At 44.5% G+C, this 115,343-nt stretch carries 89 protein-coding genes and 1 pseudogene (2 of these 90 cut by a window edge); 41 read left to right on the top strand and 49 right to left on the bottom strand.

All coding sequences use genetic code 11. From position 1 onward, the window contains the following. Window positions 1–859, top strand: the 3' portion of a protein-coding gene (gene melA / locus AC3CID_RS23045) for an alpha-glucosidase/alpha-galactosidase (protein WP_114634478.1). Its footprint begins 494 nt before the window's first position; 859 of the gene's 1,353 nt are visible here — the last part of the coding sequence; the start codon falls outside the window, past its left edge; it ends in the stop codon at window positions 857–859. Between the two features lie 72 nt (window positions 860–931). Beyond that, window positions 932–2,350 (top strand): melibiose:sodium transporter MelB, encoded by a 1,419-nt coding sequence (melB, locus tag AC3CID_RS23050; RefSeq protein ID WP_488527564.1) that lies wholly within the window; start codon window positions 932–934, stop codon window positions 2,348–2,350. A 130-nt stretch (window positions 2,351–2,480) separates the two neighbouring features. On the opposite strand, the gene AC3CID_RS23055 is transcribed toward melB, so the two are convergent. Further along, window positions 2,481–2,741, bottom strand: a complete 261-nt coding sequence (locus AC3CID_RS23055; protein ID WP_004732406.1) for a DUF5062 family protein — start codon at window positions 2,739–2,741, stop codon at window positions 2,481–2,483. 448 nt (window positions 2,742–3,189) lie between these two features. Here AC3CID_RS23055 and AC3CID_RS23060 point away from each other — a divergent pair, with 448 nt between their 5' ends. Further along, window positions 3,190–3,405, top strand: a complete 216-nt coding sequence (locus tag AC3CID_RS23060) for a hypothetical protein (RefSeq protein ID WP_237297626.1) — start codon at window positions 3,190–3,192, stop codon at window positions 3,403–3,405. A gap of 131 nt (window positions 3,406–3,536) precedes the next feature. Here AC3CID_RS23060 and AC3CID_RS23065 read toward each other — a convergent pair whose 3' ends face one another. After that, complete coding sequence (locus tag AC3CID_RS23065; protein WP_372161615.1) at window positions 3,537–4,193, bottom strand: Qnr family pentapeptide repeat protein; 657 nt, start codon at window positions 4,191–4,193, stop codon at window positions 3,537–3,539. 320 nt (window positions 4,194–4,513) lie between these two features. Here AC3CID_RS23065 and AC3CID_RS23070 point away from each other — a divergent pair, with 320 nt between their 5' ends. Continuing rightward, a complete protein-coding gene (locus AC3CID_RS23070) occupies window positions 4,514–5,104 on the top strand; it encodes a TetR/AcrR family transcriptional regulator (protein ID WP_488527565.1) in 591 nt (196 codons plus the stop codon). A gap of 93 nt (window positions 5,105–5,197) precedes the next feature. Here AC3CID_RS23070 and AC3CID_RS23075 read toward each other — a convergent pair whose 3' ends face one another. From AC3CID_RS23075 to AC3CID_RS23150, 16 genes and pseudogenes are all read right to left on the bottom strand, one after another. Next, window positions 5,198–6,445: an anaerobic sulfatase maturase gene (locus AC3CID_RS23075; protein ID WP_488527566.1), complete on the bottom strand. Its 1,248-nt coding sequence runs from the start codon at window positions 6,443–6,445 to the stop codon at window positions 5,198–5,200. Between the two features lie 119 nt (window positions 6,446–6,564). Continuing rightward, a complete protein-coding gene (locus AC3CID_RS23080; RefSeq protein ID WP_488527567.1) occupies window positions 6,565–8,310 on the bottom strand; it encodes an arylsulfatase in 1,746 nt (581 codons plus the stop codon). 45 nt (window positions 8,311–8,355) lie between these two features. Next, window positions 8,356–8,787, bottom strand: coding sequence for a tetratricopeptide repeat protein (locus AC3CID_RS23085; RefSeq protein ID WP_488527568.1), 432 nt, complete (start codon window positions 8,785–8,787; stop codon window positions 8,356–8,358). A 195-nt stretch (window positions 8,788–8,982) separates the two neighbouring features. Further along, on the bottom strand, window positions 8,983–10,188 hold the full coding sequence (locus tag AC3CID_RS23090) for an iron-containing alcohol dehydrogenase (RefSeq protein WP_016798644.1): 1,206 nt from the start codon (window positions 10,186–10,188) through the stop codon (window positions 8,983–8,985). A gap of 237 nt (window positions 10,189–10,425) precedes the next feature. Continuing rightward, complete coding sequence (locus AC3CID_RS23095) at window positions 10,426–10,869, bottom strand: hypothetical protein (RefSeq protein ID WP_004732424.1); 444 nt, start codon at window positions 10,867–10,869, stop codon at window positions 10,426–10,428. A gap of 85 nt (window positions 10,870–10,954) precedes the next feature. Beyond that, window positions 10,955–12,382, bottom strand: coding sequence for a coniferyl aldehyde dehydrogenase (locus AC3CID_RS23100; protein ID WP_488527569.1), 1,428 nt, complete (start codon window positions 12,380–12,382; stop codon window positions 10,955–10,957). A gap of 276 nt (window positions 12,383–12,658) precedes the next feature. Then, the gene (locus tag AC3CID_RS23105; protein WP_004732429.1) at window positions 12,659–13,141 is read right to left on the bottom strand and encodes a MarR family winged helix-turn-helix transcriptional regulator; all 483 of its coding nucleotides are present in this window, start codon (window positions 13,139–13,141) and stop codon (window positions 12,659–12,661) included. 362 nt (window positions 13,142–13,503) lie between these two features. Further along, a complete protein-coding gene (gene choV, locus AC3CID_RS23110; RefSeq protein ID WP_473578988.1) occupies window positions 13,504–14,715 on the bottom strand; it encodes a choline ABC transporter ATP-binding protein in 1,212 nt (403 codons plus the stop codon). 2 nt (window positions 14,716–14,717) lie between these two features. Further along, the gene (gene choW / locus AC3CID_RS23115; protein ID WP_009845976.1) at window positions 14,718–15,560 is read right to left on the bottom strand and encodes a choline ABC transporter permease subunit; all 843 of its coding nucleotides are present in this window, start codon (window positions 15,558–15,560) and stop codon (window positions 14,718–14,720) included. A 95-nt stretch (window positions 15,561–15,655) separates the two neighbouring features. Continuing rightward, on the bottom strand, window positions 15,656–16,627 hold the full coding sequence (locus AC3CID_RS23120; protein ID WP_488527570.1) for a choline ABC transporter substrate-binding protein: 972 nt from the start codon (window positions 16,625–16,627) through the stop codon (window positions 15,656–15,658). 144 nt (window positions 16,628–16,771) lie between these two features. Next, complete coding sequence (betA, locus tag AC3CID_RS23125) at window positions 16,772–18,484, bottom strand: choline dehydrogenase (RefSeq protein ID WP_473578985.1); 1,713 nt, start codon at window positions 18,482–18,484, stop codon at window positions 16,772–16,774. Window positions 18,485–18,556: 72 nt separating this feature from the next. Then, the gene (gene betB, locus AC3CID_RS23130) at window positions 18,557–20,017 is read right to left on the bottom strand and encodes a betaine-aldehyde dehydrogenase (protein ID WP_488527571.1); all 1,461 of its coding nucleotides are present in this window, start codon (window positions 20,015–20,017) and stop codon (window positions 18,557–18,559) included. Window positions 20,018–20,113: 96 nt separating this feature from the next. Next, window positions 20,114–20,716 carry a transcriptional regulator BetI gene (gene betI, locus AC3CID_RS23135; RefSeq protein ID WP_017075682.1) on the bottom strand — a complete coding sequence of 201 codons (603 nt, stop codon included), beginning with the start codon at window positions 20,714–20,716 and terminating at the stop codon, window positions 20,114–20,116. 428 nt (window positions 20,717–21,144) lie between these two features. Then, complete coding sequence (locus AC3CID_RS23140; RefSeq protein ID WP_488527572.1) at window positions 21,145–21,645, bottom strand: hypothetical protein; 501 nt, start codon at window positions 21,643–21,645, stop codon at window positions 21,145–21,147. Between the two features lie 9 nt (window positions 21,646–21,654). After that, window positions 21,655–22,755, bottom strand: a pseudogene (locus AC3CID_RS23145) (LruC domain-containing protein); the annotation flags it as partial. A 231-nt stretch (window positions 22,756–22,986) separates the two neighbouring features. Beyond that, window positions 22,987–24,099 carry an alpha/beta hydrolase gene (locus AC3CID_RS23150; RefSeq protein WP_488527573.1) on the bottom strand — a complete coding sequence of 371 codons (1,113 nt, stop codon included), beginning with the start codon at window positions 24,097–24,099 and terminating at the stop codon, window positions 22,987–22,989. Between the two features lie 278 nt (window positions 24,100–24,377). On the opposite strand from AC3CID_RS23150, the gene AC3CID_RS23155 reads away from it, so the two are divergent. From AC3CID_RS23155 to AC3CID_RS23175, 5 genes are all read left to right on the top strand, one after another. Further along, window positions 24,378–25,082, top strand: coding sequence for a response regulator (locus AC3CID_RS23155; protein ID WP_017075673.1), 705 nt, complete (start codon window positions 24,378–24,380; stop codon window positions 25,080–25,082). 36 nt (window positions 25,083–25,118) lie between these two features. After that, on the top strand, window positions 25,119–26,438 hold the full coding sequence (locus AC3CID_RS23160) for a sensor histidine kinase (protein ID WP_488527574.1): 1,320 nt from the start codon (window positions 25,119–25,121) through the stop codon (window positions 26,436–26,438). Window positions 26,439–26,657: 219 nt separating this feature from the next. After that, window positions 26,658–26,933, top strand: a complete 276-nt coding sequence (locus AC3CID_RS23165; RefSeq protein WP_017065177.1) for a hypothetical protein — start codon at window positions 26,658–26,660, stop codon at window positions 26,931–26,933. 565 nt (window positions 26,934–27,498) lie between these two features. Then, complete coding sequence (locus tag AC3CID_RS23170) at window positions 27,499–29,883, top strand: M4 family metallopeptidase (protein ID WP_488527575.1); 2,385 nt, start codon at window positions 27,499–27,501, stop codon at window positions 29,881–29,883. A 142-nt stretch (window positions 29,884–30,025) separates the two neighbouring features. Next, complete coding sequence (locus AC3CID_RS23175; protein ID WP_488527576.1) at window positions 30,026–31,576, top strand: M28 family metallopeptidase; 1,551 nt, start codon at window positions 30,026–30,028, stop codon at window positions 31,574–31,576. A gap of 145 nt (window positions 31,577–31,721) precedes the next feature. Here AC3CID_RS23175 and lhgO read toward each other — a convergent pair whose 3' ends face one another. From lhgO to AC3CID_RS23195, 4 genes are all read right to left on the bottom strand, one after another. Then, the gene (gene lhgO, locus AC3CID_RS23180; RefSeq protein ID WP_488527577.1) at window positions 31,722–32,936 is read right to left on the bottom strand and encodes an L-2-hydroxyglutarate oxidase; all 1,215 of its coding nucleotides are present in this window, start codon (window positions 32,934–32,936) and stop codon (window positions 31,722–31,724) included. A gap of 25 nt (window positions 32,937–32,961) precedes the next feature. Then, window positions 32,962–35,139: a TRAP transporter permease gene (locus AC3CID_RS23185; RefSeq protein WP_488527578.1), complete on the bottom strand. Its 2,178-nt coding sequence runs from the start codon at window positions 35,137–35,139 to the stop codon at window positions 32,962–32,964. A gap of 213 nt (window positions 35,140–35,352) precedes the next feature. Further along, entirely contained in the window at window positions 35,353–36,366 is a 1,014-nt protein-coding gene (locus tag AC3CID_RS23190; protein WP_488527579.1) for a TAXI family TRAP transporter solute-binding subunit, read from the bottom strand. A gap of 318 nt (window positions 36,367–36,684) precedes the next feature. Further along, window positions 36,685–38,028, bottom strand: a complete 1,344-nt coding sequence (locus AC3CID_RS23195) for a sigma-54-dependent transcriptional regulator (RefSeq protein WP_488527580.1) — start codon at window positions 38,026–38,028, stop codon at window positions 36,685–36,687. Window positions 38,029–38,236: 208 nt separating this feature from the next. Between AC3CID_RS23195 and AC3CID_RS23200 the strand changes: the two genes are divergently transcribed. Then, a complete protein-coding gene (locus AC3CID_RS23200) occupies window positions 38,237–40,312 on the top strand; it encodes a sensor histidine kinase (protein WP_488527581.1) in 2,076 nt (691 codons plus the stop codon). Window positions 40,313–40,432: 120 nt separating this feature from the next. Here the strand turns inward: AC3CID_RS23200 and AC3CID_RS23205 are convergent, their stop codons facing one another. The 6 genes from AC3CID_RS23205 to AC3CID_RS23230 all read right to left on the bottom strand — a co-directional run bounded on the left by AC3CID_RS23205 (window position 40,433) and on the right by AC3CID_RS23230 (window position 48,445). Next, entirely contained in the window at window positions 40,433–42,883 is a 2,451-nt protein-coding gene (locus tag AC3CID_RS23205) for a family 20 glycosylhydrolase (RefSeq protein ID WP_488527582.1), read from the bottom strand. Window positions 42,884–43,023: 140 nt separating this feature from the next. Next, window positions 43,024–43,659 (bottom strand): bifunctional 4-hydroxy-2-oxoglutarate aldolase/2-dehydro-3-deoxy-phosphogluconate aldolase, encoded by a 636-nt coding sequence (locus tag AC3CID_RS23210; RefSeq protein WP_017084927.1) that lies wholly within the window; start codon window positions 43,657–43,659, stop codon window positions 43,024–43,026. 19 nt (window positions 43,660–43,678) lie between these two features. Then, on the bottom strand, window positions 43,679–44,647 hold the full coding sequence (locus tag AC3CID_RS23215; protein ID WP_488527583.1) for a sugar kinase: 969 nt from the start codon (window positions 44,645–44,647) through the stop codon (window positions 43,679–43,681). Between the two features lie 130 nt (window positions 44,648–44,777). Next, on the bottom strand, window positions 44,778–46,292 hold the full coding sequence (locus AC3CID_RS23220; protein WP_114634457.1) for a sodium:solute symporter family protein: 1,515 nt from the start codon (window positions 46,290–46,292) through the stop codon (window positions 44,778–44,780). 205 nt (window positions 46,293–46,497) lie between these two features. After that, a complete protein-coding gene (locus tag AC3CID_RS23225) occupies window positions 46,498–46,890 on the bottom strand; it encodes a RidA family protein (protein ID WP_004732497.1) in 393 nt (130 codons plus the stop codon). A gap of 121 nt (window positions 46,891–47,011) precedes the next feature. Further along, window positions 47,012–48,445: an N-acyl-D-amino-acid deacylase family protein gene (locus AC3CID_RS23230; protein ID WP_488527584.1), complete on the bottom strand. Its 1,434-nt coding sequence runs from the start codon at window positions 48,443–48,445 to the stop codon at window positions 47,012–47,014. 176 nt (window positions 48,446–48,621) lie between these two features. Between AC3CID_RS23230 and AC3CID_RS23235 the strand changes: the two genes are divergently transcribed. Both AC3CID_RS23235 and AC3CID_RS23240 read left to right on the top strand, forming a co-directional pair. Further along, window positions 48,622–49,896 carry an amino acid deaminase gene (locus tag AC3CID_RS23235; protein ID WP_488527585.1) on the top strand — a complete coding sequence of 425 codons (1,275 nt, stop codon included), beginning with the start codon at window positions 48,622–48,624 and terminating at the stop codon, window positions 49,894–49,896. Between the two features lie 176 nt (window positions 49,897–50,072). Next, window positions 50,073–50,936 (top strand): MurR/RpiR family transcriptional regulator, encoded by an 864-nt coding sequence (locus AC3CID_RS23240; RefSeq protein WP_017075657.1) that lies wholly within the window; start codon window positions 50,073–50,075, stop codon window positions 50,934–50,936. Here the strand turns inward: AC3CID_RS23240 and AC3CID_RS23245 are convergent. Continuing rightward, window positions 50,933–51,472, bottom strand: coding sequence for a hydrolase (locus AC3CID_RS23245; protein WP_473578949.1), 540 nt, complete (start codon window positions 51,470–51,472; stop codon window positions 50,933–50,935). The two genes, AC3CID_RS23240 and AC3CID_RS23245, sit on opposite strands and share 4 nt — an antisense overlap. A 351-nt stretch (window positions 51,473–51,823) precedes the next feature. Between AC3CID_RS23245 and AC3CID_RS23250 the strand changes: the two genes are divergently transcribed. The 8 genes from AC3CID_RS23250 to AC3CID_RS23285 all read left to right on the top strand — a co-directional run bounded on the left by AC3CID_RS23250 (window position 51,824) and on the right by AC3CID_RS23285 (window position 59,866). Continuing rightward, a complete protein-coding gene (locus AC3CID_RS23250; protein ID WP_146455198.1) occupies window positions 51,824–52,387 on the top strand; it encodes a porin family protein in 564 nt (187 codons plus the stop codon). 249 nt (window positions 52,388–52,636) lie between these two features. Beyond that, window positions 52,637–53,206 carry a porin family protein gene (locus AC3CID_RS23255; RefSeq protein ID WP_237289946.1) on the top strand — a complete coding sequence of 190 codons (570 nt, stop codon included), beginning with the start codon at window positions 52,637–52,639 and terminating at the stop codon, window positions 53,204–53,206. Between the two features lie 305 nt (window positions 53,207–53,511). After that, a complete protein-coding gene (locus AC3CID_RS23260; RefSeq protein WP_488527586.1) occupies window positions 53,512–55,134 on the top strand; it encodes a phosphoethanolamine transferase in 1,623 nt (540 codons plus the stop codon). Window positions 55,135–55,463: 329 nt separating this feature from the next. Beyond that, window positions 55,464–56,399 (top strand): CorA family divalent cation transporter, encoded by a 936-nt coding sequence (locus AC3CID_RS23265; RefSeq protein ID WP_488527587.1) that lies wholly within the window; start codon window positions 55,464–55,466, stop codon window positions 56,397–56,399. Then, window positions 56,399–56,974 (top strand): mechanosensitive ion channel family protein, encoded by a 576-nt coding sequence (locus AC3CID_RS23270; protein WP_237289958.1) that lies wholly within the window; start codon window positions 56,399–56,401, stop codon window positions 56,972–56,974. The genes AC3CID_RS23265 and AC3CID_RS23270 overlap by 1 nt, the downstream gene beginning before the upstream one ends. 264 nt (window positions 56,975–57,238) lie before the next feature. Continuing rightward, a complete protein-coding gene (locus tag AC3CID_RS23275; protein ID WP_488527588.1) occupies window positions 57,239–58,066 on the top strand; it encodes a GNAT family N-acetyltransferase in 828 nt (275 codons plus the stop codon). A gap of 139 nt (window positions 58,067–58,205) precedes the next feature. Continuing rightward, a complete protein-coding gene (locus AC3CID_RS23280; RefSeq protein WP_488527589.1) occupies window positions 58,206–59,045 on the top strand; it encodes a helix-turn-helix domain-containing protein in 840 nt (279 codons plus the stop codon). A 188-nt stretch (window positions 59,046–59,233) separates the two neighbouring features. After that, entirely contained in the window at window positions 59,234–59,866 is a 633-nt protein-coding gene (locus AC3CID_RS23285; RefSeq protein ID WP_054546024.1) for an esterase/lipase family protein, read from the top strand. Window positions 59,867–60,056: 190 nt separating this feature from the next. Here AC3CID_RS23285 and AC3CID_RS23290 read toward each other — a convergent pair whose 3' ends face one another. Further along, a complete protein-coding gene (locus tag AC3CID_RS23290; protein ID WP_004732521.1) occupies window positions 60,057–61,031 on the bottom strand; it encodes an arginine deiminase-related protein in 975 nt (324 codons plus the stop codon). 646 nt (window positions 61,032–61,677) lie between these two features. Here AC3CID_RS23290 and AC3CID_RS23295 point away from each other — a divergent pair. Together AC3CID_RS23295 and AC3CID_RS23300 are read left to right on the top strand one after the other, a co-directional pair. Then, window positions 61,678–63,528, top strand: a complete 1,851-nt coding sequence (locus AC3CID_RS23295; RefSeq protein WP_488527590.1) for an ABC transporter ATP-binding protein — start codon at window positions 61,678–61,680, stop codon at window positions 63,526–63,528. Window positions 63,529–63,814: 286 nt separating this feature from the next. Next, the gene (locus AC3CID_RS23300) at window positions 63,815–64,519 is read left to right on the top strand and encodes a DUF445 domain-containing protein (protein WP_017078426.1); all 705 of its coding nucleotides are present in this window, start codon (window positions 63,815–63,817) and stop codon (window positions 64,517–64,519) included. Between the two features lie 132 nt (window positions 64,520–64,651). On the opposite strand, the gene AC3CID_RS23305 is transcribed toward AC3CID_RS23300, so the two are convergent. Beyond that, the gene (locus AC3CID_RS23305) at window positions 64,652–65,140 is read right to left on the bottom strand and encodes an Lrp/AsnC family transcriptional regulator (RefSeq protein ID WP_004732526.1); all 489 of its coding nucleotides are present in this window, start codon (window positions 65,138–65,140) and stop codon (window positions 64,652–64,654) included. Between the two features lie 279 nt (window positions 65,141–65,419). Here AC3CID_RS23305 and AC3CID_RS23310 point away from each other — a divergent pair, with 279 nt between their 5' ends. Beyond that, window positions 65,420–65,590, top strand: a complete 171-nt coding sequence (locus tag AC3CID_RS23310; RefSeq protein ID WP_017078425.1) for a hypothetical protein — start codon at window positions 65,420–65,422, stop codon at window positions 65,588–65,590. A 616-nt stretch (window positions 65,591–66,206) separates the two neighbouring features. Here AC3CID_RS23310 and AC3CID_RS23315 read toward each other — a convergent pair. The 6 genes from AC3CID_RS23315 to AC3CID_RS23340 form a co-directional block, all read right to left on the bottom strand. Continuing rightward, entirely contained in the window at window positions 66,207–67,061 is an 855-nt protein-coding gene (locus AC3CID_RS23315; RefSeq protein ID WP_488527591.1) for a nuclear transport factor 2 family protein, read from the bottom strand. Between the two features lie 122 nt (window positions 67,062–67,183). Next, complete coding sequence (locus AC3CID_RS23320) at window positions 67,184–68,074, bottom strand: helix-turn-helix domain-containing protein (protein ID WP_488527592.1); 891 nt, start codon at window positions 68,072–68,074, stop codon at window positions 67,184–67,186. A gap of 263 nt (window positions 68,075–68,337) precedes the next feature. Continuing rightward, the gene (putP, locus tag AC3CID_RS23325; protein WP_029203037.1) at window positions 68,338–69,828 is read right to left on the bottom strand and encodes a sodium/proline symporter PutP; all 1,491 of its coding nucleotides are present in this window, start codon (window positions 69,826–69,828) and stop codon (window positions 68,338–68,340) included. A gap of 186 nt (window positions 69,829–70,014) precedes the next feature. Beyond that, complete coding sequence (locus tag AC3CID_RS23330) at window positions 70,015–70,719, bottom strand: 1-pyrroline-5-carboxylate dehydrogenase (protein WP_488527593.1); 705 nt, start codon at window positions 70,717–70,719, stop codon at window positions 70,015–70,017. A gap of 11 nt (window positions 70,720–70,730) precedes the next feature. After that, on the bottom strand, window positions 70,731–73,868 hold the full coding sequence (putA, locus tag AC3CID_RS23335) for a bifunctional proline dehydrogenase/L-glutamate gamma-semialdehyde dehydrogenase PutA (RefSeq protein WP_488527594.1): 3,138 nt from the start codon (window positions 73,866–73,868) through the stop codon (window positions 70,731–70,733). Between the two features lie 181 nt (window positions 73,869–74,049). Continuing rightward, window positions 74,050–74,874: an AraC family transcriptional regulator gene (locus AC3CID_RS23340; protein WP_017075637.1), complete on the bottom strand. Its 825-nt coding sequence runs from the start codon at window positions 74,872–74,874 to the stop codon at window positions 74,050–74,052. A 484-nt stretch (window positions 74,875–75,358) separates the two neighbouring features. Here AC3CID_RS23340 and AC3CID_RS23345 point away from each other — a divergent pair, with 484 nt between their 5' ends. The 3 genes from AC3CID_RS23345 (at window position 75,359) to AC3CID_RS23355 (ending at window position 79,706) form a co-directional block, all read left to right on the top strand. Further along, window positions 75,359–76,462, top strand: a complete 1,104-nt coding sequence (locus tag AC3CID_RS23345; RefSeq protein ID WP_029225131.1) for a PEGA domain-containing protein — start codon at window positions 75,359–75,361, stop codon at window positions 76,460–76,462. A gap of 252 nt (window positions 76,463–76,714) precedes the next feature. Next, window positions 76,715–78,544 carry an SUMF1/EgtB/PvdO family nonheme iron enzyme gene (locus AC3CID_RS23350; protein WP_488527595.1) on the top strand — a complete coding sequence of 610 codons (1,830 nt, stop codon included), beginning with the start codon at window positions 76,715–76,717 and terminating at the stop codon, window positions 78,542–78,544. Between the two features lie 376 nt (window positions 78,545–78,920). Continuing rightward, window positions 78,921–79,706, top strand: coding sequence for a PAS domain-containing protein (locus tag AC3CID_RS23355; protein WP_488527596.1), 786 nt, complete (start codon window positions 78,921–78,923; stop codon window positions 79,704–79,706). A 133-nt stretch (window positions 79,707–79,839) separates the two neighbouring features. On the opposite strand, the gene pdxH is transcribed toward AC3CID_RS23355, so the two are convergent. Then, window positions 79,840–80,475, bottom strand: a complete 636-nt coding sequence (gene pdxH / locus AC3CID_RS23360) for a pyridoxamine 5'-phosphate oxidase (protein ID WP_004732548.1) — start codon at window positions 80,473–80,475, stop codon at window positions 79,840–79,842. Between the two features lie 166 nt (window positions 80,476–80,641). Between pdxH and AC3CID_RS23365 the strand changes: the two genes are divergently transcribed. From AC3CID_RS23365 to AC3CID_RS23390, 6 genes are all read left to right on the top strand, one after another. Beyond that, window positions 80,642–82,564 (top strand): sensor histidine kinase, encoded by a 1,923-nt coding sequence (locus AC3CID_RS23365; RefSeq protein WP_488528009.1) that lies wholly within the window; start codon window positions 80,642–80,644, stop codon window positions 82,562–82,564. A 114-nt stretch (window positions 82,565–82,678) separates the two neighbouring features. Further along, window positions 82,679–83,974, top strand: coding sequence for a sigma-54-dependent transcriptional regulator (locus AC3CID_RS23370; RefSeq protein ID WP_488528010.1), 1,296 nt, complete (start codon window positions 82,679–82,681; stop codon window positions 83,972–83,974). Between the two features lie 112 nt (window positions 83,975–84,086). Continuing rightward, on the top strand, window positions 84,087–85,478 hold the full coding sequence (locus AC3CID_RS23375; protein ID WP_017082895.1) for an HlyD family type I secretion periplasmic adaptor subunit: 1,392 nt from the start codon (window positions 84,087–84,089) through the stop codon (window positions 85,476–85,478). Window positions 85,479–85,537: 59 nt separating this feature from the next. After that, window positions 85,538–86,206 (top strand): transglutaminase-like cysteine peptidase, encoded by a 669-nt coding sequence (locus AC3CID_RS23380; RefSeq protein WP_017078414.1) that lies wholly within the window; start codon window positions 85,538–85,540, stop codon window positions 86,204–86,206. A gap of 5 nt (window positions 86,207–86,211) precedes the next feature. Next, a complete protein-coding gene (locus AC3CID_RS23385; RefSeq protein WP_146455219.1) occupies window positions 86,212–88,122 on the top strand; it encodes a bifunctional diguanylate cyclase/phosphodiesterase in 1,911 nt (636 codons plus the stop codon). Window positions 88,123–88,140: 18 nt separating this feature from the next. Then, window positions 88,141–90,255 (top strand): type I secretion system permease/ATPase, encoded by a 2,115-nt coding sequence (locus AC3CID_RS23390; protein ID WP_017078412.1) that lies wholly within the window; start codon window positions 88,141–88,143, stop codon window positions 90,253–90,255. Between the two features lie 148 nt (window positions 90,256–90,403). Here the strand turns inward: AC3CID_RS23390 and AC3CID_RS23395 are convergent, their stop codons facing one another. From AC3CID_RS23395 to AC3CID_RS23410, 4 genes are all read right to left on the bottom strand, one after another. Next, window positions 90,404–92,074, bottom strand: a complete 1,671-nt coding sequence (locus tag AC3CID_RS23395; protein ID WP_065206533.1) for a flagellar assembly protein A — start codon at window positions 92,072–92,074, stop codon at window positions 90,404–90,406. A 418-nt stretch (window positions 92,075–92,492) separates the two neighbouring features. Beyond that, window positions 92,493–94,592, bottom strand: a complete 2,100-nt coding sequence (locus tag AC3CID_RS23400; RefSeq protein ID WP_488527597.1) for a tRNA(Met) cytidine acetyltransferase TmcA domain-containing protein — start codon at window positions 94,590–94,592, stop codon at window positions 92,493–92,495. Between the two features lie 93 nt (window positions 94,593–94,685). Then, window positions 94,686–95,660 (bottom strand): ParB/RepB/Spo0J family partition protein, encoded by a 975-nt coding sequence (locus AC3CID_RS23405; protein ID WP_065206531.1) that lies wholly within the window; start codon window positions 95,658–95,660, stop codon window positions 94,686–94,688. A 5-nt stretch (window positions 95,661–95,665) separates the two neighbouring features. After that, window positions 95,666–96,883: a ParA family protein gene (locus AC3CID_RS23410; RefSeq protein WP_004732566.1), complete on the bottom strand. Its 1,218-nt coding sequence runs from the start codon at window positions 96,881–96,883 to the stop codon at window positions 95,666–95,668. Between the two features lie 1,260 nt (window positions 96,884–98,143). On the opposite strand from AC3CID_RS23410, the gene AC3CID_RS23415 reads away from it, so the two are divergent. Then, complete coding sequence (locus tag AC3CID_RS23415; protein WP_004732568.1) at window positions 98,144–100,123, top strand: replication initiator protein RctB domain-containing protein; 1,980 nt, start codon at window positions 98,144–98,146, stop codon at window positions 100,121–100,123. A gap of 445 nt (window positions 100,124–100,568) precedes the next feature. On the opposite strand, the gene AC3CID_RS23420 is transcribed toward AC3CID_RS23415, so the two are convergent. The 3 genes from AC3CID_RS23420 to AC3CID_RS23430 are packed head-to-tail and all read right to left on the bottom strand — an operon-like array spanning window position 100,569 to window position 102,877. Next, window positions 100,569–101,114 (bottom strand): transcriptional regulator, encoded by a 546-nt coding sequence (locus tag AC3CID_RS23420; protein WP_488527598.1) that lies wholly within the window; start codon window positions 101,112–101,114, stop codon window positions 100,569–100,571. Further along, window positions 101,111–102,043, bottom strand: a complete 933-nt coding sequence (locus AC3CID_RS23425; RefSeq protein WP_488527599.1) for an ATP-binding cassette domain-containing protein — start codon at window positions 102,041–102,043, stop codon at window positions 101,111–101,113. The genes AC3CID_RS23420 and AC3CID_RS23425 overlap by 4 nt, the downstream gene beginning before the upstream one ends. 9 nt (window positions 102,044–102,052) lie before the next feature. Next, the gene (locus tag AC3CID_RS23430; protein ID WP_061021078.1) at window positions 102,053–102,877 is read right to left on the bottom strand and encodes an ABC transporter ATP-binding protein; all 825 of its coding nucleotides are present in this window, start codon (window positions 102,875–102,877) and stop codon (window positions 102,053–102,055) included. A gap of 362 nt (window positions 102,878–103,239) precedes the next feature. Here AC3CID_RS23430 and AC3CID_RS23435 point away from each other — a divergent pair, with 362 nt between their 5' ends. Beyond that, window positions 103,240–103,434, top strand: a complete 195-nt coding sequence (locus tag AC3CID_RS23435) for a PA3496 family putative envelope integrity protein (protein ID WP_004732575.1) — start codon at window positions 103,240–103,242, stop codon at window positions 103,432–103,434. Between the two features lie 190 nt (window positions 103,435–103,624). After that, window positions 103,625–104,185 carry a riboflavin biosynthesis intermediates N-glycosidase gene (gene ybiA / locus AC3CID_RS23440; RefSeq protein WP_488527600.1) on the top strand — a complete coding sequence of 187 codons (561 nt, stop codon included), beginning with the start codon at window positions 103,625–103,627 and terminating at the stop codon, window positions 104,183–104,185. 180 nt (window positions 104,186–104,365) lie between these two features. On the opposite strand, the gene AC3CID_RS23445 is transcribed toward ybiA, so the two are convergent. After that, complete coding sequence (locus AC3CID_RS23445) at window positions 104,366–105,124, bottom strand: substrate-binding periplasmic protein (RefSeq protein WP_488527601.1); 759 nt, start codon at window positions 105,122–105,124, stop codon at window positions 104,366–104,368. An 88-nt stretch (window positions 105,125–105,212) separates the two neighbouring features. On the opposite strand from AC3CID_RS23445, the gene AC3CID_RS23450 reads away from it, so the two are divergent. Both AC3CID_RS23450 and AC3CID_RS23455 read left to right on the top strand, forming a co-directional pair. After that, window positions 105,213–107,621, top strand: a complete 2,409-nt coding sequence (locus AC3CID_RS23450) for a response regulator (RefSeq protein ID WP_488527602.1) — start codon at window positions 105,213–105,215, stop codon at window positions 107,619–107,621. Window positions 107,622–107,984: 363 nt separating this feature from the next. After that, window positions 107,985–108,644 carry an HAD family hydrolase gene (locus AC3CID_RS23455; protein WP_488527603.1) on the top strand — a complete coding sequence of 220 codons (660 nt, stop codon included), beginning with the start codon at window positions 107,985–107,987 and terminating at the stop codon, window positions 108,642–108,644. Window positions 108,645–108,674: 30 nt separating this feature from the next. On the opposite strand, the gene AC3CID_RS23460 is transcribed toward AC3CID_RS23455, so the two are convergent. Beyond that, entirely contained in the window at window positions 108,675–108,920 is a 246-nt protein-coding gene (locus AC3CID_RS23460; protein WP_171307306.1) for a hypothetical protein, read from the bottom strand. A gap of 156 nt (window positions 108,921–109,076) precedes the next feature. Between AC3CID_RS23460 and hppD the strand changes: the two genes are divergently transcribed. From hppD to maiA, 4 genes are read left to right on the top strand one after another with little or no spacing between them, the layout of a single operon-like run. Continuing rightward, the gene (gene hppD / locus AC3CID_RS23465) at window positions 109,077–110,150 is read left to right on the top strand and encodes a 4-hydroxyphenylpyruvate dioxygenase (protein ID WP_017090454.1); all 1,074 of its coding nucleotides are present in this window, start codon (window positions 109,077–109,079) and stop codon (window positions 110,148–110,150) included. After that, window positions 110,143–111,273 carry a homogentisate 1,2-dioxygenase gene (locus AC3CID_RS23470; protein ID WP_048610184.1) on the top strand — a complete coding sequence of 377 codons (1,131 nt, stop codon included), beginning with the start codon at window positions 110,143–110,145 and terminating at the stop codon, window positions 111,271–111,273. Before hppD ends, AC3CID_RS23470 begins: the two co-directional genes overlap by 8 nt. Before the next feature lie 12 nt (window positions 111,274–111,285). Then, window positions 111,286–112,323 carry a fumarylacetoacetate hydrolase family protein gene (locus AC3CID_RS23475; RefSeq protein WP_171307451.1) on the top strand — a complete coding sequence of 346 codons (1,038 nt, stop codon included), beginning with the start codon at window positions 111,286–111,288 and terminating at the stop codon, window positions 112,321–112,323. A 21-nt stretch (window positions 112,324–112,344) separates the two neighbouring features. Further along, window positions 112,345–113,049, top strand: a complete 705-nt coding sequence (gene maiA, locus AC3CID_RS23480; protein ID WP_171307450.1) for a maleylacetoacetate isomerase — start codon at window positions 112,345–112,347, stop codon at window positions 113,047–113,049. Between the two features lie 235 nt (window positions 113,050–113,284). Here the strand turns inward: maiA and AC3CID_RS23485 are convergent, their stop codons facing one another. Further along, the gene (locus AC3CID_RS23485) at window positions 113,285–114,214 is read right to left on the bottom strand and encodes a carbamate kinase (RefSeq protein WP_004732606.1); all 930 of its coding nucleotides are present in this window, start codon (window positions 114,212–114,214) and stop codon (window positions 113,285–113,287) included. A gap of 609 nt (window positions 114,215–114,823) precedes the next feature. Continuing rightward, on the bottom strand, window positions 114,824–115,343 hold the final stretch of the coding sequence (locus AC3CID_RS23490) for an acetoacetate--CoA ligase (RefSeq protein WP_488527604.1). The gene runs 1,532 nt beyond the window's last position; only the last 520 of its 2,052 coding nucleotides appear in the window; its start codon lies off the right edge, out of view — the gene reads right to left on this strand; it ends in the stop codon at window positions 114,824–114,826.

Below are 115,343 nucleotides of genomic sequence, written 5' to 3' on the forward strand. Positions count from 1 at the left end.
CATCAAACAAGTCGGTTTATGCCACTCAGTACAAGGCACAGCAGAAGAATTAGCGCGCGACCTGGACTTAGATTATTCAGATCTTCGCTATACCTGCGCTGGCATCAACCACATGGCTTACTACCTCACTCTTGAGAAGAAAACAGAAAGTGGTCAATACATCGATATTTATCCAGATCTACTTGAAGCTTTTGAGAGTGGGCAAGCGCCTAAACCGGGTATTTATCACAATGGTCGCTGTACCAACTTAGTTCGCTATGAGATGTTTAAGAAGCTTGGCTACTTTGTGACTGAGTCTTCTGAACATTTTTCGGAATACACCCCCTACTTTATCAAGCCGAATCGCCCAGATTTAATTGAACGTTATAAAGTGCCACTTGATGAGTACCCGAAGCGCTGTGTCGAGCAAATAGCCGATTGGAAACGCGACCTTCAAGAACTCAAAACAGCTGACAAAATTACCGTTGATGAGTCTCATGAGTACGCCAGCACCATCATGAATTCTATCTGGACAGGTACTCCGAGCGTCATCTATGGCAACGTTAAAAACGAAGCTTTAATAGACAACTTACCGCAAGGTTGCTGTGTTGAAGTCGCCTGTTTAGTTGATGCTAATGGTGTTCAACCAATCAAAGCTGGACGTCTACCAAACCACTTAGCCGCATTGATGCAAACCAATATCAACGTCCAAACTCTATTAACCGAAGCCATTCTCACTGAAAACCGTGACCGTATTTATCATGCTGCGATGCTCGACCCTCATACAGCTGCAGTACTTGGAATAGAAGAGATATACGCGCTGGTTGATGACTTGATTGAGGCACATGAAGGTTGGTTACCAGAGTGGGTTAACAAGTAATTTCATACTAATAAAAACATACAATAACGTGAATATTAGCGCCTTCTCACAGAGGAGGCGTAAGGAGTGGCAATGAGTATCTCTATGAATACCAAGCTCAGTTATGGCTTTGGCGCATTTGGTAAAGACTTCGCAATCACCATCGTCTATATGTACCTAATGTTTTACTACACGGATGTAGTCGGTATTTCTGCCGCTACCGTCGGTACCATCTTTCTCGTCGCCCGTATTTGGGATGCGGTCAACGACCCAATCATGGGCTGGTTGGTCAACAATACGCGCACCCGTTGGGGCAAATTCAAACCTTGGATTTTAATTGGCACGCTCGCCAACTCTGTCGTGCTACTCATGGTGTTTAGTGCACACTACATCGAAGGTCCTTGGCTCATCGCCTACGCCGCTGTCACTTATATTTTGTGGGGCATGACTTACACACTAATGGATATCCCTTTTTGGTCGTTAGTCCCAACACTGACCTTGGATAAACGCGAACGCGAAGAGTTAGTCCCATACCCTCGCTTCTTTGCGAGCCTCGCGTGGATAGTAACCGCTGCCATTGCAATGCCCTTCGTCAACTATGTAGGTGGTGACGACAAGGGGTTTGGTTTTCAAATATTTACGCTACTGTTGATTGCCTGTTTCTTAGTCTCGACGTTTATCACACTGCGTAATGTCAAAGAACGCTATTCAACCGCAAACCTCGACACCACACAGCCGGAAGAAAAAGTATCACTGAAAAAGCTACTGTCACTTATCTACAAAAACGACCAATTGACCAGCGTTCTATGCATGGCACTGTCTTACAACTTGGCGACCAACATAATCACAGCCTTCGCGGTTTACTACTTCACCTATGTTGTAGGCAACGAAGAATTGTTCCCTTACTACATGGCTTATGCAGGCATCGCAAACCTCATCACACTGGTGTTGTTTCCTAAACTCGCAAAAATGTTCTCACGCCGCACTCTATGGGCTTGTGCTTCCACTTTCCCTATTTTAGGCAGTGCTGTTCTGATCTATGTTGGCATGTACGACAAACAAAGCATTCTGTTGATTTCAACGGCGGGTGTATTCCTACAAATCGGTACCGCTTTATTCTGGGTTCTCAACGTCATTATGGTTGCCGACACGGTCGACTACGGTGAATTTAAACTGGGAGCTCGCTGTGAAAGCATCGCCTACTCTGTGCAAACTTTGGTGGTAAAGGCAGGTTCGGCATTTGCCGCTTTCTTCATCGGTATCTCGCTCACTGCCGTCGACTATGTACCTAATGTAGTGCAAAGCCCTGAAACCGTATTTGGCATGCAATGCATCATGGTCGGCCTACCTGCTTTCTTCTTTGCCATTGCATTAATCATCTACTTCCGCTTCTACAAGCTGAACGGCGCGTATCACCAAAAAATTCAAGATCACCTCACTGAAAAGTATGACCACATCACCAACGATGGCTCAGAAAATCACAAACCAACAGAACCAGTACAGGCTGTGTAAACGAGAACATAAACATTTGTGGTTGAAAAACAGGCCCTAAAAACAACAAAGCCTAGCGAGGGATCGCTAGGCTTTTTCAATTAGAAACACATATGAATTCTCATTGAAGACGATAAAGGCGAAGGCGCCCTTACTTCAATGGGTCATTATCAGGCAATGCTTTGTGAATCCATAGCGCCAAACGTTTTTTAATGTTGGCACCATCAAGCTTATCGTCAGGTAACGGTGTGATCTGATTAACCTCTACAAGGAACAAATACACCGCTTTAACCTTTATCGGTTGGGATGAATGTGGCAAATCAAAACCTTGTAGTTTTGCCATCTTAAAACCGACCTCAACTGCTTTTTTTACCAGCTTATCTTCATTAATGATCTTCGCGGTTTTCGACATATCATCTCCATCATCTTCATCGAATAAGCGTTGAGTATATCAAACAGAAAAATTCGAAAGATTACTTCGTTCTCAGTTTGAGGGGTCGCTTTGATAAATAACAAAAAGGGATAATAGGCTAGAAACCTGCTTGTAGCTTGCGTGACATTTATAAGAGGAATAGGAGTAAGCAACCAGCCTCTTAACAGAAGGCTCAATAAATGAGACATTCAGTCAAGAAAGTGAAAATCGAATAATATTTGACTTACTATTCTAAAGAATACGGAATACCATGGTCGTCATTTAGATGAAAAACATCCTTTAAAATAAAAATAAACCTCTGTTATTTAATCAGTTTTATACTAGAACGACCCAGATCATATTTACAGTCACCTGCAATCAAAAATTATTTACAAAACACTCATTAAGCAAATAGAATAAAACCACTAATTTTATACTGGTGTTAAAAATGCGTTACCTATGGGCTTCATTTTGTCATAAGAATCCAATCGTCGGACGAATCGTTCATATCCTTGTTATGTTAGTAGCGTTAGCCTCTATCGTTATCCCATTGATGTCAAAAGATGCAACAACAATCTTAGTTTCACTGGGTGTTGCTCTAGTATGTTTTGTGTTGTTTGTCTTCTTTGCGCTTGCCGATAAAATGCGCTCAGGTATGCACTAATCAGCTCAATATTCGCCAAGCATTCTCTTTTCTAAACTTCATTATAAAATGCTGGTTGCCAAATACGGAAAAGCCCAAAGTTATTAGCTTTGGGCTTTTCTTCTATAGCCTGCAGTTGGAAATTACAGCGATCAATCGGGCATGACCACAATACCCATGCTTTCAAGCAGTTGCTCTTGCTGCCAAGCGACAATTTTAATCCCCGATGTGTCTACCTTGCGAGGATCTAACCCTTCTAATTCAGCATGACACAAGTTAGCCCCCTGCATACTGAATTGCCCCCATACATCTTCCGAGAACACACCCCGGCTGAGATCAGACTCTTTCAGTGATGCGCCACCAAGGTAAGTGCCTATCCAACGATTCTCAAACAGCTCGCACTTCTCTAAACAAGCTTGTTCAAAATTGGCGTATGACAGGTTACAGCCCGTAATATATGCTGAGCAAAAGTACATTCTATTGCTTACCTGATTGGCAAAGTTAGCACGAGTAAAGTTCGCCCCTTTCAAATCGCATTCACGTAGCTCAATACCATAGCAATTCGCGTTACTAAAATTCGCCATCGCCAACTGGCAATTCTGGAAGCTTGCATCTCGTAAGTCGGCAATATCAAAGTGGCATCCCTCAATATCGCCTTGCTCAATAAATTTACAGTTAATGAACGTTGCATCACGTAAGTTCGAACGTCTGAAATCACAACGGATAAACGTGCAGGCTGTAAATGTAAGCTCTGATAAATCTTGCTGAGCAAAACTGTGCTGATGATAAGTGCTGTTATTGGTGTCCATTTAGCCCCCTAAAGAAATTAAGCTAAGACTACCATTGCGATCTCAAGAAAACACCAAATTAAAAACCAACAAAAACAGTAACTTAAAACACCCTGATTTAGCCATTTTAAGGCACCAAACAAGCCCTTTAAGGTTGTTATTTTCGATTTATAGGATGTGCTTATCTTGAAAAAAGTTTTGTCGCTTAGAAGTGCCAATAAGAGAAAATGTTACTTTGACGAAACGAGTCAATTATTGACCGCGTCCTAACGCGCTAGACTGGACGGTTGGTATGTTGCTCGTTACACTATTCCTCATTCTCAGCATAAAGAGTAAGAACAATGAAAGACATGCGACAAGCTATGCTCGATGCAGGGTTTAGCCTTATTAATGAACACGGGTTTGCAGGCGTTGGTCTAATGAAGATCATCAACCAAGCAGAAGGAACGAAAGGTTCTTTCTACCATTACTTCAAATCTAAAGAACACTTTGGTGAGATTCTTCTAGCCGACTACTTTGATGAGCACCTAGTTAAGCTTGATGACTTTCTGAGTGATGAAACTCTGTCTCGTCGTGACCGCGTAAGAGCATATTTTGATTTTTGGTGCGCTTCTAAGCTAACCGAAGACTTCAGCATTCAATGCCTTGTCGTAAAACTGGCGGGCGAAGTATCTGGGTCTGCTAACCAGTTACAGTCCACAATGGCAATAGGTGCAGAAAAGATCATCCTGCGTATGGCGAAGCTATTTGAAGAAGGCAATGAGACCGGTGATTTCACGATCGCAGAGCCCGAATCGCTGTCTCGAATGCTTTATGGTCTATGGCTAGGCTCAACGCTCATGGCCGCCATGCAGCGTAACCGTTCGATTCTAAACAATGCCATGGAAGAGACTCTTCTCGCCATGAACCCAGCCCAAGAATCGGCTGACTAGATACCCGTTACCAAATACCAAAAGGCTCGCATAATTTATGCGAGCCTTCTATCTTACTGTAAACATTGATTAAATCGATTCACGCTTACTCCCTCACCCCAGACGAGACGGAATATTATTAGCTTTGAGTAAGCCCTTAATAACAGGGTCGATATGCTTGAAGAAGCTCAGCCATCCTTCACAGAGATAATTTAACCCAGCCTCACCATCTCGACTTTTGATGATGCGGTTTTTAGGGCACTCGCCATGGCATGCAAATTTAAACTCACAGGCTTGGCATTGTTTCGGCAGAGACTTTTGTTTGGCGAACCCAAAACGCTGCTGCTTTGGCGAGAAGGCTAAAGTTGAAAGTGCTTGTTCCTGAATATTACCCAGCTGAAATTCAGGAAAAACATAATGATCACATGAATACACATTGCCATTGGGCTCAACCGCTAACCCTTTGCCGCAGATCTCACTCAAGGTACACATGGTGCTTTCTCTGCCCATCCATACTCCGACAAAATTTTCAAAGTACGGCACTAATATTTGTCCAAAATCGCGTTCGAACCACTCGTCAAAAATGGTAGTGAGGAATTCTCCCCATTGCACTGAATCGACACTCCAAGGTTCAACCTCGCCTGATACGGGTATGATCGCTTGTTGGTTGCTTAACCATTTATTGTTGATATGAGCCTCACGCTTATCCACGACAGGAATAAACTGCAATTGCTTCGAACCCACTTCATCACGCAGAAAGCGATAGACCTCTAATGGATATTTTCCTGTCACATCATTCACGCAGCTTAGGGTCGCGAACTCGACGTCATGCTGCTTCAAGTAGCGAATGCCACGCATTGTTTGAGAAAAAGTGCCTTTGCCTGCACGGTTGGTTCGGTAGTGATTGTGTAAGTGCTCTGGGCCGTCAATGCTCACACCAATGATAAAGTCATTCTTTTTGAAGAACTCACACCACGCATCATTCAGTAACGTGCCGTTGGTTTGAAGGTCATTGCTAATCTTGCTGTAGCTAGGACAATATTTTTTCTGCAGCTCGACGACTTTTTGAAAGTACTCAATCCCCAACAAGGTAGGCTCTCCACCGTGCCAAGAAAAGATGATTTCAGGCGTATTCTGCCCTTCTATGTACTGCTTGATATAACGCTCTAGCAGAACTTCATCCATCGTATATTGAGAGCCTTTTGGGTATTCAAGCAGCTGCTGTTTTTCTAAGTAATAACAGTAGGTGCAACTGATGTTACACACCGCTCCAATCGGCTTTGCTAACGCTTGAAGCTTGCTGTGCGCCTTGCCATTGAACTGCGGAACTGAACTCAGATTTGATAGCGATAATGTCGTCATGAAGAGTGCCTCGATGAAAAAGTTATTGTATTAGCCAAAACAATTCGTAATTCCTTTACACGGTGTTCATCGGCCAACCAAGCTTGATGGCATTAGGTTGGCCGAGTAGTTTTTTTCCTCTATTTCACGTTTTCAAACGGGTTCCACGCTTCGTCAACTGGGACGATATTTTGCGCTTTTTCGTATTCTTGATATTCAGCGACCATTTCAAGGAACAGATCTGGCATTTCACTTCTCAAGTCATGTTGCTCAGCTGGATCTTTCTTGGTGTTGTATAAGTGCCACTCACTGTCACCGCCCATTCCCGTAGAAATTCGGATGATCTTGTAATCACCTTTAAGCAGAATCCCGCTACCAAACAATTCAAATGGAATCGCATTGTTGGCACTGTGCACATCTGCCGTTTCCCCTTTGAAGTAAGGCAACAAGCTCACACCACTCATCGGCGCCACTTCTCGACCTTGATATTCCGTTCCTGGATGATCGACCTCTGCAATCTCAAGAATCGTGGCTGCAATGTCCTTCACTTGGGATAAGTCGTCTGTCTGAGTTCCCGGTTGCAACGCATCTTCAGCGGCTAAAAGCGCTTTGGCTGGCTTAACGATAAATGGCACACGGATACCGCCCTCTGCTGTGTAAGCTTTGTACCAAGATAGGCCACCGGTTGAAGCGCTTGCCCACTCAGGACCAAGTGACACACTGGAGTTCGCCTTACCTAAGTTTTCAGTCGAATTATCGAAATGATGAGCAGTCCACGTTCGGATCAAATCACTGATATTTTCACCGGTAATATCCGCCGCTTCTGGGCCATTATCCGCTAGGTACATGATGTAAGTATTATCGTATTCCCCGATTTCTTTCAGGTAATCGACTATCTGACCGACTTGTTGGTCCTGCATTTCCATCATGCCCATCGCGACAGCCATTTTCTTGCCGTACCACTTTTGTTCTTTCTCAGAAAGCGAGTCCCAAGGGCGGCTTAATGCGTTACGATCTGAAATATCTGCGTCTTTTGGAATCACGCCCATCTCTTTCATGCGTTGGAAACGATCTTCTCGAACCGAGTCCCAACCATGCTCGACGTAGTAATCAACTTTATCTTGATAGGCAGACTCAGGCGCTTGCAATGGCAGGTGAATACCGGTGAATGGGACGTAAGCGAAGAAAGGCTTACCGTCGTCTTTTTTGCTGTCGATCATCTTGATGATCTCGTTGGTGTAAACTTGGTCTGAGTACTCGCCTTTGTACTTGTCCTCAACCACTTCACCGTTACGGTAAGTTGGCTCAACTTCGACGCCGGGAATATCCCCTTTTTGCAGCGCATCCGCTGTCGCGGCATTTTTGGCCGGGAACATCATATCTCGATTAAAGTGATTCGAGCCGCCCGCTAAGATACCGTAACTCTCTTCAAAACCTCGATCGTCAGGTAAGAAACCATCGTCGTGCCCCAAGTGCCATTTCCCAGAGAGGTAAGTGTTATAACCACTCTCTTTAAGCAGCGTTGCGACCGTAACCCCTTTCTTGGTGAGGTAACCTTCATAACCCGGCTTGCCAATCGCACCCGGATAGACAGCATAGTCGAAGGTGCCTAGCCCAACCTCGTGGCTATTTGCTCCGGTTAACATCATAGAGCGCGTTACCGATGAGGTTGGTGACGCGTGAAAGTTAGTAAACTTAACCCCCTCTTCAGCCAGCGCCATTAGGTTTGGTGTATTGGCTTCTGAGCCATAAGGCTGAGTATCGGCAAAGCCCACATCATCGCCAACAATGACAACAATATTCGGTTTTTCTGATTCTGCGGCCAGAGCAGCACTGCTTGCCGCGGCCATTGCAGTGAAGACTAAAGATTTCTTGAATGTCTGCATAAGACGTTCTCCAATTTCTGTGATTAACCTGAGTTAGGATTTGAATTAGTGCGCGGCTTGCGACATCCAATGTAATAAGTCGAGCGCGGGGTCATACTCTTGAGCTGCTGCCATGCCAATCCAGGTGACAGCCTCCGCTTGGCTGGCTTGAACGCCACTTCCAGAGATATACATCAACCCAAGCTGTGTTTGAGCTTCAGGGCTACCGTTATTGGCTGCGGTGCCGAACCACTCCGCGGCTTTTTCATCATTCTGTTCTACGCCATCTCCGCTCAGATATAAGTAAGCGACAGAGAGCTGGGCATCCAATTGCCCTTGGTAAGCTTCATCCAGCAGTTGCACGACATCTTGATGCTGCTGTACTTGATCATTTATGGCTTCATTCTCAAAGCTCTCGCTTCCAAAGCTTGCCTTGGCAAAAAACAGAACAACCAAAACACCCGCCAAAATCACGGTAGTTAAACGTTTATTGAGCATTTATTTCCTCCTCGGGAATAAAGTTCACGACGTCCCTGTTGAATGAATTAGGTGAAAAGTAGGAATGGCGCGATGATGCATAAGCTTGATAGCAATACGTTTTCAATTTTCATAATTGGCTCTCGAGTAATGATTGTTGAGTGAATCATCGACTGAATTAAATGGTCATAACATTCAGTCGATTAAGGCAGAGACTTAAATCGCTTTCTCTATGATGGTTTCAATCGTCTGTTTCGAGATTGGGTAGAACTGAAAACAGATGTCTTTTTCAATCGCTTCTGCAATGTTGCTCTTCTCTTGCTCATCAAAGTCCCAGCTGCTGAAACGCTTCATCGCACCCACACTGGTTTGGAAGTTATTTAAGAAATCCAACACTCTCTGGTAAACCATCTCATCGGTTCCCGTAGTGTCGACAGAGAATGCTTGAGCTAACTTAGCCGCATTCGGCATGTAGAACTCTGGCAGTGCTTCAATCACAACCGGCATTAATACCGTGTTGGCATCGCCATGTGGAATGTGGCTAATCGCACCAAAGGCATGAGCACAGTTGTGAATCGGAATACCGCCCAAAGACGAATAGAAAGCAGAAATCGCCATGGTGCTTGCTTGAAGAAGGTTGCCGCGTGCCGTTAGGTTTTCTGGCTCTTTCAATGCCAAGGGTAAGTTTTCAACAATCAATTTTGCAGCCTGAATACCGTAAGCGTCGGTGAATGCATTACTCATTGGCGAGACAATCGCTTCAACAGCGTGTGTTAGTGCATCCATGGCGGTAGAACGAGTCAGATGATCAGGCAGCTTAGTGGTCACCGTTGGATCAAGGATCGCGATATCAGCTTCCAATCCAGACGCGACTAGACTTGCCTTAATGTTTTCATGTTCATTGTAAAAAACAGCAATCGGAGAGGCTTCTGCGCCCGTGCCAGCCGTTGTCGGAACCGCAATGTGTGGCACTCGAATATCTTCATTGTTTGGCCACACATCCATATGACCGCCGCCCGCAATCACCGTACGGATATCATCTATCTGTTTATGAAATGCGTATTTCACACCTTTAGAAGCATCAATCACACTGCCACCACCAACAGACAAGATCGCATCAGCATTGACGCTGTTTGCAAATTCAATTGCAGCGTTGATGTTGTCGCAAGTCGCGTCTGGCGCGATATCGGTGTACACACCAACAAGTTGAACTGCTTGTTCATTACCTGGCTGGTTCACCTTTTCGTTTACAAACAACGCCGAGAACTGCTCAACAAAACCAAGAGACTCCAAGCCTTTATCAGAAAAGAGCACGACTCTTTGCGCACCTAAGCGACCAAAAAGAGAAGGGATATTTTCAATGCCATTCTCTTGAGCATGAACAATGGTTTTAAGTTGAAAGTTAAAATTATTGGTTGTCATGGTATTTACCTCATTTCTAGTTGATGACTAAACAATAACCAATACAAACCGGTCGGTCTAGAGTGTTAATGTCAAAGATATGTCAATTAAGATCTTTATGGATCATTGCCCCAAAACGAAAAAAGCCCGCAAATGCGGGCTGTAGTAATAAGTTAGTGAGTGATCATTAAATAAGTGTCATTGACTCACCATGAGCAACTTATTAACTATTAACTATTAACTATTAACTATTAACTATTAACGAAGATGAGCTGGCACCTTGCTTTTGTCTCTAGTGAGGTAGTAATACAGGTAAACTAAAGAGTAGACGGTCACAAATCCATCGAGCGCAAACACACCGCTCCAACCGTAAAACCACTCATAATCGTTGATACATACGTTGTATAAAAATATGCCCACAAACATCGACTTCTCAAATGCACTGTAAATCATGGTCGAAGTACGCAGCGATTTGTACTTCGCCGAGAACATCAACAACACACCAATACAGCCAACCATGACTCCCCAGTGTTGATAGGTGCCCATAAGATACTCTTTGTTCACCATCATCGTATCGTTGTACGAGAACAGCGTTTGCATACTCCAATCAGGCGCAAGGAAAGTAGAGAAAGCGGTTGCGGTTAAGAATCCTGTAACCATCAAATACGCTTTCATCGTTCGTTCAAAAAATCGTTCTAACATAAAAATAACCTCTTAAAATAACGTCGTAAAAATAATTTCTTATAAATAACTTCGTGTAGATAAACTGAGTAATAACAGAAATGATTTACTTACCAAGCATGCTCATCACTGCGGTCTTTAATTCGTTGTCTTCTTTTGAAAACAGATACTTAACTCGATGGTCTAAGCCTGTTTCCAAGACTGTTTTGGCATGGGAGAAGGTAAGGAAACCTTCTTTACCGTGATAATTGCCCTGCCCTGATTCACCAATGCCACCAAACGGCGCGTCATCAACCGCTAGATGGAAAACACAGTCATTGATACACATTCCGCCGGAATGAACTTGGTGCTTAACCTGAGCCTGTAAACTCAAATCAAAGCTCATCAGGTAGAGTGCTAACGGCCTTGGTTTGCTATTGATGACTTGGAGCGCCTCTTCGATATTGCGATACGTAATCAAGGGTAATAGTGGGCCGAAAATCTCTTCGTTCATCACCTTGGATGACAGGCTTGGTTCAACAATCAGGTGCGTCACCAAGCGGTGGTTATCTAAGTCCATCGCGTCGTCATGGCAGGCCACAGTTCGAGTTCCAGCTTGTTGTTCTTCATTCAACAAACCCACTATCCGGTCGCATTGACGAGGATTGATTAGGGACGTCAAATTCTCGGAATAGACCCCTTCATCGAACAGTAATTGGTATTGTTTTTTATACTCTAGAATGAAAGATTCAACTTTCCCTTCAGGTAAAAGCACGTAATCAGGAGCAACACACACCTGCCCGTTGTTTAGGCTCTTACCATAAATAATTCGCTCAACCGCGATATCTATCGGCATGTCTTCCGCTACGATAACCGGAGACTTTCCACCAAGTTCTAGAGTGACGGGGGTAAGCGTATCAGCGGCTGACTTCATCACTTGGCGACCCACTTGGCGACCCACTTGGGTTGACCCCGTAAACAGAAGATGATCAAACGGCAATGCCGAAAATGCGGCTGCGATTTCTACCTCACCTTCAACCAAGCACACTTCATCGGCATGGAAAACTTCCGCCAATAGCGCTCTTAATACTTGGTTCGTCGCAGAGGTAAATTCACTCATCTTGATCATGGCGCGATTGCCCGCTGCCAACGCCGAAATAAGCGGGCCGACGGATAACATGATCGGGAAGTTCCACGGAGCAATGATCCCGACAACGCCTTTGGGTTGATAAACCACTTCAACACGAGAGGTTGAAAGCAAAGGGCCGGAATGACGAATCAAAGATGTCGACCAATGAGGTAAACACTCAATGCTGTGATCAATATTTCCGATACAAGGTAATATGTCGGCCATCAAAGTGTCTTGTCGACTGCGGTGACCATAGTCCTCACTCACGGCTGAACACAAACGATCTGTGTAGTCGATAAGCGCAGATTTAAGTGCAAGCAACTGCTCAATTCTCACCGATACCGCTGGCATCGGGTTCTGTGCAAAAGCTCCCTGCATGTTGTTCAACGTCATGGTCATTTGTGTTGGCGTCAATTCGTATTTCATACATCACCTCGTGGTTAAGATGAGCACACAATAATACAAATCAGACCGGTCGGTCTACATCTTTATTGTCAGAGAATCGTCAATGCATTTTTGAATACAAATAAATAGGGTGATTACAACGTAGGGTTAAAACCCAGGGAGATTTAAAATAGAAGGGCGTAGCGAATAGGCGGTATAACGAGAAATTTTACATAGTTAGATCAAAAATGGCCGCTTAATGCGACCATTTAATAACTCTTTAAGTTTTTGTTTTAAATAGATAATTTAAAACTAACGTTAGCTTTTGGCTACGTTTGCAATACCTTCAAGCTGAAGCACTGGAGCAGCGTCGATGTCTTCTGCGTTCATCATTGCTGATACACGCTGCATCGAAGAAAGCAGTAAGCTTTGCTCCCACGTCTCTAGGTTTTGGAATTTTTTCACGAAGTTATCTTGCAGCGGCGGTGGCGCATTGTTTAGCAACTCTTGACCTTTTTCAGTCAGGTTCGCGTGCACTTTGCGGCGGTCCGATGAACTGCGTACTCGTTGTACATAGCCATTTAACTCTAGACGGTCGATGATCGTCGTCGTCGTTGCTTGGCTTACATTGGTCTGATTAGACAATTCTTTGATCGTCACATTACCCATTTCTTGGATTGCTCTCATTAAGATTAATTGAGGGCCAGTCAAACCATACTCTTTACTCAGCTTCTTCGAGTGTAAATCGATAGCGCGAATAATTTGGCGAATAGCGACCAGGATTTCGTCATGTTTGTCCAAGATGCAGACCTTTGTACTAATATACTGTGAATGGTTTTACAGTGTCGAAGCGATGAAATGTCTCGAGTGATTACGTCACGCGCGCTCGAATTACACTGTAAATTGATAAATTACTTCATTGATTTTTCCGCATTGTACTGATGTTCATACTATTCTCAATCTTTTCTATACCACTAAACTTGCGTGGTACGGCACTTTTACTTAATGAAGGAGGAATGAAAGCTTCAATGAAGGCAAAAATAATGAACCCGAGAATACAAGTTCAAAGAATAATATATTTTAATAATCATAGAGGTAGAGAGACTTAACCCTCTCCACCCAATAAAAAATCAGCCCTAATCTCCAAGCTGGAAAACGAAATTTTACGCGGCAGTATTCATCTGAAAGTTACCCGTTAGCGCGTTGTAAAACTCGCTGTTATCCAAAATCCCTACCAATTGATTGTTTTCAACCAACAGAATTGGGTGGTTACTGATCTGCTTAAGCTTAATCGCATCACGCATACCAATCTCCGGGCTTGTCACTACCACACTAGACGCGTTAATCGCGGTTAAGTCGTCAGACTCGCTCCACTCGACAAGCGCCAAGGTAGATTCACCTTTCACCGATAAAGCACCTTCACTCTGTTCAATCCAGAGATCTTTAGAATCGCAGATCTTCCAGCTTTCATTTTCTTGCGTCAGTGAATCAAGAGGCTGCATTAAAGAACGACCTTTAAGCACATTCAATGGATTGGTGTGAGCAACGAAGTCTTTTACGTATTCGGTTTTTGGCGTCAGTACGATCTCTTCAGGCTTACCGTGTTGAATCAGTTTGCCTGACTCCATGATCGCAATGTTATTGCCAATCTTCAGTGCTTCATCTAGGTCGTGACTCACGAACAGAATCGTTTTGTTGAGTTTGTTTTGCAGCGTGATCAATTCATCTTGCAGCTGAGCACGAATCAGTGGATCAAGCGCCGAAAACGGTTCATCCATCAATAGAATGTCGGTGTCCATTGCAAACGCACGCGCCAAACCAACACGTTGCTGCATGCCGCCAGAAAGCTCATGAGGGAATTTGGTTTCCCATTCCGCTAGGCCGACCATTTCTAATTGTTCACGCGCTTTTGCACGACGAACATCTTTCGCTACACCCTGCATTTCAAGACCAAACGCCACGTTGTCTAATACATTAAGCCATGGCATCAAAGCAAACTTTTGGAAAACCATTGATACGCGGTGAGTACGAAGATGACGCAGAGTAGCTTCATCACATTGCGCTAAATCGACTTGTTGGTCACCGTCTTTGATTGTCAGTGAGCCACGGCTGATCTCATTCAAGCCGTTAACTGCACGCAGCAAAGATGATTTACCAGAACCAGACAAACCCATCAACACACAGATCTCGCCTTCTTCCACCGTCAGCGACACATTGTCTACGCCGACAACTTGACCAGTTTCATCAATGATCTCTTGGCGAGTTTTACCTTGGTCGAGTAGCTCAAGCGCTTGTTTCGATTTATTACCAAACACAACATCGAGGTTCTTAATGGTAATCGCGTCCATTGTCTTTTTTTCGTGAGAGTTAGACATGATTAAGCTTCCTTCTGGTTTGGTGTTTTGCACAAGCGGTCAAGGATGATTGCGACTAATACAATCGCTAATCCAGCTTCAAAACCTTGTGAGATGTTCACTGTGTTCAATGCACGAACAACAGGTTTACCAAGTCCGTCAGCACCAACAAGAGCGGCGATAACCACCATCGAAAGCGACAACATAATACATTGAGTTACACCCGCCATAATGCTTGGTAAAGCCGCCGGTAATTCGACCTTCATCAGCAATTTCATGCGGCTCGCACCAAAGGCTTTACCCGCTTCAATCAACTCTTCAGGGACTTTAGTTACCCCTAAGTAGGTCAAACGAATCGGCGCGGCAATGGCGAAGATGATAGTCGAGATTAAGCCAGGAACGATGCCCAAGCCGAATAAAACCAAAGTCGGAATCAGATACACAAACGTTGGAACCGTCTGCATCAAATCAAGGATTGGGCGCAAAACTGTATATAACCAAGGACGGTGAGCAGCCATGATGCCAACCGGTACGCCAATTAATACGGAAATCGTTGTCGCCGCAAAGACGAGAACAAAGGTTTCCAGCATTTCTTGCCAGTAGCCGAGGTTAAGAATAGTCAGCAGTGCTGCGACCACAAAGATCACTAGCGAAGGTTTACGGTGTAAGTACCATGCAATCGCAGCAGTCATCACGATTGGCAGTGCAGGCGGCATCCACTTAAATACATCGACTAAAAACATAATGACGGTTTCTAGAAAAATCGAAATAGCGTCAAAGAATCCTGCTGCATTGATTGTTAGCCAATCAACACCCGCTTCCATCCATTGTCCGACAGGGATTTTGTTTTCCGTAATAAAATTCACAATATTGCCTTTTATTATGGGTGGGCTACTTCAAACCAATCGATAAATTGGCAAGCCCACCTTTATTATTTATGTAGCTGTTGAGATAGGTAGAACTAAGCTTTAACTTGCTTTAGGTATTCAGTAACGGCTTGAGTCGCTGATTCACCTTTATGCGTTTTTACGTTGTCTAACCAAGCTTCAACTTGTTGAGGATTCTTGTTCAACCATTGTTGAGCCGCTCTTTCTGGCTTCACTTTTTGGTTAAGAATCTCTTCCATCAACTGGTTTTCCATCTCTAGAGTGAATTCTAGGTTTTGTAGAAGTTGACCGACGTTTGCACACTCAGACAGGTAGTTTGAACGAACGTTGGTGTAAACATTCGCGCCGCCGTAGTTAGGGCCGAAGAAGTCGTCACCACCTGAAAGGTATTCCATTTCAACATTGCTGTTCATTGGGTGCGGAGCCCAACCAAGGTAAACGATCCACTGGCTACGACGAGCAGCGCGAGATACTTGCGATACCATGCCCGCTTCACTTGATTCCACTAGGCTGAAATCTTTCAAGCCAAACGCGTCAGAATCAATCATTGATTGGATTAAGCGGTTACCATCGTTGCCCGGTTCGATGCCGTAGATGCGGTCTTTAAATTTGTCGGCATGTTTTGCTAGGTCTGCGAAGCTTTTTACGCCAGAGTCGTACACATATTTTGGTACAGCTAGTGTGTATTTTGCGCCTTCAAGGTTGGCACGAACGGTTTCAACCGTGCCCGCTTCACGGTACTTAGCAATATCGCCTTCCATGGTTGGCATCCAGTTACCTAGGAATACATCAATATCGCCGTTCGCCATTGAAGAGTAAGTCACCGGTACTGAAAGTAGGTCGGTTTTGGTTTTGTAACCAAGGCCTTTTAATAGTTCAGAAGTAACGGCGGTTGTTGCGGTAATGTCAGTCCAGCCTACATCAGCGAAGCGAACGTTTTCACATTGCTGTGGTTCAATAGAAGCGTTAGCACCAAATGCAAATGAACTGATGGCTAGTGCTGTTAACGTTTTCGTGGTCATGTTCTGAATATTTAGAGTCGTCATAATGGTTCCTTTTTATCTTTCCTTTTTCTGCTCGATATCAACACCGATAGAGAGCAGTTCTTCTGACTTTTGACTAATTTTGTTGTTACTTTTTGCTTTTTCTATTTTTGAAATATTTTCTATTTTTTAACTAATAACAGAGACTTACGCTTCTCTTACTGGTTTGTTTATTCTTTGTTTCTCTTCCCACTCAGGTGCAATCCACACTGGAGCGTCTTGTTCTTTAAGCATTGGCTTACCAAGAATCAAGTCCGAAGCTCGCTCAGCAACCATGATGGTCGGGGCATTCAAGTTGCCGTTTGGAATAGTTGGGAAAACCGATGAGTCAACAACACGTAAGCTGTCGATACCGCGAACGCGACACTCTTCATCAAGCACCGCCATTGGGTCGTTATCTGAACCCATTTTGCAGCCACAAGAAGGGTGATAAGCACTTTCAACGTTCTGCTTAACCCATTCATCAATCGCTTCATCAGAAGTAATATTTAAACCCGGCTGAATCTCTTTACCTCGGTAAATATCCATCGCCGGTTGAGACAAAATCTCACGCGTCAGACGAATACAATCACGCCAGTCTTGGCGGTCTTGCTCGGTCGAGATGTAGTTGAAAATGATCTCTGGCTTAGCATGCGGATCAGCAGAAGTGATCGCAACCGTACCGCGGCTTTCTGGCTTGTTCGGGCCAACGTGTACTTGGAAACCATGGCCATCAAAAGCTGCCTGGCCGTCGTAACGCATCGCTGCTGGCAGGAAGTGATATTGAATGTTTGGCCACTTCAATCCTTTGCGAGAACGAATGAACGCGCACGATTCAAAGTGGTTAGTGGCACCAAGGCCTTTACGAGTCAGAATCCATTCCGCGCCAATCATGCCCTTGCTGACCAAGCCAAGCTTGCTGTTGAGCGTGATGGGTTCGTTACAGTGATATTGGAAGTACACTTCTAAGTGATCTTGAAGGTTTTCACCGACACCGTTCAGCTCGTGTTTAAGCTCAACGCCTGCCTTTTCAAGCACGGCTTTCGGGCCGATACCAGAAAGCTGCAGCAGTTGAACAGAACCGATAGAACCCGCAGAAGAGATCACTTCTTTGTTCGCCACAGCCACTTGAGTATTGCCTGACTTTTCAAACTCGACACCGACAGCTTTCAGACCTGATTGGCCAGTTGAGTCTTGTGCTTCAAGTAAGAAACGGCGCGCCACGATGCCCTTCTTCAAGGTCAGGTTTGAACGCTTCAATGCTCGACGTAGATAAGCGTTAGAAGTTGAGGCTCTAACACCCTTGTCTACCGTCATGTGCATGGTGCCGAAACCTTCTTGCTGGTAGCCGTTGTAATCTTGCGTTTCTGGGTAACCGGCATCTTTACCTGCATCAATGAACGCTTGGTAAAGTGGGTTGAGCTCCATATCGTTACCGTTACAAGTGCCGACTGGGCCATTGTCGCCACGGTATTGATCGCCACCTTTATTCCATGATTCAGCACGGCGGAAATAAGGCAAACACGCTTGGTAATTCCAACCGGCAGCACCCTCTTCTTCCCACTGGTCAAAATCACACGCGTGACCACGCACGTAAACCATGCCATTGATTGATGAGCTACCACCTAACACTTTGCCGCGTGGGCAGTGCAGTTCGCGTCCATCAAGGCCTGGCTCTTGTTGAGTCTCAAACTGCCATGCGTACTTTTCGGTATTCATCGGGTAAGAAAGCGCCGTTGGCATTTGGATAAAAATACTCTTATCCGTACCACCAGCTTCCAGTAATAAAACGCTATGTTCACCGCTTTCCGTTAGCCTATCCGCTAACACACAGCCGGCCGAACCCGCGCCGACGATAATATAATCGTAGCGTTGTTCCATATTTTAAGTTCCCTGAGATGAGTCAGTGAGGCTAACTCTTTTAAGCTAGCCAGTTGAATTAAGTGTTACGCGTTAGGCATAAGGGCTGGCGTAGTCGCCTAGCTCAATAAGAATGCTCTTAGTTTGCGTATAGTGGAGTAGAGTTTCTGGGCCATTTTCACGACCAACACCCGAAAGCTTGTAGCCACCAACAGGCATTTCTGCAGGTGAGTCACCCCACGTATTAACCCAACAAATACCCGCCTGCATTTGATGGATCACGCGGTGAGCACGAGAAAGGTTTTGCGTGAACACGCCAGCTGCAAGGCCATATTTAGTGTCGTTAGCGCGGCGAATCACATCGTCTTCGTCCGTAAACTTCAACACGGACATTACAGGGCCAAAAATCTCTTGTTGGACGTGAGGCATGTTGTCTTCGCAATCCACAAATACGGTTGGGATAACAAAGTTGCCGTTCGCTAAGCCGTTGTCTGTCACTCGATAGCCGCCAGTCAGCAGAGTTGCCCCTGACTGTTTTGCTAGCTCAATCGCTTCGAGCACTTTTGAAAGGTGTTCTTTGGAAATCAACGCGCCGATCTGAGTATCCATGTCCATTGGATCACCAATGATCAGCTTCTCAGTGCGTGTTTTAAGTTGGTCGATGAATGCGTTGTAGATGTTTTCATGTACATAGACACGAGTACCATTGGTGCACACTTCGCCTTGGGTGTAGAAGTTAGCAACCATGGAAGCCGACACCGCATCGTCCAATTTCGCGTCATCAAAGATGATCATTGGTGATTTACCACCGAGCTCCATCGTTACAGACTTGAGTGTTTTTGCACTGTCTGACATTACCGCTTTGCCCGTACCGGTTTCACCCGTGAACGACACTTTAGCGATGTCAGGGTGAGCCGTTAGCATTTGACCCACTCGGTAGTCACCCTGAACCACGTTAAACACGCCATCAGGAAGGCCAGCTTCTGTGAAGATTTCTGCAAGTTTCAGTGCTGTTAGCGGCGTTTCTTCGGAAGGTTTGAAAATCATCGCGTTACCCGCAGCCAATGCCGGAGCTGATTTCCACATCGCGATTTGAATCGGGTAGTTCCACGCGCCAATGCCTGCACAGATACCAAGCGGTTCACGACGAGTGTAGAAGAATTGAGATTCACTAAGGGGTTGTTGATCGCCTTGCAGCGTAGGCGCAAGGCCTGCGAAGTATTCAATCACATCGGCGCCAGATGCCACATCCACTTCAATCGCTTCTTGCAGTGGCTTACCCGTATCAACAACCTCAAGGTTTGCAAGGTCATCATTTCGATCTCTAAGTATTGCTACCGCTTTCAAAAGAATACGACTGCGTTCCACGGCTGTCATTGCTGACCATACCGCAAATCCACGTTTCGCTGATTCAATAGCGCTATCCACGTCCGCTGAAGAGGCTTGGCCTAGCGTTGCGATAGGTTCGCCGTTTGCCGGGTTGATACTATCAAAGGTTTCACCAGACGTAGCTTTAACCGCTGCGCCATCGATGTATAACGAGTTCATTTCCATTTGAGATTCTGACTTAATTATTGTTATTAGACTCTGCTGGTCTATATGTGAGTGTTTGCCGTTCAGGTACTATGATTGCAATGCTACGACCGCGTTCTATGCGGTGTTACACGAGTAAAACGTCAGTTGTTTATCAAGATAATCATTGATGATGGCACGAGCCTTTTGAGCATCGATACCTTCAGGGTTTAACGTGCCTCTCAGCCATAACCCATCAATCAGAGAAGCAATCCCGTGAGCAACGAGATCCGCCTGTTCATGATTCAAAATACCTTTCAACTCAAGACGTAAATGCGAAATCAAACGTTTTTCATTCACACGCTGCAGTCTTTTCAGTTGTTGGTCATGCATTGAATAGGACCAAAATGCCAACCATGCCTTCGCGACTTTATTTTCGGCTTGGTAACCTTCGAAGTTACCGTCGATGATCGCGTTAATTCTCTGTTGGTGAGCATCAACAGGAAGCGCTTTTAGTGAAGTCGTGATGGTGTTGGATAATTGGCGAAGGATTTCACGCATCGTCTCTTCGAGCAGACCGTGCTTCCCACCAAAATAGTGATTAATGATACCTGTAGACACGCCCGCTTCTTTGCTGATTAACGCAATACTCGCGGCATGTAAACCCACTCGATCAATCACCGTCATGGTGGCTTGAACAAGCTGTGGTTTACGTATGTCAGGCATCCCAACCTTCGGCATTTCTTAGTCCTTTTATTTTATATTGAACGTTTAGTTAAGTATAAAATGACAGAAATTTAATTAGGGTTCAAATGATTATTTAAAACAAACTCGTAACAATACAGCATTCAAAACAACAAAAATCATTATAAAACAATAAATTAAATATCATTTAGAGCACTAACGAAAACAATTAAAGATTTGAGGTGTGATAGTTATTGGTCAAATGTTTTTGCTTATTCTGAACAAACTTCAACCGCTTACCTTCTGTGCCGAAACAGGGCGAGACACAACGAATAGGCATCGTTATTTGTATATTAGGAGGGAAAGTCGATGATGTGATTGATGGAGAGTAAAAATGAAAATCAGATACAACGAGAGCACCATAAACAGTTCGGTGCTCTCATTTTTATCTCCAATATTGAGGTAATAAAGCGTGGTTAGTTCAACTAAAAAGCCAAGTGGTAGCTATTGCTCGATTGATCCAGTGAGATCACCCAACTTTGCTCTTGTTCACTGCTGCTCATCGGCACCCAACGAGCGTAGATTTGATCCCAGTTCCCATTAACTTCTAACTCCACAACATTGATTTGAGTTGGGTATACCGTTGTGATTCTAGACAATGGGTCAGCGATAATATCACCGTTACTCATCACAAATGCCGACTCGGAATACAAGTGCAGCGCTCCCGGAGTGGTTCCCGTGTAATCCATCGACAAACTGATCTTCTCACCGACATCAAACGAAAACCCAGCTTGTGCAACAATCTCCGAAGTGTCGGTTATCGCTGCAACGGCTGGCTGAGCAGGAGAAGCGGGCGTCTGAACCGGTATTGGCGTGGCCGATGGTGTCTGAGCTGGCGCAGCACTTGAGCTTCCCCCTCCGCCGCCACAGGCTGCGACTAACAAAGGCAGAGAACTGATGGTGAATAGTTTGATTGTATAATTCATAGCGCTCTCCTACTCGTCCGTCGCTGAAATAACTTTATTGGTGGTCGATGCCTTGTACCACTCGCCATCCGTCTCACCACTATTGGTTACCCATGTAGGGAACGACGTATAAGCTTCACTGATGTCAACGTACTCAACAGGGTGGTCCCATTCGTCACGGATGTTAATCACCCAAGGCATATTGTTGCTGGTCTTAAACGATTCAGAACCCGAAGAACGGTCATCGTGACTATTGAATAAGGCATTATTCATGTCACTGGTACCAGAAAACGCTTTGAGGTGAGTTTGCCATGTCATACCTGGAGGAGTGCCAACAAAATCACCGTGATACATATCTTCAGCCGCAAAAATGAATGAGTCATAAGGTGGATAGCCGATATCATCACGCGATACTGGAGACGTAAACTCGACATACAATTGATAGTTGAGAGCATCGGCATTTTGCTGTTCAGAGCATGCGCTTTGTGTTCGGTAGAAGACACAGCTTTCGGTGAGTTCACCTAGGTTTTCTAGCTCCACTCTCAGATCTTCAGACACCATCAGAATCGTTTCGCTGCTCCCCTCTTTGAGAATGGTATGGCCAACGGCAACACCATTTCGAGTCAATGTTGTTGATGCCACGTTAGCAGGCAGAACGTTCGGCAGTTTCAAGGCATAGCCATTGGAGTAGCCAGCCCCCATCGCCTGAAGTGTGTAATCTATGGTTAAGTTTTTAAGTTCTCGTTGTCCATTGAGTTGCTCTGTCACTCGGTAACGCCACACCACATCATTGAAATCATAATCTCCTTTCAAGGGCCAATTATCTTCAAATGCGATCGTTGCGTAGCTGCTCGAGCTTGGATAGACCGATGTCACTGTCACATCCTCATTATTCTCTTGCACAAGCACTTCGTATTTTGAATCTGTCGTGCCATCTTCATTGACTCCATCAACAGCCGCAAATGGCGTCACTTCAACAGTGAAGATCAAATCATTAAAGTCGTTGTCTCCGGTAGGGCGATAAATATCCTCAAAGCCAAGTACTAGGAATTCATTTTCTGTATCGAGGAAAGCAACATTGTGTCTTCTGTTTGCTGCGGTCGCTTCAGGGTTGATTGAAGGGTAGCTGTAAACGTGTAAAGAGGAACGAAGCAAGTATAGTGCCGAAAAATAAAACTATACTTAACATAAGGTTATAATTATCGAGTGGGGAATTCTCATTTTGAGAATGAAGTTGACGTGAAGCAAGGACATCCGAATCGACCACAACAAACTTCAGCAAATCAGGCACAAAAAAGGTTGGTGACAACAACGTCATCACCAACCTTTTCAAGTCGTTTCTAATTTTAATCCGAGCTTAAGCTACTCAATGCGTGTGATGAAGCCGTATTTATCTGAATCGGTCTTAGTCACCCAGTGTTCACCATCAGATGGCGCAGAGTCTAAAGTGAAGATGTAAAAATCAATCCCTGTATCTCCCATCACCTTCTTAAAATACGTCGCTTGCTTACGGTGGCTCTCCTCAGTATACGGGAAATCTTTTGCGGTCTTATCGCCCGTCCCCCAACTGTGCACGCCGATTTGTTTGTTTAATTCAATGGCCTGCTTGGTGTTAGAGCGCTGTAAGATACGTGGATGACCAGCAGCAAATAGATCCGTACCACCCGAGAAAACCGAACCCGTTGGGGTCACGATTGTCGTCATATTGTTGTTCTTAATCATGCGCCCGGTGTACATATTGATATCGTCGTCGGCACTACCACCGATGTGGTTAGTGAACTTCAATGTCATCTTACTGCCTTGGTATAACTTTACGATATCAAAAAGCTGAGAATAGGTTGATGCACCCAGAGTCGAATTAATGCGATCAACAGCGCCAGTCTCTTTAAGCACATCTCGATAAAAAGTGTTGAAGGCAAACGATGTGGTTATCGTTACCTTGTTCCCACTTTTAGTGTTGCTCAAAATCGTCGAACCCAGGCTCGTCATGTATTGCGACAACTCATTGTGGTATTCAAGCTTAACGGCAAGCTTTCTATCGCTCGTTGTCGTTTGGATTAACGTCGTATCATTGCCAATTGAACGTTGAGCCGTATCACAATCAAACGAATCATAGTAATTGCCTTCACTGTAAATACCGCATTTATCAAACCCCGCATCAGGAAAATAAAAATCAACGCTTTGACCTAAACTATCCGCAAGCCTAATTACTTTTTGTTCGTCACTAATATCTTCAGCAAACTGCACTGTTTCATACTGCACACCATCATAAGTCAGTTTCATTGACTCTTGGATCTCTTGTCGCTCTTGATACAATTTACCGAGTTTAGCCGATGAAAATACGTAATCCGCTTTAGGTTTAACTTGCGCTTTAGTCGCCGCGTTACCAGAACTTGAGCCCGAGTTAGAGCTTGAGTTACACCCAACTAAAATAATCAAAGGTAATGCCAGTAACGTTTTTCTATAGCTATTCATGTGGTAATTCCCAAAATGTTTGATGGGAAAATTCTATTATTTAAAAGCGCAAACATCTGTCGTGCGAATGTATGAGAATGTATACCTTTTTGAACATTGTTTTTTATTTTCGCATAAATTCAAAATCATCATTGAACTGGCGTAGAAAGTGTTTAATCATTCACGTCAGGTATTTTACGTAAAGCATGCAAATTGGAGATGCCACAATAGCTAACCACTAGATAAGGCACCCTCACGTAATCTCAATACGAGAAACGCACGACAAGGCTGATAATGGAATGACAAAACCTAAAATGATCATCGTGGAAGACGATTTGAAACTTCAGAAAATGTTGCAAGACTACTTTGTCGCGCAAGATTTTGACGTCACTGTGCTAGGTGACGGCGGTAATGCCGCGCAGACCATCCTCGCGGAACAACCTGATATCGTACTGCTGGATTTGATGCTTCCTGTAACTGATGGGCTTACAATCTGCCGACAGACGCGTACACACTATAAAGGTAAAATCTTGATGCTCACCGCTAGCGATGACGACTTTGATCACGTCGCTGGTTTAGAGACAGGGGCTGATGACTATGTCACCAAGCCAATCAAACCAAGAGTTCTGCTGGCCAGAGTTCGTTCTCTATTACGCCGCCAAGACGCCAATACCGCTTCAGTCGATGACTCAGACAACCTTCAGTTTGATCAACTCGTTCTGAAAAACACTTATAAGAAGTGTGAACTTTCAGGTGCGGTTTTATCACTTACTGACAGTGAGTTTGACCTACTTTGGTTATTAGCGAGCAACCCTGATACTCCGCTATCACGTGACTATTTGACGCAAACACTGCGCGGCATTGAGTACGATGGGATCGACCGAACGATTGATAACAAGGTCGTGCGTCTAAGAAAGATACTCGGTGACGACCACGCGCCAGCAGAGAAAATTCAGACCATCCGCGGCAAAGGCTACCTATTTGTTTCAACCGCCTGGCATTAACTTCGCTCACTACGAGCGTAATGAAAGAGATCGATTATGCGACGTATCTATTTGGAATCCCTATTAGGGTTGTTAGTTTGCTTTATGGCCGGCCTTGTCGCCTACGAGATTTGCGTCTATCAGCTCAATACCGACTACGAATATGTACTGGAAGATTACGAAGCGACTGCCCACCAGCAACTCATAGAAAACATCGCAAAGAATCAGGGACTTGAAGCGGCTCATCAAGCGATAAGTCAGTTTGTAGAGACCACTCGAAATACACTCGTCACTTTCAGTCCAAATGATGAAATACCGGAACCAGTTTCGAGATTTTTCAGTACTCACCCGAATAGCTTTATCTTTCACGATGATGAACGTGACCTATGGTTTCGCTTAGCAAGCAGTGACAATACCTATCATTACCTACCCAACAGTGAAGCGTTCGTTAGGCAAAAGATAGAGTTGGAGGATGACCTCATTTGGTTGTTCTTCCTAGCAAGCTTTATCTTGTACGGCTTATGCCATCTGATGATTATATTCCGTCGAGTTAAAAAGCTTGAATCTGCCACTCTACGCTTTGCAGAAGGCGATCTCTCCGCGCGAGCCGAAACGTCAAGCGGCATTGCCATCGGCTCACTCAATAAATCCTTCAACCTAATGGCTGACCGCATTCATCGCTTAATTGAGAGTAACCGCTCGCTCACCAATGCGGTCGCTCATGAACTGCGCACGCCAATATTCCGTATCCAATGGCAAGCTGAAATGCTCAAGGACACGCCACTCAACGAGGCACAACAAAGCACCGTAGAAAGTATTGTCGAAGATACCGAAGAGATGGAAAAGATGGTCGACGAACTATTGTGTTACGCCAAGCTCGATAGCATTGACCTTGAAAACCTACAACAGCCACTAGAGATAAGAGACTTTCTTAATCACGCATTGGCACGCTGGAGCAAAGACACTGAGCTCAACATTGACCTATCACTGCCAGAGCAGCCTAGCTCAATACTGGCGGATGAAATACTGCTGAACCGCGCCCTAGATAACCTTGTACGCAACGCCATGAAATTTGCACGCTCTCAAGTGTTGATTGAAGCCAACGTGCATCAAGAACAACTACAGATTGCGGTACATGATGACGGTGATGGTGTGGCTCAAGAACATCAGGCTCGCCTGTTTGAACCGTTTTACGTTGGCGACAAAGCGCGTAACAAAGCCAAGAGCGGCCATGGTTTAGGGCTGTCTATCGTCGAGAAGATCTGTGCTCAACACAACGCAACCGTGGAAGTTAGTCAGAGCCAATCCTTAAAGGGTGCGGTATTCACCATAACCATTCAGCTATGTAATGCTTCAGCTGACAAACCCATACAGTAACTACAAAACACCTCTGGAATAATGTTCAACATCGGTCGGGAGATGCTGTCTCCCAATGAACTTATGAGTCTAGATAATCATGGCACTGTCGTTTATGGCTTGTCATCACAGCACTGCTGAGTAGTAGCAAAGCAACCCGTTACTCGTTAACTCGCGCTTTGCTAGCAGTTCAAGCCATAGGCTTACTATCTAAATTCCAATCATTCTTAAGGTATTTTTATGAAAAAGTTATTAGTTGTTTTAGGCATTGTCTCTCTAGCAGGTTGTTCAGGTATCAGCCACAACGAAGAAGTTTACACAGCGCACGCTGAGAGCTTCAACATTGTTGGTTTCCAAGTTCCTGGTAACACACAAGATCGTGCAATGGAATTAGTACCTGAAGGTGCAACGGTTGATACTATTCGTTCAACAAACTCTGATACAAGCTCTGTGCTAGGTATCATCAACCGTATTATCGGTATCGACTACGTTCAGGTTGGCGGTAAAAAGCAGTAATTCGCTTTAGTCGCAAACCATAGCTAAGTGTATTAGTTACGTACCTTTAATCAGTAGCCTGCACAAACTAAGTTAATCTAAGCCAGTGACCTCGTCGCTGGCTTTTTTCATCCAGCAGCTTTTGTGCTCTGTGCCAAATAAAGCCCCATTTGACTAACTCTCTTGTAACTAACAATTCAGAAAATAAGCCCCAAAATCGTCAATTTCTTATCAAAATTGCCTTTAAACTCGCTTAATAGTCTTTCGCTCAAAATGACACTTCCAAATCGTTGATCCTTCTATCAACCCAGAGCCCGCTAATTGAGGCACAGATCAATTTACCTAGAAATCTTAATTTCCAATAAAAAACAACACCTAATAAAATTGTCATGATTTTATAAATAAAACCTATGAGTGCGTTCAAAAATAAACAGAAACGATAACTATCTGTAAATACGAGAAATATAAGTTTCATGAATAAAATAGATCATTGCCATGCTACTAATTAATCAGATCGAATGATGTAAATTCGTTGTGATAATTTTGTTACGTTTTCATGAATTTTACATGGAAAGAGAAAATAACAATGAAAATGAAAAAGCGTTTAGTTGCCGTTGCTATAGCGAGTGCTATGTCTTTATCAGTACATGCAAGTGAATCCGTTAACATCGATCAACCGATCAACTTTACTAGCTTTTCTGGGTTGAATACTCAGTTAGGCGTCAGTAACGCCTCTAGCTTTAAGATGGTGAAGGAAGTTAACCTCAAAAAGCGTGGTATCTACAAAGTTAAGATCCAACAGAACATCTGGGGAACACCAGTATGGGGACATTACCTAAATGCCACCCAAAGTGTACAAGGTGGCGCACTTAAGTCTGTTCAAGGCAACTACCTTAAAACGACGACCCTAGAGCGATCTTTTGTTAAGCCATCGATCAACAGCTCTCAAGCGGTTGAGCTTGCGAGTAAAGATCTCAAGGTTCAGGGCTTAACCAGCAAATCTTTAGACAACGTACAACATGAGCTGTTTATTTATCAGGGCGCATCTAAGCAAGGAGCTGATAAACAAGGCATTGGCTCACAAGGTGCAGATAAAACACGCCTAGTGTACGTTATCTCTTATCTTGTCGAAGGCAGCGAACAGCCGACTCGACCATTCACCATGCTAGACGCGCACACCGGCGAAGTTATCGACCGCTGGGAAGGTATTGCTCACGCACAGATCGGTACAGGCCCCGGTGGCAACGAAAAAACAGGCATGTACGAATACGGCACCGACTACCACTACCTTGATGTGGTAGAAAATGGCACAGAGTGTGTGATGGAGTCTGAAAATGTCGTTACCGTTGACCTAAATGGTGCGACAGACGGCGACACCACTTACAGCTACGAATGTCCTCGTAACGAGTACAAAGAAGTCAACGGCGCATTCTCACCACTCAACGATGCGCACTATTTCGGTAACATCGTATTCGACATGTATAAGAACTGGTTCGACACTGCGCCACTCTCTTTCAAACTCATGATGCGTGTTCACTACGGTAACAACTACGAGAACGCATTCTGGGATGGCAAGGCAATGACCTTTGGCGATGGTGAAAGCTTCTTCTACCCACTTGTAAGCCTAGATGTGTCAGCGCACGAAGTGAGCCACGGTTTCACTGAACAAAACTCAGGTTTGGTTTACGCAAACCAATCCGGCGGTATGAACGAAGCTTTCTCTGATATGGCAGGTGAAGCGGCAGAATACTACATGAAAGGCACCAACGACTGGATGGTCGGCCGTAATATATTTAAAGGCGACGGCGCTCTACGTTACATGGACGATCCATCACGAGATGGTTCTTCAATCAACAACGCATCTGAGTATTACGATGGCTTAAACGTGCACTACAGCTCTGGTGTATTCAACAAGGCCTTCTACCACCTTGCAACCACACAAGGCTGGGATACTAAAAAAGCGTTCGAGCTTTTCGTGCTATCTAACCAAATCTACTGGTCGGAAAACAGTGACTTCTGGCAGGGTGCTTGTGGCGTGAAAAACTCAGCAAACGACCTTGGCTACAATGCCGATGACGTTGTTTCTGCGTTCGCTCTCGTGGGTGTTACCCCATGTGCAGAACCACCACTGCCGCCAGAACCGGAATATCAACGCCTTGAAAACGGTGTTGAATCCGCAGTTGCTGGTGAAACAGGCTCAAAAACTTACTTCGATATCGAAGTACCAGAAGGCCAAGATAAGCTAACGATTGATCTTGCTGTCTCTACTGGTGATCCGGATATGTATGTCGGTCTAGATTATGCGCCAAGCTCTCAAGAGAATATCTGTAAGAGTGAAAGCGTAACCGATGAAGTATGTGTGATTGAAAACCCAACAGCTGGTCGCTACACGGTGAACATTCTGGGTTACTCAGATTACGCAGGTGCAAATCTGAAAGCATCATACGAATCAGGCAATGCTAACGTACCGCCAGTCTCTTCTTTCGAACACATCATTGTCGGCAAAGAAGTCGAACTGCGCAGCACAAGTTCGGACAGCGATGGTCAGATCGTCTCTTACCAATGGAACCTTGGCGATGGCAACACACAAACCGGTGAAGTGACTCGTTATACCTACGCTGAAGCTGGCGACTACGTAGTGACTCTAACCGTGACTGACGATGCAGGTGTTGCAACATCAACAAGCAAGTCGATTACGATTGAAGGTGACTCAGCGGAAGGCTTCCCACTAAAACTGAAGTTTGGTAACAAAAACCCGAACGGTAAGGCTCGCGTTAAGCTGGCATGGGATTACGACACAAACGACTACTTTGTGATTAAGCGTAATGGCAAGAATGTCGGTGCTACAGACTTCAACTCATACGTCGATAAGTTCCGTCACAACGGCACAGTAGATGTTGAGTACCAAGTGTGTACCTCAAGCGATATCTGTTCAGAAACCAAGCACTACCGTTTCATTAAAACACAATAATCGATAGTAAATTCAGGGCTCCGAAAGGGGCCCTTTTCGCGGTTATCTGTTTAGAAAATGAAACATCTACACAAAGCATCCACGTAATACACAAAAATCACCCCCATCAACATAACAATACTCACCATAAAAAGGACGACAAATGGCTATTCAAAAAAGCATGCTAGCTTTGGCTGTACTCGGAGGTTCTTTAGCCTTAATCAACAGTACTTCGGCTTACGCATCCCTAGGCATCACACCACCAGCGAACGAAGAAGTTTGGATCACCACCGATGCTGACGCACAGCATATAATGACTCAACATGGCGCAACAGTTTATCCAAGCATGACCGGAAACAAGCATTCCATCGTCGCGAAAATCAACCAGAAAGAGCTGGCGAAACTATCCAGCCACATGCATGAAGAAACCCACCGTTGTGGTGGCTACATGGTGCACGAAGATAAAGCAAGTGCACTCAAAGCCGCAGCGATGCCACTGACAATGAACACCTTCGAAAAGCCGGTGATCAGCCATCAAGACACAGTGAACGATCTACTCGCTCAGGTCGAGCCGAACAACATGGTCACGACCATTGAAAATCTAACCAACTTCACCAACCGTTTTTATACTACTTCTACTGGTGTCGCTGCTTCAGATTGGCTTTTAGAGCGTTGGGAAACCGAGATTAAAGATGTACCGTACGCATCTGCACGCCAGATCACGCATGCCGAATATCCACAAAAATCCGTTGAAGTGACGCTACTCGGCGCTAAATATCCTGAAGAAATCGTCGTTGTTGGCGGACACCTTGATTCGACTGTTGGTTCTTGGACAAGCGAAGGCACCATCTCACCGGGGGCCGATGATGATGCCTCTGGTATTGCGACCGTAACTGAGTCGCTTCGCCTGATGATCGCCAGTGGCATTCAACCAGACAAAACCATCAAGTTCTATGGCTATGCTGCAGAAGAAGTGGGGCTGCGCGGTTCACAAGATGTCGCCAACGCATTACGAGACGAGCAAGCAAACGTCGTGTCGGTACTGCAATTAGACATGACCAACTACAACGGTTCAGCACACGATATCACCTTCATCACAGACTATACCGACAGTAACTTAACCGCCTACTTGAGCGAGCTGATCGACACTTACGCTAGCGACATCAGTTACGGTTTCGATGATTGCGGCTATGCCTGTTCTGACCACGCCTCTTGGCACAATGTTGGCTACCCAGCTGCCATGCCATTCGAGAGCATGTTCAATGATTACAACCCAAGTATTCATACCCAGCACGACACGCTTGAGAACTCCGATCCTACGGCGACACACGCGACCAAGTTCGCTAAACTGGCGATTGCTTACCTTGTAGAAACCAGTCTTGATTCGCCTGTTGCAGGCCCTAAAGAGCTGCAAAACGACGTCCCTATTGAAGGACTTACTGCAGGATATGGTGAAAAGCAATTCTTCACATTTACGACTCAAAGTGCAGGTCAGTTAACGGTAGCATTAACCGGCCCTCGTAGTGGCGATGCCGACCTATACGTGAAACACGATGGCACTGTATCGAAAGCGAGCTACGATTGTCGTCCATACCAAAATAGCAGCAACGAACAGTGTGTATTGAACAAACCAGCCGGTGAATTCAACATCATGGTGCGCGGCTACCGTAACTTTAACGGTGTCACCATCGTCGCAACCTTCGTTCCTGATTAACTTTAAGGTTAGTTGCTTACTAACAACGAACCCGAGCAAACATGGCTAAAACTAAAAATCCGCCAGTTTAATCCTAAATAGAATGGAGCTGGCGGATTTTTTATCATCTTCGGAGAAAAGTTCGATCAATGATCTTCAGTTACCATCAAGCCGTCTTTTTCATCACCTTGCCACAAATATACTCACCAATCGGCATTGCCGAAGTCGCTGCCGGCGATGGCGCGTTACATACATGCAAGCTTCTTGGGCTTTCGGCAAACAGAAAATCATGAACCAAGGTGCCATCTTTGAGTACCGCTTGGGCACGAATGCCTGCTGGGTAAGGTTTGAAATCTGACACCGTAATACTCGGGCAATATTTATTCACTAGCTTTAGATAGCCCGGTTTCCACCACGAGTTCTTAAACTCGACCAAACCGGTTTTCAGATTATTCGCAGTCACCTTCCAAAAGCCCGCAAAGCTCAGCATCTGCCAAGTATCCTTGAAACTAAAGTTAAGCTTGCCATAACCTTCTCGCTTCCAGCCTTGAACTGCATTTGGCCCTACCGTCACCGAACCATCGATCATACGTGTTAAATGCACGCCCAAGAAAGGCAGTTCTGGGTCAGGGATCGGGTAGATAAGATGATTCACCACTTGGTTGTGTTTAGCATCCAACTGATAATATTCACCGCGATAAGGGACGATTTGGAAGTCAGTTTCAATGCCAAGCATGCTGGTCATTCTGTCGGCCATCAAACCAGAGCACGTGATCAAGAATCGGCTGTTCAGTTGTAGAGTTTGACCATCTACTTTGCACGTTAACTGCACTTCATCTTCTTGCTCATCGGCTAGAATCACTTCAGTGCCTAGACTGAGCTTGCCACCCGCTTCAACAAACTCTTGAGCCATCACTTCGGTGACTTTTTTGTAGTCGACGATACTGGTGGTTTTGACATAAATCGCGCCCAAGCCCGTGATGTTAGGCTCGGCAAGTTTCAGTTGCGCTTGGTCCAACAAATCGACATCAATGTCGTTATCATGACAACGCTGATAGAGCGCGTTCATGCGCTCCACTTCCTGCTCATTGGTCGCGACCAACAACTTACCGCAGTTTTCGACAGGAATATCGTGTTGGCTGCAAAAGGCGATGGTGCGCTCTACGCCACGCTTACAAAAATCGGCCTTTAAACTGCCCGGAGCGTAGTAAACGCCAGCATGAATCACACCACTGTTATGGCCAGTTTGGTGCTGCGCAAAGCCATGTTCCTTCTCGACTAAAAGGATACTTTTATCAGGGTGAGCTTGTTGTAATTGCCATGCAGTAGACACGCCAACAATGCCACCACCAACAATAATATAGTCGTATGTTGAGTTCATAATATTCCTACATTCAATCCTTTAATTATAGGGAAGACGCGACAGTGTTAGACCCGGTTTGAGGTGACTTTTTTTCCTCACTTTCTGATTCCTTTTTCACTTGATTAGCATCGTATTTACGACCGCTGTAGATAAAGATGCCAACAAAAATGGCAACACATACCAAACGGATCACGACTGAAACATCAGGCCATACTAGAGCTATACCTATCGCAACCAACACTACTCGAGTCATAATATTAACTTCGCTCTCTAGATAACCTTCAATCGCCGCGATAAACGCGTAAGTACCAATAACAGCAAAGCCACCCGTGACTAAAACGGAGGTCACATCCCAACTTACCAAGTTAGTGTAGGCAATCAACAATGGTACTAAATACAAGCCTTTGGCGATCTTCCATGCCATTAAGCCTGTTCTCATCGGGGGTGTTTTAGCAATGGTTGCAGCCGCAAATGCAGTTAAACAAACAGGCGGAGTCACGTTGCTGTCTTGCGATAACCAGAAAATAATTAAGTGAGCCGAAAGCAGTGCGAGACTGATTGCTTCTAAGCCAAGGCTCTGTTCAAGCAGAGTTTCCACAAAATCAGCAGGAACCAACGCAATCATCTCTTTCGCCGTTTCCAACGCCATCGGTGCGTTCAATAGATCAAGCTTATCTGGCGCAGCCAACATAAAGATGGCTTTAGCTTGCTCAGGAAGCTGCCCTGACACCAACAAGTCGAGCAACTGACTTTCAGCAATCAATTTATACAAGGCAGGAGCAGACAATGTTCCCAACACAATATAAGCCGCCGTTACTGGTAACCCCATACCCAGAATCAAAGACGCCAGTGCGATCAACGCAATCATCACCAGTAACTCGCCATTCGCCCAGCTGTTGATCATCAAAGAGAAGGTGTTACCAATTCCCGTAGTGCTAATGACATTAACAACTAGACCAATACCAACTAATAACACAGCCGTTGTCGCCATGTTTTTTGCGCCTTGAGACAAAGCTTCAATGATCGCTTTCGGTCCCATTTTGTGATTTTTAGAGAACCATGATGCCACCACCACAGAAAGAATCGAAATACCCGCAGCGTAAGTCGGCGTAAAGCCTTGAACGAGCAAAGTCACTAACACGGCCAATGGGATCAGGTTGTGCCAACCCGACAGCAATACCTTTAACAAAGGTTCACAGCCAGAGGTCACCTTTTGTACACCACTACGCTTCGCTTCAATACGTACGAAAAAGGCCACAGACAAAAAGTAGATAAGCGCAGGAACAAAGGAAACCGCAATAATATCGACATAAGGGATCTGCGTGTAAGAGGCCATGATGAACGCGCCCGCACCCATCACAGGTGGCATCAGCTGCCCGCCAGTAGATGCAGCCGCTTCAACACCTGCCGCGAAACGCGAAGGGAAACCTGCCTTTTGCATCAAGGGAATACTGATCACGCCCGTCGATACTGTGTTTGCTACGCTCGACCCAGAGACAGAGCCCATCAAGCCGGAGCCAATAACGGCAATGAAACCAGGGCCACCAATCACTTTGCCCGCCGCGGCACGGGATACATCAATAATGTAGTCGCCGACACCAGATCGAACTAAAAATGCGCCAAATAGGATGAACATGAACACGAAGGTCCAACTGATTCTTGAGATCGAACCAAACATCCCTTCTGATGAATAAAAGCTTCGATAAAGTAACGTCTCAAGGCTTAAACCCGGAAAATGAAAAATACCGCTGGTCCATTGTCCCCAAAGCACTACATAGCTTAAACACACTAAGATAAGCACTGGAATGAACCAGCCCATAGTGCGTCTAATCAGCTCAATGACGATGGCAATCGCCAAGATAGAGAAAAACCAATCACTGGCGATAAATTTTACGCCTCGGTCATACAACGCATCTTCGGCAAAGGGAATATAGATAAGGCAAGCTAAAGCAGCCAAGGCAATCCCAATATCGATAGCTAATGCTATTTTGCTTTTTTTAAGCGATACATGGGCGGGATACCAAAGTGCGCAAATGATTGCGAAACCAGCGAAATGCGTCGCCGAAACCCAAAGCTCTGGCAAGGTAGATAAGGTATTAAACCAAATATGTAGGAGGGAGAGTATCACTCCCATTGTCGTTATTGCTTTGCCTACCCAAGGGAAATCTGTTCGGGTAGGCAATTCGAATTTTTTCAGTTCCTGCTGCAGCGAATCGCTCATAGAAAACTCCAGCTCTCCACAGCCAAACGCGCAGAGAAAATCCATAAAGTAAGGTGGTGCGTTTTCACTTCAAATAATCGAACAAGACGGAGACGGTCAAATCAGACAAAGTATCCGAAACAGATGAAAACGCACCAAGCAATTAATTAACGCGAATATTCAGTTCACGCCAAATAGCGAGTTAAAGATAAATGGCTAATCGAAGACAAAGGGTTAGTCGACGATCAACTCAGAAGGGATTTCTATGCCCACTTCTTTATAGTAACGAGCAGCACCTGGGTGAAGCGGAACAGGAAGGCCTGCGATCCCTTTCTCAAGTGCCATTGCTTTGGTTGCTTTGTGGATACCTTGTAGGAAAGGTAGGTTTTCATAGATAGCTTTGGTCAGTTGATACACATCTTCTTCAGAAATGTCTTCACGAACCGCTAGGAAGTTAGGTTGGGCAATCGTAGTAATTGGTTTATCGACACCTGGATAAGTGTTTGCTGGGATCTCATACTTGGTCCAAATATTGTAATCACCATTCGCTTGTTTGATTTGTGCATCGGTAAACGACAAGATTTGAATATCTTCACCCAGTGCTGCAAAGGCTTGCGTCACCGCACCAACAGGAACACCAGCAGGCGTGTTCATACCATCAATTGTGCCATTTTGTAATGCGCTCGCACTGCCACCGTAACCCATAAAGGCGAGTTTAAATTGTTCTGGGTCCACGGATAAGCCTTGCATGATTTGACGACCTGAGTTTTCAGTCCCAGAGTTCTTCTTACCGATAGAGAATTTCTTACCGTTTAGGTTCTCTAGATCGCTTACCGTACCTGTTTTTGCTAGATCTGAACGCACAATAAAGTGTTCTACGTTTTGCCATAACATGGAAACTGAACGCAGTTGAGTTTGTCTGCCAGATTTCTCATATGGCCCTAAACCCTGCCAAGCCCAAGCACCATACAAACCTTGTAGAATAGCGAACTGAGCTTCGTTCTCGTTCAACAACTTTACGTTCTCACCCGAGCCCGCAGAGCTGATAGCCGCTAAAGAAAAGTGCTGCTTAGGCGCAAGCTTAACTTTACTCAATGTCGCTAAGGCCACACCTACCGGATAGTAAGTACCACCCGTTGAGGCCGTCGCTAAAATATAGCTGCGATCTTCTTCAGCTGACGCATTACTGATAAAGCCAAGAGAAGCCATTGCTATCGCTAAAGTTTTAACTAGCTTGTTGTATTTCATTGTTACTCTCCATGTAGGGTTATTCACGTTATATTTTTATTAACAATAATCACTAGATAGCAAGCACAATGCCAATTTTTAAACTACTGTTTTTATTATAATTTATTTTAAAAGCCACCTAAAGTAAGCCATTTTCTGCTTATTTCACTACTAATGAGTAAGCTATTTTTTGCTTATCCAAAGCCGCAGTTAACATCCCCTTAAAGGTGGTCAGGTCACATCATGTTATATTTGTGTGATCAATGTTTATAAAGTGATAAATATACGATGAGCCATTTATTGCTCATCAATATCCAATAAACACGACTGTCAAACCGATCATTGAGAATCGACGTAGTCACTTCGATTCAACCCATAACGCACCATCTTTTGGTTCAATGTTCGACGAGGTAAATCCAAGTCTTGCATCACGTCATTGATGCGTCCCTGATACCGCACTAGCGCATCATGAATCACTTTCCGTTCAAAGCTCTGCACTTGAACCGCCAACGGGATGCCTGCCGTTGTGGACTCTGTGACAGAATTAGGACGACACGCCAAAATATCCCCAACAGTCAGGCTTTCATCCAGCGCAAAACGAATCGCAACATTACGCAGTTCACGCACATTGCCCGGCCATGCATACGACAACAAGGCATAGCGATCGGCTTCACTGGCCGCTCGGGTTTCGCTGTTCGCTTCTTGAGTGAAGTTTTCAAAAAGGATAAGAGCATCGTCTTCTCGTTCACTAAGGGGAGGTAAATGCAGTTGAGCAACGTTCAAACGATAGAAAAGATCTTGGCGAAAGTCCGGATGATTTAAAAGGTCGCATTTCGAAGCTGAAACTATTCTTAAATCAACATGTTGCTGTTGATTACCACCGACACGCTCAACAACATTGTCTTGTAAAGTACGTAGCACTTTGACTTGCATCGACAACGGCATACTTTCTATTTCGTCAAGAAAGACCGTACCTTTGTCGGCAAATTCAAGCTTACCAATGCGTCGTTTAGCAGCACCAGTAAATGCCCCGGCTTCATGACCAAACAGCTCGCTTTCAAATAGATTCTCTGGAATCGCACCACAGTTTAGTGGCACAAAAGGATGAGGTTTACGCTGACTAAATTTATGTAAACAAGAGGCAACGAGCTCTTTCCCACAGCCAGTTTCACCATAAATGATCACGTTGGTATCAATTGAAGCGACTTTTTGTATTTGTTCTCGTAATGCACACATCACTCTGCTGCGGCCAATCAGAACTTGTTCAATGCCCTTCAGGTTATCCAAATAGCTTTGACGATTTATCCTATCTTGACCACTTTGATGTTTATCTACCGCTTCCGATACCGTTTGAGACAAACGCTCTGGATCGAACGGCTTTTCTATAAAATCATACGCGCCTTGCTGTAATGCCTTAACGGCCATATCGACATCACCATGTCCGGTGATCAAGATAACAGGTACTTCTGGCACCAAATCTTTAAAGCGACTTAACAGTTCAACACCATCAATATCAGGTAAGCGCACATCGCTAATGATGGTCTGAAAATCACCTTCCACGACCGCATCTAACGCGTCTTGTCCAATCTCAAATGCGGTGACATCGAAGCCTGCCAACTGCAACCATTGGCTGGTTGCTTGACGCACAATTGCGTCATCTTCAATCAAAGCAATACGTTGCATGATCTCTTCCCATCGCTTACACCTAAATAATATCGACTACGGTATGTAAAAAAGCCGCAGACTAAAAGGAGCTAGCTCCCACTTTGAATAACACTCCTTTAACAGTTTTATAATGTTTGCTAGCTTCAATTTATTCCAGATTCAACCTTCCATGTGGTAATAAAACGCAGCTTTTCAACTCAATAATTTAAAAAGGATTTAATCAAGAATGGTTAACAAAAATCGATATTGGTTGTTCCTGTTTGCCTGTTTATTGATTGGTTTAGTTCAGGTAACCACCAAAAGTGGCATAAGCCAATGGAAGCTAGAACAAGCTCAGCGTTACGCAGAACAGCGCTTCCTTGGATACATTGCCGAAGCAAGACGCACGCTCAAACGTTTTTACTATTTGCCTTATCTCGTGACGAACGATGAAACCAGCGTGCGTTTTATTGATGGTGACATTCGCCTCCAAAAACACATTAAAAAACAGCTGATTCAGTTAGACAAAGCGGCTAACACCAAAGGATGGTATCTACTTTCCGCAAACGGTGATTTGCTTGTTTCTAGCGTAGAAAGGAACAAACTCAGTAAAAAAAGCGCCAGCACTATTGTGTCCAAGATCCACCAGCAAGGCGGTGCGATCTCCCTAGTAACCAAAAATAAAGGCGTCACACCCGATTATTTTATTGCTGCACCCGTTTATCGAGCATCCGATGTGGTAGGCATTGTTGCAGTACAAATTGATTTATCATTACTGATCGACCAATGGTTTGCCGATGGTGAAGCCATCTTGTTTCAAAACCCTCGCGATCAGTTTTTTCTATCGAGTGATCACCGATTAAATGCAGATTGGTTCAATGAAAATTTTACTTCACAACCGCTCGCTACAAAGCGTGAGCTATATGACCAAACCCACATTCGAGTATGGCGACTGAAAGATAAAGATTACCTTATTCAATCCATAAAGTTAGACGACCTGAATTGGCGCTTAACCTACCTAACGCCGTTAACCAGCCTCAACCAAACCACAAGTTGGATAAGTTGGAGCGTCGCAGTAGGTTGTCTTTTCATTCTGCTGTTGCTGGTTATTCTTTATCAAAGGCATCAGAAAAAACTCAGTAATCTGCGAATCCAAAAGCTCATCGAAGAGTCGGAAAAACGACTGTCTGGAATGATCAATAAAACCCATGTTGGGTTAATACTGATCGATGAACACGGTCGCATCCACGACATCAACCTGATGGCGAAGAACTACTTTTCTCTATCTGATTCAATGATCAGCAATATCAAGGCGTGGCAATTATTTGAGGCAGGTAATCCGAATTCGACCACATTGCAGCTACTCAAGAACTTGGAACAACACCAAGAACTGGCCGAGATCACCAGTGTCGAAACCATGGCAAGGCGCAGTGATGGCAGCTACTTCCCAGTGCTATTTTCTATTAGCTCATTCCCTTGGCATTCAACGCCTTATTACCTATGTACAGTGATTGATATCAGTAAGCGTAAGAAAGCAGAAATTGCGGTACAAAACGCCAATAAAACACTGCAACTTCGAGTAGAAGAGCGAACACAAGACCTCAAAGATGCGCAGCAAGAATTGGTGGAATCAAGCAAACTTGCCGCATTAGGGCGGATGTCGAGTGCGATCACTCATGAGCTGAATCAACCGCTTACTGGTCTAAAAACCCTGCTTTCAAGTAATCAATTGCTGATGGAAAGAGGCGAAACCAAGATGTTAAAAGCGAACATGGACTTAGTCATGAGCCTCATTGACAGAATGGCAAACATGACCAGTCAATTGAAGTCGTTCGCCTTTAAAAGACTTGAGAAGCCCTATCCAGTTTCACTCACCGAAGCACTACAAGAAACCCTACGAATTCACCAAGCCGAATTAGATAACGTCAATATTCGCGTGCGTGTCGCCTCTAATATTTCGATGGTGATGGGAGAAGAGGCACGACTTCGTCAAGTGCTTGGCAACCTAATCAGAAACGCGGTAGATGCAACTCAAAATCAAACACCCGCGACCATTGTTGTCAGCGCACATACCGATCAGCAACGTGTGGTCATCAAGGTGCAAGATAATGGCTGCGGTGTGTCAGAAGATCAACTCGAAACCATTTTCGAACCCTTTCATACCAACAAAAAGATGGGCGAAGGTTTAGGTCTCGGCTTAGCTATCACAGCAAACAATGTGCGGGATATGCAAGGCACCTTGATAGCGAAGAACAACCCAGATCAAGGCATGACATTCACGTTAACGCTACAGAATAGTGATAGTGATGGTGATTGTAAGTAGCCGCTTACATAGAGTTTAGAGTTCACACACTATTGAAAAACTAAAACTAAAAAACCGCCCCAAAAGAGCGGTTTTGATTCACTTGTTGGCGTGTGACTTATTCGCTAATCCGTTAACGGCTTACTCAGCTAACTGCTTCAACAGTAGCTCTGTCGGGCGAACAATCGCGATGATCGATTCATCATAGATCTTCGCTGAATCAGACAATATCACTTGGTAGGCGTTCGCATCTGATGCTCGAATTTTTTCACCCGCTTGTGCTTTAGCAATCAAGGTTAACGCCAAGTCTGCGACTTCCGCCGTTTTCTCTGCGACAACCACAGTCTCTACCGAAGACACATTACCTGCGAAGACAGTCTCAGCGGCGAGTGCAGCCGCTTTTGCTTGTTGATAATGCTCAGCAAGTTTCTCAAGCGCTTGTTGATTACCCGTCGCAACGTCGTTGACCAAATCTTGCATCTCATACACGGCGTAGCTTTCCACTGGTAGCGCATCAACAAAGCGATTTAGACGCTCGTACTGGCTGTATAAAGTACCCTTAGGTTCAGTTGAGTTCCACTTCTCCCAGTTGCGCGCATAGTATTGTGCTGGCTCGGCGTACTTCGCAAGCACGCGCAGGTCGTGGATATCCTGCCCTTTTGCAATGCGTTTTAACAGCATGTCAGCGTCCGCATGATGACGAAGTCCAACAGACACTTCAGACCATGTATCCATCGCTTTCATACGCTTGTACATGCTGCGTTCGTCCGTCAATTCCGCATCAGACCAGAAACGTTCTGCAATTGCATAGCTGCGTGGCCATAGGTAGTTTTCAACGGTGTAGCTGTCTTTGTTTTCTAACCACATGGTGATCTCGCCGCCCAAGATAAGCTCTTTTTCTTTATCCGTTAATTCTGCTGGGTAACCACCATTCGGTTCAGGAATCACGCTGCCTTCAACATCACTGCTCGCAATCACTTCACCAGTGGTTGGCCAGCGCACATTACCGACCAACTGGTAACTGCCTTCTGCAAAACCCTTTGGATTTAGGTTTAGGTTGAACTCGGTGTACGACATGAAGTTATCGAAGTGACCAACAAAGGTTTTGCCCGGCACATAATCAAGGATAAAGATCTCTTCGCGAGACTTACCGTTATAATCACTGAAGGCACGGAAAGTACCGTCTTTCGCTTCAATGATAGTCAGTGTTCCCTTTCGTGGGCCGCCTTTTGAACGAGGCTTCTGCCATTCGTACGTCACGAATTTTTCGCCGCTGTACAGCTTATCGTCAACAGTGATGCCACTTGGCATTGGGTCATTGCGATAGTGGTAGCTAGTCGGCTGAGGTTGATCTAGGTAATAACCCGTAGAAAGAATACCTGGGTAGCCCTCTTTCGCCGCACGACCAATGCTGTCGTGCCCTTGCCAGCTTTGAATCACGATTGAAGTCGGCAGATCTTTATGCCAAATTTCATCCCAACCGGTCATCTTCTTACCGCGCTCTTCGAGCATCTTCTCGACTTTTACATTGAGGTAAGACTGCAGACCACGCTCGCCATCGATATTGTTCTCTTCAATAAACTGTTGATGCTTTTCGCTGTTTTTCCACTGCGCATAATTCGGCTCATCGCCGCCAATGTGGAAGTACTCATCAGGGAACAGCTCGGTCACTTCGTCAAACACATCACCTAGCATCTCATAGACTTCTGGGTTCAGTGGATCCATGAGCGGTTCAAACACGCCCCAGCCTCTTTCTTGCTCATAGTTTTGCCCTTCACCGCCAGACATCAAACGCGGGTATGCATGAGCAACCGCAGAAGAGTGACCCGGAAGAGACACCTCTGGAATCACACGAATACCGAGGTTACGGGCGTATTCCACTAAGTAACGAACTTGGTCTTTGGTGTAGTAATTACCATCAGCGGTTTCAGACCACAGACGCGGCCATGATTCGGTTTGAATGCGAATGCCTTGATCGTCCCAGAAGTGCCAATGGAACACGTTCATCTTCGCAGAAGCCATCGCGTCTAACTGACGAATCAGCACATCGAATTCAATAAAGTGACGTGACGTGTCGTAAGAAACACCACGCCAGCGGAAACGAGGCTCATCGACAATCGTAACAGCAGGAATATGGTAGCCAGTTGCTGTAGTTTCGACGAGTTGTAAAAGGGTTTCGATGCCGTGAATAGTGCCGTATGGGCTTGGAGAGCTCAGCGTGATTTGGTCACCCTGAGTGGTAATTTTGTAGGACTCTACGGAGTCGATGTTTTGTACTTCAGACTTTGGCGCTGCGTCGATATCTATGATCAGGTTCGCTTCGTCTGCACTATCCACCTGCCAATTTAGAATCGGAACACCCGTCTGACGCTCAAGGCGATCAATAAAGCGTTTCGCCGTGTATTCAACACGATCAGAATTAAAGCCTTTGATGTAAACCTTGAAGTTACCGTCGACCTTAACTTGTCCAGCTTGCAGCTCGACCGTTTGTGGATACGGCATTAAATTTAGATCGGTATTTGGAGCCATTGCTAACGCCATTGGGGACACTACTGAACCTGAAATCAAAAGGGATAATATAGTTTTTTTCATTATTAGTTTTCCTATATAAATACGGTTCTATTTTGTTTATCGGAGGCGATTCACAAAACAGAACCATCAGCCACTGCTGTTGCTCGTTATCTCTGATTCGAAAGCTTGTCGCCTGTTAAAAAACGAATGAGCGCACAAGCTTATTGCTCGTTAACAAGAGCGACCGCTTCACGAACCAATACTGCAATCTCATCCCATTGCTCGTTCTCGATCATCTTTGGCGACACCATCCAAGTACCACCACAGCACACCACGCGATCGACGGCTAGGTAGTCATTGACGTTGTGTTTACCGATACCGCCCGTTGGCATCAAAGACACATCAACGTATGGCGCTAACAGAGATTTCACCATGTTGATGCCGCCAGACGCTTCTGCAGGGAAGAACTTCAAGAAGTTAAGGCCAAGTTCCAGCGCTTGCTCTACTTGGCTTGGGTTGTTTACGCCCGGAACGATTGGCATGCCGATTTCTTGGCAACGTTTTACGGTATTTGGGTTCAGGCCCGGAGCTACGATGAATTCGCTGCCCGACTCTTTCGCAAGGTCGATCTGGGCTGGCGTTAATACTGTGCCGGCACCGATACACATCTCTGGGTACGCATCGCGCATCGCACGAATCGCATCTGCTGCCGCTTCAGTACGGAATGTTACTTCAGCAACTGGTAGGCCGTTTTCTACCAACACTTTTGCCAATGGAATCGCGTGTTCAACCTTGTTGATTTGGATAACAGGGATAACTTTAAATTGCTTAAGTTTGTTGATCATTTCTTGAGACATAATAATTCCGCTTTTTATTTTATTTTTTAATCAGTTGGCTCATAACGCTCACGGGGATGATTGCGCCAGAGTATTGAATAACGATGGAAGCCAGTTGATGGCCAAGTTCGGCTGCGTCGGTGGCGCTCTCGCCAGTAAGACGCGCAGCTAAATAACCCGCAGCGAATGAGTCGCCCGCAGCACAGGTATCAACCACGTTAGAAACACGAGTTGCTGAGACATAATTCTCAATAATGTTGCCCTGTTCAACTTGAACAATCTTGCATGGCTCGCAGCCACGTTTGATGACGATCTCTTGGCAACCCAAACGAAGGCAGCGTTGTTGAACGCTCTCTGAGTTCCCCCAGACAAGCAGATCGTCGTCTTCGGTAATCAAGGCGATGTCTACCAATGGCAGTAACTTGGCGTACCAATGTTGAGCTTGTTCAGTGCTCCAAAGTTGCGGGCGATAGTTATTATCAAAAATCACCTTGCCGCCTTGGTTTGAGAACACGCTAATGGCTTTGAATAGGCGTTTACGAGAGGCATCATCCAAGATCGCGATGCTGATACCGCTGATGTAGATCGCGTCGACTTGCTTCTCTGTCAGAGCGATTTCAAGCTTATTCAAGTCATCGGCTTGCTTGTTTAAGTTATCGATTTGAAAGTAGAACTTTACTGCCGCATCGTTGCGCCAGTAGTGAAAGTGTCGCTCGCCTGTCTCGTCGGTTTCGACCATGTAGAGTCCAGGAAGCTTGTTCGCAATGCGTTCAACGAAATTGGTTTGAATACCCTCTAGCTGCCAGCTATCAATCATATTTTGAGACAGTTCATCGCAACCAAGACCTGTCGCGTAGTGCACAGAAAGGTTTTGATGTTGGGTTAAGCGAGAAAGGTAAAGCGCGGTATTGAGCGTGTCACCGCCGAATTTTTTGGTTAATGGAGAGCCGCTGATTTCGACCATGCACTCGCCAAAAAAAGCAATATTGAAGTTAGAAGATGCAGGCATAGCAGATCCTAAAATAGAGAGATAAATGGGGAAGAAGGCCCTACCGAGAAGTAGAGCCTGAGCTAGCTAAACCACTCCACAACTTGTTGTACTGAATCTGTTGTACTAACTAGCTGTGGAGCGTTTTAGATTAGCTTGTTTGATTTGCAGGACGTTGAGAAGACGCTTCTTCTTCAAGCACACCTGAGTCTGACAATTCCATTTCCATCAGAGCACGCTCGTCATCAAGAATTGCTTTCGCCATTTCTGGTGTTACTTGATTAGCCGGAGTACATAGACTTACCAGCACACCAGCCGTTAGAGCCACTAGACAAGAAGGAATCACAGGGTTGCCCCAGAAAGCCGTGTAGTCTGCATTTAGCATTACAACAAATGAAGCCACAGATGCACCCGCTAGCGTAGCAAGCGCACCCTGCCAGTTGTAACGCTTCCAGAATCGACCCAACATACCGCACACAAACATGCCCGACATTACGGTTGAAATCATTTTCGTGATGTAGCCAATGATGTCGTTTGACGTCAGTGCGAACAACAGTGCAAAACCAATCACCACAATCAGTGCCAAGCGAGAGTAGTTCACCATTGACTCTTTGTTTGGTACGCGACCAGTAAACATCACGTAAACATCACGAAGTAGGATAGACACACCAGCTATCGCATCTGAACTTGCGCTCGACATGGTTGCAGAAAGACCCGCGATAAGAACAATCATGCCAACACCAACCGGAAGAACCGTTGCTGCAACATAAGGGAACGAGTAGTTCGGATTATCCAATGATGGGTCAATGGCATGTGCTGCCATACCAATGATTGCAGGGATGATTGAGAAGAAAAGGTACAACACACCCGATGCAACAAATGAGCGGCGAACGGTTGATACGTCTTTACCCGAGTAGATACGTTGACGGAATGAAGGCGTCGCTAGTACACCAACACCAATAACCACAGCCAGAGACACAGCAGGCAGAAGACCCAGTTTATCGATTGCTAAAAAGCTCGTAGCAGCAGGCTCCATGGCAGCGTAAAGGTTATCCATGCCGCCGATGTAATCGACTGACATGACAGCCATCAAGATGAAGCCTGCAAAAAGGATGATAGCTTGAATGGTATCGGTCCACACAACCGCAGTGTAACCACCGATCACCACATAAATAGTGAATGCCGCGGCAATAATGATTTTCGCTAGGTTAAGATCGATGTCCGCAATCCACGCTAAGTACATGCCGCCACCTAGAATGTGCGCGCCTAACCAACCAATTGAAGCGACAAAGATCAGTACACCTACAACGTTTTTCACGATGCGGTTAGCGCCAACATAGTAAGCCAGCTCTTCACTCATGGTCATGAAGTTCAATTTACGAACCGGAGCAAACCAAAGTGCAAGTAATAGGATGCCTATCGCACCACCAATACCGTACAGAGCACCTGCCCAGCCATTTGCGTAGCCGAAGCCAACCGCACCCATACTAGAACCCGTACCAACCATCGTCGCTACTGTTGTACCAAGTACTAAGAACATAGGTAGGCCACGGCCACCTAATAAGAAATCTTCGCCAGATTTTTGGTTACGCGAGACAAACCAGCCTAACCAAATTAAAAATAATACGTACACGCCGAAGCCTGTAAGAAAAAGTGTGCTGTTCATTTGACACCTCTCAGTGAAATATTGAGTTCATTCTTGAACTTTATTTATGATTCATTCATTTTATATTTCATATAATTACTTTATTGATTTTATCTTTTTTAATTAAAGTAATTTTTATAAATGTAGGGTGAGAGTATTAAAGGATAATAACAGGGATGACTAACCCCTAATACTCTCTAAGTAGGTAATTGTGATTAGGTTATTACTATCCGCGATCGGCGCGGTAGCAAGTCACATCTACTTCAACCTTCACGTCTACAACTAAGTCGCAAACCATACAGATACGAGCCGGTGGGTTAGCACCGAAGAACTCTTTGAATACCTTATTAAAAGATTGGAAGTAACGAGAATCCGTTAGCACAACCTTTACGTGCATTACGTCTTCTAGGCCGTAGCCCGCTTCAGTCATGATATCGACACAGTTTTGGATCGCTAGGCGAGACTGGTCAACAATACCACCCTCAACCACTTCACCATCTGTCATCGGTGTCTGGCCAGAAACGTATAGGAAACCACCTGCTTCAGTTGCACGTGCAAATGGTAAATGTTGTCCGCCTGTACCTGTACCGCCTTCAACACCGTAACGTTTAATAGTCATTTTTTAACTCCACTTATTTATAGATAATATTGGCTTTCCAGATAAAACAATTTCTATTCCAATATATTTAAATTAATTCGCCGTTTTTATAGCCACCTGAATTTAATAAATAATTTAAATTCTAGTTTCGGTAAATAAAAACGCCTGAACGATTATTTCTTACTTTTCCTTGCTGGTAAGTTAACTCACCATTTACAAATACACTTTCTATTCCTTGTGCAACTGAAATAGGATTTTCAAATGTTGCTGTGTCTTTAATATTCTTTGGATCAAATAAAACTAAATCGGCAAAAGCACCACAGCGAACTTCGCCTCGGCCGGCTAAGTTGTAACGCTGAGCCGACATTCCGGTCATCTTGTGAATCGCTTCTGGCAACGAGAACAGTTTTTCATCTCGGCAATAGTGACCTAGTACTTTCGGGAAAGAGCCCCACAATCTTGGGTGTGGATGCGGGTCATTAGGTAAACCGTCTGAACCCACCATGGTCAGTTTGTACTTCAATACGCGCTTTACGTCGTTCTCATCCATGCAGTGATAAACCGCGCCCGCTGGTTGAAGCGCTTTAGCTGCGTCCATCAGGGGTAGATTCATTTCATCAGCAATCTGCTTCAGCGTTTTGCCTGCGTGTTCTGGTTTTGCTTCAGACCAAGTGATGAAGATGTCGAAATCGTCGGTCACTTGTTTCAAATCTAATGTCGAAGAGCTCGCTGAGTATGGGTAGCAGTCGCAAGACACATCTTGGTGCTCAGAAACCTTGTCCATCAAATCAAGAACTTCAACAGTTCTGCCCCAGTTGCCCGCACCTGCACATTTAAGGTGTGAAATAACAACAGGCACTTTCGCGTATTGTCCTGTCTCAAACGCCTCTTCCATCGCGCTTAAGATCTCTTCAAATTCGGTACGCATATGCGTGGTATAGATGCCGCCGTGACTAGAAAGCACTTTCGCTAACTGCATTACTTCGTTGGCATTCGCTTGTTTCGCGCTTGCGTAAGCCAAACCCGAGCTCAAACCTAATGCGCCTTGCTCCATCGCCAAATCAAGGTTGGTTTGCATCGCTGCGATTTCATCTTCGCTTGCAGTGCGTTGCAGGTCGTCCATCACTTGGTTACGTAGTGTGGTGTGGCCAACTAAGGCTGCTACATTCACCGCTGGTTGCGCTTGCTCCACCGCTTGTGCATACGCGGTAAAGGTTGGGTATTTGAAATCAGCCTGCGCGCCCAAAAGATTCATTGGGTCAGGTGGATCGCCCGCCAAAACCGTTGGCGATGCGCTGATGCCGCAGTTGCCAACAATCACGGTTGTGACACCTTGGCTGATCTTAGGCAGGCAGTCTGGGTAACGAATTACATTGGTATCGTCATGTGTGTGTACATCGATAAAACCAGGAGCCAATGCTAAGCCTGCTCCCTCAACCAACTGGCCACAATCTTCGTGATCGATTTGACCAATTTCGGCTATTTTTCCATCTCGGATTGCTACATCGGCACAAAACGATTGTTCGCCGGTGCCGTCAAACACCTCTACATTTTTGATTATCGTATCGAACAACATTTTTCACTCTCTCAATCCACTGTGTTGATGGAGCTATATTAGAAATTCAGCCGATTATTTTCAGTGACAAAACACACATAATATTTTAATTTGTGTGATAGTTTCTACCACAAAACAGATTGTGGATATATTTAAACATTAAATAACAACAACTTAAATCATGTTAGGAATCAGCAATGAAACATAACTCGGCACAAAAAGATGTTATAAAGTATCAAAACGATAGTTTTGTCTTGACTGAAAAAGGCCAAAAAGGGAGAGCAATATCACAATCTGAGAACGGTATTTATCGACTGGTTGATGAAGATGTTTCACTTCCGGTTGCAGTTATCAAACAATCGGCATTGACCAATAACCTAAATTGGATGCAATCTTTCGCTGATCATCACCAGGTTAAATTGTCGCCACACGGCAAAACCTCCATGACTCCTGCTTTTTTCCGCCAACAGCTAGAAAATGGCGCTTGGGGCATAACAGTAGCAACGCCTGCACAGGCAGAAGTTGCCGCAATGGCGGGTGCGAAACGAATCATCATGGCCAACCAATTGGTAGGTAAAACCAACATGGCGATCATCGAACAACTTATTCGCGAGTTTGATGTCGATTTCTATTGTTGTGTGGATTCATCAGTAAACGTGCAGCAACTTAACCAATATTTCGCCAATACAAAGCAGACGCTAAAAGTACTGATCGAGTTTGGTGTACCGGGTGGTCGTTGTGGTTGTCGGTCACCGCAAGAAGTTCTAGAACTGGCTCAAACCATCCAAGACACACCAGCCCTTTCGCTGGCAGGTATTGAGGTGTATGAAGGTGTGATTCACGGTGACAATGCAGAACAAGATATTCGTACCTTCTTAAATCAGGCGCTCACTTCGGTCGAAAGCCTTGCATCAGATGGCCTAATTGCAGGACAACCTATCATCACTGGCGCAGGTTCTGCTTGGTATGATGTGGTGGCAGAATGCTTGGCGAACCTAACTGATTACTTGGCGATCATCCGCCCGGGCTGTTATGCCATTCACGACACAGGTATTTACCTAGACGCACAAAGCAAGGTGTTGCAACGCGCCCAAGTAAACCAAGGCTACGCGTGCGAATTGGGTGGTGATTTAGAATCGGCACTTGAGGTATGGGCGTATGTAATCTCTCGTCCAGAGCCGACCAAATTAGTGGTTGGGCTAGGCAAGCGTGATGTGGCCTTTGATGCAGGCTTACCAATTGCTGAGCGTGGCTATCGCAATGGCGAAGCTATCTCAGTGAAAGGCTTAACCTCTACTGCCGTGATGGATCAACATACCTTTGTTGAAACCGATGGTTCTTCTGAAATTGAAGTGGGCGACATGATTGCTTTCTCGACCTCACACCCGTGTTTAACCTTCGACAAATGGCGCTACATTGCTATCAGCGATGACGAACATCAGGTGACCAAATGGGTGGAAACCTGTTTCTAGGTCGATTTTTCAATAAGCTAGAATCAACGAAGCAATAAGATATACTAACGGGGCTAAGGCTTAGTTTTAAATAGATTAGTGCTAAATGGCTGAGTTTTAAATGGAATAGTTCTTATGAGCTAGGTTCTTAAAAACTAAGCAATACGATTAGCCCCATCAACAAAGGATCAGGATTCTTGAGTTTAGAAGTAGATATCATTTCACAGATAACAGAGCGTTTTCCTGTTCTTCGTGATGCAGAAAAGAAAGTCGCCAAGCTGATCATGGATGACATTAATTTTGCTGCCAATGCCAGTATCACAGAACTTGCTGAAGGTGCTCAAGTCAGTGAAGCCACCATCACACGCTTTGCTAAGGCGATCGGCTGCAATAACGTACGTGATATGAAGATTAAGTTGGCTCAGACACTAACCGTTGGCCAGCGCTTTATCCTCGAACCTGTTGACCAAACGGGTTATCAAGGTATCTACGAATCGATCAAGCAAAGCCTAGACATCAACCGCACTTTGTTCAAAGAGCAAGACGTTGAAACCGCAGTCAGCTGGCTGCATAACGCCAGGCAGATCATTGCTATCGGCATGGGTGGCGGCTCGACTATCGCCTCACAAGAACTGCAACACCGACTGTTCCGATTGGGCTACCCAGTGGTATCGTACAACGACGGCTTAATGTCACGCATGGTTGCCGCCACAGCCGATGCCAATGACGTGATGGTGATGATTTCCGCGACCGGTTTTACACCAGTGATCACTGAAACCGCAGAGCTAGCTAAGCAGTATGGACTTAAGATCATAGCGATTACCCCACAAGACACACCGTTGGCAAAGATTGCGGATATCTTGTTACCTATCAAACATATGGAAACCGACTTCATCTACAAACCATCGGCTTCTCGCTACGCAATGTTGGCGTTAGTGGATGTGCTTTCGATGGGAATCGCGGTCAATCATAAGAACCGATCGCGCGACAAACTGCGTCGCTTGAAGGTCGCGCTAGATTCCTACCGCGGCGGTGGCGACAGACAACCTCTCGGTGACTAACGAATCAAGGACAGAATGGGCTTAAATTCTGGTGCTCGACAATCTTTCACTAGCTCGTATAAGCTCATTTCCAATCCTGTGATTTGGATACCAGCATCCGTTAATCGGCGGATTGCCAGATTCTTGTTGAGTGCCGTTCGCGAGCTAACACAGTCGCCAACTACCTGAACCTTGTACCCAAGTTCCAACAACCCCATTGCGGTTTGATAGACACAAATATGAGCCTCAATGCCACACACCAGCCAAGTTTTCACATCCTTGGCTTGCACAGCTTCAACAAATTTAGGTTCGTCACACGCATTGAAAGTAAATTTAGGTATCGGCTTAGCATCACTCAATAGGTCATTAAGTTCATCGACCGTAGCACCTAGCTTCTCAGGGTTTTGTTCCAAGCTAACAATAGGAAGACCTAAAATTTGCGCACCCTCAATCAACTTTCCACAGTTAGAGATCAGTATATCGCTCTCATCAACAAGGCGTGCGAGCTTGCCTTGTACGTCCACAACCACCAAACCTGTGTTTGCTCTGTTTAACATCCAACTCTCCTTGTTATCACTATAATCAACTCTCTGACCCTAACCAATAAATACTACAATACGATGTTAATCTCATTGGTTGTGCCTTATTTTTCAATAGGTTAGATAAATGCAATTCTACCCAGACCATAAAAAACATCGTTTTATTTAGCAAATTTAACTATTTGTCAATATATGAATTTTATTTATAAACGATATAACCAACAAAAACTCCGTTAATGCTTGAAAACTCTAGGAGTACATACAATCGCACTATCAATGAAAAGATAGGTTTCATTTGTGAGGGTTTTATAAATCAAAAATCAGCGATACCGTGATTTGCATCACAGGATGAATTAACAAGGTATCATCATGAAAAAATCAGCATTAGCACTCGGATTAATCGGTTTAGTTTCACTACCAACCTTTGCAGCAGGTATCGATGGTGGCGCATATGTAGGTGGCGGACTTAGTGTTTATCAAGGCTCAGACACTGATAGTGCTCCAAGCCTAGATTCTAGCGGCATGGGCTACAACTTATACGGCGGCTACCAATTCAATAGAATTGTCGGCGTAGAGTTAGGTTACAACGATTATGCAAACTACAAAAATAACTACGAAGATCTTTCGCCAACGTCTATCTCTGTATCGGCAAATCTCGGTTATACATTCGACAACACCATTCGCCCATTCGTATTAGCAGGTTTGAGTTCCGTAGACTTAAATGCAAGTAGTGGTTCAGGGTTTGATGATGACAGTGGTACTGGCTTCCACTTTGGTGTCGGTGTTGAATACTCTCCGATCGAACACTTAACACTTCGTGCTATTTCCCAAGCAGATGCGGTAAGTGTAGATAATACGATTGGTGGCAAGACTTACAGTAACGACACACTAGCGTTCAATAGTGTTAGCTTCGGTGGTTCATACGACTTCTAATGTGATTGAACCACATGGAATAAGCTAAACATACTCATTCACTTTGCTGTACCACCTTGCCTTAAAGGTAACTCAGTAAAGTGAATTTTTTTATCTATGTAACGATTCAACTTACAAAGCCATACAGTAATGAGCAAAAGACTCAGGGATAATTGTCAACAACGGTCGAGAGGCCAAAAACCAACAACGATTAAAAATCGACAGTGACCGACAATCACATTTGAAGACATGACAGAGTGAGTAACAAAGATGAACAAGATAACGAAATCAGCATTAGCACTGGGTTTAATCAGCGCAGTTTCTCTTCCAGCTTTAGCAGCAGGTACTGACGGCGGTGCTTACATTGGTGGCGGTCTTGGCATATACCAAGATTCTGATACCGATGGTCAAGGCAGTTTAGATTCAGACGGTATGGGCTACAACCTATATGGCGGCTACCAATTCAACCGCATCGTAGGTGTTGAACTGGGCTACAACGATTACGCAGACTACAAAAAAGGGACTACAAAACTGTCTCCGACATCTATTTCTTTATCGGCAAATCTTGGTTACACATTCGACAACACAATCCGCCCATTCGTCTTGGCTGGTTTAAGTTCTGTTGACTTGAACGCAAACAAGAGCGCTAGTTACGATGATGATAGCGGTACGGGTTTCCACTTTGGTGTTGGTGTTGAATACACGCCAATCGAACACCTAACGCTGCGCTTGATCTCGCAAGCAGACGCAGTAAGCGTGGAAAACGACTACGGTACGTACAAAAACGATAAGACACTAGCATTCAGCAGCATTAGCTTCGGTGGTTCATACAACTTCTAATGTGCTCCTAACGACCACATTGTAGTAAATAACTCAAATTCACTTTGCTGTTCTACCTTGTCATGAAGGTCACTCAGTAAAGTGAATTTGCAGTAGCTTCTTTCTCATATCGATCTCCAAACATTCAATTCAGCATTAAACCTTTCTCATGACAATCAAAAAACTCTTAATCTAATACTTAATTACTTTATGAACTCGTATTAGAGCTTTCACAATAGCGAGACTAGACTCAGTGATGAAGAGTCAGAATTTAACTTGGCTAAGAGAAATAAACAAAACTAAGAGACGTAGGAATCAAAAAAACAATGAATCTACCACGCTTAAATATGTCGATAAACAAACTCCCTTTCGTGCTGGCTGTGTATTACCTGCTTGTCATTAACTTACCTATCTCACGCGAACTGTTCAATATTCTTAGTGCCTCACAAGCCGAAAGCATTGGGTTTATCATCTCGATCCCATTTTTCTTTCTCGCCGCATTCAACTTTATCTTTCAAGTATTCAACTGGCCTATATTCGCCAAAGCTTTTTTTATCTTGTTACTACTTACTTCTTCTTTAGTCAGCTACAGCATGTTCAACTACGGCATTTTTGTAGACTATGGAATGATAGAAAACGTCTTCGAAACCAACAGCGGAGAAGCCGCTAGCTACCTAAGCAGCTATTCTATTTTATGGTTTGTCTTGATGGGTGGAGTCCCGTCACTGCTTCTTTTGTTTACAAACCTTGAAAGAGAATCTTGGAAAGATTTTGCGATTTGGAAGTCGATAGGGCTGCTGTCTTCTTTGATCCTCATTGCCATCATTGCAGGGTTGTTTTACAAAGATTACGCATCGATTGGTCGTAATAACTCTCATCTTAAAAAGATGATCATTCCGACCGAATACGTCGCTTCAACCGCAAAATACATCAACAATACTTACATCAAAGAACCGATTCCTTACCAAGAAATCGGCTTAGATGCGCAGCTAAAACCAGAAGCTAAACAAGCTGAAAAACCAACCTTATTGGTGTTTGTTCTTGGTGAAACTGCACGTGTATATAACTACCAATATTATGGCTATGAGAAAGAAACCAATGCTCATACCAAACCCTATAACCCGATCTTTTTCTCTGATGTCCAGTCATGCGGAACAGCCACTGCGGTTTCTGTGCCATGTATGTTTTCTAACATGAACCGAAGCAACTACGATCGCGACAAAGCCTACAACCAAGATAACGTGGTCGACATTATGAATCGCGCGGGCATTCATTCTATCTGGCGAGAGCACGATGGTGGAGACAAGGCGGTCGCACATCGAATCAAAGAAATGACTCTCGTCGCCAAAGACAGCGACCCGCTGTGTAATAAAGATGTGTGCTATGACACAGCCATGCTAGAGAACTTCGAACAAGATACACAAGATCTAACTGAAAATAACATCCTTTTCTATCATATTTCCGGTTCTCACGGGCCAACTTACTATGAACGTTACCCTGAAGAACATAGGAAGTTTATGCCAGACTGCCCACGTTCTGATATCGAAAACTGCACCAAAGAGCAAGTGGTCAACACCTACGACAACACCATCTTGTACACAGATTTCTTTCTATCACAGGCTATTCAGAAGCTAGAGAAACTCACCGATAAGTACAATGTCGCGCTGATGTACATTTCCGATCACGGAGAATCATTGGGAGAAAATGGCATCTACTTACACGGCATGCCTTATTCATTGGCACCGAAAGAGCAAACCCATGTGCCTATGATCATGTGGATGTCTGATGGTTTCGCCGAGCAGAAAGGGATAAACCAAACCTGCTTAAGAAAGACAGGCAAAGAACAGAGCTTCTCCCAAGACAACCTGTTCGACTCTTTACTCGGCCTAATGGATGTACAAACCAAAGAATACCGAGAGAACCAAGATATTTTTGCTTCGTGTCGGTAGTGTTTTTGCTTATGTAAATCATCGGAAAACTCGAGTTGCCTGAGCAAGCTCTCCTCAACTTCCCCGAAAAAGAAAAGACCTCGGTCTTTTCTTTTTTTTTCGTCGCTAACATGGATCCAGAGTGTTAATTTATAACGACGAAACAATGAGCTACATTTAATAGAGACAATAATGGAACAGTCCGTCGTGCTCCAAAGACCAACCTGTCTTATTAGACTTTATCTCACTCACATCGCTCATTGAACTTACCACGATTAAGCTCAGTTCAATACGGCACCTGAATGGCGCCGCAATATCAATGTTTACGTCATATCATTAAGGACAAATGAATGGACGCTTTCATAATTTTAAGCTGGCAATTTTCTGAGGGTGTGGCACATGAACACACCACCAGCCCAGCCTCATTCGAGCAATCAACTTGGTATCACTGCCAAAGAGATGCTGACGGTTTGAGAGAATGGCTCCACAGTAATACGGTTCCAAATGCCATAATCGATTCATTACTCACTGATGACACCCGCCCTCGATTTGAACAATTTGGCCACGACTGTTTTTTGATGATTCTGCGAGGCATTAATCTAAACGAAGGTGCTAACCCTGACGACATGCTTAGCCTACGCATCTTATGGTACAAAGGCACTTTAATATCGACACGCAAAGTTCCTTCAAAAGCGGTCAGTAATCTGATATCCGATCTCAAACAAAACCAAGGCCCGACATCATTACCTGATGTATTACTGGGCATGATACGTGGAATCAACCACAGCATTTCAACCTTCCTAGTACCCGTCGAACTCTTGATTGACGAGTTAGAATCTACATCCAATATCGACATAAGATCGATTAACGCTCTGCATTCAAGGCTACTTAGACTAAGGCGCTATTTGAAGCCACAGAAATACGTTTTTGAGGACTTAATGAGTGACCTGCCTGCACCATTGAGTAAGCACAACAGTCATATAAAGAACAGCCTTGATACCATCCTGAGAATTAATGAGTCTGTTGAGTTTTACATCGAACAAATTAATGTATTTTTAGCGAGCCTAAGTCAGCAACAAGCTGAAAAAATGAATAGAAATACGTACCTATTTTCTATCATTGCGGGTATTTTCCTCCCTGCTGGGTTTTTCACCGGTTTGCTGGGTGTCAATATTGCAGGAATACCCGGAACAGATAACCCAATAGCATTCCCACTATTTTGCATTGGGCTGCTCGTGGTCATAGCGGCAGAGGTCATTATTTTGAAAAAATTGAGGTTTATTTAATGGTTGAGTTTTTGCAATCCAATATGTGGCTTAAACAAGTGGGTTTAGGTTTACTTCTTATCACTGTGTATTGGGTGATAAAACGCTTGGGGAAAAACTGGATAGAAACATTAGCGGAAAATAAGCGCGTCGAATTGAAGCGAAAGCAGTTCGTGATTAAGTGTTTCAATATCGTTCTGTTTCTACTCTTCATCGCTGTGTTTACGATTGTTCTTAACTTGGGTTTTGGTGATATTTCGCTGTTCTTGTCATCCATATTTGCGGTGCTGGGTGTCGCTTTATTCGCGCAATGGTCGATTCTAAGTAACCTCACAGCCAGCGTACTAATATTTTTCGTCTTCCCTTATCGCATTGGCGACAGAGTAAGAGTCGCGGAGAAAGACGAAGACATCAGCGGTGTGATCATCGATATCACCATGTTCCACGTTATTCTTCGACACAGTTCGGGCAACATTATCACCTACCCCAACAACCTGATTCTACAAAAGGGCGTGATAAAGGTCTTAGTTGAACCTGAGTTAAACAGTGAAACTGTCGATACAAAACTCATCAAAGCTGAAGACTCAGGAAAGTAATGCGCCCGATTCAACGTCCCAATCAATAAGTTCAGCAGAGGGCAAAATATCTTGCCCTCTTTCAATTAACATCAGCTCTTCTGTTAACACCCACACACCTTTCAAAACTGTCGTTTTTATTCAATACCGGCCTCAAGCGGCCGCCTACAATTGCTGTTATTGAAACGTGGCTCAGCTAATCAATTAGCTCATCGTCAATTGACGTACCTGAGAACAAGATGACGACCACGCCTCTTCCGAATCAAGACAGCAGGAATTCAAACAATGTTAGACATCAAAAAAATCTCAACACTTAGTGACTTAAGCGAACTTAAAACGGCTTACTTTGCTGAGTCAACAGCGCCACTCGATGGCATGTGGCATTTTGGCTTTGTGCCAATGTCTGACCATTTTGGTTTTTACGAAAACGGTAATCTTGTCGGTTATTGCGTATTGAATGGCGAAGGCTACTTACTTCAGTTCTACCTAGCACCAACAGCCAGCACTCATATTGAAAGCTTGTTCACCTTAATCGTAGAGAACAACAGCTCTGTGATTGGTAAGGTGAAAGGCGCATTCGTGAGCACCGCTGAGCCACAATATTTATCACTGTGTGTCGACATCACAGAGTCATTTAAAGTTAATGCGATGATGTACCGCCAAAACTCTCAAGCCAGATCTGATTGTGATTCAGACCGCATTGAAAAGATAGAGATGAGCCTCGCGACAGAAGAACAACTGGAGCAGTTCGTTGAGTTTGCTTCATCAGCGATTGGCGCGCCAAAAGAGTGGCTCACCGGTTACTACGGTAATTTGATTGCCCGTCAAGAGCTATGGGGCTACTCGGAAAGTGACGACATTCTCGCTACTGGAGAGTGCCGTAAGTTCGATGAGCATCAAACACAGTTTGCCGACTTAGGTATGATTGTCGCACAACAAGAACGCGGTAAAGGCTTAGCAACGCGTGTTATTCACTTTCTAAAGCAGCACGCTAACCAGCAAGGTTTGGACGTTATTTGCTCCACAGAAAGCAGCAATATTGGCGCACAAAAGGCCATTAAACGCGCTGGGTTATCATCAAAACATCGCATCTTGCAGTTTGATTTTAGCTAGCTAAAGAAAACAACTCAGCCATGATGCGGATTACCAAACATCAAGACTAAGTTCTAATAATAGATGCTCTTAAAAACTGTCACCTCCAACGATATCCACATATAGTTGGAGGTGACAGTCATCTGAAATAGAAGGTCTAATGATCAATTGGTTACAGTCTCCAAAATCCTCTGTTGTTGCTCAATACATTGATTGTTATTGGCTGATCGAGAAAACGCCCGACGCCGAAACTCATCAATTTCCCAAGCTCAACCCTGATCCTTCAGCACACTTGATTCTGTCTCCAAGCGAGCAGCCTTATCACTACACGATAGAGCAACAAGTCGATCAAGGGGTTGGCAGCCATTTACTGCTGCCACACCATAAAGCGATTGAACTGGATCACTCAAAGCCATTTATTCATTTGGGTATCAAGTTCCATGTTGGCGCCCTGTACTCGTTAAATATTCCAGACTGCCCGCACCCCAGCTTAGACAGTGTTAACCCTATCGATCTCGCGAATTTGTTAGGTAACCCTAATGCCGAAGCAATGTCGCTGATTAAGCTCGCTCAAGCCGACTTTGAAGCTTGTTGTCAGCAGTTGGATAAATTGCTGCAACCTTGGCTATCGACAGGTAAAACCGACAGACACAGCGAACTCACCCGAAAAGTGTTAGAAGTGCTTGGTACAACACCGATTGCCGAGCTCGGCGACAAACTGTTTTGCTCGCAACGCACCTTAGAAAGAAGCTTTAACAAGGTGACAGGACTGACATTGAAACAGTGCCAATCAATGAACAAACTCGCGGCGATGCTCGAATACCTTTATAAGCGAAATTTTGATGACATTGATTGGATAGACGTCGCCTACCAGTTTGGATTTAGCGACCAGCCACACCTGATTCGCTACCTTAAGAAAACCATCGGATTAACACCGAATACCTATGCCAAAGAAGGTGGCTTAACCATTGATGTTTATGGTGGAGTGCGATCGGATTAACCCACTCTTTGTCTATCAAGCACTCTTTGTCTATAACGCGCATTCTTTCTATAACGAACGCTCTATCTATAACAAACGTCCTGTCTATAATGCACACCTCTGTCTTTTGTGTCCCATTAGTAGCAAGTTTTATTGAGTTTAGATTTGCGACTAAATATACTGGAGATACCATCATACGGAGGATAAAAATGAATAATAAAAACAAACATATAGTTTTAATTCATGGTCTATATATGCCTGCGTTGATCATGCAGTATCTGGATAGGAACTTCAAAAAACGTGGCTTTACAACGCACAAATTTGCCTACAACTCTCTGCGTTTCCCTTCTGCAGCCAAACGTCTCAATCGTTTCGTGAATGCTCGTTTTAATGAGTATGATGAGGTCTATTTTTTCGGTCACTCACTGGGTGGCTTGCTGATTCGTCATTACTTTAAATTCTACCAACCACACTTCGCCGACACCTGCATTATTACAGCAGGCACTCCGCACAACGGGGCAACCATCGCCAAAACACTGTCTAATCATGGGCTTGGATTTATATTTGGTTCGAGCAAAATGATCTTAAGTGATGGCTTGGGTGACTACGATATTGATGTGCCGATTGGCGTGATTACAGGCACTTACGACGCCGGAGTTGGACGTATTGTACTGGGAAAAAATCCAGGCGATGGCACGGTAACACTCGAAGACGCAAACCTGAGAGGGGCAACGGATACTTACGCTCTCAAACTCAACCACACGGCGCTTGTCTACTCTAAGGAAGTCGTGGCACTGTCGGCTCAGTTTATCGAACACAGAGCTTTTAAGGACGCTTCATAGCTTTTCTCTGTTAGCTTTTTTTCCGCTGGCGCGCTAGCTCTTGTACCAAAATCTGGTTTTGTTATTTCTGTTTTCTTACTTCTGGTAGACCGATACAAAGATAGATAAAAACAAAAATACCACTCTACGATGAGAGTGGTATTCAAAGATTCATTGCTAAAATGAGTGCTTGTTATACCTTCTATACTTGTTACAGACGATTCACTCGCGTTGGTAAAAATACCTCACCCAACATGCACCGCACCGAACCACCACCGATGTCTTCAATCGTTTTCACGTTAAATGGCAGTAGCTTTCCGTGTGTCGAAAGCTGAGCTAATTGAGCTGGAGAAAATGCATCGTAAGCCGACTGAGACATCGCGATTACCTTATCGCCATTCACGGTTTCCAATTGCAGAATGTTGCCGCAGAATCGGTTCATCTGATCGATCGAGATCGAGATAACTTGCTTGTCTTTGGCAAGAGATTTCACCACAAAGCGGCGTTCAAACTCAGGAATCACTTCATCACAGATCACGCAGAAGTTATCACCAATCGCCATCATCACATTGGTGTGATAAATCGGCTGACCAGACGGTAATGCCGTTTGGAACGAAACCACGCGAGAATAACCAATACGCTTCGCATAATCTTCTAATACTTCACGGTCGCAACGCTGAGAAAGCGCCGCATAGATCGTCTTATTGATGTGATCGATAACCATCACACCGGTGCTCTCTAGATAAGAACCTTGAGCAACGTACGACTCCATAGACTCACTGTGGTTAACAATGCGACCAGACGCTTCCAACACTTCAATAAGAGCAGTAGGCTTAACTTCATGCTGACGGTTTTCACAGGCCATAGGGAAAGTGAATAAACTTCCATCACTACAAGTACTGAACCAGTTGTTTGGGAACACTGCGTCAGGGGTTTCGACACCCAATTCTGGGTAATCAAACTCTACAACTTGCACACCTTCTTTACGCAACGAAGCCACCATAGCCTTAAATTCAGCCATCGTTTCCAGCTTCACCTCAGCTTCAGTCAGATTGACTCTGTGCTGAAACTCGTTATCACGTGCTGTTTCTTCGTTAAATCGAAACTCTTTTGGCGGAACCATAACAACGCAATTGGCGTTTTGAACATTAGTAATATGAAGTGATTTTTTGTGTAGGTTTAACATTTCAACCGTCCCTATCTTTTATTTACCTCAGAATTGTAAACAACTTGTTACGACAAGATTCACTGAAAATAATAATGATTTGAATATTTATCCCAAACAATCACTGCAGATCTTAGATTAATCGGTAATTTTTACTGCGAGATAACAGCACATCAGAAAGAACCAACTGTATGCATATTCGTTAAGTCGCTTTATGGATAAATATTCCGATTTCATTTTCTCGCTTACCACGAGTTTTGGTTACAATTCAATCCATTTAACGTTAGGATTATCATCGTTGCATAACCATCAATTACGTTTGAAATAAGCTTAACTTTTCCTGTCTAATTCAATCTAAAATAAGCGTCATGAAAGACACTCTTTGGATCTTTCCTTCGTCGCTTAAACAAAGCATTTAAGGTTAAAACTAAGTAATTAACCTTAAAACCAAGTGATTAAAGCCAAGTAATTAAAGCTAAGCGCTTAAACCAAGTACTTAGATAAGAGCTTGAACAACACCCATCGAATGACTCAATGCTTATAAGAACCCATGGGCGCTTATATAATTTCAAACTAAGACGGTAAAATTTCAAATCAAGACTATAAAAACAAAGCTGCACCAACGATGCAGTCGCTTATAGATGCACTAGTTTATAAAGGGAAATCTATGTACAAGAAATTTGAAGGCTTTACTGAAGCCTTTCCAAAGGGAGAGCCGATACAACCTCCTACTGGAATACTGGCATTCTGCCGCCATTACACTCGAGGTTTCGAAAAACCGTTGATCTTGCTCGGGTTGATGAGCATGACCATCGCGATCATCGAAGTCGCGCTGTTCGGCTACATGGGACAACTGGTTGACTGGCTATCAACAAGCAATCCCGAAACCTTCCTTGCTGATAATAAATCAACACTGATGGGGCTCGGCGTTCTACTGTTGGTCGTGATGCCAATCTTGATCAGCGTCTACTCGCTATTGCTTCACCAAACTTTGCTGGGCAACTACCCAATGTCGATTCGTTGGTTAGCGCACCGCTACCTTTTGAAGCAAAGCTTGTCGTTCTATCAAGATGACTTTGCCGGACGTGTCGCCACCAAGGTGATGCAAACCTCGCTCGCAGTACGTGAAACCGTGACCAAAATGGTCGATGTGTTCGTCTATGTGACGGTCTACTTTACGGCAATGTTATTCATACTCGCAGAATCAGATTGGCGCTTGATGGCTCCGATGCTGGTTTGGTTGTTCATTTACGTCAGCATTCAGCTGCACTTCGTACCGAAACTCAAAGATGTGTCTTCTGAGCAAGCCGATGCTCGCTCGTTGATGACGGGCCGTATTGTGGATAGCTACACCAACATCGCAACGGTCAAACTATTCTCACACAGCAAAAGAGAAACAGAATACGCCGAAGAAGGCATGGAAGGTTTCTTAGATACTGTCCATCGCCAAATGCGCTTAGTGACCGGCTTCAACATCTGCGTCGAGTTTGCCAACTACTTGTTGGTGTTCAGTATTGCCGGCATCTCTATCTACCTGTGGCTAGACAACGCGATCACCGTGGGCGCAATTGCCATCGCAGTCAGCTTGGCTTTGCGTATTAACGGCATGTCGAAATGGATCATGTGGGAAATCGGCGGTCTGTTTGAAAACCTAGGCACCGTGATTGATGGCATTAAAACGCTATCTAAACCCATCGCTATTGAAGACAAAAAAGACGCGAAGCCTTTGAACGTTCCACAAGGCGGTATCCATTTCGATAACGTGAGCTTTAACTACGGCGAGAACAAGGGTGTGATTAACAACCTAAACCTCAACATCAAACCGGGAGAAAAAGTCGGCTTGGTTGGCCGTTCAGGTGCAGGTAAATCAACCTTAGTTAACTTGCTACTACGTTTCCACGATGTAGAAAATGGCCGCATCCTGATTGATGACCAAGTGATCTCAGATGTCACGCAAGACTCACTGCGCAGCAACATCGGCATGGTGACTCAAGACACCTCATTGCTTCATCGTTCAATCAAAGAGAACATTCTTTACGGTCGACCTGACGCGACAGATGAAGAGGTGTATGCCGCAACCCAACAAGCGCACGCGCACGAGTTCATTGAAACGCTCACCGACCCGTTTGGTAACATTGGTTACGATGCTCAAGTTGGTGAGAGAGGCGTTAAGCTTTCGGGTGGTCAGCGTCAACGTGTTGCTATCTCACGCGTACTTCTGAAAAATGCACCGCTGTTGGTTCTGGATGAAGCAACATCAGCACTTGATTCAGAAGTAGAAGCCGCAATTCAAGAGAGCTTGATTGAGCTCATGGAAGGCAAGACCGTGATTGCAATTGCACACCGTTTATCGACGATTGCAGCAATGGATCGCTTAATCGTACTCGATCAAGGCAATATCGTTGAAGAAGGCACTCACCAAGAGCTGATTACACAAAATGGCATCTATGCTCAATTGTGGAATCACCAGACCGGAGGCTTCATTGCCGATAATCTTGACCAAGCGTCGAGTGCTTGATTTATGTGCTACTTTAAAAGTGCGGCGTAATTCACACCAATTTGTTAACTAATGGTAAATTACACGTGGCAGAATGTTATGTCGTAATTATATAATGACATTAACACCAAAGACGCCTCGCTTGCGCGTTCTGGAATAAGGCTAGACTTCGGGGGGAGGCTAGCCTTTTTTATGTCTGTTATTTGGTACTCTTTCCTACCTGTCCCATAAACTTCATCGATCCTTTTGTTTTTTTCTTGGCGTTTTTTTCTTAAAATGCGCGCAGTATTCTTTCTAGAGATCAACCATGAACAAAAGTGTCTTAACTAACGTTATTGCGTTAGCACTGCTTGCTGGCGGCTATGCGACAGCAAACCAATACTTGCTTTATGCAGGCCTATTCGCCTTTTCTGGTGCCATCACCAACTGGCTTGCGATTCACATGTTGTTCGAAAAAGTACCCGGTCTATACGGTTCTGGCGTTATTCCAGCTCGTTTTGAAGAGTTCAAGGCGGCTATTAAACAACTGATGATGGAACAATTCTTTACCGAAGGTAATATCGACCGCTTCCTAAGCAGCGAGATGAGCGGTAAATCGCTCAACCTAGAACCCGTGATTAAGAAGATCGACTTTAACCCTGCATTCGATTCACTGGTGCATGTTATCGAGAACTCACAGTTTGGTGGCATGTTGGCAATGGTTGGCGGCACAGAAGCACTGCAGCCGATGAAAGCGCCATTTGTAGAGAAGATGCAAGAGTCTGTGATTGAAATCAGCAAGAGTGATTCGGTAAAAAATGCCATCAAGGATGAACTTGAATCGCCTGCAATGATGGATGAAATCAAAGAGAACATTGAAGCGATCATCGATCAGCGCTTGAATGAACTGACACCAAAGCTGGTTAAAGAGATGGTTCAAGCCATGATCAAGAAACACCTTGGCTGGTTGGTCGTTTGGGGCGGAGTATTCGGTGGTGTGATTGGCTTAATTTCTGCGGCAATTACGCTATAAGCAGTTTATCTGTTCTCGCTTTATTTGCTCTAACTTAATCTGATGCCCTCATCTGACGCTCAACAAAAAATGGAAGCTTATCGGCTTCCATTTTTTATATCTAAATAACCTTGGTAAGGCGAAAGCAGGCCACTATTTTAGGGTGGCCAACAACTCAGGGTTAACACCAAAGCCCTTCTTATGCTCTTCAATCACCACTTCGCTGCGAGTCTGAATCACGCCTGGCAGTGTACCCAGCTTGGTTGCCATAAACGCTTGGTATGCCTTCATGTCTTTCACTCGAACCTTGATCATGGTGTCAAAATCACCCGACAGCGAATAACACTCTTCCACTTCAGGCATCATTTCAACCGCTTGGGCGAATTTATCGAAAATCGAGAAGCTGGTCTGGTCGAGACGAATATGGATAAAGACCTGGACATCGAGTCCCAGCTTTTCTGAACAGAGTTCGGCATGGTAGCCCGTTATGTAGCCTTCTTTCTCCAATCGCTTCAACCTATCAGAACAAGGGGACGTCGTTAGGTTGACCTGCTTTGCCAACTCAACAACAGGCAAACGCCCTTTCATATGCAGAATTCTTAGTATCTCTTTATCGATACGATCGAGTTGATGCTGAGACATAACATTCCTTAAACATTCTAAATTCCGCTCAGTATATTCCATACCACGAACAATCGAAGAAAACCTCGCTCACACATTTAAAAAACTAAATACGCCATTAGTATTCACATCAAATATAAATCAATATGGAACGATAAGACCCCTTATAAATCAATCTTTGACTATTAACAAATTATTATAGAAATGACCCGAATAACAAATAAGTTGAGCCAGAAACGAAAGAAAGGATATAGGCCAAAGTGAATAATGGGATTATCAAAGAGAAAGGATAACTCTATTATGAAGACACAAGAACTCGCGTACAAACCATACGGTATTGGCTCATGGACACACGTAACAGTATCAAAAGATGTTGCTGAAGCACTCGCAAGTGAATACTCGAACTATGGATGGGAAGTGAAGATTGATGGCAACGCCATTGATACAAAACTTGCACTCAAAGCGGCATAGAAAACGAAAAAAACCTCCATTAAGGAGGTTTTTTATCTAGGTTGGTAAGCACTTACTATAAGTTAAGCCATTCCAACTTGGGGAACTGTACTTCCTGTTTCACAACGACAATTACACGTTCGACAGAAGTGCTGAGTTTCCATATCGTAATACAGGTTTCCACTAAATAGCTTTGACGTCCATTGCATCATACGGCCAGAGGTTGTCTCGGGCTCAGATTCACAACGTTTCATTATAGACTTATGTAGTGTTGTTTTTTTACATCCTTTGCAATAGAGATCAGGCATACCTTTGTCCTATAGGTCTTTAGTGGTTACTGACAATTGACACATCATGTCGAATTTGGTTGCACTATTCACCGAGCTAATCACAAAAGTGAGCGCCAAGTTCAAAAAATAGCCATTTTTCTCTTTCGTTTTTTGACATCAAACGCCATCAAGATCCTTCTTCTTCCATTTATCCTCCCTCGTTCATGCGGTTTCGATTTACATTGTAAAACCCCATAACGACAGTACTTCCCCCGTCTTAGTCATCAAATTGATCGATAAAAAAACGGCACTTCCTCTACGAAAGTACCGCTTAAGCAAACCATGTTTGGTTAAATTTAGCTCACATTTTAAAAGCCAAATTTACCATTGTCATTTTTCCACTCTGAACGAGCAGGAATGGTTTCGATGGTATCCCAGTGCTCTACGATTTTTCCGTTATCAACACGGAATAGATCATAAAAAGCAACGTGATTATTCATGAACTGGCCTTCACTAATCGACAACACAAAGTTACCTTGGCCTAAAATCTTATGGTTGGCGGTATAAACCATTGGCATACCCGCTTCTGCTAGCGCACCCAAAGCTTCACCCAAACCGCTTAGACCATCGGCTACTCCTGGGTTGTGCTGTAAGTAAGCACTGTCTTCATTATCGATATAGTTATTCATCTTCGCCATATCACCGCCGATCAGGATGTCTTTAACGAAACCACTGACCAACTGCTTATTTTTGTCTGTTTGATCGAGATCTACGACTTTAGTCGCGCCATCTAATTGAGTTCGTCCACTTGCGTTTGGCTTGGCAATTTCTTGCAGGTTGTCCCAATGCTCAACTATCTGTCCATCTTCAAAGCGGAACACATCAAAGCCGACTTTCGGACCAAAGAAGTTATATTCAGTATGAATGACAACATAGTCGCCATCTTGAAATGAGCGCGTCACTTGTGCTTTCGCAGAGCCTTCAGGCAGCATTTGTAGCACTTCACCAAAGCCCGCTAAGCCATCGCCAACAGCTAGGTTATGTTGAATGTACTTTTCAGGGTTAATGTAGCTCACCGCTTTTGCGTCGCCCGTTTCAATGCTCGAAATAACCGCTACCGCTTTTTCTTGAATAGACAGCTCTTGGGCAGTCGCAATGGTTACGAAAGTAGAAGCGCTAAATACGCTTGCCGCTAGTAATGTAGATTTAGTTATTGTTTTCATTTTTAAAGTCCTCTCGTTGGCTTGGAAACTATATTAATCAACGAGAGAGACTCACGGCAGAGTGGATTTAGGCAGAAAAATGGTAGATATCGAACCTTAGATGATTCGTGTCGACCCATTCACTATTCAGAGAGGGAAGGCTTGGAATATTTCTTTTGAAACTCGCTCGGCGTCATTTGAGTATGATTTTTAAAGTACTTAACAAAATTACTGGCGTCTTCAAAACCAAAATCCGACGCCATTTTTTGAGACGTAATATTGGTTACCACCAGCTGACGCTTCATTTCTAAAACGGTAAAAGAATCGATGATTTGCTTGGCAGTTAACCCCGTTGCGACTTTGCACACTTGGTTCAACGTCTTGTAGGTGGTGTTAATTTGATTGGCGTACCAGTTTGCATCACGCACGCGCAGGTAGTTGTTTTGAAGAAGCTCAAAATAGCGGGCAAACTTAATGTTCTGCTGCAAGCTCAAGGCGTCTTGCTTCACTTCTGGTCGCAGGCGATGAAGAACCAGTGCTAGTGCTGAGAACAGGTACATCACAATCAAGGGATCGGATTCTGACTGTTTCAGTTCCGTCTTAATTTGCTGTATGAGACTTCGCGTCCGATCTTGGTGGGACTCGTCTAGTGACAATAATACCGAGTGCGCCTTGTTCAAATGAGTAGGCGTGTAGTTCGGCAACTTCATGTTAGCGTGAACGCTGTCTAAGAACGCTTGAGTAAACAAAACCGCAGTGCCTTGTGGCTTATTACTAAAATCAAAGGCGTGCACCTGCTCTCTTTGAATGAACAACACGCTCCCTTGGCTAAAAGGGTAATCCTCAAAGTCGACCATGTGCGTGCCAGAGCCTTGCTCGATAAACAAAATCAGGAAGAAGCTGACACGATGGGGCAGTTGAGGGTCATGATAAATATTGCTTTCTGAATAGAGCCGAGACAAGGGCACCAACTCCAGCTCAGCCTGCGCCGTTTTTTCATGGTTAAAGCCAATATTCGGGATTACTTGAGGCACTACTACCTTCCTATTCATTTACTCAACAGCTCTTAGCAAGAGTAATGTATCCCTGTGGGAACTGAAATGCTCCGAGCCTAGAAGTATGACTTAGCCAGCGTCACCAACAAGGTAAACATGCTCAATACACTCAACTTGCCAGACGCAACAAAGGTCGAAAGGTCAAAGCATTGGGGTATAGTCAAAAAAATAGAGCCACCGAAGTGACTCTATTATTTTTAGCTAATGTTCGTTGCTAATTCACATCTGTTTTACAATGTAAATTAGTCTAGCTCAACTAGGTTCTTCTTAAATTCAGCGTGTTGCTTCTTAACTTCGTCTTCTGGTTCGCCAGTAATTAGGCTCACAATAACGATAGAAAGAGTCGATAGGATGATTCCCGGTACGATTTCGTAAACATCGAACCAACCGCCCGTGAACTGTTTCCAAAGAACAATCGTAACACCACCAACCACGATACCCGCTAGAGCGCCGTTACGGTTCATACGAGACCAGTACAGGCTCAACACGATAGCTGGACCAAACGCAGCACCAAAACCTGCCCATGCGTAAGATACAAGGCCAAGAACTGAACTGTCTGGTGTCATCGCTAGAACAAGTGCAATCAGAGAGATTAGGATAACCGCGAAACGGCCTACACGAACAATCTCTTCCGACGTTGCGTCTTTCTTCAGAATTTGCTTGTACAAGTCTTCTGCCATTGCAGATGAAGAAACAAGAAGTTGTGAATCAGCAGTACTCATGATTGCCGCTAGGATTGCAGCAAGTAGGATACCGGCGATTACTGGGTGGAACATTGCGTTAACAAGAAGCATGAAGATCTTCTCGCCATCGTCTAGTTTAGGCGCGCCAGAGTTAGTCACGTAAATTAGACCAACAAGACCCACTAGCATTGCACCAACCATAGACAGTGCAGTCCAGATAACCGCAATGCGGCGTGCTGTCACAAGATCTTTGTTTGAACGAGTTGCTTTAAAACGAGCCAAGATGTGTGGTTGACCGAAGTAACCCAAGCCCCATGCCGCTAGCGAGATGATCGCAATAGCAGACAGTGGTTCACCTTTCGCATCATTCCATAGCGTTAGAAGCTCTGGGTTGATGTTGTGCAGGTCGCTAGATAGCTGACCAAGGCCACCGTTCATTGCTGCGATTGGTACAATCAATAGCGCAGCAGACATTAGCAGGCCTTGAACTAAGTCAGTCCAAGATACCGCAAGGAAGCCACCAAACAGAGTGTACGAAACCACACATACCGTGCCGATGATTACCGCTGTTGTGTAATCTAGGCCGAATACCGTTTCAAACAATTTACCACCGGCTACCAAGCCTGAACTTGTGTAGAAAAGGAAGAATAAAAGGATAAAGAAAGCAGAAATTGTTTGGATCAGCTTAGAATTATCGTTGAAGCGACGAGATAGGAACTCAGGCAGCGTCAGTGATTCAGTCGTAATGCTGTAAGTACGTAGACGTTTTGCACTGATTAACCAGTTTGCCCAAGTACCAACAAGTAGGCCACCAGCAAGCCAAAATGCTTCAAAGCCAGCAGCGTAAGCGTAACCAGGCAGGCCAAGTAGCAACCAACCACTCATGTCTGATGCACCAGCAGAAAGTGCAGCAGGCCATGGGCCTAACGAACGACCACCTAGGAAGTAGTCAGTTGAGTTAGATGTACGTTTGTAAGCAATAACACCGATCGCTAGCATCATAATTAGATACGCAATGAACGTCGTCGTTATTGCAAAACTGTTTTCTATCATTTGATAGTCCTCATTTTGTAGAAAGCCTTCCATGCCTAATTCAATGCAAGACACTCACCGTAAAGGCAAGCGAGTGCATTGAGTTAGGTATTGAGGCTCCAAGGCGCTAGGGGAGAAAACCAAAGATGGGAAAACCCAACAATGGAGAAAACCAAAAGTACTTAGAGCCAATTTTACTGAAGGTTAGTGAGCTTCACTTCCAAGTTCGAGCAAGGTCGCGTTACCGCCCACGGCTGTTATATTTATAGTTCGCGTACGCTCGGTAATGAAGCGCAGCGATAGGTGTGGATCATTGGCAATATTCATTGCGGTCAGATCCGTTTCAGCCACTAAACCGACGATTGCACCGTCACGCTTAGCAAGCTGTAAATTGATAGCTTGTGCCGTTTGTGAATTACCTACGTAACCCGCGCTTCGCACATCGCAAGACAGCAGCTGTTGAGCAGCGTCGTACGAAGCAACCTGCACCAAGTTGGTTGGTAGATTCGCTTGTTTCGCGGCATCTGCAATTAAGGTGTTGAACTGCACGTCATCACTGCACAATTGAACGCTGTTACCTGCCAATAGTGCTGCAGTAATCATCGCTGTTGCAGTTTGCAGTGCGGGCACTTTCTCTTCGCAATCATCAACAATCACCAAAGCCACACCGCGGCCCGCAGCATACAACTCATTGGTTTCGCCCGTAGGACCAGCCATAAGGTGATGCTCAGCAAGCAGTGCTGACGCTTGTTCTAGATGATAAGTCGCCACTGCAGCCAAAGGCGCAGATTGACTTTCGATCTCTGATTTCAATGAAAGTACCTGAGCACTCTTATGATCAAAATCAGTAAGATTCCATTGTTCCCACGCTAACAAAGCATCAGAAAAACCTGTCACTTGATGAACCATAATACTGCTCCTTATGCCTTGTCTTGTGATTGAGAGAAATGAACATCTGTAAAACGGTATAGATAGTGAGGACCACCCGCTTTAGGGCCAGTACCTGACAAACCTTGACCGCCGAATGGTTGAACCCCAACAACGGCGCCCACTTGGTCACGGTTGATGTAGCAGTTACCCACGCGCACGTGTTTTTCGATCCAACGGTAAGTTGTCTCGTTACGGCTGTGAATACCCATGGTCAAGCCAAAACCGGTTTGGTTAATTTGGTCTACCACTTGCGCTAACTCACTCGCCTTGAAGCGAACGATGTGCAGCACAGGGCCAAACTGTTCTTCTTTCAAGCAGCTGATGTCATCAATTTCAAAAGCACTTGGTGGAACAAAATCACCATGTTCACAATCAGCACCTAAAGAAAGTTGAGCCACCTTCTTCTGGGTATTGGTCATGTTTTCTAAGTGAGCCAACAACTTCTGTTTCGCATTTTGGTCGATAACAGGACCAACATCTGTTTTATGAAGATGCGGGATACCTACACTCAGTTCGTCCATTGCACCGTGAATCAATCCAACCACGCGGTCTGCGATGTCTTCCTGAATGTAAAGCACACGCAATGCAGAACAACGCTGGCCTGCTGAAGCAAATGCCGAACGAATCACATCACGAACCACCTGTTCAGGCAGTGCGGTACTGTCGACGATCATTGCGTTCTGACCACCAGTTTCCGCGATAAACGGAACAGGTTTAGCATTGCGACTTGCCAGTGACACGTTGATACGTTGTGCTGTCGGTGTTGAACCCGTAAAGGCAACGCCAGCAATCGCATCATGGCTAGTAAGCGCACTGCCGATTTCAGCACCGCGCCCCGGCAGTAACTGAATCGTGCCAGCAGGGAAACCCGCTTCATTCATCAGTTCCACTGCGCGAGCAGCAATCAAGCTTGTTTGCTCGGCAGGCTTAGCCACAACCGTGTTACCCGCAACCAAAGCTGCTGTAATTTGGCCAAGGAAGATAGCTAGAGGGAAGTTCCAAGGGCTGATACAAACGAACACACCACGACCTTGTCGCGAAGCGATTCGTGTTTGGCCATCAAAGCCTTTTAGTTCGAAACCTTGTAGGTTGTCAGCTTGTTTTGCGTAGTAACGACAGAAGTCGACCGCTTCACGTACTTCATCAACGCTATCGTGAATTGTTTTACCTGCTTCTTGGTGACAAATCGCTACCAATTCAGCTAGGTTGTCTTCCATCAGATCAGCCAGTTTATCAAGTGCCGCCGATTTGGTTTCAACCGAAGTTGCGTTCCAATCAGCAAATGCTGCATCTGCGCCAGTGATCGCTGCGGAAACATGATCAAGGTTAGCGAAAGCCACCTGACCGACATTAATACGACGATCATAAGGTGCAGTCACTTGCTCAACGTTCTGATCAGCCTTGATCATGCTTTCGGCAAGAGATTCACCGTTGATCACAGGACCAGCAGTCCATTGATTATTAAGGAACGCTTTTACTTGCTCTTCAAACTGATGCGCTTCACTTTCGATATCGATGTTCACACCGTAAGAGTTTTTACGCTCTGGGAATACCGCCGGTGGCAATGGAATCTTAGTGTTATGCAGTGTATCGAACGCAAGAAGCATATCGACAGGATGTTGAGTCAGCTCTGCTACAGGGCAACGCGCATCAACTAGACGGTGTACAAACGAGCTGTTTGCGCCGTTTTCTAGCAAGCGACGTACTAGGTATGGCAGTAGATCTTTGTGGCTGCCAACAGGTGCGTAGATACGTACCGACTGTTGGTAAGCTTCCATCGCATGGTTATAAAGAGAATCACCCATGCCGTGTAAGCGTTGAAATTCAAAATCTTTATGGTCGGTCATGACGGCAATAGCTGAAACCGTATGAGCATTGTGGCTCGCAAACTGCGGGAAGATATTGCCACGAACACTTGGGCTCAGTAGGTAACGTGCACATGCAAGGTAAGCTACGTCTGTCGCTTCTTTGCGTGTGTAAACTGGGTAATCAGTAAAGCCAGCTTGCTGTGACCATTTGATTTCGCTGTCCCAGTACGCGCCTTTCACTAAGCGAAGCGGGATTAAATCACCCTGCTCTTTCGCCAAGCGGTTTAGCCATACTAGAACCGGTAGTGCGCGCTTTGAGTAAGCTTGAATAACCAGACCAAATTTACCCCAACCTTTCACAAGATCAGTGCGGTACAGTTTTTCGAATAATTTTAGAGAAAGCTCTAGGCGATCCGCTTCTTCAGCATCAATCGTAATCGCAACATCAAGCTCTACTGCTCGGCGCAATAACTGCTCTAGCGTGTCGCAAAGTTCAGTCAGTACGCGGTCTTCGTTCGCCACTTCATAACGTGGGTGAAGCGCAGAAAGCTTAATAGAAACAGACGGTGCTGGGCTTAATTTTGAAGAAACATAGGTGTCTCGACCTACGGCTTCAATCGCCATTAGGTAATCTTTGAAGTATTTATTTGCGTCTGCAGTAGTCAGTGCCGCTTCACCTAACATGTCGTACGAATAGGTAAAACCTTTGTCACGCATAGACTTACCGTTTTTTTGCGCTTCAGCAATACTGCGGCCAAGAACAAATTGGTGACCCATCACCTTCATCGCTTGGTGCATCGCTTTACGAATCACCGGCTCAGAAAGCTTGTTGACTAAACGGTTAACCGCTTGGCCAGCGCTCTGTTCATTTGATGAAAGTCCAACAACCTTGCCTGTTAACATTAGGCCCCAAGTCGATGCGTTAACAAATACTGAATCAGAGTTCTTTAAGTGAGATTTCCAATCCGCAACGCTTAGTTTGTCGCGAATCAGCGCATCAGCCGTTGCTGAATCAGGAATACGCATCAAGGCTTCCGCCAGACACATCAGCAAGATGCCCTCTTGAGTATCTAAACTGTATTCAAGCAACAGCGCATCGATCATCTGAATTGAAGTTTTATCCGCACGGATAGCTTCGATCAATGATGTCGTTTTGTCTGTGATTTGCTGCTTTTCAGACTCAGAAGGGGTAGCTAGCGGCAGAAGTTGCTCTAGCCATTGGGTTTCATCCACCATATATAATGGTGAGATAAGCGTCCAAAGATCAGCAAGCGACTGCTCATTGAATTCTGGCTTTAACACATCAGTAGCTGTAAACATGCGTTTTCCTTAATCTCACACCCGAAAAGAGTTCGGGATCTCTACAATGGCTGCAGTGTATTTAGAGTATATAAGGATTACTTGTCAAAAACTCCGAGTTTTTTGCTAAAAACTCGCTTTATTAACAAAACAAACACAAGGTCACATATGAAACTTTAAAATAATATGCCGTTTTGTTTTTTTATTTAACAGAAATTTGCTTTTTGTATTGAGATGGTGACATGCCTTGAAGGCGAGAAAAGGTGTGAGTAAAGGAGGATTGACCGGAAAAACCAGCAAGTTCTGCAACCTGTCCAAGGCTTAGATTACCTTGTTCAATAAGGCGTCGAGAGCGATCGATACGCTTTCCTAAAACATATTGGTGAGGGGTAATGCCCATTTGATCTTTAAATAGCATGTGGAATTGGCTTTCGCCCAAGAACACACTGCCTGCAAGCTGCGCGACTGAGATCTTATTAGCCAAGTGTTGTTCGATGTAGCGATCCAACGACTCAAGATCGAAACGCGAATCTTTAATCGAGGTTTCAAATGCCGAGATGTGTCTTTGCATCAATGCAATCACCGTGTCATTACAAGCTCGACTCAACAAAAGATCATCAGGGCTGGCCTGCATCTCTTGCACCAACATATGGATAAGCTTTTGAATTTGCGCATCTAATTGGAAATAGACGTTCGATGATTCTAACTGGTTAATCTTCTCTAGCATCAGAGGGTCATCATCGGTTGGCATAGGCATGTTGAGTACGAGAATATCCGACTGACCAACCACTCCACCGAAAGCATGATCAGAGCGAGCCGTGACTACACAGCCTTGTCCTGGACCGACAAGATTACCTTTACCGCTCACTTCAAATTCCGCCTGACCTTTTAAACCAATGACTACCTGCGAATAATGGTGATCATGACAATCCATATGCGAAGGCAAAGTAATGATCTCCGCAGGGCGAGGGCCAGTAAGGCTTAGCGGGGACAAGTCAAAGTTCGGAAAGGGCAACGGTTTAGGCATAACATCAAAATACTCAGGTCGACATAGTAAGAATAATACTCTGAAATCTGCATAAGATGAATTTGTAAATGATCATGAGAGTCATTTCCTCGCCTTAAACAAAAGATCATTATCGAGATCGTCTTGATCATGCCTCCGGAAAGATGATCAAGTGTGTACAAACTACGGCAGTTGTAAAACCAATCTTTCCGGCAAATTCAAGCGGCTAAAAATAACGATATGCAACGAGTTGAAATTCATATAATAAATAGATGCTTCGTTACCGCTATATACGAAAAAAATTTTCTTATATAGCTCAAATAATCAAGCCTCAACTTGTAAAAAGTGTATCCGAAGTACCGAAACTGGGCTTTTGAGTAGATTGGATGGCAATAAAACGGTATAAAGACGGGTACTGTGTTAATTGCTAATAACTAGTGACTCACAACTAGGAAGTAGACACTTTATTAACGAGCCAATTTCAATCTATAAGTTGCAGGGACCTATGACTAACTTTCGAATTTCAGCGCTTTTACTCGCGCTATCCCCACTTTGGGTATCTGCATCGGTATCAGCTGAAGAACTGAATCAAGTCGATCCCGTTTCAGCTATCGATGCAAAGCTAACAGAGAAAAACTCAGATATTGAGCGTATTTCAGCAACTCAAGTATCGGCGTCTGAAAACCTAAAACAACTACAAAACCAAAACAGTAAGTTGTTACGCGAAGGTGAAGAACTTAAGGCAAAACGTAACAGAGCCAAGTCTGTACTCGACAAACAGTACAGCCGCTTACTGGAAGACCCAGAAACTGATTTGGTTTCTTTCCAGAAAAGCTACCAAGACACTTGGGCTGCCGTTAAAGAGAACCAATCGTCTCAGCTAGATAACCAACAAGCGATGAACGAGAGCGAAATTCACCTTTCTCAAATCAAGCAAAAGCAAGCTCGCCTGAATAATGAGTTGGCTAACTTGAGAGAGTCAAAAGTTGAAGCTCGTGTTAAACGTATTGCAACAGAACTTCGTGAAAGTGCTGTTCTTGAAACCAGCTACACCACGACATGTGCATCAACAATGACACTGGGTGAGTGTACTGCTCAAGGTAAACAACTTACCAATCAAAAAGCGGTACAAACGTTCAAGGCTCAATTACTTGAGCAGCTCACAGAAAGCACTCTGGCTAAGCAAAACTTACAAGGTGTTCAACTGAATATCCATGTTCAAGACAGCCAAGCAATTAAGAGCGGTTTCTCAGGTAACAACGCTTACTTCATGCAAATGCAAGCTCAGCTTCAAGCAAAACCTGAAGCGGTTGCAGCTTGTAACTTATTGAACGTTTCAACACGCTATTGTTTAACCGGCAGTGATGCTGCCGTGGTTAAAAAGCGCGATAAGCAATGGGCTAACGTGATGGTACGTTCTGATCAATATAATGATTCAGTCACTATCAACGGTATTAAGTATGGCAGCACACCTCTTGAGGTTGCATTGCCGAGCGGTCGTCACCAAGTAACCATTTCAAAGCAAGGTTACGAGTCTTACAACCGTACAGTCACCATCAACGGCAGCGATACTATTTGGGTGAAACTTCTTCCTAGCAAAGAAAGTTAATACCCACATAGAGGCTAAGCAATATAAAAGCTAAGCCAAAACAGAAAGCTAAGCCCGAATAAATAGCCGTGCCTATTTCGCAAAGCTGAATGAATACTCGCCATTTTGTTGATAGTTATAAACTGTATGATCGTTATAAACTTGTATGGTCGTTATAACCTTGTTTGATCGTTATAAACAGTAGCTGCAGACAAAATGGCGTTTTCGTTTAGAATATTCGATTAACCTAAATTACGATTGAAGTAGCCCATCATGCGCCAAGGTCTTCCTACTCTACTATTTGCACTTGCTCCCTGCCTAATGACGCCTGCTGTTTTCGCTGAGGCGACACCACCAGCGATCGCGTCTTCTGTCAGCGACGTTGAAAGCTCACTTTTCGAAAAGCATGCCAACTTAACGGCTGTTGAGAAGAAACTAGCTGACAAACAAAATGAAGTCGACAATCAAGCGCAGCAAACGGCACGTCTAGCCAAGTTATCGGCTCAAGCAGAGCTAACACTCGCAAAAGCGAAAGCCAGCCTAGAGCAAGATTACACGCGCATGATTGATGAGCCCAATTTCGATATCTCGCCGGCTCAAAACCGCTTCCAAGGCGCTTGGAAAACAGTAAAAGAAGGCAAGCTTGCGATTTCAGATTCAGAGCAGAAACAGCAAGGCTTGATGATGGAGCTTGAGGCTATCCAAGCCGAGAAAGCAGCGGCAGAAGCTTCAATCGCTAATCTGAACCAAAATAAGCTAAGAGCAAGAGCTGAGCGACTCAGAAACGAGATCACTCAGACGGAAGAGCAAACCGTTAGCTTTACAAACCGTTGCAGCAGCGATATGACACTGGCGCAATGTTCAGACCAAACGATGACCTTGGCACTTCAAAAAGCGGTAAAACAATTCCAGCACAGCCTTGTAGACAACGCGACCGAATCGAAAACAGTGAAAGAGCACCTTGCGTCTGCTTCATTGAATATTCACGTTCTGCAACACAAAGTGAAATCCTCGGGCTTCTCTGAAGATAACCGTTACCGAGCGGTGATTGCGGCGAACCTAGAAACTCGTCCAGATAAGAACACACCTTGTCGTCTGCTTGGTATTCAGTCATCAAACTGTTTCACTCAAAGCGAGCAACAAGCCAACGACCAGCAAAAAGAAGTCGCTTGGGTTAACTTGGTGGTGCGTTCAAATCAATACAACGACAAGGTTTCTATCAACGGCGTGAACTATGGCAGCACACCCGTTGAAGTGATGTTACCAACAGGCCAGCACATGGTCACGATTGAGAAAGAGGGTTACCTTTCTTTCCACCAAGAGCTGAAGATAGCCCGCGATCACAACCTACGAGCTGTATTACAGGCCAAGCAGAACTCATTGAATGTCGGTACCAAGTTTGCAGACCCGATGGGAAACAACATTCAGAGCCCTGAAATGATTGTTGTCGGCTCAGGTCGCTACCTACTGGGTGAAAACAACGCAAAACAAGTGACGATCACACAGCCGTTTGCATTAGCCGCAACACCAACCCGTGTTCAAGACTTTAGAACATTTGTAGACAGCACTGGCTACCAAACAGACGCAGAGCTGATGAACACCTGCGATACGTTCGTAAATGCAGAGATCACAACCGTTTCGGACAATGACTGGCAAAGCCCTGGCTTTAAACAAGCAGATAACTCACCCGTTGTATGTGTCAGCCAAAATGATGCAAAAGCGTATACTCGTTGGTTATCTCAAAATACTGGCTTCACTTACCGTTTACCTACACCACAAGAGTGGGAAGCTGCAGCAAGAGCAGGTCAAGACACCAACTTCTGGTGGGGTAACGAGTTCCGCTCAGGTAAGGCCAACACTGGCTGGGCAGGTACGCCTTGGTCAAACGTTAGCACATCTCCAGTTAAATCATTCCTGCCAACACCAACAGGCTTCTACGACATGGTGGGTAACGTATGGGAATGGACAACCATTCAGAAAGGTTTAGCGAAAGGTGGCGCGTGGAGCTTCTCTCCAGAAGAAGCAAAGGTATTTAACGAACTGTACGTACCGCCTTCAACAGCAGCGAACTATCTAGGGTTCCGAGTAGTACGAGAGCTGTAGGCTTTCAATCACTGACTCAGCACCTCAAATATTTACTCTAAGTTCTCAATTATCACATTGAGCAGCATTTATAGGGGAATTCCCCCCTTATGCATAAGCATTCCTAGGAGTAGATTCGTCGATAGAGTAGTAAGTCACTCTGGGTATCAAATTGATGCCTCAGTTTAATTTACCTGACCCTCGTAAATTAAGCTGAAAATCTTCTACATGTCGACAAGGCATATCTTGTCTTTAGCCAGCCCCTCTTCAGGCTGGCTTTTTTTTGCCTGTTTATCATTCTTTCTGACCACCTATTCCCCGTGATTAAAGCAGTTAGTCAGCAATCTGTTTAACTGTCATTCACCACCCTATTTTTCGAACAGAGTACAAACTCTAATTGCCATTGCAGCGCTATAAGAAACTGATATTATTGCTATACCTCTGCTTACGAGATAAAACCTTGCCAGATCCATTCAACGCCATACATCGTTCTTTATTTGAACAACTACCAGGTTGCTGGGGCTGCAAAGATACTGATTCGGTCTTCGTGTACGCAAACCTTGCCTACAACAAACTGATTGGCTTAAAACCCGATGAGACTTGTACTGGTTTGACCGACTTCGACATGCCCAGTCAAACCATTGAGTGCGCGCAAGATTTCAGAGCTCAAGACAAACATGTGATGGATACACGCAGTACTCTTAAAATCCTCGATATTCACCCTTATCCAGACGGACGCTGGCATGCCCATATTTTTACCAAAACCCCTTGGATTGATGATAATGACAATGTCCAAGGCACTATCTTCTATGGGCAAGAGCTCACTGATACTGCAATCTTAGAGGTCGGTCATTGGGTTTGTCAGGCAACAGGAGCGAAAGGTAATCAAGCATCACTTGCGGGATCAGAGCCGCGTGTGTCTAAGCTGCAAAAGCGGCTGACTTCGCGAGAATCAGAGGTGTTGTTTTTACTGCTTTTCGGCAAGAAGCCTCAATACATTGCGTCTACGTTAGACATTTCAATCAAAACGGTCGAAGGTCATGTCGCGAGATTGAAACAGAAGTTCGATGCGCGCAGCAAAAGCCAATTAATTGAGTATGCATTGGACTCAGGCTTAGGCTCCGTGATCCCAGAAACTCTGCTCAATAAACAGATCTCCGTTGTACTGCACAGTGATAAATGAGTTGAATGACCAACTCGTCGATGAATCTGGGAATGTACAGATAAAAAAATACCGCTGCTTGATGTTTCTAATCACCAAGTCAGCGGTATTTTTGTATGTTCTATTCGGTGTAGACCACTTAAGATCCATAAGCCTAAGGCGCTAGGCGATCAATATCCCAGCTGTTGTCTTGGCGTGAGAACAAGAAACGGTCATGCAAGCGGTGTTCCCCCCCCTGCCAAAACTCAATACTATCCACGCGAACTCGGAAGCCACCCCAGAAAGAAGGCACCGGAATCTCTCCTTTAGCAAACTTCTGTTTAAGCTCTAGATACTTACCTTCTAAAATGCCACGAGCTGAGATACGGCTACTCTGCTTACTTGCAATCGCGGCCAATTGGCTCTCTTTTGGACGTGACGAGAAGTACTTCATGTTTTCCATTGCTGTCAGCTTTTCAGCGGTGCCAGTAATGTGAACTTGTCGCTCAAGTGGATGCCAAGGGAAGTGCAAACTGATTTTGCTGTTGTGCTCAAGCTGATGCGCTTTACGGCTACCTAAGTTGGTGTAAAAAACGAAACCGTCTTTATCAACATTCTTTAGCAAAACAATTCGTTGGAATGGCTGACCATTTTCATCAACCGTGGCAACTGTCATGGCAGTAGGGTCAGTCATCTTAGCTTCGATGGCTTGCTCTAACCATAGATTGAATTGCTCAATAGGGTCTGCGGCTAAGTCTTTACGTCTCAGTCCACCCTTAGCATATTCACGACGAATATCTGTCAGTTCCATTTCGTTGCTCCTTTCAATTTTTTGTGATTTTGCGCTGTAATCCTTTGAAACACAAGTCTAAGCCATGGTTTTGTCTCACAGAAGGTGTTCGGTGTTAACAAGATCTCGGTACTCTATCCATCATATTGATAATCTTTATACAAACCGATTACTCGCTGAGATCCAAGTGACCAAGATACTGCCTAACCTAATGACTCCTTTTGTTTTATTCTCATTATTATTGGGAACGGCAGGACTGACTGCAACCCACTTTATGGCAGTACAATTCCAAGAAAAAATCGTCACTCAGCAACTCAATGAAGCGGCAAACAAAGCCAATCTACAAATCGATTCTGAACTGGATAAATTCAAACAGATCCCGGATTTACTCAGCCATGACCCGCGTCTGCTCTCTTATTTTGACTCATCACCACAAACAGACAAGATTTCCGCTGCGCAGCTCAATCAATTACTGTTTGAATGGTCAAACCAAAGCCAAGCTGACACCATCTATATTCATGACCCGAGCGGTACTGTCGTCGCTTCCAGTAATTACCAAAAGCCTCGCACTTTTGTAGGCGAGAACTTCTCGTTTCGTCCCTACTTTGCTTCAGCCATTCAAGGCAACAATACACAATATGTCGCGCTAGGCGCTCGCTCGAATGTACGCGGTTATTTTTTATCTTCACCACTGTATGTTGAGAATGACATTGTTGGTGTTATCACCGTAAAGGTGAGTTTAGAGAACCTCGAAAACATCCTAACCAGCGACGACTTTGAGATCGTAGTACTCGACTCTAACCAAGTAGTCTTTTTATCAAGCCAAGCTCCATGGCTTTACCATTCATTGTTGCCATTAACTCAGCAACAACAAACGGATATCGCACTTCAACGCCAATACGGTCAAAGCGAAATTTCGATCATCGAAGCCTTTCGTTCTTTCAAATCTAAACAAGAAGTTAGCAGCACCAATCAGCCTAATGATCCTCAACCAAATCAAGTGCAAAAAGAACTCACGGCTAACCAGCTATTCAAGCTTGGTGTTTTTAATCTTTACCCTGCAACGGTCAGCAACAACCAATACCAAGTCGTCGCACTAAAAGAGACCAGAGCTGAGCTTATTAAAGTTTTGCAAATCGATGTCATCTTCGTGGTGATTTACAGCTTGGTGATGCTCATCGCTTGGTCGTGGCGCCAGACTTATCTCGCGAAAGTGGCGTTGACCCGACTCAACCAAAACCTAGAGCAAACCGTTGATAAACGCACTCACTACTTGAAGCAATCCAATCAACAGCTGCAACAAACCCTTTTTCAATACCAAGAGTCGCAGTCGAAGTTGAAACAGACAGAACAAGAGCTAACACAAACCGCAAAATTAGCAGTACTCGGTGAGCTGTCAGCCAGCATAAACCACGAAATCAACCAACCACTTGCAGCGCTGCGAACATACAGTGAGAACAGCTTAAAGCTGCTTGAAATGGAACGGACTGATTTGGTCAAAAGCAATCTCGATAAAATGATTGCTTTGAATACCTCAATTACCGAGATCATCGCGCGTCTTAAAGTCTTCACTCGCAAGGTCACCAAGCAAGAACATCACGTCGCAAACCTGCATCAATCGATCAACAACGCGACCAGTATTCTTAGTGCGCTAATGATCAAACAAGGCATAACACTAAGGCTAAGCACAGTGCCAAACGACATTAACATTGCGATTCACCCTACCGAGCTCGAACAAGTGCTCGTTAACCTGATTCACAACGCGACTCAAGCGCTTCAACAGCAAGTACTTGAACAGAAAGTCTTGCAGGAGCAACAAAACCTGGAGAACGTAGACCAACAGGCTAGTCCACAGATAGGCATCGAATGGCAACTGCATCATGACTCTTGTCAGGTGATCATTTGGGATAACGGAATTGGCATGCAGGACGACAAATTAGAAAAGTTGTTCGACCCGTTTTTTACCACTAAACCGGAAGGCTTAGGGCTAGGGCTCTCAATATCGAAACGGATTATTGAAGCGTATCACGGCACGATCAGCGCGAACCGATTAGAGCCTTCAGGCATGGTATTCTCGCTAAACATCCCGTTATATAACGATAAGGACTGACGTGCCGTTGTTATTGTTGATTAGAAAACGAACGTTACATACTGCTGATCTTACATACTGCTAATCTGACATACAGCAAATCACATACTGTTAAGGACTCGACTTTTGCACTCTATGCCTAAACTCTATTTTGTCGACGATGAACCCGCAATCCGAGACTCCGTAGAACAAGCCATGCTCATTGAAGGCATCGATATCGTCTGCTTTCCTAATGCTATTGAAGCATTAAAGAAAATAGATACCGCGCAAGCTGGAATTGTCATCACCGATATTCACATGCCTGTGATGGATGGCATTCAATTGACACAAAAGTTGCTGAGCCAAAATCCTAATTTTCAGCTCATCGTCCTTACTGGGCATGGTGACGTGCAAACAGCGGTGTCCGCAATGAAAGCCGGCGCTTACGATTTTCTGGAAAAGCCATTTGTGGTCGATGCCCTGCTCACTGCGGTAAAAAAAGCCGCAGATAAACTCGCACTGGTTGAAGAGAACAACTTATTACGTAAAGAGTTGGCGATGCAGAATCAGGTGGGACCAAAACTGATTGGTCAATCGCCATCCATGCAGGCATTACGCCGAGAACTGATTACCTTAGATACCAAAACTCACCCTCTTCTACTGTTTGTCGGCGATCTAGGGACAGGTAAAAGGGTCACGGCGCAGTACACACACGATCTACACAGCCATCAATCCGCAGAACTTTGCCCTGTCGCTGCGTTCAATTTACCACGCAATGACCAAGCTACGTTTGACCAGTTTGTTGTGCAATTATTCAGCAAACATCAGGGCGGAACACTTTATATCCATGAAACAGAAGCATTAACTTCACAACAATGGCGCTGGTTAGCAGCTATAAAACCCACTCTACTTCGTGAAAACTCATGCAATACCAATGCAACTTGTATCATTATCGCAACCACAATAGTTCCAACTACAATTGTAGGTGAGTTCCGCCGATTTGATTTGCTAACCTTGGCGCAACGAACCGAAGATATTGGCTCCTTGTTTAAGCATTTTGCTCGTGGTGCGGCAAGTCGATATCAGCTGCCGCCACCTGTCATTACAGAAAAAGAGATTCAACGACTCATTGCGACTCATTGGACGGAAAACATTCGTCAGCTTCGCCAACATGCCGAACTCAGAGTGCTGACTCAAATTAAGCAGCCGTCGCTCGACGGTGATACTGGTGAGCAAAATGATGCGGATGAACGTGACGTGAGCATTGAGGAGCAGCAACAGTCGTTGAACCAACGCACTGATAGCTTTGAACAAATTATCTTAATTGAGGCGCTACATCGCCATCAAGGGCGTTTAAAAGAAGTGCAACAAGAGCTGCAAGTGTCGCGAAAGACACTGTATGACAAGCTGAGAAAGCACCAATTGGATAAAACAGATTTCAAGAACCGATAAGTCTTAAAAAATATATAAATTCAAAGATTTAAAGGAGCAAAATCTTAACATTTATCAAAAGTAAGAATACACTCAATAGGCTTGCACTTTTATTTAGCAAACAAGGACAGTCATGAGCCAGAAGAATTACAGCAAATTGAACGAAACCGAACTTGAGTACGTCGATGATAAAACAGCGGCACTACTACTCAATACGCCCACCAGTGCGCGTATTATGTTATGGGTGATCGTTCTGTTTTTTATTGCTGCTATTGGGTGGTCCGCTTGGGCTGAGATCGATAAAGTCACCGTTGGCCAAGGCAAGGTCATCCCCTCTTCCCAAATCCAAGTGGTGCAAAACCTTGAGGGCGGCCTCGTAAAAGAGATATTAGTAAGGGAGGGTCAACGCGTTCAAAAAGGTCAACAGCTGCTGTTGATCGATGACACTCGATTCCGTTCTGACTTCCGAGAGCGCGAACAACAAGTGGCAAACTTAACTGCCAGCGTATTAATGCTTTCAGCTTCCTTTAACAGCGTGGTCATCAACGAAGAGTTCTCCGTCGAAAACTGGAAACAAAGTGTGTTACTCGACTACGGCAAACTCGCCTTCCCACCAAAGCTATACGAACTTCAACCTAAACTGGTTAATCGCCAAAAAGCCGAATATCGTCAAGACCTAAACAATTTAAGAAACCAACTTTCCGTTTTTGATCAACAAGTTGAACAGAAGCAACAAGACCTTGTTGAAATAAAATCGCGCGTCAATAACTTAAGACAAAGTTACAAATTTGCCCGCCAAGAATTAGATATAACAAAACCGCTTGCCGATGAAGGCGTTGTGCCAAGAATTGAACTCCTCAAGCTTCAAAGACAAGTGAATGACACTCGCCGAGAAATGACTTCGAGCGAACTCAAAATCCCTCTTCTACGTTCCGCCATCAAAGAAGCGATGCTCAGCCGTATCGATGCTGCATTGAGCTTCCGCTCAGAACAACAAGAAAAACTGAACCAAGCACAAGACAAGCTCTCTGCAATGACCGAATCTTCGGTTGGCCTTGAAGACAGAGTAAACCGTACCATCGTGGTCTCTCCCGTAACGGGCACAGTCAAAACGCTCGGGATTAATACCGTGGGTGGTGTTATTCAGCCGGGTATGGACATTGTTGAGATTGTACCGACTGAAGACTCGCTATTGGTTGAAGCTAAAATCGCTCCGCAAGATATCGCATTCCTACGCCCAGAACTGACCGCCATTGTTAAATTTAGTGCCTATGACTTCACAAAATATGGCGGTTTGGAAGGTGTGTTAGAACACATCAGCGCCGATACCACTCAAGATGAAGAAGGCAATAGCTTCTACATCGTGCGTGTACGTACCGATAAATACAGCTTTGGACACAACGAAGAGTTACCGATCATTCCTGGTATGACAGCCTCTGTCGATATCATCACGGGCAAGAGAACCGTACTTGAGTACATGTTGAAGCCACTATTAAGCGCTCAAAACAACGCATTAAAAGAGTAAGGACGCTTGATGCTTGATAGCGCCTTTCAATACACAGTGAACAGACAAGAGCAGAGGCTATGAAATCTCGGATTTCGTTATTGTTGCTGGTCCTCACCTCTTTTACCTCAGTCGCGCTCAACAAGAGCGACCAAAGGTGGATAGACGCGGTTACTGCAACTTATGGGGAAAGAGCCGGAAAACGAGTGGCAACATGGCGCTCCAATATGACGTCGTACGAAGGGCTAAGTGAAACGGAAAAGCTTGATTCGGTAAACCGGTTCTTCAACCAAATGTACTTTGTCGATGACAACATACTATGGGGAAAGAATGACTACTGGGCGACACCACTGGAGTTTTTAGGCAGCAACGCCGGTGATTGCGAAGACTTCACTATTGCAAAATACTTCTCTTTACTTGAACTCGGCGTCCCAGATAAAAAATTACGATTGGTGTACGTAAAAGCACTTGAGTTAAACCAATTCCATATGGTGTTGGCATACTACTCAACACCCAGTGCAGAACCACTAATTTTGGATAACTTAAACCCTGAAATAAAACGCGGTTCTAAACGCGGAGACCTGCGACCGATATACAGTTTCAATGGTAAAAACCTTTGGTTAATTAAGTCGGCAGCAGGCAGCGGTAAGCTGGCAGGGAAATCTTCAAGATTGAGCTTATGGAACGACCTACGTTCTCGTGAGCGCTCTCTAAATTTAAACAAACCCATTATCAATTACGATGAGTAGGTACAATGACTTTATATAAACAGCTTGTGGTCGGGATGGTTGCGGTATTCATACTGCTGATGACGTCAGTTTTTATGATCGAATTCAATACCACCCGTGGATACTTAGAGGAGCAGCAACGCTCTGAGGTAAGTAATACCATTAATACTGTTGGACTGGCTCTCGCCCCTTACCTAGAAGAAAAGGACAAGGTGGCAGTGGAGTCTGTTATCAACGCCCTATTTGATGGCAGTTCTTATTCCGTCGTGCGATTGATTTTCCTAGACACCGGAGATGACATTCTCCGTTCATACCCTGTAAAGCCAACTGGCGTACCAGAGTGGTTTACTAACCTTAACCTATTTGAGCCTGTTCATGACCGCCGCGTAATTACCAGTGGCTGGATGCAACTGGCAGAAGTCGAGATCGTAAGTCACCCTGGTCCTGCCTACGATCAGCTTTGGCAAGCGTTCATCCGCTTACTGAGCATCTTTGGCACGATCTTCTTGCTCGGTTTAGTGTCTATCTCTTGGATCCTTAAGCGTGCTTTACGCCCGCTCTCGTTGATCATTACTAAGATGGATCAGATCGCGAAGAATCAGTTTGGTGAACCACTGGCTCGTCCAAAGACAAAAGATCTCACCTTGGTTGTCGATGGTATCAACCACATGTCGACCCAAGTTGAACTGGCCTTTAAAAACCAAGCGAAAGAAGCTCAAAAGCTGCGTGAAAGAGCGTATATCGACCCTGTATCTCAGCTAGGCAACCGCGCTTACTACATGTCTCAGTTAACTCAGTGGTTAGAAGAGTCCAGTTTAGGTGGTTTAGCCGTACTAAAAGCCGAATTTATTAGTGAAGAGTACGACGAAAAAGGCTATCAAGAAGGTGATGCCTTGGTTCATCAACTGGCTGAACAGCTGCAAGCTTCAATCTCATCACCAGATATCACCATCGCCCGTATTTCTAGTGACGAATTCGGTTTCATCATGCCAAACATTGATGAAAGCGAACTTAAACTTGTTGCTGGCAGCATCGTAAACTGCATTCAAAACCTAGGTTCAGACCCAACAGGTACGGCGAATCCACACATCGCGCTAGGTGTGACATACAGCAATACGCGAAAAACCAGTACCGAAATCATGTCGTTGGTCGATAACGCGCTCTCAAGTGCGAAGGCGAACCGTGAACTGACTTACGGCTACGTAACGGCAGACGATCATGGTGCTGTGATGGGCAAACAACAATGGCGTATGTTGGTTGAAGAAGCAATCATCAACGACCTTGTCACCTTCCGTCTGCAAGCTGCAAACAATAGCTTTGGCAAAACGTATCACCAAGAAGTGTTCTCTGCGATTGAAAAAGACGGAGTTCGTTACAGTGCAAACCAATATCTATACGCACTAGAACAGTTAGAAATGAGCCACATTCTCGACCAATACGTTATCGAGAAGATGATAGAGAAACTGAATGCGAAAGAAATAACGAGCCCCGTTGCTATCAATATTTCGCCAAGCAGTATTTCTCAGCCAAGCTTTATCCGCTGGATTGGTAAAACTCTTGAACACAATGCCTCAATTGCTCATCTGTTACATTTTGAGATTCCAGAAAATTGTTTCATCAATGTTCCGCACTACACGGCGCTGCTGTGTAACACCATTCGTAACGCTGAGTCCGTATTCGGTGTTGATAACTACGGACGTAATTTCCAATCATTGGATTACATCAACGAGTACCGCCCAAGCTATGTGAAGTTGGATTACTTGTTTACGCACAACCTTGATGATGAAAAACAGAAATTCACCTTAACGTCGATCTCTAGAACCGCTCACAACCTAGGCATAACCACCATTGCGTCTCGAATAGAAACTCAGACTCAGCTAGATATCCTGTCTGATAACTACGTAGAAGTGTTCCAAGGCTTCATTGTTGATAAATAGTTGTAAGGGTTATATCGCATGCAAGATCCACTATTAAACTCACTGATCTACGTTAGTCGGTATTACGGGTTAGCTAACTCGCCCGAAGCGTTGATCAATGGGCTACCACTATCCGATGGAAAGCTAACCCCTTTCCTATTCCCTCGTTCAGCTGAACGAGCGGGATTAGTGGCGAAAGAAAACCGTTCCGAGTTAGAAAGTATTCCTCACCTGATTCTGCCTGCTATTCTACTTCTCAAACAGGGCGAAGCATGTGTTCTAAATAGTATCGATTTAGAAAAACAAGAAGCAGAGATCATCACCGCAGAAAGCGGGATGGTGCCTATCGTCATTCCAGTCGATGAACTCAAAGAACAATTCATCGGCCGCTACTTCTTGGTAAAAAAACAATTCCGTTATGATGAACGTTCACCAGAGGTTCTAAAAACACGCAAAGGTCACTGGTTTTGGAGCACTATTTGGGAATCTAAAAACATCTATCGTGACGTGTTGATAGCATCCATTCTGATCAATATCTTCGCCATTGCCGCGCCAATGTTTACTCGTTTGGTGTACGACAAAGTAGTCCCTAACCTTGCCTTTGAAACCCTGTGGGTGTTGGCGAGTGGTATTTTCGTCGTCTTCCTTTTCGATCTGCTTCTCAAGTTAATGCGCAGTTACTTCATTGATGTCGCGGGGAAAAAATCCGATATCTTAATTTCCTCTAAACTGTTCAGTAAAGTTCTGGGGATTCGCATGGAAGCAAAGCCCGCCTCTGTTGGCGCTTTCGCGAAAAACCTGCAAGAATTTGAATCAATCCGTGAGTTCTTTACCTCAGCAACTATTGGCTCGTTAATCGACTTACCATTCGCGCTGATGTTCTTGGCGTTAATTTGGCTGATGGCCGGAAACCTTGTGTTTGTTCCTGTCGTCGGTGTGGTCATTTTGATTATCTATGCACTGTTAATCCAAGGGCCACTGCGTCGTACGATTGAAGAAGGCTCTCGACTTGCTTCTCAGAAGTACGCGAACTTAATTGAGAGCTTGGCTGGGTTAGAAACCGTTAAGCTATTCAGCGCGCAAAGTCAGTTCCAATTCCGTTGGGAAGAAGCGGTCGCGCACATGGCAAACTGGAATATCAAAAGTCGCCGCATCACCGACAGCATCCAAAACACGGCTGGCTTTGTTCAACAAAGTACCAATGTAGGAATGATCATTTTTGGTGTGTACCTCATCGCAGAAGGTGAACTCACTATGGGTGGCTTGATTGCCGCGACCATGTTGAGCGGCCGTGCAATTGGCCCTCTTGTTCAACTGTCTTTGCTTTCTACACGTTACAACCAAGCGAAGTCATCAATGACTTTAATTGAACAAGTAATGTCGATGCCTGATGAACAGGAAGAAGGTAAGCGCTACATCCACCGTCCGATTATTCAGGGTCATATTGCGCTAGATAAAGTGACGTTCCACTACCCAGACTCGCCTGTCGCTTCTATCAGAGACCTAACTCTTAATATCAAACCCGGTGAAAAAGTCGCGATCATTGGTCGAATTGGTTCAGGCAAGACCACGCTAGAACGTTTGATTATGGGCCTATACAAACCTACAGAAGGCCATGTGCGCATTGATGACACTGACATGGAACAACTGCATCATGTCGATGTACGACGCAATATAGGCTGTGTACCGCAAGACAGTAACCTGTTCTACGGTTCAGTAAGAGACAACATTACCTTAGGTCGACCGTTGGTCGATGACCGTGATGTGATGGACGCAGCCAACCGTGCAGGCGTGACCGCGTTTACTCAGCAAGATCCAGCAGGCTTAGAACGCCAAGTGGGCGAAGGTGGTGCTTTACTATCTGGTGGTCAACGTCAGTCGATTGCCATTGCTAGAGCCTTCTTAGGACGTCCACCCGTGCTTTTGATGGATGAACCGACCAGTGCGATGGATAATCGCTCGGAGATGCACATCAAACATCAACTCAACCAGTTATTGCCAAGCGAGACATTGATTCTTATCACCCACAAAACATCGATGTTGGATATTGTAGATCGAGTGATTGTGATGGAGAGAGGCAGCATTATTGCCGACGGCCCGAAAGCACAAGTTCTGTCAGACTTGAAGCAAGGCAAGGTAAGAGCAGCAAGTTAAAGCGCTCATGTGACTTAAAGAATCTAACTAAATCAATATCAGCAAAAGCAAAGGGGGAGCATCAGCTCCCCCTTTTTTGTTTGTTCTAATGAGTAGAAAATAGCTCGAGCCGCTCTATTCAGAGTCGGTCAATTTCAAAGCATTTCAATTACAACGAGATATCTTCTTGCTCCATTTTGAATGAACATTGAATCTCGTATTGGTTGAACGAGAAAACACTGCCGCCGTGGGTTCGCTTCGTGGTGACTGTCTCATCACAAAATTGAATCGTCACTCGCGTATACACCTTTTCATGCGCCTCAACTGTGCACTCGGCAAGGTTGGTTTCAAACTCAGCTTCAAGCGTATCCAACTGTGATTTAGTATTTTCGATCGCAAGATTATTTTTTTCTCTTTGCTGCTCAATTTCTAGTGCTTGCTCTTCGCTGCGTTCCGCTTTTGGTCGCTTCTTAAATTCGAGCTCTTGGCGAATCACATCCATGGTCTGCTCTTGAGCGTGTTTATAAGTTTCTTTCAGCTCGGCTATCTTTTGTCGGTAACCATCGTAACGTGCAAATCCGTGTACCTTGGTTGCGGTATCGCCTTCTACGCCTAAAAAGACACACTCCACTTTCCCACCGACTCTAGCTTCGCCGCCACTGAGCGTACCGTGCTTCTTCAAACTGTCCATCACGATAAGGTTGTTACCACAACGAATATCATTACTCATGCTGTGCACACCCAGTCGAAGGTCGGTGGCGGTTTGGAGTTCGGCGTTCTGCGCATAGCTTGCTGTGATAGAACCTTTGCTAAACACCTTGCAACTTTTCGGCTCACCCTCTTTAGTCGTATGACCGATAATCCCCTTCGCGACTTTTATGTCACCCTGTGCTTGGACTTCTGCCGATTCAATAAAGCCACCAACCGTGACACTTCCTGTCGCTTTAACGATCATTCCCGGTTCAATGTTCCCAGAGACAAAGACATTGCCTTTGAATTTAACGTGTCCGGTTGAGACATCTACGTTGCTAACGCACAAGGCGTCATCTACTTCAATAGTTCTATCTTTGATTATGGGTAATCCAGGAAAGGAAGCGAGTAATAAATTGGGGTCGTCAGGGGAGATGTAAGTACCCTTTCCAGGCTTAATTAAACTGTCTTGTCCAGGAAGCGGTGGGATAATTCGACCTTGGACGGTAAAGCCAGCGATGCCTTTGGTCGCGGGAGTACGCTTCATCAAGTGATCATTTTGACCAACAGTAATGGTTTGCCCCAAGTCTCGCATATCAATCTTGCCTTCGTCTTTACTGCGAGGCTTCAAGACTTGGCGAGTAATGTCTTCAACCAAGGCGGCAAACTTAGCATCTTTGCCCTTTACTGGCTGCGTCCCTTTCGCGACGGGTTGAGTAAACTTTTCACCGGGTTTAAGCTTGTTACTCATCATCAGCACTTTTCTGAGCGCTAACTTATTAATTCCCTTTGTTATGTGGGCTTGGGCTAAACAATGAATGATGTCGCTCCCGCGCAGTGCGTGTCCATGATGTGGTCCCGTCACCACCAGACTCGCCAGCATCTCGTCATCAGACAGTTCGACAGCAACGCTTGCGTTACGAACTTCGGCAATCAAGACTCCTTCGTAAGCTTCCCCTTTACCTTCTTTGGCAAGAGTGACGAAGCGCAACACCTCTTCTTCAAAAAGAAAATAGTTTGATGCGTCCAAAGCTTCCAAGGTTGGTGGCAACGTCGTGTTATCAAAGCTTGCTTCAACCACAAACCCCGACGGCAGACATGCCACCACTTGTTTCTTGTCTTCTGACAATGTAACAATGTTATCCCACATTCGAATTGAGTATCCCTAATGACTCAGTTGTTATTCAGTCTATATAATTCGTTCTGCGCTGAGTATCACATTATTAGAATAATCAGCGTCACATCACTTACTTTCGATTCTGCAAACATGACTCATAAATAAGACTTACACATTTTATGATCTACTTCGCCTTTACAAATACATAGGGAAATTTTCAGAATATTTCGTGTGATTGAATGTCGATTCGATATTAGAGCAAGATAGTAAAGGCGAATAGCTTTAGAAGATTAAAGGCTGTTATGGAGAAGTGGAACAGAAGTGATGAAGCTGATAATCAGGGTAAAAACGGATTTCAATATGGAGCTTCAGTTTACAGTGTAAATCCAAGATTCTAATTTACACTGTAAATCTAATTTGTAACGGTCAGTCTATTTAAATGATGGCTTGTCTATTTACACTGTAAATTTGCTAGCAAAACATCGACGTCTTTACGAAACTGAATCTCTGCTTGTTTGCGACCAACAAGATTAGACTGTTCAACACAAGTCCCCCACTCTTTCTGCTGAACGACCTTTGCGATGAGTAAGTCAGAAATACCTATGTTTCGATCGTTACCAAGTAGAATCAAGTTCAGTACGCTGAAGCTAATCGCATCGTAACTGTTGCCACCGTTCACGTAATTTCTAACTAACTGAGTTTCAAACTCGCTAACGGTATCGACACTCTTTGGCAGCAGTACGCGCACCATTTCGGTTTCAAGTGAAACTAAAGAACCTGAAACAAGAAAGCAGTAGCTACGCTCGAAGTGACTTAGAGCTTGGTTAATCCAGCTTTGGGAGTTTGAGGTAAGCGCCTTAACCATCAATACCGAGTGACAGCCACTTGCCTGATCCCGCTGGTGGCCAATATGGACAGGTACAAAATCGTTATCGCGCCAGAATGAAATCAACTCACTAGTCGCACCGAAGCTTGTCGCCAGATAATCCGCTTGGCTGGTTTGCTCTGATAACTTAGCCAACATCCAACCACCAATGCCCAAACCTTGATGACGAGTTGAAACTGCAATGCGCATCACTCGAAGGCAGCGACTGGTGGCCGCTTCTGTACAGCCTAGTTGGTTTGCCAGCAACACAGGAGCAAGGTGTCCTTGAGGCCTGCGTTTTCCAATTTGAATCTGAGCAATCAAATCTTTATCTAAACCACCCTCTTCAGTGACCAACATGCAACCTAAACATTCATCTTGCTGCCAGGCAGCGTACAAGTGGATTGCTGGATTGTTAAGGAACTGCATTAAGTCATTGGGCGACGTCTGATAATGAGCATCCACAAGAAGAGAAAAACATCGTTGTAACTTGTGTGGATTAGCCAAACAATCTGCTTTTGATAGTTCAACTAAATTTAATTGGTTGATTGTCTTATCAGAAAAGTTATCTAACTCATGAATCGCCGAGTCACTTAGCGACGCGTCGTTACCAAGCAGGAAGCAGTCAAACAACCAAGCTTCTAGTGGGTCGTTGTTATTCCAACGAATAGGTTGTTCGAGCTTAAAGCCTTTCCAACCAGGGCGGTGTACAGAAAGCCAAAATTCAAACTTAATCCCAAACCCTCGACCACTGCCCTCGTAACCGTGTACCGTGGTTGAAAAAACCATACGATGATAAATGCCGACCATGGACTTGAGCATAGGGATTGGAATAGCAGCCGCTTCATCAACCAATAGCAGGTCGCAATCAGGCTTAGATTGAAGTAGTTCATCCGGTGCGACGAATCTTAGGCTGCCACCTTGATGGCCGATGTTAGTAGTACTTATAACTTCACAAGGGCCTAGCCGTTGGCTTGCGTGAGCAAATACCGGCTCAACCGCTTTAACAGAAGGAGCGGTAACAATGATGTTAAGCCCGTGACGCTCAACCAAAAGCTCCGCTGCCGCGATACCTAATGTCGAACTCTTGCCGCGACCTCTGTCTGCAGTGAGAATCAAGGGACGCTTTCGATGTCCAGAGACGACTTTCTTGACTAACTCTACTGCCGTCTTTTGTTGCTCAAATCTATCGAACAAAATCGGTTGGGTTAATTCTTCAGGCAAAGGATTACGAGTATAGAGTTGCGTTAGCTGTTCATCGTCTTGTGAGACAGAAAACAGTTTGGCAAAGTTAGACGCTAACCAACGTTTTCCAAAAGTAGAATTCAAACCCTCTTCATATTCATCGGATTTGGGCGGGATAACCAACAACAAACCGCCACCGACTAACGCACCTAGTGCCGCACTAAAACTGTTGGCATCAAACTGCTCTCTAAAATCACAAACAAGAAGTTGGCATTCACGGCCTAAGAGTTGTTGCCCCTTTTTAACCGGAACATGTGTTACCGATAGAAAAGGCGAACCACCCATCTGGAAAACTGTTTGTGCTGAAGAGGCATCAAGAAAGCTTTGAATCGTAGCGTCTTGCCAACCACTATCACCAGAAAAGACAACGCCATAACGATGCTGATTATGCTCGGCTGTTTGGGAAAGAGTATGTAGGAAAGTGTTTGTTGGGTTCTTCATAATTAGCGTCCAGATTCATCTAGACACAGTTTATCACAGCCAAATAAAAAGCCGCATAATGCGGCTTTAGAGTCGTAATGGAAAGTCGTCGACTTAGTCGAGCTTCGATTGAACGAAGGCTAAAATCTCTTCCATTGTCGCATCATCCACTTTCTTAAGGTTCAACGCTAAGTTTGAACCCTTACGGCTGTATGAAGCGCGGCCTTTAATAAGCTCAACTTTTGGAGAAGCTTTCTTCGCTGGCGCTGGCGCCAATTCAAGAATCCAACCTTCCAAAGTTTCAGTAACGTCTTTAGTTAAACGCGTAACACCTTGTGCTTCGCTACGCTGCCATACAAAACCTTCAGAAGCATCGCACTTAGTCAGTAATATTTGCTGCTGTTCGCCAGTCAGGCCACCGAATTGTTTGTGTAGCTTAACAATGGTTGGTCGACCAAGATCGCTCACATTTGGGTAAGCTTGTAGCAGTTCAAGAGGCAAAGCCGCCGCTTTCAACGCGCCACTCACCAAAGCTTCACTGCACTGGAACATTTTCGCTAGTGCTTTCTGGTCTTCAGCTTCGCCTTTATCTAGCTTCGCTTGCATCTCTTTACCCTTCTCATACAGAGAAAGCGGTTTATGAGCGTTAGCAACATCAGATAGGAACTTAGCGTGTTCGCCGTTGATGTTTTCAGCAACATAGATAAGGAACTCTTTGTCAGCCAAAATACACGACATACGACGACGGCTACCATCAAGAACTTCAATCTTACCGTCTTTGTTTTTACGACCAACCGCTGGGTATTGCTGGCCACGTTCTTTCAATGTTGTAAGAACATCAGAAAGCGCGTGCTCGTTTAAGAAAGATTGCTCACGAGCATTTTCTTCGAAAACAACCGTTTGAGTTGCTACGTCAGCCGCCGGGATTCGAACTAGTTCAAATGAAACCAATTCTTCGCCTGCAACAGAAAGCTCGATCACTTGAGCCTGCTCTTTAGCCGCTGTTTGAGCCTCTTGTGGCGTAGCTACGCGACGTTTGTTTGCTTTACCAAATAGCTTTGCATTTAAGTCAGATGTTTTAATCGCCATTCTTGTTATCCCTGATTAAGTGAAGGCCAGTTGCTATGTAATACACGCTCTAATTCTAGAGCACTTTTTTGTACTGCGTCTTGAGCGACAGCCAGAGTTTTCTTACCACCCTCAAAGTCGCTCACCGTTAGATCGAAAACCGTGCTGTAAGTATCTGCACAGGTTTCAAAAGCGCGGCTTCTTGGAATAGTGGCCATCATTACTTGGTCATTCAACAGGTAGTTCATCTCAGTTAATACTGATACCTGCTTCTTGTTGTCGTCTTCAAACATGGTTGGCATTAGACGAACAAATTCGAGCCCTTTCCAGTCGTCCGGGAACATCTCGTACACGGTTGGTAAGTGCTGGAAGAAGTTAACCGTTGAAGCCCAATCCAAACGCTTGGCAGCACATGGAATCAGAAGAGCGTTCGATGCGTACATTGCGTTCCACACTAGAGGGTCTACGTGCGGGCCGGTATCAATCATAATCACATCAAAATCATCAGCAATTTTGTCGATAAGCTTCTCTTTTAAAAGACGAACAATATCAAGTGACTGATCTTGAGATAGGCTTTGCCACGCTTCAGCGTTAAACATCGCGTCTTCTGGGAACGCCGAGATCGTCTTTAGATTCGGATACTGTGTTGGTAAAAGTACGTTCTTACGCAAGAATTCAAGATCAACATCTTGGCCTTCTGGCACGTTGTCCAACATGATATCAACAGCAGAATAGATACTGTCGTGCTCTGCACCACTAATTTGTGGGTTTAAGAACAGACGCAAAGAACCTTGTGGATCCAAGTCAATCAAGCAGATACGGTAGCGCTTATCTAAGTTCAAAGACAGACAAGCCGCTAGGTGAACCGCTGTCATTGATTTACCCGTACCGCCCTTTTGGTTCTGTACGTTAATAACCCACGGCTTATTGTCTACATGCTGCTTACGTTGGTGGAACTTCGGCACTTCAGCTGCGTCCATCAGCATGTGAGCTTCAGTCAATGAAATCGAGTAATGATTGGCGTTGTTCTTTGTAAACTGATGACCATCCGCTTCAAGCTTGTTGATAGCCTCATCCAATTTTCGACGAGTTAAGCCTGAACGCGTCTCCATCATAGCTTTAGACATTGGAGGGAAATGTTCATCACTTCGCTCTTCCAGAATAATCTCAATTCGGTCAGCCTGAACTTGTTGAGTTTGTTCGGCTAGCTGATAGAGCTTATCAATCGTTTGTTCTCTTTTCATTGCCAGTTTCCGTAATGATTAACCTAGAACAAATTGTACAGCGATTAACAACAAACACAACAAAAACATGAACATACATTTATGAGTAAAATCACATAAAATAAACTGTATTCTTACAGTTTGATGAAACAACGGCTAATACGAACACAAAAATGACCTTTTTTGTCATGTATAACCGTTCTATTTCATCCTTACATTTAAAATGTTACAGCATCACTTATTTACAATGTAAATAGAATTTCAGAGAAAAATCTTCGGAACGATTGAAACACAAGCATAGATTACGGTTGGTGTGATTTGCATTCGAAATTGATAGATTTTCAACCAACAAAGAGTAAACCCTAAAAAATCGCTTAGTTAATAGAAAATAAAGCGAAGAAGAGATGTCACTAAACAAAAGAGAATTGAGCCTCAACCGGAAGAATGATCATGGGATACATAACTCGTAAGAAAATTGATAAGTCCATATTATGAAGCATGATCAAGGTGTAAACTCATCAATATTGATCCGTATGAATGCCCGTTCGAAATGATCAACCTCCGGAAAAATGATCAAGTAAATATCGTTCCGGAAGCATATAGATTTAGAGCTAACTTACGGACAAATGCTTTTGCAATGGGGATTCAAGCTCTATAAGGCCTGATTGGTTAGAAATTCAATCGACACAGAATGGAAATGCAGAAACATGACAATTTCATGATCATGCTTCCTGATTTATTGTGTTGCGAGCTAAAAGTGCCCAACCACTGACGGTGTGACCAATATCGACCAATTTTTAAACATAAAAGGGGAGGAACGATATAAAAGCCCCATTACTTGATCATTGTTCCGATGAATTGGCTGTCAAAAATATCCACATAGGTGACTTAGAAGCCGCTTAATACAACTTGATCAATTACGGACTGTGGATAAGCTGTATAAGCATAATGATCATGCTTTCGAACCGATAATGATCATGCTTACAATGACTTAATGATCATACTTCTGATGTTCTGTGATCATGCTTTCTTAGGTTTAATGATCATAGTTTCGGGTTTATTATGATCATGCTTTCCAAGGGTTTTTATTTTACACCTTTAAATTCAGCAACTTAAAACCAAAAGAACACCCGGATCATTAGATCACTTAATCATTTAAGATCATATTAATCAAAAAGATCAGTTATTTAAAAGCCAATAAATTCTCTTTATTTATGATCATTCTTTCTTTATCATTCAGGAACTATAGTGAAATTACGGTTAGTGTGATACGGATCAATAATGAAACCAGAAGAGAAATTATTAATTAAGGCACGAAGCCACAAAGATGGTCATTTATTCGAGGTATCTGAAACAGCCGTTGAATGGATAGAGCAATATCAACACTTTAAAGGTGTCACCAAAAGCATCGTTGAGCTTCTTAACCTAATTTCACTTCGTGGGTTTAGCAGTAAAGACGGTTACGTTTCCACTACCGAAATTATTGAATCAACCGATGGTCAAGTTACTCGTGCGGCCTTACAGCAAAGGTTAAGAGCGGCGGTAAGTATAGGTCTTTTCAAGCAAATCCCGGTTCGCTTTGAAGAAGGCTTGGCCGGTAAAACCATGTTGCATCGCTTTGTAAACCCTAATCAATTGATATCGGTACTAGGTGCCACCAGCTTGGTGACAGAAAGCGTGAAGCAAAACGAGAAGCAAAAGCGCTCTAAAGCCTTAGCTCAAACCAAAGTCAACAAGCGCTTACTGAATGAACACGGACTGAATACTCCACCAACGATGAAAGACGAAGCGGATCAATTCATTGTTTCACCAACCAATTGGGCGGGGATTATTGATCAAGCGTTGGCGCCACCGAGAACCCGTAAGAGCTACCAGAAATCTATGGTTTCGATCTCTGGCACTCGAGCGGTGATCGAGACACGATCTTCTAAAAACATCATGACGGTTGACGATCTGATGACGCTGTTCGCGTTATTCACGCTTACTGTCCAATATCATGATCACCACCAAGATGATTATCATCTCGACGCGAAACACACACCGAACAAAACACCACTCTACATCACGGATATTTTGTCTTTGCGTGGCAAGAAAGACAGCGGTCCTGCACGCGATTCGATCCGTGACAGTATTGACCGTATTGAATTTACCGATTTCCAACTGCACGAGCTCACGGGCCGTTGGCTTAGCGAGAACATGCCAGAAGGCTTCAAGAGTGATCGTTTCCGATTCTTAGCTAGAACCATTACGGCATCGGAAGAAGCGCCTACAGAGGGCTCTGATGGCGAAATTCGCATTAAACCGAACCTGTATATCCTTGTCTGGGAACCTTCGTTCTACGAAGAGCTCCTGACGCGTGATTATTTCTTCCTATTTCCGCCAGAAATCCTGAAACAACATACCTTGGTCTTCCAAATGTATTCGTACTTTAGAAGCCGTATGGCACGTCGCCACTCAGATTGTATGTTGCTGAGCGAGCTGAACCAGAAGTTGGCTCGTAATATCGATTGGCGTCGCTTCTCGATGGATTTGATCCGCGAACTAAGAAAATTGGGTGAGGTAGGGGATCAAGAAGATACTTTCCTAGTGAATCTTTGGGGTTATCACTTGACGATCACGGCGTTGATCGAAAAAGGCAAAACCACCGATTATCAGGTTGATATCAAATGTAATGTTGAAGAGGTGTTGCGTTATTCAAGAGCGCGTACCACCAACGCCGGTAAGCGTAATATGGCCCCAACGTTACCGAACCCGCTGCGTAACGAGATGGTGTCTAAGCAGAAGCTGGAAGAGCTGTCTGAGATTATCGATGGTGAGTTTGAGCCAATTCAACGTAAAGCTCCGTCGCCAAGAGGCAAATTGGGACGTCGAGTTAAGCAGCGTAAACATTCTGTTGAGATCAACGCTGATGAGATCATGATTACTCTCTCTAAATATACCTCCACAGAGGCTCTAGAACGCAGTATAACGGCTTTATCTGCTATGACCGGGCATTCACATGCCTCAATCAAAGAAGAGTGCTCAGAGCTCATTGAGAAGCTTGATTGGTTGAGAGTAGGGGAGGATGTTATCCCATACGAAACACTGAGTCGCTTAATTGAGCTGTACAACGACCGTGACAGCACCAGCAATCGACACTTGTCCATTGAACGTTTGATTTCTGGTTTGGCTGTACGTCGTAAAGTGTGTAAACAAGTTCACGAAGGCCATTTGGACGAGAATGTGTTTCTAGCGCTCGATGAAATGGCGATTGGCCATTAATCACGAGGGCGTGTTGATCTTTCGACCTGATTTTTGCAGTAGAAATACCCAGTAGCAAGAAGCCGCTATTTACGGTCGATGAATGGATAGTTTGAACACATTAGGTGCTGATTAAAACCGCACCTAACGCTGACAAAGTTCTGACAATGTAACGCATCCAGTTGATTATTATTTATCCCGAATAGACAACCTTTGTCCTTTCTTATGATTAATAGATTGGCTCATATTTTGTTACATCATACTGAATAGATTTTTGCGAGTTCCCAAGGGACTCGCTTTTTTTTGCCTGAAATTCGAATAATGATTAAAATTCAATAGTTTACGTATTATTCGTAACTGTTGGTCCTGAAGCATGATCAAGGTTAGATCGTGCTTTTTACGGATCCTATTTGTGAAGGGATTCTGCTTTGGTGTTTGATCGTTCAGGGTTAAATCGTGGAGTGGATCAGTGGAGTTGACGTAGAGCAGCACCTTGATCATCGTTCTGGTGTTGGCTTGCCATAAAACGCACATGCGATTCGATCAATTTTTCTGATTCTTCTTTCCAGCGAGGTTCTTGTTGTTGGTTAGTAAATTCCAAAGCCAGTACACATAAATGCTGGAGCCGCTGCGTACACCACTCTTGCAAGTCAGGCTCTGATTTTGGGTCGCATGACACCGCCTGCAGCTTGCTATAGGCAAACATCAGGTATTGATAGGCCTTTTCTTGATTGTGCGAACCACCAGCCTCGTTTGAGAGCGATGATACGCTTGGTGCTGCAAACTTTGTCGATGTCGTCAGCGTTACGTCTTTATGTCGATAAAACGTAAAGATTCTCAGGCATCCGTCTAGCCAACATGCGATGCCTTTGCTCTGCTCATCCGTGATCAATGGCCCCCAGAGTGCGTCTGGAGGCGTTAAGATCAAAGGTTCTAACCGGTCCACTTGATCATGCTTTCGGTCTTTGTACCAATCTCCGATCCGCTCTAACCAAATGTCTAGTTCATTCATGCAACGTTATCCCACTGTTTTACAAAGTGATTATCAGCAATTTGCTTGATTTCATGCTGTATTTCACAGCTCTGCTCTCGAATTCGATCTGCGTTTATTGAATAGTTTGGCTCATTTTTGACGAGTTCGCCAAATGGCAGATCGGGATCGGGAACGGCAGAGATCAACAGTTTAGTGTACGGATGTTGTGGATTGGTTAAGATCGACTGTGTTGATCCCCATTCGACGATCTGCCCTTTGTACATTACCGCCGTCTCTTCTGCGATATAGTGTGCCGTGGCGAGATCATGGGTTATGTACAAAAAGCCAATCCCCAACTCTTTCTTCATTTTTTGCATCAGGTTTAACACGCCAAGTCGTATTGAAACATCCAACATCGAGGTAGGTTCATCGGCAAGGATAACCTCAGCACCGACTGCGAGCGCTCTTGCTAGATTAACCCGCTGTCTTTGGCCACCACTGAGCTCATGAGGGTATTTGGCTAGAGTTTCAATGGGTAACTCCACCAGCGTTAATAACTCTTTGAGACGCTCTGTGAGAGCATGTTTCGTGGCAACTTGCTTATGGATTTTAAGCGGGCGCGTTAAGTGGTGCTCAATGGTGTGAGTTGGATTAAGTGAGCCAAATGGGTCTTGAAATATCATTTGTACACGGCTGCGGTAATCCAAGATATCTTTGCGGCTTTTTAGGGTAGAGATGTCTCTGCCATTGAACAGTATCTCTCCCTCTGTCGGTGGGTAAACCTTGGTCATCAATCGAGCGCAGGTGCTTTTCCCGCAGCCTGATTCTCCAACCAGCGCCAACGTTTTACCGGCATGCAAATCAAAACTAACCCCATGCAGTGCTCTAAAGATCGCTTCTTTGCCAAATCCACCGCCGACGGTGAACTCTTTAACGAGGTCTTTCACTTGAAAAATAGGTTGTGACATAGAGCTCTCCTAGCACGTAGTCGCGTGCGCATGTTCGTGAATGTTAGGGAAAGAACTCCATAGCTTTTGGGTGTAGGAGTGCTGAGGGTTGTTACGAATCTCATAGGCTTGGTTGATTTCAACGATCTGGCCGTGGCGCATGATGGCAATGCGGTCACATAGCTGGCTCATTAGTGCCAGGTCATGGGTGATGAACAATATCGAAAACCCAAACTCTTCTCTGAGTTGGTGTATTTGCTGCAGAATTTCGCGTTGTACAACCACATCAAGCGCCGTTGTCGGCTCGTCCATGATGATCAATTTGGGATTGAGGGCGAGCGCGATGGCGATGACTAAGCGTTGGCGCATCCCTCCGCTGAACTGATGCGGATATTCGGTGAGGCGGTTACGAGGAATGTTTACAAGGTCGAGGAGCTTCTCTGCGCGGTCTTTAGCTTGTTCGTTGGTCATTCCTTTGTGGTGACGTAAAACATCAGCGAACTGCTCTTCAATGGTCAGTACGGGATTGAGTGAGTTCATCGCACTTTGGAACACCATGGCGATTTCGCTCCAACGCAAGGTGTTCAAGTGGTCGTCAGATAAACCGAGCAGATCTTGCCCGTCGAACAGTATCTTCCCTCCAGAGATGAAAGCAGGCGGCTTGTGTAAACGGTTAATGGCAAACGCGATGGTACTTTTTCCGCACCCTGATTCGCCAGCCAAACCAAAAATCTCGCCTTGGCCTATGCTAAAGCTTACGGATTTTACAGCATTAAAATCGCCGTCATCGGTGATGTAATCGACACATAGATTCTTCACTTCGAGAAGTGGTTTATCTGAATTTTCCCTAGACATGATAAATCCTCAGTTATGATATTGATAACTATTATCATTAACATGAAGTGAATTTAGTGAAAGCGATGAGCACAAAAAGAATGAAGTGCCTCGAAATTTATCTTGGGTTATTTCACGAAGTTTCAGTGGGAAACAAGAAATGAGAACGGGGAAAATGAGAGGTGGATCAAACCACATTTCTTATGGGGAATCTTGTAAATGTAATTGCAGAAAATGGCTTTGGCAAAGTTTAAATGAGGCATTTATTAATTAGCTTTGTGAAGCGTCGGAATCATCACATTTCAGTACAGAATGTCTTAACAAGTGAAATAGCATTTGCTACAGATTACCTGTCCATTACATGGTGCTTTTCGGAGGAAAACATGTCCATTAATTCTATCAACCATGATGAAATGACAAATATTGCAAACAAGTGGGATGCTGAAGAAGAAGTATCTTTCAAACCAGAAAAGAAAATGAAGTCCGCTGAAGCTCGTCGTCGTATTGAAGCTCTAAGAGAAATTAGAGAAAGCGGTTTTAGTCTGGAAGAAGCGAGGGAACTAGGTCTTATTCACTAATGACCCCTATTGCATTTAAGAGGGTGGCGTACCGCCACCCTTTGATTTATATAACTTTTTAAAGGGCTGTGAGTTTTTTATAAGTAAAACCATGAGCCTTGTCTCCCACCATTTAAATCCATTACCCTTCCTTTAGATTACTTGTTCCCGACTAAAAACATGCTCATGGCATACTCTTGAACTAAGTTGTTTGACAGTAATATGCAACGCCACTAATTTTAAAGTTAAAGCAAAAATATGCGATGTCGTTGGTAAGGAGAAGGCTATGTCTAATTCAGTGGCTAAAGCCAAAGAAGTGCTGTTCTATGAACCTGAAGATCCAAATGGGTACCTGTCAAATTTTGCTGTTTGTCCTATCAAAGTTGACGATCAAGTTTGGGCAACCAGCGAGCATTATTATCAAGCGATGAAGTTTGCCTCCAAGATGCTTCGCAATACTATTCTGAAAGCTAGCACACCTGCTGAAGCATTCTCTTTAAGCCGTGATTACGAAGACCAAGTTCGTGAGGATTGGTACGACGTTCGTGTTGAAGTCATGCAGTTCATAGTGACTGAGAAGTTCAAGCAGAATCCACAGTTTGCGCTGTTTCTTGTCAATACTGGAGATTCGGTGATCAAAGAACATTCGCACAAAGACCATTTTTGGGGCGATGGTGGCGATGGAACCGGCAAGAACCATTTAGGCAAGATTTTGATGGCAGTACGACAAGAGCTTCGTACTCAGCAGCTGAATTTGATCGCTTCGCATTAAATGAATCGACTCGAGCTCTATTAATATGTTTTTGAGCTATTACTAATAAATTAAGGCCGCTCTGTAAGCTTACAGAGCGGCCTTTTGATTGTCAGTTTTCTAAGCTTGACCCAAAGAACAAAAACGTGTCGCGAAGTCATTCATGAGTAATTGGCTAATCAAGTTAGAGCTAGCCAAGTTCTATAGATAGTTTTGTACAATGTCTTGGAGCTGACCATCGTCTTTCATTTGGTCTAAACGTTGGTTAATAAAGCTTTGCAATTTAGGATCCATCTCTGGGTCAAATGCCAAATGGATTGGGTAGTTATTGATCACTGAGCCAAACTCTTGCATTTGGTAATCATCAATATTGAGTTTCTGCTCATTTAGGTTGTATTTGATTCGAGATTCCATTTCAACAAAAACAGTATCACCCGGAGTTCGATTTAATACACGAAAAGCCGCGCTGTAATCTTTCACTCGAATCTCGTTGAGCTTACCTTGTTTGATGTATGGCTCTAGGTTCGGATATTCAAACCCCACCAGCAATACCACGGCTTTTCCGTTTAAATCATCGATAGTGTTGAACTCAAATGGCTTCTTACCGCTGCTGAGCAACACGTGTTTTACATTGTAAATCGGATCTTTAGACAGATTAACAGATTGGATATTTCCCCAGCTCGGACTGCCATAGGTGACCCAGTTTGGGTTCTCTCTCGCATCGAGCTTGTCGATCATTCGGTTGAAAGGGTAGGTGTGGTAATCGATCTCGTATTGGCTGTCATCAAATACGGCCTCAACGATATCCGAAACCATTCCTCTGTGAGATAACCCATCAGTTTCGATCTGAAAAGGTTGCGCTTGGCTTGCAATAATGTAGTAGTGAACAGGTTCGCTTGAAAAAGCATAACTGCTTGAAAATAAACTGACTATGGATGCAACTATTAGATGTTTTTTCATAACCTTCCCTAGTTATTTGATGAATGACTACTATTATACTAGTTGAGTAATTGTAGTTTGCTAGGATAACAATAATGGTAATTTTTGTATGGTGAATAAAGGAAAACGCTATATTGGACTCTCCCGACAGTTGATCGGGGTAATCATCGCAATCAGTACCTTGTTCACAGTCATAGTGACAGGTCTAGGTTTGTATGTGGAGTACCAAAATCGAGTTTCTTTTATCAGTTCTCAGGTCGAACAAGTTAAGGCTGGCTATCTTTCTGGCTTAACAGCCAGTTTGTGGGTGGAAGACCGAGAGCAACTGTTTGTACAAGCTGAAGGTATCTCCCGCTTACCCTCGGTCAGTTATCTGTTAATAGAAAGTCCCGATGAAAAAATTTTAGAATTAGGTCAACAGGCTTCCGGTCAGTCTTATTCCCAATCTTGGGATATGGTGCATAAGATGGGGCGCTCAGAGTACCAACTGGCAACGCTCACGGTGCAGTCTGATCTGAGTATGATTCTCAACGACTTTGAAGATCGGGTCTTATTATTGCTCGCCTTTGAAGCGGTTAAAATTTTCTTTTTGTCTCTGGTATGTTTAACCATCGTCTATCGCCTTGTCGTAAAGCGCTTAATAACGATGTCTTCACAGATCAACCAACAACAGGTTGAAGACAACAAACCGCGATTTTTAACACCCACTCACTCTACATACAGTGATGAGATCTCGACACTAGAGAGTAGCTACAACCAGTCGATTGAACGTATTCGTCAACAATACCAAGAATTGGAAAAAGCCAAAGATACCGCAGAGGTAGCGAACCGCAACAAGAGTGAGTTCCTTGCCAACATGAGCCACGAGATCCGTACTCCAATGAACGGCATTATCGGGTTATCGTCTCTGCTCTCTGAAATGGATATGCCGAAAGAGCAAAAAGAGTATATCGACATGCTCAATACCTCTTCGCTTACTCTACTCGATTTAATCAATGACATTCTCGACTACTCGAAGATTGAAGCAGGTCGTTTAGAGCTTCAGCAAGAACCGATGAAAATGATGGGCATTGCCGCCGATGTTGAGTCGACCTTCAGAGTTAAAGCCGAACAGAAAGGGCTCAGATTCCAACTGGCGATTGATCCTAAGATCCCAACCATGGTGATTGGCGATGGCACTCAGTTAAGACAGGTGTTGAACAACCTAGTCGGCAACGCTATCAAATTTACCGAACATGGTCATGTCATGCTCTCACTTCGCTTGGAAGAAGTCATAGAGCCAGAACAAAAACTCAGAGTGAAATTTGAGGTGACCGACAGTGGTATCGGTATCGCAGAAGACAAACAACAATCGGTGTTTGATAAGTTTCAACAAGCTGACGGCAGCACCACCCGCATTTACGGAGGCACCGGGCTTGGCCTCACTATCTGTGACAAGATAGTGACCTTGATGGGCAGCAAGCTTGAACTAACCAGTGTCTTAGGCAAAGGGAGTACATTCTACTTTACCGCTGACTTTGACCCGTGTCTGGATGTTGATGAGAGTAACATCGATTTTAATAAAGTCTCGGTACTTCTGGTTGATGACAGCCAGTTGAACATGCGTATTACCTCAACACAACTTCAATCATTCGGCGTTAAGTCCGAGTGTTGTGAAACCGCCACCCAAGCGTTAGAGCTTGTTTCGGAGTCTGTGGCGAAGTCGTCGCCTTATGATTTGGTACTGATTGATAAAGTGATGCCGTCTATTGATGGGTTCCAGTTAGCGAGAAGCTTGATTGAGCGTTTTGACAAAGCTTGTCCTAAGCTAGTGATGATTTCTGCCGACCCTCGAAAACAAGATGAAGCGCGCGCCAAACAAGTGGGCTTTGTTGCCTACATTGCTCGCCCTTATCAAGATAACCAACTTAAATGGACGCTGAGTGAAGTTCTGGCGAGAGCGGCTGATACCTCAACCTTTACCTATCCAAATAGAGGTGAGGTCGCGTTTAAAGACAACGAGCCAGTTCCACTCACCACATCAGCGCCCCCTGTTCAATCCAAACAACTCGGTCAACAAGCTCCAATCAAAGAAGAATCAAAAACTGTCGCGGTTGCCAAGGAATTTAGCGGCAAAGTTTTGGTCGTTGAAGATTCTAGAGTGAATCAACAAGTCGCTAAAATGATGCTTAAGAAGCTGGGGTTTGAGGTGGATATTGCCGACAACGGTGAAATTGGTGTCGAGAAATTTAAGGCCAATGAATATGTGATGATTTTCATGGATTGCCAGATGCCGGTTCTAGATGGTTTCGAAGCGACTAAACAGATCAGAGCGCTCGAAGAGGGTTCGTCAAAACATGTCCCAATTGTTGCGCTGACGGCCAACGTTGTACAGCGAGACAAGCACCTGTGCTTTGATGTGGGGATGGATGAATTTTTGCCCAAGCCTGTTAACCAAGGGAAACTGAGAGAGATCGTTGTCAGTTTCTTGTCGAAAGGTAGTGAGTCGAGCAAGCAGCATGAGCAAAAAATAGTGTAGGGCCAATTAGCTGACGTCTCGCTAAAGCCTATCCAACTCAATAAGAAACTCCGACAGAATCAGTCGGAGTTTTTTTTGCTAATGAATACTTGGTTAGCTAATACATCTAGTTAGCCAAATTCATTTAGTTATTTAAATACATATAGTTAATTAAATATAAAAAGCTAATTACATCGCTTATCAATACTGGTCGAATCCATAAGCTGTTGTATTTAAAAACAAGCATGTGGTGATTGTCATAGGCGTGAAACACAACTGCCACGAAAATACGCTTTAACTGTCACAATCCCGTTATAGCATGCAGCCAACTAGAACTATGGTTTAGTTTTAACCTTAACGAAATTCAACCCGTGAGAGCCTAAGATGTTCAAACCTTTCTATGTATTTGATATGGACGAAACGCTGATCAATGCTGATGCAGCGATGCTTTGGAATGCGTTCTTGGTTGAAAAAGGTATTGCCACAGCGTCTAACTTTATCGCAGAAGATAAGCGCTTAATGGGCTTGTATTCTGAAGGTAAACTGAACATGGAAGATTACCTAACGTTCGCTATGCAGCCACTCGCGGAAATGCCAACAGAGCAAGTAACTGCTTTGGTGGAAGAGTGTGTTGAACAGCATATTTTGCCTAAGCAGTTCAAACAGTCGAAACCATTGATTGAGCAGCTGGAGCGTGACGATATCGATATGTTGATCATCTCTGCTAGCGTGACTTTCTTAGTAGAAGCGGTCGGTCGCAAGATTGGTATCGAGAACGCACTCGGTATCGATTTGGTCGAAAACCAAGGCCGTTTCACGTCTCAGATCTCAGGCGTACCAAGCTACCGAGAAGGTAAAGTGACGCGTTTAAAAGAGTGGTTAGATAATCAAGAAACTAACTACTCAGACATTCACTTTTATACGGATTCAATCAACGACTTACCTTTGTGTGAACACGCTGATTTTGCTTACTTGGTGAACCCGTGTCCGCGTTTAAAAGCGTTAGCTGATCAACCGAACTGGTCGATCCTCGACTGGGATTAACGCGAATCTTATATTCGAATTAGGTTCTTTCTAGAACTCATTAAGCCGCTGACTACAGCGGCTTTTTTGCATCATCAGTCTAATGTTTGATTTATCACCTTTGCTGATAAAGCTCGAACGTAACAATTCAATAACATCTATTCCTCTGCTGTAAATCAAACTACCATCTTTCAATCCCTTGATAGCACTCACTTTCTTGTCTTGATGGTTTGTGTGTAACAAATATTTTACAAATTGATGGGGTTTCATCGAAATTGCCCATTTTCCTCCACCCATTCCATTATCTCGGCTTGTGGGCCAAATTTAATTAAGGACAAAAAACACACAACATCTAATCACGTAATAGAAAGTACGTAACAAAAAGTCACGTAATAGAAAGTACGTAAATAAAAAAACACGTAATACAAACCAATAGGTACAAGGAGAAAGTTCATGGTGGATACATACAACCCGCTTGGCACGGATGGATTCGAGTTTGTTGAATACACGGCCGTTGACCACAAGGGAATTGAGCAACTTAAAGCGTTGTTTGTGTCACTTGGTTTTGCTGAGGTCGCCAAGCACCGCTCAAAAGAGGCTTGGCTGTATCGACAAGGTGACATCAACTTTATCGTCAATGAACAGCCACACAGCCAAGCGGAAGCGTTCGCCAAGGTACATGGTCCATCGGTATGTGGCATGGCTTTTCGTGTCAACGAAGCAACGGCTGCAATGGAACAAGCGTTTAAGGGCGGTGGTGAAGAGTACAAAACAGAAATAGGGCCGATGGAACTGAGCATTCCGGCTATTTACGGCATCGGTGAGAGCCTGCTCTATTTTGTGGATCGTTATGGCAAGCAGAGCATCTATGACGTCGATTTCCGATTCTATGACGATGCGGAAGAGCGTATGGCCGAAGCCAATGTTGGTTTGTTCGAAATCGACCACCTCACGCACAACGTTAAACAAGGCAACATGGACGTGTGGTCTGGGTTCTATGAGCGCCTTGGTAACTTCCGCGAGATTCGCTACTTCGACATTGAAGGCAAACTGACGGGCCTTGTGAGCCGCGCTATGACCTCTCCGTGTGGCAAGATCCGTATCCCAATCAACGAGTCTTCCGACGACAAATCACAAATCGAAGAGTTCATCCGTGAATACAACGGCGAAGGTATCCAACACATCGCGTTATCCACGGATGACATCTACAAAACCGTGAAAACTCTGCGCGATCGCGGCATGGACTTTATGCCAACCCCTGACACCTACTACGATAAAGTCGATCAGCGTGTTAAAGGTCACGGGGAAGATACCGACCTGCTGCGTGACCTGCGTGTTCTGATTGATGGCGCACCGACCAAAGACGGCATCTTGCTGCAAATTTTCACGCAGACAGTAATCGGGCCTGTGTTCTTTGAAATCATTCAGCGTAAAGGCAATGAAGGCTTTGGCGAAGGTAACTTCAAGGCGCTGTTTGAATCGATTGAAGAGGACCAGATTCGTCGAGGAGTATTAGACGATGCATAAATGGATCTCGTTTCCTCATCGGGAGGGTGTGTGCTCTAAACAAGCGCACGCCGATTTTCCCGAAGAGGCAATTTATGAGCGAGAGGCGGGCCGAAGTGGATTCTTCGGCCCTGCGGCTCACTTTCATCACCAACATGCCCCAACAGGTTGGTCGGAGTGGGAGGGTGATCTGCGCCCTCGCGCTTTTGATTTCACGCTGGTGGAAAAAGCCAGCCAGATAACCCCTTGGGCGGTTCCTCATCTTTTGCACAATGCGGACTGCAAAATTCGCGTATGGCGCATGGATGAGAAGATGGATTTCTTGGTGCGTAACTCCGACGGTGATGAGCTGCTGTTCATTCATCAAGGCAGCGCTGATCTCTATTGCGACTATGGCCATTTAGAAGTGAGTGAAGGGGATTACGTGATGATCCCGCGCTCAACCAACTGGCGTTTAGAGCCAAGCGAGCCGATGTTTATCTTGATGATAGAAAACACAGATGCGGCTTACTCCCTGCCAGAGAAAGGCATGGTCGGTAATCACGCGGTGTTTGACCCTGCGGTGCTCGACATCCCTTCAATCAATGATCAATTCCGCGCTCAGTATTCAGAAAACCAGACTCAGGTTCAGGTGAAGCGTCACGACAAAGTCAGCGTGATCACCTATCCATTCAATCCATTGGATGCGATTGGCTGGCATGGCGACTTAGCGGTGGTGAAAGTGAATTGGCGCGATATCAGACCGCTGATGTCACATCGCTACCACTTGCCACCGTCTGCGCATACGACGTTTGTTGGCGCAGGCTTTGTAGTGTGCACCTTTGTGCCGCGCCCGATTGAGAGCGACCCCGGTGCATTGAAAGTGCCGTTCTACCACAACAATGATGACTACGACGAAGTGCTGTTCTATCACGCTGGTGACTTTTTCAGTCGCGACAATATTGAAGCGGGCATGGTGACTTTCCACCCGGCGGGCTTCACGCATGGGCCTCATCCTAAAGCCTTTAAGGCTGGGCAAGCGCATAAGAAAAAGTTCACCGATGAAGTCGCGGTGATGATCGATACTCGCCACGCGCTGCAGTTCTCTGATGAACTCGATAGCGTTGAGAACAAAGAATATGTCTACAGTTGGCAAGAGAAGTAAGGGGCAACAAGGATGAAATTAGCAACCAAGAAAAATGGTACTCGCGATGGTCTGTTGATGGTCGTGAGTAGAGATCTTAAACAGTGTGTGCCAGCGACGGAGATTTTCCACGCGATGCATTTGGCGCCAACCATGCAGGTAGCTTTGGATAACTGGGACAGTGTTGCGCCTCAGTTAGAAGAGTTATACACCTCGCTTAATACTGGGCATGTGATAGGCAGTGAAGTCTTTGCGCCTCAATATTGTGAATCGCCTCTGCCACGCGCTTATCAATGGGCAGATGGCAGCGCGTATGTAAACCACGTTGAGCTGGTGCGTAAGGCTCGTGGTGCTGAAATGCCGGAAAGCTTCTGGGTCGATCCATTAATGTATCAAGGCGGCTCAGATGCCTTTATCGGCCCTCGTGACAACATCGAATTTGCCAGCGATGAGTGGGGTATAGATTTCGAAGGAGAAGTCGCGATTGTGACCGGTGACGTCTCTATGGGCGCAAGTGCTAAACAAGCGCATGATTCGATTCGTTTACTGATGTTGGTGAACGACGTGTCACTGCGTGGCTTGATTCCCGCTGAGCTTGCGAAGGGCTTTGGCTTCTTCCAGTCTAAACCGTCTTCGGCGTTCTCTCCGGTTGCCGTCACACCCGATGAACTTGGTGAACAGTGGAAAGGCAGTAAGGTACATTTACCATTAATATCGACCTACAACGACCAACCTTTTGGTTGTCCGAATGCGGGCGTGGATATGACCTTCAATTTTGCAGAGTTGGTCGTGCATGCCGCGAAGACTCGCCCACTGTCGGCAGGCGCGATTATCGGTTCAGGCACGGTTTCTAATAAGCAGGGCACTGACCACGGCACCTCAATTTCCGAAGGCGGTGTAGGTTATTCATGTATTGCCGAAGTGCGAATGATTGAGACGATTCGTGATGGTAAACCGTCGACTCAATTCATGTCGTTTGGTGACTCGATTAAGCTTGAGATGTTTGATGCAGCGGGTGACTCCATTTTTGGTGCGATAGACCAAAAAGTGAGCCAGTATCGAGCACTATAATCCACGTAATAGGGTTTCAGTATGAGCGAGAGCATCGTGAACAAGAACATTATACTTTACGGTTACTGGCGCTCGTCCGCAGCCTATCGAGTGCGTATTGGATTGAACCTAAAGCAACTCAACTATGAGTCGAAATCGGTGCATTTGGTGCGTAATGGCGGCGAGCAACATGATCCACAATATCGTGAGCTCAATGCCAGCCAATTAGTGCCAGTGCTGGTGGATGGTGACGTTCAGCTCAATCAGTCGCTTGCTATTCTTCAATATCTCGATGAACACTATTTGTGTGAGAGCAGCCCCGACACCTTGTTGGTTCCAGAGCAAACACCACTGCGCTATCAAGCACTGGCGATGGCTCAGGACATTGCGATGGAAATCCACCCTCTGAATAACCTGCGCGTGTTGCAATATTTGGAGAGAGAATTATCTTGCGAACAAGAGGTGAAAATGGATTGGATTCACTATTGGATGAGCCAAGGGTTTTCAGCGTTAGAAGAGAAGCTGGCGAAGCACAGAAAAGCACATGGCGATTCAGTGTATAGCCTCACTGACTCCCCTTGTATTGTTGATATTTGCTTAGTGCCGCAAGCCTATAACGCGCTGCGGTTTGATGTTGATATGTCGCCTTATCCGCTGATTAACTCGATTGTTGAGGAGTGTAACCAGTTACCCGCCTTTATTGGGGCGATGCCAGAGAACCAAGCGGATGCGAATGCACCGATGTGAACGTATTGAATTGTTTTTTAATGAACTGGAAACGTTATTTGGATTAAATCACGGTATAATTACGATTTGGTATATTTAAAGATATTATGTATTCATTATTTTCAGGTTTAATTTCTAATTTTATGAATATTTATCTCATCTAGCATTAAACGGTCCTAATAAAATAAGCCTCGTTATAATCAAATAAGAGGCTTGTAATAGATTTTATATTAGTAGTATTTATCACTCGATAATATTAGTAATAAACAATACCTTCGCCTTTCGTTATCAGAGTGCCAGCTTCATTGGTGATTATTTTATCTAAATCAAATAATGAACCAATCGCTGCATTACCTAAGCCAGCTTCAACGAATTTACAAACGGCATCAATTTTTGGCCCCATAGAACCAGCAGGGAATGAAAATTCTGCTAAACCAGCAGGCGTTGCTTGCTTCATTTCTGCTTGGTCTTCTTTACCATAGTTACGGAAAATCGACCCATCGGTTAAGATAATAAATAAGTCGGCATGGATTTTTTCAGCCAGTAGTTCAGCCGTAAGATCTTTGTCAATGACGCACTCTACACCACTACTCTTACCTTGCTCAATACTCACGGGAACACCGCCGCCGCCACAAGCGATAACAAGGTTTTCTGTATCTAGAAGTGTTTCAATTTGCTGAATTTCAACAATGCTTTTTGGCATAGGAGAAGGCACAACGCGTCGGTAGTACTCGCCATCAGCTTTAAATTGCATTGTGCTTTGAGCCATTAATTCTTTAGCTCGTTGCTCTGTATATACAGGGCCAACAAATTTAGTCGGGTTAGCAAACGCAGGGTCTTTTTTGCATACTTCAGTTTGCGTGACTAGCGTCGCTACGTCTAATTCAGGGTCAATGTTTCTTAGCTCTTGTTGTAACATGTAGCCCACCATGCCACAGGTTTGAGAGCCGAGCACATCCATTGGATATGGGGTAGTCTCTGGCGAATATTCGCTATAAGCCGCGTTTTGTTCCATCAACAAACCTACTTGTGGGCCATTACCATGAACGATAACAATCTCATGCTCGCGTGCGATTGCAGCAATACTCGCCGCTGATTTGATTATATTTTCACGTTGGTTCTCAGCCGTTAATGCTTGGCCTCTTGCTAAAAGAGCGTTACCGCCTAAAGCTAATACTATGCGCATGATAATGTCTCCGATCATTTAATAATGATTTTATTTATTTTACGTAGGGATTAACCGCTTGTTTATAATTAAACTCAAGCTTATTAATAACAATGACTAGGTTTTTTAATTACTCTTAAGTAATTAACATGCCGAGATAGTATGGGAAAATAACTGTTCTAAATGTGATAGCTATCAAATTATCATTTCACTAGAAATAGAGCTGTGGGAGCGGAAATTATTATAATTCGATTAAATATCCATAAGCTGGGATACAATCTAGTGGTGGACTCTTTTTTTGTATAAATGATTCGTCTTTAGTGAATATTATCTCAGCCCAAAAAATGAATAATTTAACATTTTTGTTTTAAATATGACGTTCAGATCTCATTAAGAACTTTAGAAAAGGTACGGGGGTCGAACTGAGGCGAGGGTTTACGAGCTCAAAGAGTGGCTTCGATTCGGTTTTTATTGGCCAATCAAGGGCTGCTTAAAGTGTTCAGTGTTTAATGCTTCTCCCGTTGCTTGCTTCACTCAGTCATCAGTTTTCAATCGGCTGCCTTTACTCTAGATGTTATCTGACAGCCAAGTGAAAAGTGGAGATAGCTTGCTACGTTCTAGGCCTAGTCGCTAAAGCGAAACAACGCGCTTTATCTCTTCTAAAACCTCGGCGTTAGCAATAGCTCCGAGGTTTTCTACTCTTTTACCGTTCACTACCTGTTTCACCGCTAATTCCACCAGTTTGCCCGAACGTGTTTTTGGTACGTCGCTGATGGCAAAAATTTGGCTCGGCACATGTCTTGGTGAGCATGATGATTTGAGCTTCCTCTTGATGGCCGTTAGTAATGTTTCATCTAGACTCACACCTTGCTGCAGTTGAACGAACAACCAAATTTGCTCATTGCGGTCGACATCTTTACCGACTGCTATCGAATCAACAATACCCTCAATGGTGTTCACTTGCTGGTAGATTTCAGCTGTACCAATTCGCACGCCACCGGGGTTGAGTGTGGTGTCGCCTCGTCCGTAGAACAGGTAGCCACCATGCACGCTCTGTGCAACTTCATCTCCGTGATGCCACACATTATCGAACCTATCCCAATAGGTACTGTGGTAGCGCTCTCCTGTGTCATTCCAGAAGCCAACAGGG

It is taken from the genome of Vibrio sp. QJM3NY_21 (genome assembly GCF_057785975.1).

Excerpts from the sequence above, each read along its gene's own strand:
- AC3CID_RS23370 (WP_488528010.1), top strand. The coding sequence starts at position 82,679 with ATGCCTAAACTCTATTTTGTCGACGATGAACCCGCAATCCGAGACTCC.
- AC3CID_RS23270 (WP_237289958.1), top strand. The coding sequence starts at position 56,399 with ATGGTTGAGTTTTTGCAATCCAATATGTGGCTTAAACAAGTGGGTTTA.
- AC3CID_RS23380 (WP_017078414.1), top strand. The coding sequence starts at position 85,538 with ATGAAATCTCGGATTTCGTTATTGTTGCTGGTCCTCACCTCTTTTACC.
- AC3CID_RS23470 (WP_048610184.1), top strand. The coding sequence starts at position 110,143 with ATGCATAAATGGATCTCGTTTCCTCATCGGGAGGGTGTGTGCTCTAAA.
- AC3CID_RS23290 (WP_004732521.1), bottom strand. The coding sequence starts at position 61,031 with ATGTTAAACCTACACAAAAAATCACTTCATATTACTAATGTTCAAAAC.
- betA (WP_473578985.1), bottom strand. The coding sequence starts at position 18,484 with ATGGAACAACGCTACGATTATATTATCGTCGGCGCGGGTTCGGCCGGC.
- choV (WP_473578988.1), bottom strand. The coding sequence starts at position 14,715 with ATGTCTAACTCTCACGAAAAAAAGACAATGGACGCGATTACCATTAAG.
- AC3CID_RS23095 (WP_004732424.1), bottom strand. The coding sequence starts at position 10,869 with ATGTTAGAACGATTTTTTGAACGAACGATGAAAGCGTATTTGATGGTT.
- AC3CID_RS23230 (WP_488527584.1), bottom strand. The coding sequence starts at position 48,445 with ATGTTGTTCGATACGATAATCAAAAATGTAGAGGTGTTTGACGGCACC.
- AC3CID_RS23250 (WP_146455198.1), top strand. The coding sequence starts at position 51,824 with ATGAAAAAATCAGCATTAGCACTCGGATTAATCGGTTTAGTTTCACTA.
- betB (WP_488527571.1), bottom strand. The coding sequence starts at position 20,017 with ATGGAAATGAACTCGTTATACATCGATGGCGCAGCGGTTAAAGCTACG.
- AC3CID_RS23430 (WP_061021078.1), bottom strand. The coding sequence starts at position 102,877 with ATGTCTAGGGAAAATTCAGATAAACCACTTCTCGAAGTGAAGAATCTA.
- AC3CID_RS23265 (WP_488527587.1), top strand. The coding sequence starts at position 55,464 with ATGGACGCTTTCATAATTTTAAGCTGGCAATTTTCTGAGGGTGTGGCA.
- AC3CID_RS23200 (WP_488527581.1), top strand. The coding sequence starts at position 38,237 with ATGGTTAACAAAAATCGATATTGGTTGTTCCTGTTTGCCTGTTTATTG.
- AC3CID_RS23280 (WP_488527589.1), top strand. The coding sequence starts at position 58,206 with ATGATCAATTGGTTACAGTCTCCAAAATCCTCTGTTGTTGCTCAATAC.
- AC3CID_RS23330 (WP_488527593.1), bottom strand. The coding sequence starts at position 70,719 with ATGGTTCATCAAGTGACAGGTTTTTCTGATGCTTTGTTAGCGTGGGAA.
- AC3CID_RS23245 (WP_473578949.1), bottom strand. The coding sequence starts at position 51,472 with ATGTTAAACAGAGCAAACACAGGTTTGGTGGTTGTGGACGTACAAGGC.
- AC3CID_RS23160 (WP_488527574.1), top strand. The coding sequence starts at position 25,119 with ATGCGACGTATCTATTTGGAATCCCTATTAGGGTTGTTAGTTTGCTTT.
- AC3CID_RS23295 (WP_488527590.1), top strand. The coding sequence starts at position 61,678 with ATGTACAAGAAATTTGAAGGCTTTACTGAAGCCTTTCCAAAGGGAGAG.
- AC3CID_RS23220 (WP_114634457.1), bottom strand. The coding sequence starts at position 46,292 with ATGAACAGCACACTTTTTCTTACAGGCTTCGGCGTGTACGTATTATTT.
- AC3CID_RS23260 (WP_488527586.1), top strand. The coding sequence starts at position 53,512 with ATGAATCTACCACGCTTAAATATGTCGATAAACAAACTCCCTTTCGTG.
- AC3CID_RS23185 (WP_488527578.1), bottom strand. The coding sequence starts at position 35,139 with ATGAGCGATTCGCTGCAGCAGGAACTGAAAAAATTCGAATTGCCTACC.
- AC3CID_RS23190 (WP_488527579.1), bottom strand. The coding sequence starts at position 36,366 with ATGAAATACAACAAGCTAGTTAAAACTTTAGCGATAGCAATGGCTTCT.
- AC3CID_RS23205 (WP_488527582.1), bottom strand. The coding sequence starts at position 42,883 with ATGAAAAAAACTATATTATCCCTTTTGATTTCAGGTTCAGTAGTGTCC.
- AC3CID_RS23435 (WP_004732575.1), top strand. The coding sequence starts at position 103,240 with ATGTCCATTAATTCTATCAACCATGATGAAATGACAAATATTGCAAAC.
- AC3CID_RS23460 (WP_171307306.1), bottom strand. The coding sequence starts at position 108,920 with ATGGGTGGAGGAAAATGGGCAATTTCGATGAAACCCCATCAATTTGTA.
- AC3CID_RS23375 (WP_017082895.1), top strand. The coding sequence starts at position 84,087 with ATGAGCCAGAAGAATTACAGCAAATTGAACGAAACCGAACTTGAGTAC.
- AC3CID_RS23255 (WP_237289946.1), top strand. The coding sequence starts at position 52,637 with ATGAACAAGATAACGAAATCAGCATTAGCACTGGGTTTAATCAGCGCA.
- AC3CID_RS23170 (WP_488527575.1), top strand. The coding sequence starts at position 27,499 with ATGAAAATGAAAAAGCGTTTAGTTGCCGTTGCTATAGCGAGTGCTATG.
- putA (WP_488527594.1), bottom strand. The coding sequence starts at position 73,868 with ATGTTTACAGCTACTGATGTGTTAAAGCCAGAATTCAATGAGCAGTCG.
- AC3CID_RS23395 (WP_065206533.1), bottom strand. The coding sequence starts at position 92,074 with ATGTGGGATAACATTGTTACATTGTCAGAAGACAAGAAACAAGTGGTG.
- AC3CID_RS23385 (WP_146455219.1), top strand. The coding sequence starts at position 86,212 with ATGACTTTATATAAACAGCTTGTGGTCGGGATGGTTGCGGTATTCATA.
- AC3CID_RS23225 (WP_004732497.1), bottom strand. The coding sequence starts at position 46,890 with ATGACTATTAAACGTTACGGTGTTGAAGGCGGTACAGGTACAGGCGGA.
- AC3CID_RS23075 (WP_488527566.1), bottom strand. The coding sequence starts at position 6,445 with ATGACGACATTATCGCTATCAAATCTGAGTTCAGTTCCGCAGTTCAAT.
- AC3CID_RS23215 (WP_488527583.1), bottom strand. The coding sequence starts at position 44,647 with ATGCCTGCATCTTCTAACTTCAATATTGCTTTTTTTGGCGAGTGCATG.
- AC3CID_RS23340 (WP_017075637.1), bottom strand. The coding sequence starts at position 74,874 with ATGCCTAAACCGTTGCCCTTTCCGAACTTTGACTTGTCCCCGCTAAGC.
- pdxH (WP_004732548.1), bottom strand. The coding sequence starts at position 80,475 with ATGGAACTGACAGATATTCGTCGTGAATATGCTAAGGGTGGACTGAGA.
- AC3CID_RS23450 (WP_488527602.1), top strand. The coding sequence starts at position 105,213 with ATGGTGAATAAAGGAAAACGCTATATTGGACTCTCCCGACAGTTGATC.
- AC3CID_RS23475 (WP_171307451.1), top strand. The coding sequence starts at position 111,286 with ATGAAATTAGCAACCAAGAAAAATGGTACTCGCGATGGTCTGTTGATG.
- AC3CID_RS23150 (WP_488527573.1), bottom strand. The coding sequence starts at position 24,099 with ATGAATAGCTATAGAAAAACGTTACTGGCATTACCTTTGATTATTTTA.
- maiA (WP_171307450.1), top strand. The coding sequence starts at position 112,345 with ATGAGCGAGAGCATCGTGAACAAGAACATTATACTTTACGGTTACTGG.
- AC3CID_RS23445 (WP_488527601.1), bottom strand. The coding sequence starts at position 105,124 with ATGAAAAAACATCTAATAGTTGCATCCATAGTCAGTTTATTTTCAAGC.
- AC3CID_RS23175 (WP_488527576.1), top strand. The coding sequence starts at position 30,026 with ATGGCTATTCAAAAAAGCATGCTAGCTTTGGCTGTACTCGGAGGTTCT.
- AC3CID_RS23420 (WP_488527598.1), bottom strand. The coding sequence starts at position 101,114 with ATGAATGAACTAGACATTTGGTTAGAGCGGATCGGAGATTGGTACAAA.
- AC3CID_RS23455 (WP_488527603.1), top strand. The coding sequence starts at position 107,985 with ATGTTCAAACCTTTCTATGTATTTGATATGGACGAAACGCTGATCAAT.
- AC3CID_RS23060 (WP_237297626.1), top strand. The coding sequence starts at position 3,190 with ATGCGTTACCTATGGGCTTCATTTTGTCATAAGAATCCAATCGTCGGA.
- AC3CID_RS23485 (WP_004732606.1), bottom strand. The coding sequence starts at position 114,214 with ATGCGCATAGTATTAGCTTTAGGCGGTAACGCTCTTTTAGCAAGAGGC.
- AC3CID_RS23195 (WP_488527580.1), bottom strand. The coding sequence starts at position 38,028 with ATGCAACGTATTGCTTTGATTGAAGATGACGCAATTGTGCGTCAAGCA.
- AC3CID_RS23305 (WP_004732526.1), bottom strand. The coding sequence starts at position 65,140 with ATGTCTCAGCATCAACTCGATCGTATCGATAAAGAGATACTAAGAATT.
- AC3CID_RS23415 (WP_004732568.1), top strand. The coding sequence starts at position 98,144 with ATGAAACCAGAAGAGAAATTATTAATTAAGGCACGAAGCCACAAAGAT.
- AC3CID_RS23300 (WP_017078426.1), top strand. The coding sequence starts at position 63,815 with ATGAACAAAAGTGTCTTAACTAACGTTATTGCGTTAGCACTGCTTGCT.
- betI (WP_017075682.1), bottom strand. The coding sequence starts at position 20,716 with ATGCCGAAGGTTGGGATGCCTGACATACGTAAACCACAGCTTGTTCAA.
- AC3CID_RS23315 (WP_488527591.1), bottom strand. The coding sequence starts at position 67,061 with ATGAAAACAATAACTAAATCTACATTACTAGCGGCAAGCGTATTTAGC.
- AC3CID_RS23400 (WP_488527597.1), bottom strand. The coding sequence starts at position 94,592 with ATGAAGAACCCAACAAACACTTTCCTACATACTCTTTCCCAAACAGCC.
- AC3CID_RS23210 (WP_017084927.1), bottom strand. The coding sequence starts at position 43,659 with ATGTCTCAAGAAATGATCAACAAACTTAAGCAATTTAAAGTTATCCCT.
- hppD (WP_017090454.1), top strand. The coding sequence starts at position 109,077 with ATGGTGGATACATACAACCCGCTTGGCACGGATGGATTCGAGTTTGTT.
- AC3CID_RS23405 (WP_065206531.1), bottom strand. The coding sequence starts at position 95,660 with ATGGCGATTAAAACATCTGACTTAAATGCAAAGCTATTTGGTAAAGCA.
- AC3CID_RS23155 (WP_017075673.1), top strand. The coding sequence starts at position 24,378 with ATGACAAAACCTAAAATGATCATCGTGGAAGACGATTTGAAACTTCAG.
- AC3CID_RS23350 (WP_488527595.1), top strand. The coding sequence starts at position 76,715 with ATGCGCCAAGGTCTTCCTACTCTACTATTTGCACTTGCTCCCTGCCTA.
- AC3CID_RS23310 (WP_017078425.1), top strand. The coding sequence starts at position 65,420 with ATGAAGACACAAGAACTCGCGTACAAACCATACGGTATTGGCTCATGG.
- AC3CID_RS23090 (WP_016798644.1), bottom strand. The coding sequence starts at position 10,188 with ATGACAACCAATAATTTTAACTTTCAACTTAAAACCATTGTTCATGCT.
- AC3CID_RS23235 (WP_488527585.1), top strand. The coding sequence starts at position 48,622 with ATGAAACATAACTCGGCACAAAAAGATGTTATAAAGTATCAAAACGAT.
- AC3CID_RS23390 (WP_017078412.1), top strand. The coding sequence starts at position 88,141 with ATGCAAGATCCACTATTAAACTCACTGATCTACGTTAGTCGGTATTAC.
- AC3CID_RS23085 (WP_488527568.1), bottom strand. The coding sequence starts at position 8,787 with ATGCTCAATAAACGTTTAACTACCGTGATTTTGGCGGGTGTTTTGGTT.
- AC3CID_RS23070 (WP_488527565.1), top strand. The coding sequence starts at position 4,514 with ATGAAAGACATGCGACAAGCTATGCTCGATGCAGGGTTTAGCCTTATT.
- AC3CID_RS23165 (WP_017065177.1), top strand. The coding sequence starts at position 26,658 with ATGAAAAAGTTATTAGTTGTTTTAGGCATTGTCTCTCTAGCAGGTTGT.
- AC3CID_RS23065 (WP_372161615.1), bottom strand. The coding sequence starts at position 4,193 with ATGGACACCAATAACAGCACTTATCATCAGCACAGTTTTGCTCAGCAA.
- AC3CID_RS23425 (WP_488527599.1), bottom strand. The coding sequence starts at position 102,043 with ATGTCACAACCTATTTTTCAAGTGAAAGACCTCGTTAAAGAGTTCACC.
- AC3CID_RS23345 (WP_029225131.1), top strand. The coding sequence starts at position 75,359 with ATGACTAACTTTCGAATTTCAGCGCTTTTACTCGCGCTATCCCCACTT.
- melB (WP_488527564.1), top strand. The coding sequence starts at position 932 with ATGAGTATCTCTATGAATACCAAGCTCAGTTATGGCTTTGGCGCATTT.
- AC3CID_RS23410 (WP_004732566.1), bottom strand. The coding sequence starts at position 96,883 with ATGAAAAGAGAACAAACGATTGATAAGCTCTATCAGCTAGCCGAACAA.
- AC3CID_RS23120 (WP_488527570.1), bottom strand. The coding sequence starts at position 16,627 with ATGACGACTCTAAATATTCAGAACATGACCACGAAAACGTTAACAGCA.
- AC3CID_RS23100 (WP_488527569.1), bottom strand. The coding sequence starts at position 12,382 with ATGAAATACGAATTGACGCCAACACAAATGACCATGACGTTGAACAAC.
- AC3CID_RS23140 (WP_488527572.1), bottom strand. The coding sequence starts at position 21,645 with ATGAATTATACAATCAAACTATTCACCATCAGTTCTCTGCCTTTGTTA.
- AC3CID_RS23080 (WP_488527567.1), bottom strand. The coding sequence starts at position 8,310 with ATGCAGACATTCAAGAAATCTTTAGTCTTCACTGCAATGGCCGCGGCA.
- AC3CID_RS23285 (WP_054546024.1), top strand. The coding sequence starts at position 59,234 with ATGAATAATAAAAACAAACATATAGTTTTAATTCATGGTCTATATATG.
- lhgO (WP_488527577.1), bottom strand. The coding sequence starts at position 32,936 with ATGAACTCAACATACGACTATATTATTGTTGGTGGTGGCATTGTTGGC.
- AC3CID_RS23055 (WP_004732406.1), bottom strand. The coding sequence starts at position 2,741 with ATGTCGAAAACCGCGAAGATCATTAATGAAGATAAGCTGGTAAAAAAA.
- AC3CID_RS23275 (WP_488527588.1), top strand. The coding sequence starts at position 57,239 with ATGTTAGACATCAAAAAAATCTCAACACTTAGTGACTTAAGCGAACTT.